The 112,826-nt window shown below is 70.7% G+C and carries 110 protein-coding genes, 2 tRNA genes, 2 pseudogenes and 1 riboswitch (1 of these 115 running past the window's edge); of the genes and pseudogenes, 66 read left to right on the forward strand and 48 right to left on the reverse strand.

Annotated elements, in window-relative coordinates; translation table 11 throughout:
• The 7 genes from ACIG5F_RS33965 to rpmB all read right to left on the reverse strand — a co-directional run.
• Positions 1-1,091 (reverse strand): DUF222 domain-containing protein (locus ACIG5F_RS33965; RefSeq protein ID WP_396524027.1); only part of this gene is annotated, 1,091 nt, incomplete at its 3' end.
• Between the two features lie 606 nt (positions 1,092-1,697).
• Entirely contained in the window at positions 1,698-3,149 is a 1,452-nt protein-coding gene (locus tag ACIG5F_RS33970; RefSeq protein ID WP_396524028.1) for a diguanylate cyclase, read from the reverse strand.
• A gap of 98 nt (positions 3,150-3,247) precedes the next feature.
• Positions 3,248-3,883 carry a 5,6-dimethylbenzimidazole synthase gene (bluB, locus tag ACIG5F_RS33975; protein WP_396524029.1) on the reverse strand — a complete coding sequence of 212 codons (636 nt, stop codon included), beginning with the start codon at positions 3,881-3,883 and terminating at the stop codon, positions 3,248-3,250.
• Between the two features lie 50 nt (positions 3,884-3,933).
• A complete protein-coding gene (gene rpsR / locus ACIG5F_RS33980) occupies positions 3,934-4,176 on the reverse strand; it encodes a 30S ribosomal protein S18 (protein ID WP_396524030.1) in 243 nt (80 codons plus the stop codon).
• Between the two features lie 8 nt (positions 4,177-4,184).
• Positions 4,185-4,490, reverse strand: a complete 306-nt coding sequence (gene rpsN / locus ACIG5F_RS33985; RefSeq protein WP_396524031.1) for a 30S ribosomal protein S14 — start codon at positions 4,488-4,490, stop codon at positions 4,185-4,187.
• Entirely contained in the window at positions 4,491-4,655 is a 165-nt protein-coding gene (gene rpmG / locus ACIG5F_RS33990; protein WP_116177775.1) for a 50S ribosomal protein L33, read from the reverse strand. It lies immediately after the preceding gene.
• A 16-nt stretch (positions 4,656-4,671) separates the two neighbouring features.
• Positions 4,672-4,893 carry a 50S ribosomal protein L28 gene (rpmB, locus tag ACIG5F_RS33995; RefSeq protein ID WP_396524032.1) on the reverse strand — a complete coding sequence of 74 codons (222 nt, stop codon included), beginning with the start codon at positions 4,891-4,893 and terminating at the stop codon, positions 4,672-4,674.
• Between the two features lie 98 nt (positions 4,894-4,991).
• On the opposite strand from rpmB, the gene mrf reads away from it, so the two are divergent.
• The 3 genes and pseudogenes from mrf to rpmF all read left to right on the forward strand — a co-directional run bounded on the left by mrf (position 4,992) and on the right by rpmF (position 6,510).
• Positions 4,992-6,101 carry a ribosome hibernation factor-recruiting GTPase MRF gene (mrf, locus tag ACIG5F_RS34000; RefSeq protein WP_396524033.1) on the forward strand — a complete coding sequence of 370 codons (1,110 nt, stop codon included), beginning with the start codon at positions 4,992-4,994 and terminating at the stop codon, positions 6,099-6,101.
• A pseudogene (locus ACIG5F_RS34005) lies at positions 6,098-6,340 on the forward strand (type B 50S ribosomal protein L31); the annotation flags it as partial. The gene mrf and the pseudogene ACIG5F_RS34005, both read left to right, overlap by 4 nt.
• A gap of 8 nt (positions 6,341-6,348) precedes the next feature.
• Complete coding sequence (gene rpmF, locus ACIG5F_RS34010) at positions 6,349-6,510, forward strand: 50S ribosomal protein L32 (RefSeq protein ID WP_396524034.1); 162 nt, start codon at positions 6,349-6,351, stop codon at positions 6,508-6,510.
• A 392-nt stretch (positions 6,511-6,902) separates the two neighbouring features.
• Here rpmF and ACIG5F_RS34015 read toward each other — a convergent pair whose 3' ends face one another.
• Positions 6,903-7,565, reverse strand: a complete 663-nt coding sequence (locus ACIG5F_RS34015) for a histidine phosphatase family protein (RefSeq protein ID WP_396524035.1) — start codon at positions 7,563-7,565, stop codon at positions 6,903-6,905.
• A gap of 83 nt (positions 7,566-7,648) precedes the next feature.
• Here ACIG5F_RS34015 and ACIG5F_RS34020 point away from each other — a divergent pair, with 83 nt between their 5' ends.
• Positions 7,649-8,260, forward strand: a complete 612-nt coding sequence (locus ACIG5F_RS34020) for a trimeric intracellular cation channel family protein (RefSeq protein ID WP_396524036.1) — start codon at positions 7,649-7,651, stop codon at positions 8,258-8,260.
• Here ACIG5F_RS34020 and ACIG5F_RS34025 read toward each other — a convergent pair.
• The gene (locus ACIG5F_RS34025) at positions 8,190-8,696 is read right to left on the reverse strand and encodes a hypothetical protein (protein ID WP_396524037.1); all 507 of its coding nucleotides are present in this window, start codon (positions 8,694-8,696) and stop codon (positions 8,190-8,192) included. The genes ACIG5F_RS34020 and ACIG5F_RS34025 overlap by 71 nt on opposite strands.
• Before the next feature lie 166 nt (positions 8,697-8,862).
• Between ACIG5F_RS34025 and ACIG5F_RS34030 the strand changes: the two genes are divergently transcribed.
• The gene (locus tag ACIG5F_RS34030) at positions 8,863-9,558 is read left to right on the forward strand and encodes a response regulator transcription factor (protein ID WP_396524038.1); all 696 of its coding nucleotides are present in this window, start codon (positions 8,863-8,865) and stop codon (positions 9,556-9,558) included.
• Positions 9,555-10,934 (forward strand): ATP-binding protein, encoded by a 1,380-nt coding sequence (locus ACIG5F_RS34035; RefSeq protein WP_396524039.1) that lies wholly within the window; start codon positions 9,555-9,557, stop codon positions 10,932-10,934. The genes ACIG5F_RS34030 and ACIG5F_RS34035 overlap by 4 nt, the downstream gene beginning before the upstream one ends.
• A 117-nt stretch (positions 10,935-11,051) precedes the next feature.
• On the opposite strand, the gene ACIG5F_RS34040 is transcribed toward ACIG5F_RS34035, so the two are convergent.
• Genes ACIG5F_RS34040 through ACIG5F_RS34050 form a run of 3 tightly spaced genes read right to left on the reverse strand, consistent with a single transcriptional unit; the run spans position 11,052 to position 14,288 of the window.
• Complete coding sequence (locus ACIG5F_RS34040; RefSeq protein WP_396524040.1) at positions 11,052-11,975, reverse strand: carbohydrate ABC transporter permease; 924 nt, start codon at positions 11,973-11,975, stop codon at positions 11,052-11,054.
• 25 nt (positions 11,976-12,000) lie between these two features.
• Positions 12,001-12,966 (reverse strand): carbohydrate ABC transporter permease, encoded by a 966-nt coding sequence (locus ACIG5F_RS34045; RefSeq protein ID WP_396524041.1) that lies wholly within the window; start codon positions 12,964-12,966, stop codon positions 12,001-12,003.
• 8 nt (positions 12,967-12,974) lie between these two features.
• Positions 12,975-14,288, reverse strand: a complete 1,314-nt coding sequence (locus ACIG5F_RS34050) for an ABC transporter substrate-binding protein (protein ID WP_396524042.1) — start codon at positions 14,286-14,288, stop codon at positions 12,975-12,977.
• Between the two features lie 228 nt (positions 14,289-14,516).
• Here ACIG5F_RS34050 and ACIG5F_RS34055 point away from each other — a divergent pair, with 228 nt between their 5' ends.
• The 4 genes from ACIG5F_RS34055 to ACIG5F_RS34070 all read left to right on the forward strand — a co-directional run bounded on the left by ACIG5F_RS34055 (position 14,517) and on the right by ACIG5F_RS34070 (position 20,043).
• Positions 14,517-16,508 (forward strand): beta-galactosidase, encoded by a 1,992-nt coding sequence (locus ACIG5F_RS34055; protein WP_396524043.1) that lies wholly within the window; start codon positions 14,517-14,519, stop codon positions 16,506-16,508.
• Position 16,509: 1 nt separating this feature from the next.
• Complete coding sequence (locus ACIG5F_RS34060) at positions 16,510-17,319, forward strand: DeoR/GlpR family DNA-binding transcription regulator (protein WP_396524044.1); 810 nt, start codon at positions 16,510-16,512, stop codon at positions 17,317-17,319.
• A gap of 20 nt (positions 17,320-17,339) precedes the next feature.
• Positions 17,340-18,422: a galactose-1-phosphate uridylyltransferase gene (galT, locus tag ACIG5F_RS34065; RefSeq protein ID WP_396524186.1), complete on the forward strand. Its 1,083-nt coding sequence runs from the start codon at positions 17,340-17,342 to the stop codon at positions 18,420-18,422.
• Between the two features lie 70 nt (positions 18,423-18,492).
• Entirely contained in the window at positions 18,493-20,043 is a 1,551-nt protein-coding gene (locus ACIG5F_RS34070) for a trypsin-like peptidase domain-containing protein (protein WP_396524045.1), read from the forward strand.
• Positions 20,044-20,312: 269 nt separating this feature from the next.
• Here the strand turns inward: ACIG5F_RS34070 and ACIG5F_RS34075 are convergent, their stop codons facing one another.
• From ACIG5F_RS34075 to ACIG5F_RS34095, 5 genes are all read right to left on the reverse strand, one after another.
• A complete protein-coding gene (locus tag ACIG5F_RS34075; RefSeq protein WP_396524046.1) occupies positions 20,313-20,798 on the reverse strand; it encodes a hypothetical protein in 486 nt (161 codons plus the stop codon).
• Positions 20,795-22,039, reverse strand: a complete 1,245-nt coding sequence (locus tag ACIG5F_RS34080) for a molybdopterin-dependent oxidoreductase (protein ID WP_396524047.1) — start codon at positions 22,037-22,039, stop codon at positions 20,795-20,797. Before ACIG5F_RS34080 ends, ACIG5F_RS34075 begins: the two co-directional genes overlap by 4 nt.
• A 64-nt stretch (positions 22,040-22,103) precedes the next feature.
• Complete coding sequence (locus tag ACIG5F_RS34085) at positions 22,104-22,724, reverse strand: methyltransferase domain-containing protein (RefSeq protein WP_396524048.1); 621 nt, start codon at positions 22,722-22,724, stop codon at positions 22,104-22,106.
• The gene (locus ACIG5F_RS34090) at positions 22,721-23,392 is read right to left on the reverse strand and encodes a DUF2064 domain-containing protein (RefSeq protein ID WP_396524049.1); all 672 of its coding nucleotides are present in this window, start codon (positions 23,390-23,392) and stop codon (positions 22,721-22,723) included. Before ACIG5F_RS34090 ends, ACIG5F_RS34085 begins: the two co-directional genes overlap by 4 nt.
• Positions 23,389-24,042 carry a glycosyltransferase family 2 protein gene (locus tag ACIG5F_RS34095; protein ID WP_396524050.1) on the reverse strand — a complete coding sequence of 218 codons (654 nt, stop codon included), beginning with the start codon at positions 24,040-24,042 and terminating at the stop codon, positions 23,389-23,391. Before ACIG5F_RS34095 ends, ACIG5F_RS34090 begins: the two co-directional genes overlap by 4 nt.
• A gap of 132 nt (positions 24,043-24,174) precedes the next feature.
• Between ACIG5F_RS34095 and ACIG5F_RS34100 the strand changes: the two genes are divergently transcribed.
• The 4 genes from ACIG5F_RS34100 to ACIG5F_RS34115 are packed head-to-tail and all read left to right on the forward strand — an operon-like array spanning position 24,175 to position 27,882.
• Positions 24,175-25,428 (forward strand): hypothetical protein, encoded by a 1,254-nt coding sequence (locus ACIG5F_RS34100; RefSeq protein WP_396524051.1) that lies wholly within the window; start codon positions 24,175-24,177, stop codon positions 25,426-25,428.
• A 4-nt stretch (positions 25,429-25,432) separates the two neighbouring features.
• Positions 25,433-26,125, forward strand: a complete 693-nt coding sequence (locus ACIG5F_RS34105; RefSeq protein ID WP_396524052.1) for a response regulator transcription factor — start codon at positions 25,433-25,435, stop codon at positions 26,123-26,125.
• Between the two features lie 7 nt (positions 26,126-26,132).
• Positions 26,133-27,140, forward strand: coding sequence for a sensor histidine kinase (locus ACIG5F_RS34110; protein WP_396524053.1), 1,008 nt, complete (start codon positions 26,133-26,135; stop codon positions 27,138-27,140).
• Positions 27,141-27,150: 10 nt separating this feature from the next.
• The gene (locus ACIG5F_RS34115) at positions 27,151-27,882 is read left to right on the forward strand and encodes a class I SAM-dependent methyltransferase (RefSeq protein ID WP_396524054.1); all 732 of its coding nucleotides are present in this window, start codon (positions 27,151-27,153) and stop codon (positions 27,880-27,882) included.
• Between the two features lie 27 nt (positions 27,883-27,909).
• On the opposite strand, the gene ACIG5F_RS34120 is transcribed toward ACIG5F_RS34115, so the two are convergent.
• The gene (locus tag ACIG5F_RS34120; RefSeq protein WP_396524055.1) at positions 27,910-28,971 is read right to left on the reverse strand and encodes an NAD-dependent epimerase/dehydratase family protein; all 1,062 of its coding nucleotides are present in this window, start codon (positions 28,969-28,971) and stop codon (positions 27,910-27,912) included.
• A 94-nt stretch (positions 28,972-29,065) separates the two neighbouring features.
• Here ACIG5F_RS34120 and ACIG5F_RS34125 point away from each other — a divergent pair, with 94 nt between their 5' ends.
• Entirely contained in the window at positions 29,066-29,566 is a 501-nt protein-coding gene (locus ACIG5F_RS34125) for a molybdenum cofactor biosynthesis protein B (RefSeq protein ID WP_396524056.1), read from the forward strand.
• Positions 29,567-29,629: 63 nt separating this feature from the next.
• Here ACIG5F_RS34125 and ACIG5F_RS34130 read toward each other — a convergent pair whose 3' ends face one another.
• Positions 29,630-29,914 carry an Rv0909 family putative TA system antitoxin gene (locus ACIG5F_RS34130; protein WP_396524057.1) on the reverse strand — a complete coding sequence of 95 codons (285 nt, stop codon included), beginning with the start codon at positions 29,912-29,914 and terminating at the stop codon, positions 29,630-29,632.
• Positions 29,915-29,956: 42 nt separating this feature from the next.
• Between ACIG5F_RS34130 and ACIG5F_RS34135 the strand changes: the two genes are divergently transcribed.
• Positions 29,957-30,145 (forward strand): hypothetical protein, encoded by a 189-nt coding sequence (locus tag ACIG5F_RS34135; RefSeq protein WP_396524058.1) that lies wholly within the window; start codon positions 29,957-29,959, stop codon positions 30,143-30,145.
• Between the two features lie 177 nt (positions 30,146-30,322).
• Here the strand turns inward: ACIG5F_RS34135 and mscL are convergent, their stop codons facing one another.
• The 4 genes from mscL to ACIG5F_RS34155 form a co-directional block, all read right to left on the reverse strand.
• Positions 30,323-30,706, reverse strand: coding sequence for a large conductance mechanosensitive channel protein MscL (gene mscL, locus ACIG5F_RS34140; protein WP_396524059.1), 384 nt, complete (start codon positions 30,704-30,706; stop codon positions 30,323-30,325).
• A 42-nt stretch (positions 30,707-30,748) separates the two neighbouring features.
• Positions 30,749-31,372, reverse strand: coding sequence for a Flp pilus assembly protein CpaB (cpaB, locus tag ACIG5F_RS34145; protein WP_396524060.1), 624 nt, complete (start codon positions 31,370-31,372; stop codon positions 30,749-30,751).
• 82 nt (positions 31,373-31,454) lie between these two features.
• Positions 31,455-31,775, reverse strand: a complete 321-nt coding sequence (locus ACIG5F_RS34150; RefSeq protein WP_396524061.1) for an FmdB family zinc ribbon protein — start codon at positions 31,773-31,775, stop codon at positions 31,455-31,457.
• A 101-nt stretch (positions 31,776-31,876) separates the two neighbouring features.
• Positions 31,877-32,452 (reverse strand): 5-formyltetrahydrofolate cyclo-ligase, encoded by a 576-nt coding sequence (locus ACIG5F_RS34155; protein WP_396524062.1) that lies wholly within the window; start codon positions 32,450-32,452, stop codon positions 31,877-31,879.
• Positions 32,453-32,490: 38 nt separating this feature from the next.
• Between ACIG5F_RS34155 and ACIG5F_RS34160 the strand changes: the two genes are divergently transcribed.
• The 10 genes from ACIG5F_RS34160 to ACIG5F_RS34205 all read left to right on the forward strand — a co-directional run bounded on the left by ACIG5F_RS34160 (position 32,491) and on the right by ACIG5F_RS34205 (position 41,180).
• Positions 32,491-33,381: a UTP--glucose-1-phosphate uridylyltransferase gene (locus ACIG5F_RS34160; protein WP_396524063.1), complete on the forward strand. Its 891-nt coding sequence runs from the start codon at positions 32,491-32,493 to the stop codon at positions 33,379-33,381.
• An 11-nt stretch (positions 33,382-33,392) separates the two neighbouring features.
• A complete protein-coding gene (gene glp, locus ACIG5F_RS34165; RefSeq protein ID WP_396524064.1) occupies positions 33,393-34,616 on the forward strand; it encodes a gephyrin-like molybdotransferase Glp in 1,224 nt (407 codons plus the stop codon).
• Between the two features lie 4 nt (positions 34,617-34,620).
• Positions 34,621-35,277 (forward strand): GNAT family N-acetyltransferase, encoded by a 657-nt coding sequence (locus ACIG5F_RS34170; protein WP_396524065.1) that lies wholly within the window; start codon positions 34,621-34,623, stop codon positions 35,275-35,277.
• A 145-nt stretch (positions 35,278-35,422) separates the two neighbouring features.
• On the forward strand, positions 35,423-36,202 hold the full coding sequence (glpR, locus tag ACIG5F_RS34175; RefSeq protein ID WP_396524066.1) for a gephyrin-like molybdotransferase receptor GlpR: 780 nt from the start codon (positions 35,423-35,425) through the stop codon (positions 36,200-36,202).
• A 76-nt stretch (positions 36,203-36,278) separates the two neighbouring features.
• A tRNA-Ala gene (locus ACIG5F_RS34180) sits at positions 36,279-36,351 on the forward strand.
• Between the two features lie 782 nt (positions 36,352-37,133).
• Positions 37,134-38,102 carry a D-lactate dehydrogenase VanH gene (gene vanH / locus ACIG5F_RS34185; protein WP_396524187.1) on the forward strand — a complete coding sequence of 323 codons (969 nt, stop codon included), beginning with the start codon at positions 37,134-37,136 and terminating at the stop codon, positions 38,100-38,102.
• Positions 38,095-39,129, forward strand: a complete 1,035-nt coding sequence (gene vanA, locus ACIG5F_RS34190) for a D-alanine--(R)-lactate ligase (protein ID WP_396524068.1) — start codon at positions 38,095-38,097, stop codon at positions 39,127-39,129. Before vanH ends, vanA begins: the two co-directional genes overlap by 8 nt.
• A gap of 2 nt (positions 39,130-39,131) precedes the next feature.
• Positions 39,132-39,740, forward strand: a complete 609-nt coding sequence (vanX, locus tag ACIG5F_RS34195) for a D-Ala-D-Ala dipeptidase VanX (protein ID WP_396524069.1) — start codon at positions 39,132-39,134, stop codon at positions 39,738-39,740.
• Positions 39,741-39,856: 116 nt separating this feature from the next.
• Positions 39,857-40,393: a M15 family metallopeptidase gene (locus ACIG5F_RS34200; protein WP_396524070.1), complete on the forward strand. Its 537-nt coding sequence runs from the start codon at positions 39,857-39,859 to the stop codon at positions 40,391-40,393.
• A 454-nt stretch (positions 40,394-40,847) separates the two neighbouring features.
• Positions 40,848-41,180, forward strand: a complete 333-nt coding sequence (locus ACIG5F_RS34205) for a hypothetical protein (RefSeq protein ID WP_396524072.1) — start codon at positions 40,848-40,850, stop codon at positions 41,178-41,180.
• A gap of 35 nt (positions 41,181-41,215) precedes the next feature.
• Here ACIG5F_RS34205 and ACIG5F_RS34210 read toward each other — a convergent pair whose 3' ends face one another.
• Both ACIG5F_RS34210 and ACIG5F_RS34215 read right to left on the reverse strand, forming a co-directional pair.
• Positions 41,216-41,971, reverse strand: coding sequence for an alpha/beta hydrolase (locus ACIG5F_RS34210; protein WP_396524073.1), 756 nt, complete (start codon positions 41,969-41,971; stop codon positions 41,216-41,218).
• A gap of 128 nt (positions 41,972-42,099) precedes the next feature.
• The gene (locus tag ACIG5F_RS34215; protein WP_396524074.1) at positions 42,100-42,303 is read right to left on the reverse strand and encodes a hypothetical protein; all 204 of its coding nucleotides are present in this window, start codon (positions 42,301-42,303) and stop codon (positions 42,100-42,102) included.
• 162 nt (positions 42,304-42,465) lie between these two features.
• Between ACIG5F_RS34215 and ACIG5F_RS34220 the strand changes: the two genes are divergently transcribed.
• From ACIG5F_RS34220 to ACIG5F_RS34235, 4 genes are all read left to right on the forward strand, one after another.
• Positions 42,466-43,494 carry a LacI family DNA-binding transcriptional regulator gene (locus tag ACIG5F_RS34220; protein WP_396524075.1) on the forward strand — a complete coding sequence of 343 codons (1,029 nt, stop codon included), beginning with the start codon at positions 42,466-42,468 and terminating at the stop codon, positions 43,492-43,494.
• A gap of 229 nt (positions 43,495-43,723) precedes the next feature.
• Positions 43,724-46,630, forward strand: a complete 2,907-nt coding sequence (locus ACIG5F_RS34225) for a discoidin domain-containing protein (protein WP_396524076.1) — start codon at positions 43,724-43,726, stop codon at positions 46,628-46,630.
• A gap of 10 nt (positions 46,631-46,640) precedes the next feature.
• Complete coding sequence (locus tag ACIG5F_RS34230) at positions 46,641-47,537, forward strand: DUF1996 domain-containing protein (RefSeq protein ID WP_396524077.1); 897 nt, start codon at positions 46,641-46,643, stop codon at positions 47,535-47,537.
• A gap of 275 nt (positions 47,538-47,812) precedes the next feature.
• On the forward strand, positions 47,813-49,579 hold the full coding sequence (locus tag ACIG5F_RS34235) for a glycoside hydrolase family 76 protein (protein WP_396524078.1): 1,767 nt from the start codon (positions 47,813-47,815) through the stop codon (positions 49,577-49,579).
• Here ACIG5F_RS34235 and ACIG5F_RS34240 read toward each other — a convergent pair.
• Positions 49,533-50,093, reverse strand: a complete 561-nt coding sequence (locus ACIG5F_RS34240) for a QsdR family transcriptional regulator (protein ID WP_396524079.1) — start codon at positions 50,091-50,093, stop codon at positions 49,533-49,535. The genes ACIG5F_RS34235 and ACIG5F_RS34240 overlap by 47 nt on opposite strands.
• Positions 50,094-50,147: 54 nt before the next feature.
• On the opposite strand from ACIG5F_RS34240, the gene ACIG5F_RS34245 reads away from it, so the two are divergent.
• Positions 50,148-50,900 (forward strand): alpha/beta fold hydrolase, encoded by a 753-nt coding sequence (locus ACIG5F_RS34245; protein ID WP_396524080.1) that lies wholly within the window; start codon positions 50,148-50,150, stop codon positions 50,898-50,900.
• A 79-nt stretch (positions 50,901-50,979) separates the two neighbouring features.
• Complete coding sequence (locus ACIG5F_RS34250; RefSeq protein ID WP_396524081.1) at positions 50,980-51,921, forward strand: DUF1996 domain-containing protein; 942 nt, start codon at positions 50,980-50,982, stop codon at positions 51,919-51,921.
• Here the strand turns inward: ACIG5F_RS34250 and ACIG5F_RS34255 are convergent, their stop codons facing one another.
• Entirely contained in the window at positions 51,922-52,548 is a 627-nt protein-coding gene (locus ACIG5F_RS34255) for a hypothetical protein (protein WP_396524082.1), read from the reverse strand.
• Positions 52,549-52,847: 299 nt separating this feature from the next.
• On the opposite strand from ACIG5F_RS34255, the gene ACIG5F_RS34260 reads away from it, so the two are divergent.
• Both ACIG5F_RS34260 and ACIG5F_RS34265 read left to right on the forward strand, forming a co-directional pair.
• Positions 52,848-53,399, forward strand: coding sequence for a sigma-70 family RNA polymerase sigma factor (locus ACIG5F_RS34260; RefSeq protein WP_396524083.1), 552 nt, complete (start codon positions 52,848-52,850; stop codon positions 53,397-53,399).
• A complete protein-coding gene (locus ACIG5F_RS34265; RefSeq protein ID WP_396524084.1) occupies positions 53,396-54,013 on the forward strand; it encodes an anti-sigma factor family protein in 618 nt (205 codons plus the stop codon). The genes ACIG5F_RS34260 and ACIG5F_RS34265 overlap by 4 nt, the downstream gene beginning before the upstream one ends.
• Positions 54,014-54,213: 200 nt before the next feature.
• On the opposite strand, the gene ACIG5F_RS34270 is transcribed toward ACIG5F_RS34265, so the two are convergent.
• From ACIG5F_RS34270 to ACIG5F_RS34285, 4 genes are all read right to left on the reverse strand, one after another.
• Positions 54,214-55,425: a hypothetical protein gene (locus ACIG5F_RS34270; protein ID WP_396524085.1), complete on the reverse strand. Its 1,212-nt coding sequence runs from the start codon at positions 55,423-55,425 to the stop codon at positions 54,214-54,216.
• A gap of 123 nt (positions 55,426-55,548) precedes the next feature.
• The gene (locus ACIG5F_RS34275) at positions 55,549-56,469 is read right to left on the reverse strand and encodes an NADP-dependent oxidoreductase (RefSeq protein ID WP_396524087.1); all 921 of its coding nucleotides are present in this window, start codon (positions 56,467-56,469) and stop codon (positions 55,549-55,551) included.
• Between the two features lie 56 nt (positions 56,470-56,525).
• Positions 56,526-59,345: an AAA family ATPase gene (locus ACIG5F_RS34280; RefSeq protein WP_396524089.1), complete on the reverse strand. Its 2,820-nt coding sequence runs from the start codon at positions 59,343-59,345 to the stop codon at positions 56,526-56,528.
• 19 nt (positions 59,346-59,364) lie between these two features.
• Positions 59,365-59,508 (reverse strand): hypothetical protein, encoded by a 144-nt coding sequence (locus ACIG5F_RS34285; protein ID WP_396524090.1) that lies wholly within the window; start codon positions 59,506-59,508, stop codon positions 59,365-59,367.
• Between the two features lie 182 nt (positions 59,509-59,690).
• Between ACIG5F_RS34285 and ACIG5F_RS34290 the strand changes: the two genes are divergently transcribed.
• The 7 genes from ACIG5F_RS34290 (at position 59,691) to ACIG5F_RS34320 (ending at position 67,212) form a co-directional block, all read left to right on the forward strand.
• Positions 59,691-60,266 carry a PadR family transcriptional regulator gene (locus tag ACIG5F_RS34290; protein WP_396524091.1) on the forward strand — a complete coding sequence of 192 codons (576 nt, stop codon included), beginning with the start codon at positions 59,691-59,693 and terminating at the stop codon, positions 60,264-60,266.
• An 89-nt stretch (positions 60,267-60,355) separates the two neighbouring features.
• On the forward strand, positions 60,356-61,285 hold the full coding sequence (locus tag ACIG5F_RS34295; protein ID WP_396524092.1) for an ATP-binding cassette domain-containing protein: 930 nt from the start codon (positions 60,356-60,358) through the stop codon (positions 61,283-61,285).
• Positions 61,282-62,094, forward strand: a complete 813-nt coding sequence (locus ACIG5F_RS34300) for an ABC transporter permease (RefSeq protein ID WP_396524093.1) — start codon at positions 61,282-61,284, stop codon at positions 62,092-62,094. The genes ACIG5F_RS34295 and ACIG5F_RS34300 overlap by 4 nt, the downstream gene beginning before the upstream one ends.
• A gap of 62 nt (positions 62,095-62,156) precedes the next feature.
• Positions 62,157-64,769 (forward strand): DEAD/DEAH box helicase, encoded by a 2,613-nt coding sequence (locus ACIG5F_RS34305; protein WP_396524094.1) that lies wholly within the window; start codon positions 62,157-62,159, stop codon positions 64,767-64,769.
• Complete coding sequence (locus tag ACIG5F_RS34310) at positions 64,766-65,509, forward strand: SWIM zinc finger family protein (RefSeq protein ID WP_396524095.1); 744 nt, start codon at positions 64,766-64,768, stop codon at positions 65,507-65,509. Before ACIG5F_RS34305 ends, ACIG5F_RS34310 begins: the two co-directional genes overlap by 4 nt.
• A gap of 69 nt (positions 65,510-65,578) precedes the next feature.
• Positions 65,579-66,493: an ABC transporter ATP-binding protein gene (locus ACIG5F_RS34315; protein ID WP_396524096.1), complete on the forward strand. Its 915-nt coding sequence runs from the start codon at positions 65,579-65,581 to the stop codon at positions 66,491-66,493.
• Positions 66,493-67,212: an ABC transporter permease gene (locus tag ACIG5F_RS34320; RefSeq protein ID WP_396524098.1), complete on the forward strand. Its 720-nt coding sequence runs from the start codon at positions 66,493-66,495 to the stop codon at positions 67,210-67,212. The genes ACIG5F_RS34315 and ACIG5F_RS34320 overlap by 1 nt, the downstream gene beginning before the upstream one ends.
• Positions 67,213-67,258: 46 nt before the next feature.
• Here the strand turns inward: ACIG5F_RS34320 and ACIG5F_RS34325 are convergent, their stop codons facing one another.
• Entirely contained in the window at positions 67,259-68,203 is a 945-nt protein-coding gene (locus tag ACIG5F_RS34325) for a lysyl oxidase family protein (RefSeq protein WP_396524099.1), read from the reverse strand.
• Between the two features lie 83 nt (positions 68,204-68,286).
• Between ACIG5F_RS34325 and ACIG5F_RS34330 the strand changes: the two genes are divergently transcribed.
• A complete protein-coding gene (locus ACIG5F_RS34330; protein ID WP_396524100.1) occupies positions 68,287-68,541 on the forward strand; it encodes a hypothetical protein in 255 nt (84 codons plus the stop codon).
• Between the two features lie 89 nt (positions 68,542-68,630).
• Here the strand turns inward: ACIG5F_RS34330 and ACIG5F_RS34335 are convergent, their stop codons facing one another.
• The gene (locus ACIG5F_RS34335) at positions 68,631-70,220 is read right to left on the reverse strand and encodes a dolichyl-phosphate-mannose--protein mannosyltransferase (RefSeq protein ID WP_396524101.1); all 1,590 of its coding nucleotides are present in this window, start codon (positions 70,218-70,220) and stop codon (positions 68,631-68,633) included.
• Positions 70,221-70,262: 42 nt separating this feature from the next.
• Between ACIG5F_RS34335 and rsmI the strand changes: the two genes are divergently transcribed.
• The 9 genes from rsmI (at position 70,263) to ACIG5F_RS34380 (ending at position 80,760) form a co-directional block, all read left to right on the forward strand.
• Entirely contained in the window at positions 70,263-71,099 is an 837-nt protein-coding gene (gene rsmI / locus ACIG5F_RS34340; protein ID WP_396524188.1) for a 16S rRNA (cytidine(1402)-2'-O)-methyltransferase, read from the forward strand.
• A gap of 31 nt (positions 71,100-71,130) precedes the next feature.
• Positions 71,131-72,924, forward strand: coding sequence for a methionine--tRNA ligase (gene metG / locus ACIG5F_RS34345; RefSeq protein WP_396524102.1), 1,794 nt, complete (start codon positions 71,131-71,133; stop codon positions 72,922-72,924).
• A 32-nt stretch (positions 72,925-72,956) separates the two neighbouring features.
• Positions 72,957-73,751: a TatD family hydrolase gene (locus ACIG5F_RS34350; RefSeq protein ID WP_396524189.1), complete on the forward strand. Its 795-nt coding sequence runs from the start codon at positions 72,957-72,959 to the stop codon at positions 73,749-73,751.
• Between the two features lie 369 nt (positions 73,752-74,120).
• On the forward strand, positions 74,121-75,650 hold the full coding sequence (locus tag ACIG5F_RS34355; RefSeq protein WP_396524103.1) for a ubiquitin-like domain-containing protein: 1,530 nt from the start codon (positions 74,121-74,123) through the stop codon (positions 75,648-75,650).
• 17 nt (positions 75,651-75,667) lie between these two features.
• Positions 75,668-76,519: a 16S rRNA (adenine(1518)-N(6)/adenine(1519)-N(6))-dimethyltransferase RsmA gene (gene rsmA / locus ACIG5F_RS34360; RefSeq protein WP_396524104.1), complete on the forward strand. Its 852-nt coding sequence runs from the start codon at positions 75,668-75,670 to the stop codon at positions 76,517-76,519.
• Positions 76,520-76,924: 405 nt separating this feature from the next.
• A riboswitch (SAM riboswitch) is annotated at positions 76,925-77,015 on the forward strand.
• Positions 77,016-77,237: 222 nt separating this feature from the next.
• Positions 77,238-78,248 (forward strand): methionine ABC transporter ATP-binding protein, encoded by a 1,011-nt coding sequence (locus ACIG5F_RS34365; RefSeq protein ID WP_396524105.1) that lies wholly within the window; start codon positions 77,238-77,240, stop codon positions 78,246-78,248.
• Positions 78,245-78,931 carry a methionine ABC transporter permease gene (locus ACIG5F_RS34370; protein ID WP_396524106.1) on the forward strand — a complete coding sequence of 229 codons (687 nt, stop codon included), beginning with the start codon at positions 78,245-78,247 and terminating at the stop codon, positions 78,929-78,931. Before ACIG5F_RS34365 ends, ACIG5F_RS34370 begins: the two co-directional genes overlap by 4 nt.
• A gap of 22 nt (positions 78,932-78,953) precedes the next feature.
• Positions 78,954-79,763 carry a MetQ/NlpA family ABC transporter substrate-binding protein gene (locus ACIG5F_RS34375; protein WP_396524107.1) on the forward strand — a complete coding sequence of 270 codons (810 nt, stop codon included), beginning with the start codon at positions 78,954-78,956 and terminating at the stop codon, positions 79,761-79,763.
• A gap of 31 nt (positions 79,764-79,794) precedes the next feature.
• Positions 79,795-80,760, forward strand: coding sequence for a 4-(cytidine 5'-diphospho)-2-C-methyl-D-erythritol kinase (locus ACIG5F_RS34380; protein WP_396524108.1), 966 nt, complete (start codon positions 79,795-79,797; stop codon positions 80,758-80,760).
• Here ACIG5F_RS34380 and ACIG5F_RS34385 read toward each other — a convergent pair.
• Positions 80,757-81,371: an MmpS family transport accessory protein gene (locus tag ACIG5F_RS34385; RefSeq protein WP_396524109.1), complete on the reverse strand. Its 615-nt coding sequence runs from the start codon at positions 81,369-81,371 to the stop codon at positions 80,757-80,759. The two genes, ACIG5F_RS34380 and ACIG5F_RS34385, sit on opposite strands and share 4 nt — an antisense overlap.
• A gap of 78 nt (positions 81,372-81,449) precedes the next feature.
• On the opposite strand from ACIG5F_RS34385, the gene ACIG5F_RS34390 reads away from it, so the two are divergent.
• Both ACIG5F_RS34390 and ACIG5F_RS34395 read left to right on the forward strand, forming a co-directional pair.
• On the forward strand, positions 81,450-83,213 hold the full coding sequence (locus tag ACIG5F_RS34390) for an ABC-F family ATP-binding cassette domain-containing protein (RefSeq protein ID WP_396524110.1): 1,764 nt from the start codon (positions 81,450-81,452) through the stop codon (positions 83,211-83,213).
• A gap of 195 nt (positions 83,214-83,408) precedes the next feature.
• Entirely contained in the window at positions 83,409-85,064 is a 1,656-nt protein-coding gene (locus tag ACIG5F_RS34395) for a fatty acyl-AMP ligase (protein ID WP_396524111.1), read from the forward strand.
• Positions 85,065-85,109: 45 nt separating this feature from the next.
• Here the strand turns inward: ACIG5F_RS34395 and ACIG5F_RS34400 are convergent, their stop codons facing one another.
• The 10 genes from ACIG5F_RS34400 to ACIG5F_RS34445 all read right to left on the reverse strand — a co-directional run bounded on the left by ACIG5F_RS34400 (position 85,110) and on the right by ACIG5F_RS34445 (position 94,709).
• Positions 85,110-86,876, reverse strand: a complete 1,767-nt coding sequence (locus ACIG5F_RS34400) for a hypothetical protein (RefSeq protein WP_396524112.1) — start codon at positions 86,874-86,876, stop codon at positions 85,110-85,112.
• 63 nt (positions 86,877-86,939) lie between these two features.
• Positions 86,940-87,188 (reverse strand): DivIVA domain-containing protein, encoded by a 249-nt coding sequence (locus tag ACIG5F_RS34405; RefSeq protein WP_396524113.1) that lies wholly within the window; start codon positions 87,186-87,188, stop codon positions 86,940-86,942.
• 41 nt (positions 87,189-87,229) lie between these two features.
• Positions 87,230-87,802 carry an aminoacyl-tRNA hydrolase gene (gene pth, locus ACIG5F_RS34410; protein WP_396524114.1) on the reverse strand — a complete coding sequence of 191 codons (573 nt, stop codon included), beginning with the start codon at positions 87,800-87,802 and terminating at the stop codon, positions 87,230-87,232.
• Entirely contained in the window at positions 87,792-88,298 is a 507-nt protein-coding gene (locus ACIG5F_RS34415; protein ID WP_396524115.1) for a DivIVA domain-containing protein, read from the reverse strand. The genes pth and ACIG5F_RS34415 overlap by 11 nt, the downstream gene beginning before the upstream one ends.
• A 78-nt stretch (positions 88,299-88,376) precedes the next feature.
• Positions 88,377-88,976, reverse strand: coding sequence for a 50S ribosomal protein L25/general stress protein Ctc (locus ACIG5F_RS34420; RefSeq protein ID WP_396524116.1), 600 nt, complete (start codon positions 88,974-88,976; stop codon positions 88,377-88,379).
• 205 nt (positions 88,977-89,181) lie between these two features.
• Positions 89,182-90,162 (reverse strand): ribose-phosphate diphosphokinase, encoded by a 981-nt coding sequence (locus ACIG5F_RS34425; RefSeq protein ID WP_396524190.1) that lies wholly within the window; start codon positions 90,160-90,162, stop codon positions 89,182-89,184.
• 2 nt (positions 90,163-90,164) lie between these two features.
• Positions 90,165-91,652: a bifunctional UDP-N-acetylglucosamine diphosphorylase/glucosamine-1-phosphate N-acetyltransferase GlmU gene (gene glmU, locus ACIG5F_RS34430; protein WP_396524117.1), complete on the reverse strand. Its 1,488-nt coding sequence runs from the start codon at positions 91,650-91,652 to the stop codon at positions 90,165-90,167.
• A gap of 42 nt (positions 91,653-91,694) precedes the next feature.
• On the reverse strand, positions 91,695-93,362 hold the full coding sequence (locus ACIG5F_RS34435) for a diguanylate cyclase (protein ID WP_396524118.1): 1,668 nt from the start codon (positions 93,360-93,362) through the stop codon (positions 91,695-91,697).
• Between the two features lie 73 nt (positions 93,363-93,435).
• Positions 93,436-93,506, reverse strand: a tRNA-Gln gene (locus ACIG5F_RS34440).
• Between the two features lie 33 nt (positions 93,507-93,539).
• On the reverse strand, positions 93,540-94,709 hold the full coding sequence (locus ACIG5F_RS34445; protein WP_396524119.1) for an alpha/beta hydrolase family protein: 1,170 nt from the start codon (positions 94,707-94,709) through the stop codon (positions 93,540-93,542).
• 158 nt (positions 94,710-94,867) lie between these two features.
• On the opposite strand from ACIG5F_RS34445, the gene ACIG5F_RS34450 reads away from it, so the two are divergent.
• Both ACIG5F_RS34450 and ACIG5F_RS34455 read left to right on the forward strand, forming a co-directional pair.
• Positions 94,868-95,818 (forward strand): acyl-CoA desaturase, encoded by a 951-nt coding sequence (locus tag ACIG5F_RS34450; RefSeq protein ID WP_396524120.1) that lies wholly within the window; start codon positions 94,868-94,870, stop codon positions 95,816-95,818.
• A 92-nt stretch (positions 95,819-95,910) separates the two neighbouring features.
• A complete protein-coding gene (locus ACIG5F_RS34455; RefSeq protein WP_396524191.1) occupies positions 95,911-96,510 on the forward strand; it encodes a TetR family transcriptional regulator in 600 nt (199 codons plus the stop codon).
• 152 nt (positions 96,511-96,662) lie between these two features.
• Here the strand turns inward: ACIG5F_RS34455 and ACIG5F_RS34460 are convergent, their stop codons facing one another.
• The gene (locus tag ACIG5F_RS34460) at positions 96,663-97,016 is read right to left on the reverse strand and encodes a hypothetical protein (RefSeq protein WP_396524121.1); all 354 of its coding nucleotides are present in this window, start codon (positions 97,014-97,016) and stop codon (positions 96,663-96,665) included.
• A gap of 5 nt (positions 97,017-97,021) precedes the next feature.
• Positions 97,022-97,447, reverse strand: coding sequence for a hypothetical protein (locus ACIG5F_RS34465; RefSeq protein ID WP_396524192.1), 426 nt, complete (start codon positions 97,445-97,447; stop codon positions 97,022-97,024).
• A 104-nt stretch (positions 97,448-97,551) separates the two neighbouring features.
• Between ACIG5F_RS34465 and ACIG5F_RS34470 the strand changes: the two are divergent.
• Positions 97,552-97,716: pseudogene (locus ACIG5F_RS34470) on the forward strand (LamG-like jellyroll fold domain-containing protein); the annotation flags it as partial.
• A gap of 35 nt (positions 97,717-97,751) precedes the next feature.
• Here the strand turns inward: ACIG5F_RS34470 and ACIG5F_RS34475 are convergent.
• The gene (locus tag ACIG5F_RS34475) at positions 97,752-98,504 is read right to left on the reverse strand and encodes a putative hydro-lyase (RefSeq protein WP_396524122.1); all 753 of its coding nucleotides are present in this window, start codon (positions 98,502-98,504) and stop codon (positions 97,752-97,754) included.
• A 196-nt stretch (positions 98,505-98,700) separates the two neighbouring features.
• Here ACIG5F_RS34475 and mfd point away from each other — a divergent pair, with 196 nt between their 5' ends.
• From mfd to ACIG5F_RS34495, 4 genes are read left to right on the forward strand one after another with little or no spacing between them, the layout of a single operon-like run.
• The gene (gene mfd, locus ACIG5F_RS34480; RefSeq protein ID WP_396524123.1) at positions 98,701-102,276 is read left to right on the forward strand and encodes a transcription-repair coupling factor; all 3,576 of its coding nucleotides are present in this window, start codon (positions 98,701-98,703) and stop codon (positions 102,274-102,276) included.
• A 21-nt stretch (positions 102,277-102,297) separates the two neighbouring features.
• Positions 102,298-103,272 carry a hypothetical protein gene (locus ACIG5F_RS34485; RefSeq protein WP_396524124.1) on the forward strand — a complete coding sequence of 325 codons (975 nt, stop codon included), beginning with the start codon at positions 102,298-102,300 and terminating at the stop codon, positions 103,270-103,272.
• Positions 103,269-104,243, forward strand: coding sequence for a MazG family protein (locus tag ACIG5F_RS34490; RefSeq protein ID WP_396524125.1), 975 nt, complete (start codon positions 103,269-103,271; stop codon positions 104,241-104,243). The genes ACIG5F_RS34485 and ACIG5F_RS34490 overlap by 4 nt, the downstream gene beginning before the upstream one ends.
• Positions 104,244-104,253: 10 nt before the next feature.
• Positions 104,254-105,126 (forward strand): lytic transglycosylase domain-containing protein, encoded by an 873-nt coding sequence (locus ACIG5F_RS34495; RefSeq protein WP_396524126.1) that lies wholly within the window; start codon positions 104,254-104,256, stop codon positions 105,124-105,126.
• 89 nt (positions 105,127-105,215) lie between these two features.
• Here ACIG5F_RS34495 and ACIG5F_RS34500 read toward each other — a convergent pair whose 3' ends face one another.
• Positions 105,216-105,605: a tetratricopeptide repeat protein gene (locus tag ACIG5F_RS34500; protein ID WP_396524127.1), complete on the reverse strand. Its 390-nt coding sequence runs from the start codon at positions 105,603-105,605 to the stop codon at positions 105,216-105,218.
• Positions 105,606-105,779: 174 nt separating this feature from the next.
• On the opposite strand from ACIG5F_RS34500, the gene ACIG5F_RS34505 reads away from it, so the two are divergent.
• From ACIG5F_RS34505 to ACIG5F_RS34530, 6 genes are all read left to right on the forward strand, one after another.
• Positions 105,780-108,032 carry a HelD family protein gene (locus ACIG5F_RS34505; RefSeq protein ID WP_396524128.1) on the forward strand — a complete coding sequence of 751 codons (2,253 nt, stop codon included), beginning with the start codon at positions 105,780-105,782 and terminating at the stop codon, positions 108,030-108,032.
• A gap of 103 nt (positions 108,033-108,135) precedes the next feature.
• Positions 108,136-109,422, forward strand: a complete 1,287-nt coding sequence (gene eno / locus ACIG5F_RS34510) for a phosphopyruvate hydratase (protein ID WP_396524129.1) — start codon at positions 108,136-108,138, stop codon at positions 109,420-109,422.
• 4 nt (positions 109,423-109,426) lie between these two features.
• Entirely contained in the window at positions 109,427-109,969 is a 543-nt protein-coding gene (locus tag ACIG5F_RS34515; protein WP_396524130.1) for a septum formation initiator family protein, read from the forward strand.
• Between the two features lie 20 nt (positions 109,970-109,989).
• Entirely contained in the window at positions 109,990-110,460 is a 471-nt protein-coding gene (locus ACIG5F_RS34520) for a DUF501 domain-containing protein (protein WP_396524193.1), read from the forward strand.
• Positions 110,461-110,740: 280 nt separating this feature from the next.
• Positions 110,741-111,868: a lytic transglycosylase domain-containing protein gene (locus ACIG5F_RS34525; RefSeq protein ID WP_396524131.1), complete on the forward strand. Its 1,128-nt coding sequence runs from the start codon at positions 110,741-110,743 to the stop codon at positions 111,866-111,868.
• Between the two features lie 18 nt (positions 111,869-111,886).
• Positions 111,887-112,826, forward strand: the 5' portion of a protein-coding gene (locus ACIG5F_RS34530) for an exopolyphosphatase (RefSeq protein WP_396524132.1). 11 nt of this gene lie beyond the right edge of the window; 940 of the gene's 951 nt are visible here — the first part of the coding sequence; it begins with the start codon at positions 111,887-111,889; the stop codon falls past the right edge of the window.

The raw sequence follows: 112,826 nt of genomic DNA on the forward strand, positions 1-112,826 counted from the left end.
AGGGTGCCGTCGTCGTCGAGGGTGACGGTGTGGTTGCCGTGCTTGAGGTGGTGGTGGTGTTGGCAGTAGCCCTTGAGCTGGTCCGGGTTCGTCTTTCCCTGGGGCCAGGGGATGGTGTGGTCGATTTCCTGGATGGGGTTGACGCAGCCGGGGGCGCAGCAGGTGCCGCCGTCACGGAGTTTGGTGAACTCGCGACACCGGGCTGGGGGCTTGTAGAGGTGGGTGGCCATCGCGGCGGCCCGCTGATACTCGTCCAACAGGACCCCGCGCCAGGGGCCGAGCATGGCGAGCTCGCGGGCGGAGTCGGCGCTGATCGGGCCGTAGCCGTCGAGCAGGCCCGGGTCCTCGGTCAAGCCCATGAGGGTCTCCATCGAGAGGGTGACGTGGACCTGGACTTTGCGGTCGATGCCGTAGCCCAGGAACCGGTCCAGGAACGCGTCCACCCGCTTCTGGTCGGTGGTGCGGCAGTCCTTGCACAACGCGCGGGCGTCGGCGGTGGCGATGTCGTAACACTGCCGGGCGTCGATCGCCGACATCCGGATCCGCAGCTCGGCCATGCCGTTGGGCAGCGGGTAGAACTCGATCCGCCGTTCCTTGTCACGGGCCTTCTGCCGGCGCTGCTCGTAGCCGAGCGGGTCGGCCTCGGCGACCAGCTTGGTGGTCCGGCGCGCGAGTTGGGTGCGGGTGAGCTCAGCGGCGACCTCGACCAGTTGGTCTTCGATCTGGGGGATCGTGGCGGGGTCGAGGTGGATCACCCGCTCGTCCACGGTCTCCACCCGGCGTAGGTCGATCTCGCCGCGTCGCAGCTGCTCACACAGGCGCGGCAGCCGGTCTAGGACTTCGGCGCGTTCTTGCTGGCGGAACAGGGACTGTTCGGACTCGTGGGTGGCCATGGACATCTCGGCCAGATCGTCGAAGCTGCGGAGAATGCACAGCCGAGCATGGTCGGCAACCGCCGTGATCTTGCGGGCTATGACGAACGCCGTGACTTGTTGCTCAGCGGTCAGAGTGGAGAGATCCGCGCCAAGGAGCAGGTCCAGCATCGCTCCCGAAGGCTCAGCAGACTCCAGCTCTCGGGTGATTTCATCCATACCCCAAGAATACCCCTATTGAAGATCCAGATCGAACCACTAACGAGTGAACCTGTGTTTCATGCATAATCGCGACGACCCCACCCAAAGCACCACGGCGACCATCATCTACACCTCCACGCTCCGGAGGGTGGATTTTGCGCGGAGGGGGGCGATGGCATAAGCTTCTTGCGTATCGAGGCAGGCGGAGCCTGCCCGATAGCGCCTTGATACGCCATCGCCCAGAGGTCTCCGCGCAAAATCCACCCGGAGTCGCTAACCAAAAAGGCCCATCCCCTAGTCAGACAGCGGCCCCCGGCCTCTCAATGCAAATCCCACGCCCCGGCAACCGCGCGGCGCGGGCACCCGAAGCACAACCACACCCACCAACCAGCACGGCACACCCGGACTCCGCCGGCCCCCTGACCCAGCCCAGTTGCCCGCCCAACCCAGTTGCCCGCCCAACCCAGTTGCCCGCCCAACCCAGGGGGCTTCCCCCGCTGCCAGTCTATTCGGCGTCCAGGGAAGTTGATCTCTACGGCCGGTCGCCTGTGGACAGAGCGCAAAACGGCCGCCAGCTGTGGATAATCGTCCGCTACGTGCCCGATGCAAGTTGCAAGTGGAGGGTCAGCTTTCTGAGAGCTCGCCCAGGCGGGCCATGGTCTCGTGGACCTCGACACGGTTGCGCCCCTGGCGTTTGGCGCGGTAGAGGGCGATGTCGGCGGCGGCGAAGAGCTGGTCGAGCTTGGCGGGGCCGCCGGCGACGCCGATGGAGACGGTGGGGCGGCGGGCGGTGCCGAGGACGATGCGCCAGTCGTGCTGGTCGACGGCGGCGCGGATGCGTTCGGCGACAGCGGGGCCGACGTCGGCGCTGGGGCCGGCGTCGCCGAGCAGGACGACGAACTCGTCACCGGCCCAGCGGGCGACCAGGTCGTCGCTGCGGCACTCCCGGCGCAGCAGCCGGGCGATCTCGCGCAGCGCGGCGTCGCCGGCGGCGTGCCCGGCGTCGTCGTTGACGTCCTTGAACCAGTCGACGTCCACTAACACCAGCCACGGCACTTTGCCCTTGGAAGCGGTGCCCTCCAACAGTTGCTGGGCGCTGCGCTCCAGGCCGAGACGATTGGCCAGGCCGGTCAGCGGATCACGGGCGGCGGCCTCCTGGGCGGCCATGGCCAACTTCTGCGCCTGCACGGCCAGCCGCCGCTGCTCGAGCGCCTGGCCGAGCCCCTCTTGCAGGGTCTCGGTGGCGATGCGGCTCGCGGTCAGGCTGCACCGCAGCGCGGCGGCCTCGCCGACCTCGTCGTCCATGGCGGCGCAGATGTCGGCCAGGTCCAGGGAGAACCGCAGCAGCAAGGAGTTGTCGTTGATCTTGTCGGCGGCGGCGACGGCCCGGCTGGCCATCGTCCGGGCCTGAACGAACTCGCCCAGACCACTGTGCACGCAGCCGAGCACCCAGTTCCCGACGGCCACGGACCACAGATCGGTGGCCTCCTGCCCGTACGCCAACACCTCGGTGGCGTGCCGGGCGGCCAGCTCCAGGTCGCCGGTGCCGGCCAGCGAGCGCGAATAGGCCCCGCGCAGCGCCCAGTAGCTGGGGTCCTCCGGCCCGACCACGGTCAACCCCTCGCTGAGGTGCTGCCGGGCCTCGCCGAAGATCTCGTGCGCGTTGACGGGACTGCCGTCGATGGCACGGAAGTTCAGGGTGCCGCCGAGCCGTTGCAGGCACTGGGCGAGCGCCGACTTGTCGCCGGATTCCCGGGCGACGTGCAGCGCCAGCCGCGTGATGTCCAATGCGGCCCGCCGGTGGCCGATGCCCTCGAGCAGCCAGCCGAGCTGGCCGAGGGCACGGGAAGCGAGCTCGCCCGACGGCCGCTCGGAGTCCATTTCGGTCCAACCCTCGGCCGCCAGCTCCAGCGCCAGCGGGATGCGGCGCAGCCGCCACGCGAGCGTCGCCCGGTACACCAGCAGATAGGAGCGGCCCCAGCGGTCGGCCCCGGTCGGTCCATGGGAGACGGCCTGCTCGAACAGGGTGTTCGCCTCGGCCAGGCGGCCAGCATTGATCAGCAGGCGCACACGCATGTCCTGCTGTGGGAGCTGTCCCCCTGCGAGCGAATCGTCCTGCTCCACTGGGTCCTCTACGTCCCCTGCTTCTTCGATGCGGTTCGACTCGGGCCAGGCTACCGGCCTGGCCGTTGACCGTACCGCTCATGGTGGACAACGTCATCGAGTGGCAACCGTTCCCGCCACCCGTGTCGCTCCAGATCGGGAACATCGGGCAGGTCGCGCACGCCGCCCAGACACAGCCACGCCACCGGGCGCACACCGGCCGGGATGCCCAGCAGGCGGCGCAGGAAGTCCTCACGGTAGAAGCTCACCCAGCCCACGCCCAGGCCCTCGGCGGTGGCCGCGAGCCAGAGGTTCTGGATGGCCAGGCACACCGAGTACAGGCCGGCGTCGGCGATGGCGTGCCGGCCGAGCACGGCCGGCGAGCCGCGGTCCGGGTCATAGCAGACGACGACGCCGAGACTGGACTCCAGCACGCCCTCGATCTTGATCCGCTCGAACACGGCGGCGCGCTCGGGATCCAGCGACGCGTCGAAGATCTTGCGCTCGGTGAGCACGTGATCACGGAACTCCCGGCGCACGTGTTCGTCCGACACGAGCACGAAGTCCCACGGCTGGGACAGCCCGACGCTCGGCGCCGCGTGCGCGGCCCGCAGCACCCGCTCCAGCACGGCGGGGTCGATCGGCTCGCCGGTGAACTCGCGCCGGGTGTCGCGGCGGCGGTACAGGACGTCGTAGAGAGGATGCACATGCGCTTCCTACTTGACAGCAACGGTCAAGCAGGAAGCGCATGTGACGTTTATCCGCGTTGCGAGGGTCCCGGATAGGGCAACAGGGCCATTTCGCGCGCGTTCTTGATGGCGGTGGCCACCTCGCGCTGCTGCTGCGGGGTGAGCCCGGTCACCCGGCGGGAGCGGATCTTGCCGCGGTCGGAGATGAACTTCCGCAGCAGGGTCACGTCCTTCCAGTCCACTCGGGTCACGCCTTCACGGCGCAGCAGGTTCACCTTGCGCCGGGGTGGGCGGCGGTCGGTCCTGGGCATGGGTGTCCTCACCAACTCGACTTGCTCACGCCGGGCAGCTCGCCGCGGTGCGCGGCCTCGCGCAGCCGTAGCCGGGACAGCCCGAACTTGCGGAAGAAGCCGCGGGGACGTCCGTCCACGGCGTCACGGTTGCGCAGCCGCGTGGGGCTGGCGTCGCGGGGCAGCTTCTGTAGGCCGAGCGCGGCGGCCTCGCGCTCGGCCGGGCTCGCCGCCGGGTTGGAGACGACGAGCTTGAGCTCGGCCCGGCGCTGCGCGTAGCGGGCCACGATCTCCCGGCGCCGCGCGTCCTTGGCGATCTTGGACTTCTTCGCCATTCAGCGCTCCTCGCGGAAGTCGACGTGCTTGCGGGCCACCGGGTCGAACTTGCGCAGCACCAGGCGGTCCGGGTCGTTGCGGCGGTTCTTGCGCGTGACGTAGGTGAAGCCGGTGCCCGCCGTGGAACGCAGCTTCACGATCGGTCGAACCTCGTTGCGAGCCATGTCGACTCCTTCCGGGTCAGGAACCCATTCCGGCCAGGACCGCGTCGATCCCCTTGCGGTCGATGGTCTTGATCGCCTTGGCGGACAGTCGCAGCGTCACCCAGCGCCGCTGGGACGGCACCCAGTAGCGGCGGCGCTGGAGATTCGGCTCCCATCGGCGGGAGGTCCGCCGGTGCGAGTGCGACACCTGCTTGCCGTAGCCGGGGCCGCTGCCGGTCACCTGGCAGCGCTTGGCCATGCCACACCTCCTTGTAACGACATTCGTTTTCAAAAATTCCCTCGGCAGGGTAGCGTGGCCAACGCCGTAGATGGAAATCGTTCTCGATAGGAGGGGTCGTGTCCGTACCGATCGTGCTGGTCGGCGGCCTGGCGGCGACGGCGGCCGAGCAGGTGGCCGACGAACTGGCCGGCGGCGACACCGCCGTCGTGCACCACGACCTGAGCCGGGTGACCGAGGGCGTGGTGCGGCGGCGGCTGCGACACCGCGGCGAGGACGCCTGGACCGTGCTCGAACTGGGGCACGGCTGCGTGTCGTGCACGCTGCGCGAGGACCTGCTGCCGCTGGTCGCCCGGCTCTCCGAGCGGGCCGACGTCGGCCGGATCGTGCTGCACCTCGATCCGCGCATGGAACCGGAACCGGTGTGCTGGGCGTTGGACCGCTCGCGAGTGCAGGCCGTGGTCACCGCCGTCGATCACGAGCACTGGCTCGCCCAGGCCACCAGCGACGACACCATGCACGAACGCGGACTCGGCGGGAGCGCCGACGACGAGCGCACCCTCGCCCAGGTCGCCATCGGCCAGGCCGAGTTCGCCGACGTGCTCGTGCTCACCGGCCCGCCCGGGCGGCTCGACGCCGCTTTCCGGCGCCTGGCCCCGGCCGCGCTGCTGGCGCCGCTCGGCGGGGTCGACTGGCTGACCCGACTCCCGGCCAACGCCCGGCGCGGACGTCCGGACAACGCCCACGGGCCGTTGTTGCGGGGCGAGCCGCCGCTGCACCGCGAGGACGGCTTCGAGCTGCTGCTGTTCAGCGAGCGGCGACCGTTCCATCCGGATCGGTTCCACGCCAACATCGACGTGCTGCTCGACGGCGTCGTGCGCACCCGGGGCCGGTTCTGGCTGGCCAGCCGGCCCGACATCGCGTTGTGGCTCGAGTCGGCCGGCGGCGGGCTCCAGATCGGGCACGCCGGGCCGTGGCTGGCCGCCGTCGACGACTGGGACGGCGTCGACGAGGACCGCCGGGCCATGGCCGCGCTCGGCTGGGATCCGTACTACGGCGACCGTGGCAACGAGATCGTCGTGCTCACCGACGGCGCCGACCACGCCGAGATCACCGCCGCACTGCGGGAAGCGCTCGTCACCGACGCCGAACTCGCCGCCGGGCTGTCCGCCTGGGACGGCTACCGCGACTCGTTCCTGTTCACCGACCGTGAGGACGAACTGCGATGAAAAAGGGCATCCACCCCGACTACCACCCCGTGGTGTTCCAGGACTCCAGCACGGGGACCTCGTTCCTGACCCGCTCCACCGCCACGTCCGACCGGACCGTCGAGTGGAGCGACGGCAACACCTATCCGCTGCTGGTCGTCGATATCACCGCCGACTCGCACCCCTTCTGGACCGGGGCCCAGCGCCTCGTCGACACCGCCGGCCGGGTCGAGAAGTTCAACCGCCGCTACGGAAAGAGGACCCGCTTATGGCTGTGCCCAAGCGCAAGACCTCGCGCAGCAACACCCGGCACCGCCGGGCCCAGTGGAAGGCGGTCGCGCCGGAGCTGGTGCCGATCGTGGTGAACGGCCGGCGGCTCCTGGTGCCGAGGCACCTGATTCCGGCGTACCAAAGGGGTTTGCTGGGCTGAGCAGGCCCGGCGCCATGCTCGAACCGAGACCGGGTTGAACGCCGGCGCCGGACTCGGCCACTCAGCGTCGGGGCCGAACAGTCCGCTGTGACTGGAACTGAGCAGCCCCCGAATCAATCCAACCAGATGAAGCTGGCAGGGCGGGGTTTTGGCTTGTCGCCAAGGTTTTCCGGGCCTGCCAGCTTCGAGGTCTAGGCTTGATTCGGGGGCTGCTCGGCACGGCCGACAGACGCGTCCAAGGCTGCTTCTCACGGGCTCGGCGTCGGCGACGGGCGTGCCCGGGGCTTGCTCGGGCACTGGCCAACAGGCGCGTACGGGAAACTGCCGCGACCGGTTGACCGACGATGCCGATCCCTTGCTGGCCAAGGGATGGGGCTGGCCAAGGGATGGACTCAGCGCACTGAGGTCTTCTGAGTGGTGCCGTCGGGGGACTGCCGCCACTGGCCGAACGGCCGGTCGATGGTCCACTCGCCGTCGGCGTCCCGCTCCAGCACCCGGTATTCGCAGTGCCCGGGATTGGACAGGGACTCGAACAGCTCGATGCTCCACGAGAACAGCCGCCGGCACAGCAGCCGCATGGCCAGCCCGTGGGAGACGACGAGCACGGTGTGCGGATGGCTGGCCTGCTGGAGCATGCGCACCTCCAGCTCGGCCAGGAAGCTGGCGACGCGGTCGTCGACGTCGGCCCCGGACTCGCCGTGGGGCAGCCGGTAGAAGAAGTGCCCGAACTCGTGCCGCAGCCGCTTCTGCACCTCCTGCTCGACGGGGTCCTGGAGGTTGCCCCAGTCCTGCTCCCGCAGCCGGGGCTCGGCGACGGTCCGTTCGGTCAGGTCCCGGACGCCGAGCAGCTCCAGCGTCTGTCTGGTGCGCAGGTACGGGCTGACATAGGCGGCGACGGGCCCGGGCGCGAGCAGCGCCCGGATGGCCGGCGCGGTGTCGGCGGCCTGCTGCTCGCCGTGCAGCGTCAACGGCAGCGCGTGGTCGGGGATCCGGCAGTACGCCAGCTCGTCGACGTTGCCGAGGCTCTCCCCGTGCCGTACCAGGATGATCCGCATGTTCCCCATTGTCGGGTGCGCTCCAACCGGACCATCCGGTCTCTACCGATAGTAGTTCGCCGGGCCCTCTACGCTGCGCAACCGTGGTCATTGAGCTGATCGGTCTAGTCGCCTTCGCCGCCTCCGGCGCGCTCGCCGCGGTGCGGGCCAAGCTGGACGTGTTCGGCGTGGTGGTGCTGGGTCTGACGACGGCGCTGGGCGGCGGCATCATCCGGGACGTGTTGCTCGGCATCCACCCGCCGACCACGCTGCGTAGCTGGCCCTACCTGCTCACGGCGGCGGCGACCGGCCTGGTGGTGTTCTTCTTCCATCCCCAGGTGGCCCGCCTGCGCCGGGCGGTGCTGCTGGCCGACGCCGTCGGCCTGGGGGTGTTCGTCACGGCCGGCACGACAACGGCGCTGCAACACCAGGTGCCGGCCTACACGGCCTGCCTGATCGGCATGACGGTGGGCATCGGCGGCGGCGCGATCCGGGACGTCCTGCTGCGGGAGATCCCGATGGTGCTGCGCAAGGAGATCTACGCGGTGGCGGCGCTGGCCGGCTCGGTGGTGGTGGCGGTGACCGCCTGGCTGGGCCTGCCGGACCTGTGGGGCACGGTGATCGGCTCGGCGCTGGTGGTGGCGATCAGGCTGACCGCGCTGTGGCGACACTGGAATGCGCCAGTGCCGCGTGCGGGCGGAACCGCTGAGAACTGAGCCGCTCGACCCACGGCAGCTCGTCGAGGTGCGACCACGTGTCCCGAGTGGTCCACGCGACCACGCTGCCGCCGTCGGTGCTGGCGTGCAGGAAGGTTCCGGGCGTGACGTGAGGCAGCATCACATCGACCAGTCGACGCTGCTGGGCCACCTTGCTCACGCCGAACGAGACGACCAGCACCTCGTCCGAGGGTCCGTCGGCCGGTTCCGAATGCACGAGCCGGTAGCCGAGCTGGGTGCTGCTCCACTGCTCGTAGTGCAGCACCAGGCGGCCGTCCAGGCCGAGCAGCACGGTGCGGCTCAGGCAGTCGGCCGGCCACGGCCGGGAGCGCCAGGTCTTCAGGGCCGCGTCGGCCGCGCGCAGCTGGTCGTCGGTGCGCCAGGTGTGGATCACGATGCCCGCCGCGTCGGGGCGGGCGATGTCGGGCAGGTCCATGGCCGCCATGGTGGAACCTGGACTTAAGTGGAGGTCAAGCCGCACGTGAGTGGCTCATGTTCGGTTACGCAGGGTGGCCGGACGACCCCTCACCCGGTCGGTGAAATTGTGTCTGTCCTTGGCCCCCTCTCAGGCACCTCTCAGGCCCGCAGGTAACACTTCGTTCATGCGCATCCTCGTAGTGGACGACGACCGGGCCGTGCGCGAGTCGCTCCGTCGCTCGCTGCAGTTCAACGGCTACCAGGTCGAGTTGGCCGGCGACGGCCAGCAGGCGCTGGAGGCCGTCACCGCGCAGCGTCCCGACGCGATGGTTCTGGACGTCATGATGCCCCGGCTGGACGGACTGGAGGTGTGCCGGCGGCTGCGCGGCACCGGCGACGACCTGCCGATCCTGGTGCTCACCGCGCGTGACGCGGTGTCGGACCGGGTGGCCGGCCTGGACGCGGGGGCCGACGACTACCTGCCCAAGCCGTTCGCGCTGGAGGAGCTGCTGGCCCGGCTGCGGGCGCTGCTGCGGCGCGCGGTCGCCGACGAGGCGGCGGCCGGCTCCCCGGCGGCGACGATGCGCTTCTCCGACCTGGAGCTGGACCCGGGCACCCGCGAGGTGCGCCGCGGCGAGCGGCCCATCAGCCTGACCCGCACCGAGTTCAGCCTGCTCGAACTGTTCCTCGCCCACCCCAAGCAGGTCCTCACCAGGGGCCGGATCCTGGAGGACGTATGGGGCTACGACTTCCCGACCTCCGGGAACGCACTGGAGGTCTACGTCGGTTACTTGCGGCGAAAGACCGAGGCCGACGGCGAGCCGCGGCTGCTGCACACGGTGCGCGGCGTTGGCTACGTGCTCAGGGAGACCCCTCCGTGACGGTGCTTCACGCCGAGGGCCGGCGCAACGTCTCGCTGCGCTCGCGGGTGATCTTGCTCACGGCGGCCTGCGTGGCCGGTGCGGTGGCGCTGGCCTCGGTCGGCGCCTTCGTCGTGGTCAGCACCAACCTGTACGCCCAGGTGTCGTCGTCGGTGGAGTACAACACCAAGGCCACCGCGTCGGCCCTGGGCAGCGGGCAGTACCGGACCCTGACGCTGGTCGGCCCGCCCGACCTGACCTTCGCCGAGATCGGCCCGGACGGCATGAAGCCCGAGGTCGGGCGGCAGCCGCCGAAGATCTCGGCCGTCGAGCGGAACCTGATCAACAGCGATCCTGGCACCTGCACCGACCCGCGCACCGACAACACCACGCACACCGTGGTGATGGCCTGCACCTACGCCACCGGCCAGGTTCTGGTGGCTTCGCAGTCGCTCAAGCCGACCGAGGACCTGTTGCAGAAGTTGGCTCTGGTGCTGGTGTTCGTCGGCATCGGCGGCGTGCTGGTGGCCGCGCTGGCCGGCACGGCGGTGGCCCAGGGCGGCCTGCGGCCGGTGACCCGGCTGCGGCAGGCGACCGACCACGTCACCGCGACCGGCGACCTGCGGCCGATCCCGGTGACCGGTGACGACGAACTCTCCCTGCTCACCACCAGTTTCAACACGATGCTGGGGGCCCTGGCCGAGTCGCAGGAACGGCAGCGACGGCTGGTCGGCGACGCCGGCCACGAGCTGCGTACCCCGCTGACCTCGTTGCGCACCAACCTGGAGCTGCTGCTGGCCTCGGAGAAACCGGGCGCGCCCACGCTGTCGGCCGAGGACCGGCAGGAGATCTACGACGACGTGCAGGCCCAGATCGCCGAGATGACCACGCTGATCGGGGACCTGGTCGAGCTGGCCCGTGAGGACGCGCCGCAGGCCGTGCACGAGCCGGTGGACATGGTCGAGCTGGTGGAGCGGGCGCTGGACCGGGCCCGCCGCCGGGCGGTCGGCCAGCAGTTCCTGGTCACCGTGCAGCCCTGGTATTTACTGGGCGAGGCCCACGCGCTGGAGCGGGCGGTGCTCAACCTGCTCGACAACGCGGTCAAGTTCACGCCGGCCGACGGCGTGGTCCGGCTGGAGATGAAGCCGGTCGGCGACGGCACGATGCTGATCGAGATCGCCGACAGCGGCCCGGGCATCGCCGAGGCCGACCTGCCGCACGTGTTCGAGCGGTTCTACCGGTCCTCGGAGGCCCGCACGCTGCCCGGCTCGGGCCTGGGGCTGGCGATCGTCGCCCAGGCCGCGGAACGCCACGGTGGCAAGGCCTACGCCGGCCGCGCCCCCGAGGGCGGCGCCCTGATGACGCTGCGCCTGCCCGGAAGGCCAAGCCCCGCATAGCAAACGACGAAGCCCCGGCCGGTGCGGCCGGGGCTTCGCCTTGTCAGCGGGAAGAACCGGTCGGGGCGGGTTGTCCCGCCGCCACAGTGAGAACCCGACCCGACCGGCGTCGGGGGCTCAGCCCTTGTTGGCGCCGAGGGTGAGGCCGCTGACGAACTGCTTCTGCAACGCCAGGTAGATCAGCAGGGTCGGGATCGCGGTGAGCAGCGCGCCGGCCGCGATCAGGTTCTGGTTGCTGAAGTACTGCCCCTGGAGGCTGGCGATGGCCGAGGTGATCGGCCGGTCGGCCCCGGTCTGGAACAGCACCAGGCCCCAGAAGAAGTCGTTGTAGATCCAGATGGTCAGCAGCGTGGCCAGCGCGGCGAAGGCGGGCCGGCACAGCGGCAGGATGATCTGCCAGAACTGCCGGAACACCGACGCCCCGTCGACCAGCGCCGCCTCGGTGAGCTCGTGCGGAATGGTCTTCATGTAGTTGCTGAGCACGAACGTGCAGAACCCGCTCTGGAACGCCACGTGGATCAGGATCACGCCGAGGAACGAGTTGTACATCAGCCCGGAGCCGCCCGACAGCCAGTCCGGCAGCGGGATGAGCAGGTACATCCGGAACAGCGGCGTGATGATCACCTGGGGCGGCAGCAGGTTGCCGGCGGTGAACAGCATCAGCAGGAACAGGTTGACCTTGAAGTTGAAGCGGGACACGAAAAACGCCACCGACGCGGAGAACAGCAGCGTCACCAGCACGGCCGGCAGGGTGATGATCACCGAGTTGAGGAAGTAGTGCGGCAGCCCCGCCTGCTCCCACGCGTTCTCGTAGTTCTCGAACGTCAGCGCGGAGGCCAGGGAGAAGTAGCCGTGCTGCGAGGTGTCGGCGAACGTGCGCAGCGAGGTGTAGACGGCCCACACGAACGGAACCAGCCACACCAGCGCGGTCACGGTCAGGAACACGTGCAGCACGACCCGCGCGGGCCGCACCGGCTTGCGCCGCGGCTTCGCGGCCGGCCGGGGCGCCGTCGTGGCCGGGACTTCTGCGACGGCGGTCACGACGCCGCCGCCACGGAAAAGGCGGTCATGCCTGCTGGTCCTTCCGGAACGTCTGGAACACGTACGACACGATCGGCACCAGCGAGATCACCAGCAGCACCACCGCCAGCGCCGAGCCGTAGCCGACCAGGCTGGACTCGCCGAGGATGTTGTTGGCGATCAGGATGGACAGCAGCTCCAGGCCGGGCTTGGTGCCGTTGCTGCCGGCGACCACGTACACCAGGTCGAACGCGCGCAGCGACTCGATGATCGTCACCACCAGGATGATGATGTTGATCGGCTTGAGCGCCGGGAACGTCACCCGGGTGAACGACTGCCACTCGCTGGCCCCGTCCAGCGCCGCCGCCTCGCGCAGCGACGGGTCGAAGCCCTTCAGCCCGGCCAGGTACAGGATCATGATGTACGCGGCCTGCTTCCAGCTGGCGGCGATCAGCACCGCCCACAGGTTCAGGTGCGAGTCGCCCAGCCACTCGATGTAGGACGTGCCGGGCTTGTTGGTGCCCAGGATGCTGTTGACCAGGCCGTTGTCCGGGTCGTAGATGGTCTGCCAGATGAACCCGGTCACCGCCGCCGAGATGACCACCGGCAGGAAGATCGCGGTCTGGTAGAAGCGGGTGAACCGGATGCTCTTGTCCAGCTGGTAGGCCAGGAACACGCCGAACGGGGTCGGCAGCAGCACGAAGAACACCAGCCAGATCACGTTGTGCTGCACGGCCGGCCAGAAGGTCGGCGACACCGTGAACATCGTGACGTAGTTCTGCACGCCGACGAACTTGATCGTGGCCAGCCCGCCGATGCCGTCCCAGCTGGAGAACGACAGCAGCACCGACACGAGGGTCGGCACCCACACCAGCGCCACGTGCAGCAGGGTGGGGATGCCGACCATCAGGCCGAGCACGATCTTGTCCTGTCCGGTCAGCCGGCGAACGCGGCGGGAGCCGGAGACCCCGGCTCCCGCGACGTTCTCGGCCGCGTCGGTGATGACGGTCATGGCCACCTTCAGGACTGGAAGTACTGCGACTTCTGCGACTGGATCTGGGTGAGCAGCGAGTCTGAGGTGTTCGGGCTCTGCACGAACTGCGCGAACGCCGGCTCGACGACGTTCTGGATGAAGCCCGGGTCGCTGTCCCGGTCGGCGAACTGGGACAGGTCCTTGGCGTCGGCGATGAACTGCACCGCCTTCTTCTGCAGCGCCCCGTACTTGCTGGTGTCGGCCTTGTCGTTGACCGCGAGGTTGGACGAGTCGATGGACAGGTAGGTGTCCTCGGCCGCCGCGCCGCCCAGGAACTCCAGCAGCTTCTTGGAGCCGTCCAGGTTCTTCGGGTTCTTCGACAGCAGGAAGCCGTCCATCGGCGCCTCGACGGCGGTGGTGCCGTACTGGGAGTTGATCTCCGGGAAGGCGAAGAAGTCCAGGTCGTCCTGGTCGGCCTGGCTGGTGAAGGACTGGCCCACGAACATGCCGATCACCATCATGCCGCCGGTCTTGTTGACCAGCGCCGCCGAGGCGTCCTCCCACTTCTTGCTGGAGGCGCCCGGGGTGTAGTACGGCAGAATCCGCTTCCAGGAGTCCATCACCGACTTGACCTTGGCGTCGGACCAGGACTCCTTGCCGTGCATGAGGTCCATGTGGAACTGGTAGCCGTTGGTGCGCATGTTCAGGTAGTCGAACGTGCCCAGCAGCATCCAGCTCTCGCCGCCGCCGAAGCCCTGCACGAACGGCGACAGGCCGTCGCCCTGCATCTTCTTGGCCAGGTTGATCAGGTCGTCGAAGGTCTTGGGGACCTCGTAGCCCTTCTCGGCGAACAGGCTCTTCCGGTAGAAGACGCCCCACGGGTAGTTGTAGATCGGCACGAAGTAGTAGTGCCCGTCGGTGGACTTCGACAGGTCCTTGACGGCCTGCGAGAAGTTGCCGCCGATCTTGTCCCAGACGTCGTCGATCGGGTGCAGCAGGCCCTTGTTGGCGAAGAACTGCATCCGGTAGCCGGCGAACCAGGTGAACACGTCGTCCGGCGTGCCCTGCAGGTAGCTGTTGATGTTCTGCTGGAACGCGTTGTGGTCCTGCACGTTCGGCTTGACCGTGAGGCCGCCGGACTGCTTGGCGAACGCGTCCAGCACGGCCTGGTAGGCCTGCTTGGGCTTGGCGTCGGAGCCGTTGGACCCGAACGTGATCGTGTTCGGGTCCGAGGCCGCCGAGCCGCCGGAGCCGCACGCGGCGAGGCCGGGCACGGCCGCGAGACCGGCGCCCGCGAGCAGCACCTTGAGCACCGACCGCCGGTCGAGTGTGGGCAGTTGGCCTGGTCTGGGGCGCGCCATCGGGCCCTCCCGTGTCGAGTGTGAACCAACGGAGTCAAACAAAGTTGCGCACAATGTTGTACCCGTCACAAGAGATGTCAAGACCCAGTTCGACCTGGTTGCTCCCTGTAGACCAGTGAGAACGGTCCGCTCAGGGGGTTCACCCGGGTGACGGGGATAACAGTTATCAAGTCGTAGCCTGTTTGACTGTGTTGACGTTTGGTGTGTGTGTAGTCCACGCTTGCGGCCGTGACCGGATGGCCGACCGGACTGCGGGGTCCCTGCTGGGGTGGTGACTACAACCCCGAGCAGTGGCCCGAGCACGTCTGGACCCAGGACGTGGAGCTGATGAAGCGCGCCGGGGTGAACCTGGTCAGCGTCGGCATCTTCGCCTGGGCCCGGCTGGAGGTGGCCGACAACCGGTTCGACTTCGGCTGGCTGGACCAGGTGCTCGACCAGCTGCACGAGGGCGGCATCCGGGTCTGCCTGGCCAACGCGACCGCCTCCCCGCCGCCGTGGCTGACCGCGGCCAACCCGGACATGCTGCCGGTGCGGGCCGACGGCGTGCGGCTGTCCCACGGTTCCCGGCAGGAGTACTGCCCGACCTCGCCGGTCTACCGCGACCGGGCCGTCGCGCTGACCGAGAAGATCGCGCTGCGCTACGGCGAACATCCGGCGCTGGCCGCCTGGCACGTCAACAACGAGTACGGCTGCCACGTGTCGCGCTGCTACTGCGACCGCTGCGCCGAGGTCTTCCGGGACTGGCTGCGCGCCCGCTACGACCTCGACGGCCTGAACCGGGCCTGGGGCACCGACTTCTGGAGCCAGCACTACTCCGCGTGGGAGCAGGTGCTGCCGCCGCGGGTCACGCCGACGTACCAGAATCCCGGGCAGGTGTTGGACTTTGCGCGATTTTGCTCCGACGCGTTGCTGGATCAGTTCTGCGCCGAGCGGGACGTGCTCAAGGACGTGACCCCGGACGTGCCGGTGACCACCAACTTCATGGTCGGCTGGACGTTCAAGGCGCTCAACTACTGGCACTGGGCGGCCGAGGTCGACTTCGTCGCCAACGACCACTACACGCGGGCCGCCGACCCGGAGCGGCACGTCGAGCTGGCCCTGTCGGCCGACCTGGTGCGCGGGCTGTCGCGCGGCGAGCCGTGGCTGCTGATGGAGCACTCCACCTCGGCGGTGAACTGGCAGCCGCGCAACTTCGCCAAGCTGGGCGGGGAATTGCGCCGCAACTCGTTCTCCCACCTGGCCCGCGGCGCCGACGGCACGCTGTTCTTCCAGTGGCGGCAGTCCGCGTCCGGGGCCGAGCGCTTCCACTCGGCGATGCTGCCGCACGCCGGCGAGGACACGAAGGTGTTCCGCGAGGTCACCCAGGTGGGCGAGGAGTACCAGCGGCTGGCCGAGCTGGTCGGGTCCACTGTGGACGCCCCGGTGGCCCTGGTCTACGACTTCGAGTCGGCCTGGGCGGCCGAGCAGCCGGCCCATCCGACCTCCGACTTCGACTACTACGGCACGGTCCTGGGCCTGTACCGGGCGCTGTGGCGGTCCGGGGTCACGGTGGACGTGGCGCCGCCGTCGGGCGACCTGTCCGGCTACCGGCTGGTGGTCGTGCCGTCGCTCTATCAGGTGACCGACCACGAGGCCCGCTGGCTGGAGGACTACGTGCGCGCCGGCGGTCACGCCGTGGTGACCTGGTTTTCCGGCATCGCCGACGAGAACTCCCGGGTGCGGCTGGGTGGCTACCCCGGGGCCTTCCGTGAGCTGCTCGGCCTAAGGGTGGAGGAGTTCTTTCCCCTGCCGGCCGGCGACAACGTGCGGCTGACCGGCGGGCTGTCCGGGTCGAACTGGTCGGAGCTGGTGCACGCCAACGGATGCGAGGTCGTGTCGTCCTATGTGGATGGACCGTTGCCGAGGGTGCCGGCGGTGACCCGCAACGAATTCGGCGACGGCGTGGCCTGGTATCTGGCCACCACGTTGAGCCCCGACAGCGCGGTTTCGGTGTTCGCCGAGGCCCTGGCGGGTGCGGGCGTGCAGCCGGTCGTGCCCGCGCCGCCCGGCGTGGAGGTCGTGCGGCGGCGCGGCGAACGGATATCCTGGCTGGTGGCGATCAACCACACCGACACGGACGTGGTGCTGCCGGTGGAAGGCGTGGAACTGATCTCCGGTGTCGACACGTCCGGCGGTCTGCCGGTCCCGGCGGGCGGAGTCGCCGTGGTCCGGGAGGTGTGAGGTGCTCGCACGGCAGCGGCAGGCGGTGATCCTCGAGGAGATCCGGCGGATCGGCGCGGTCAAGGTCAGCGATCTGGTGGTCCGGCTCGGGGTCTCGGACATGACCGTCCGGCGCGATCTCGACGTGCTCGCGGGCCGAGGATTGCTTGAAAAGGTTTACGGCGGCGCGACCACGGTCGGCGGGCGCAGCACCGACGAGCCCGGCTTCGAGGCCAAGTCGGTCCGCCAGCTGCCGGAGAAGGAAGCCATCGCCCGGCTGGCCGCCGACCTGGTCCGCCCCGGCACCGCGATCGGCCTGTCCGCCGGCACCACCACGTGGACGATGGCCCGCTTCCTCGACGACGTGCCGGACCTGACCGTGGTCACCAACTCCATCCGGGTGGCCGACGTGCTCCAGCTGCGCGGCCGCACCGATCGCACCGTGGTGCTCACCGGCGGCGTGCGCACGCCCTCGGACGCGCTGGTCGGGCCGGTGGCCGTGCAGGCGCTGCGCTCGCTGCACCTGGACGTGGTCTTCCTCGGAGTGCACGGCATGGCCCCGCGGGCCGGCTTCACCACGCCGAACCTCAACGAGAGCGAGACCAACCGCGCGCTGGTCGACGCCGCCGGCCGGGTGGTCGTCGTGGCCGACAGCACCAAGTGGGGCACGGTCGGCATCTCCACCATCGCCGACCTCGACGAGGCCGACGTGTTAGTCAGCGACACCGGCCTTTCCGAGCAGGCCCAGCAGGTGCTGACCGAGAGTGTGGGCGAGCTCCGCCTGGCCGAACAGGCGAAGCAGGGACAGGAACAACAGGGAGTCGGTGCGTGACCGAGGCATCCACCAGCAGCATCCGGCGCACCTCCAGGAGGTTGGCGGACGGCCGCGAGATCATCTACTTCGACGACACCCCGGGCACCCCCGAGCGCGTCGCCGTTGACACCCGCGACCTGCCCGAGCAGGCCCCGCACAGCGAGGTCCGCCGCGACCCGCTGACCAACGAGTGGGTCGGCATCGCCGCGCACCGGCAGACCCGCACCTACAAGCCGCCGGCCGACCTGTGCCCGCTGTGCCCCAGCTCGCCGGGACGGCCCACCGAGGTGCCCGAGTCCAGCTACGACGTGGTGGTGTTCGAGAACCGCTTCCCGTCGTTCGCCGAGTCGGTGCCGGACGTGCCGTCCACTGTGGACGGAATGCCGATGGTGGCAAGGGCGCCCGGCCGGGGCCGGTGCGAGGTGGTCTGCTTCACCTCCGACCACAACAGCTCCTTCGGCGCGCTGACCCCGCACCGGGTGCGGACCGTGGTCGACGTGTGGGCCGACCGCACCGAGGCCTTCGCCAAGCTGCCCGGCGTGGAGCAGGTCTTCCCGTTCGAGAACCGCGGCGAGGAGATCGGCGTCACCCTCAGCCACCCGCACGGGCAGATCTACGGCTACCCCTTCGTCACCCCGAAGACCTCGCGCATGCTCGAGGTCGCCGGGCAATACCTTGCCGCGCATGGCACTCACGTGCTCGGCGACGTGCTCGCGGCCGAGCGGGCCGCCGGCTCCCGGGTCGTCGCGTCATCCGACCACTGGACGGCCTTCGTGCCCTCGGCCGCCCGTTGGCCGGTCGAGGTGCACGTGGTGCCGCACCGCCAGGTGCCCGATCTGCCCGCGTTGTCCGAAGTGGAGCGTGACGACTTCGCGGTGATCTACCTGGAGGTCCTGCGCCGGCTGGACGGCCTCTACAACAAGCCGCTGCCCTACATCGCCGCCTGGCACCAGGCGCCGGTGCGCACCGGGCGCGACCTGGCCTGGCTGCACCTGGAGGTGTTCTCGGTGCTGCGCACCGCGGACAAGCTCAAGTACCTGGCCGGGTCGGAGTCGGGCATGGCCGTGTGGATCAACGACACCGCGCCGGAACAGGTGGCTGAGCGTCTGCGGGCGATCTGAGGGCGATTCCTCACAACACCCCAAGGATGGTCTCAGGTCGCTCTCAGCAAGACCCGGCACAGTTACTGCCATGACGGAGAACTTCCCGGGTGCCGCTGGGCCCACGCCCGAGCGGCCCGAGCAGCCCGCTGAGCAGGCGACCCAGCACGACCCGGCGGCCACCCACGAGGCGAGCCCGCAGGCCGCCCAGCCGGCCGCCGGCGCCCCGGGCACGCCCGAGTGGAGCCCGTGGGCCCCGCTGGGCCAGGAGCGACCCGCGCAGGAGCAGGGCCTGCCGGGTCAGGAACCGCCGACCGGGTTGCCGTGGCAGCAGGGTGCCGCGCCGCAGCCCGTCGGCGGGCCCCAGCCGGAGTACCAGCAGACCGCCGCCTTCGCGCAGCCGGGCTACGCCCAGGTGCCGCCCGGCGGCAACCCGCTCAACCTGACCGCCGAGCAGCCCCACGGCGTCTACACCACGCCCCGCAAGCCCACCCGCACCAAGCTGGTGGTCGGCGTCGCGGTGCTGGCGCTGCTGGTCGGGGGCGGCGCCGGGGCGCTCGGCGGCTACCTGGCCGCCGCCAACGGCGCCGGGGCGTACAACTCGGTGTTCGCCAACACCCCCGCGCAGACCGCGGCCAACGCCGCGCCGGGCTCGGTCACCGACGTGGCCAACAAGGTGCTGCCGACCGTGGTGGAGATCAAGACCCAGGAGGGCGAGGGCTCCGGCTTCATCGTCTCCTCCGACGGCCAGATCATCACCAACAACCACGTGATCGCCTCGGCCATCGGCGGCGGCGCCATCGAGGTCGACTTCCAGAACGGCAAGACCGCCCAGGCCAAGATCATCGGCCGGGACCCCACGACCGACGTGGCCGTGATCAAGGCCCAGGGCGTGTCCGGGCTGCCGACCGCCACCCTCGGCACGTCCAGCAACCTCCAGATCGGCCAGCAGGTGGTGGCCATCGGCTCGCCGTTCGACCTGGCCGGCACCGTGACCAGCGGCATCGTGTCCTCGCTGCACCGGCCGGTCAACGTCGGCGACGAGCTCGACGAGGGACAGGGCCAAGGACAGGGCGGCCTCGGCGGGCCGTTCGGCGGGCTCGGCCAGCAGCAACAGCAGCAGCCGCAGAGCGGGACCGCATCGCAGCAGACCGTGCTGGACGCCATCCAGACCGACGCCGCGATCAACCCCGGCAACTCCGGCGGGCCGCTGGTGAACATGCAGGGCCAGGTCATCGGCATGAACTCGGCCATCTCCAGCCCCAACTCCAGCGCCCAGAGCCAGGGCGGCTCGGTCGGCATCGGCTTCTCCATCCCGATCGACCAGGCCAAGCGGACCGCGCAGCAGATCATCCAGACCGGCAAGGCCACCCAGGCCCAGCTCGGCGTGTCGGTCACCGACACCCAGAACGGCACCGGCGCGACGATCAAGGACGTCACCGCGGGCGGCGCCGCCGACAAGGCCGGCATCAAGGCCGGTGACGTGGTCACCAAGCTCGGCGACCGGGTCATCACCGACGCCGACAGCCTCGTCGCCGCCGTGCACGCCCAGGCCTCCGGCGACACCGTGACGCTGACCCTGTCCAGCGGCAAGACCGTGCAGGCCACGCTCACCGGCAACACGATCGACGTCCAGAACTAGACCTGGGCGGGGCCGCTCTCGGGGAGCGGCTCCACCCAACGGATCGGCCACCCCCGGCAATCGGGGTCCGGGGCAGCCGAGCCACGGAAGGGGTCGCTCCCGGCATTCGGGTCCGGGAGGGATCGCGACGGATCGGCCCGTTCCCGGAAGTCGGGGTCCGGGAACGGCCAGTCCACTCAGGAATCAGCCGCAACCAGCGGCCAGCAGACTCCCGACCCGCCGCCCTCGGGTCGGGCCAACGGGACCAGAAGCTCGCCGGGACTCCCCCCTCACTCGGTCAGCAGCTGGTCCCGCTTTTTTGTGTCATGAAGGGCCCCATCCTGACGTTCAACGTCAGGATGGGGCCCTTCATGACGCTGACGCAGGCGGGCGGAGCGGGTGCGGAGGAGGCCGGCGAGCAGGACCACCGCCCACAGGACGGCCAGGGTGATCAGGGTGTCGGTGACGTAGTCGCGGTCGTGCAGGCCGGGCTTGGGCGGGAAGCCGTACTCGCGCCAGGCCTCGGTGATCGCCAGGTAGGTGATCACGGCGGTGGATGCGATGCCGAAGTGCAGGGGCCAGCGCCACGCGGTGCTGGCCCAGCGGGCGACGGCGAGGCTGGCCAGGCCGGCGACCGGAAGCACCACGGCGTCGTCGAGGATCGGCGGGGCCAGGAACCAGGTCCAGACGTCCTTGATCATCGGGTACGTCAGCCACGCGCCCCAGGCCAGCGCGGCCAGGCCAAGCAGGCCGAGAACGGCCCGGATGGTCCTCACGTGATCACCTCCAGCCGCTTGACCCACTTGGTCTGCAACACCCCGGGCCGGCTCGGCGCGATGATCCGGCACGGATAGCCGTGATCGAGGTCCAGCACCTGGCCCTCCAGTCGCAAAGCCAGCAGGGTCAACGGATCCGCGGTATGCGTGCCCGGCAGCGTGGTCGAGTTGTAGAGGCCGCCCTTCTCCAGCGAGCTGACCCTGACCGACGAGGCCGCCGGCGCGCCGACCGCCGCCAGCAGGTCCATCACCGGCACGCCGGTCCAGTTGGCGGTCTGGCTCCAGCCCTCGACACAGGCGATCGGCAGCGCCGCCGTGGTCTGTCGCATCGTCTGCAACTGCTCACGGGAGAACGTCGTTGTCCCTTGCGGGCCAACCACTTCCAGCCGCCAGCTCGAATCAACCGTGGCCACGCTGGCCTCCTTGGCCGTGCGGTTCACCGGCAGCCCCTGTGGGCCGTTGTTGGACCGCTCCGACAACGCCGAAACGTTGCGCAGGAACGGAATCGTGCTGCCGCCGAACACCAGCACCGCCACGCCGCTGGTCAGCCAGGTCGTGCGCAGGAACGCCCGCCGACCCACGTCGATCTCGCGCCGCTTCTCCTTGCTCAGCCCCTCCCGGATCAGCGGCAGCTTCACCGCGATGTGCAGCACCAGCGACCCGAAGGCCACCCACGCCACCGCGTAATGGGCCGTGGTGAAGAAGAAGTTCCACGGGTAGTTCTGCGCCGCGTTGAACGTGCCCGACGCCAGCTCGAAGAACGCCGCCCCCGCCAGCACCAGGATGGAGATCCGCTCCAGCGCGTGCAGCACCGACCTGACCGCCGGCCGCTCGAACAGCTTCGGGTAGACCGTCCACAACTTGGCGATGAGCAGCGGAATCGCCGCCACGCCCGAGATGACGTGCGCCCCCTGCGTGATCCGGTACAGGTTGACCGGCCGGCTCGGCCAGGAGAACCATCCCTCCGGATGCTGGATGAAGTGGCTGATCACCCCGGTCACGAAGCAGATCGTGAACGCGATCCCCAGCCATGTCCCCACCCGCGAGGTCACCTTGACGTCGTGCACCCGGCTCGTGAACCGCAGCAGCCCGAACGCCTTGTCCTGCAACAACAGCGCCCGCGCCAGCAACCGCCCGGCCCGGCTGTCCGGCGGGATCACCCGGTCCCGCAACCGGCCGAGCCGGCTGCCTTCCCGTTCGGCCAGCGCAACCTGCCCCGGCTCTTCAGACTGGTCGCTCATGTTCCTCTCCGCCCAGGTCGTGGCCGGCTGTTCCGCTTTTCCGAGCAACGCCCGGCCGGCGCGGTCAGGGGCGCCGGAGTTCGGCGAACCATCGGCCGCCCCTTTCGTTCAGCCAGCGAATGTCCAGGCCGGCGTCGGCGGCGGTGCGGTCGAGGCCGTCGGGGCCGACGCGGGCCCAGTCGAACCAGCCGCCGCGACCATCCACACTGGACAGTCGGACCTGCTGGCGGCGCAGGCCGGTGCCGGGCGGATCAAGCTCGGTCAGCACGCTGCCGCCGGGCCGGAGCAGCTCGCGGACCCGGCGGAGCAGGGCGACGGGGTCGCCGCCGATGCCGATGTTGCCGTCGGCCAGCAGGACGTGCCGCCACCGCCCCTCGCCGGGGATGTGGTCGAACACGTTGCGGCACAACGCGGGCGCGCCGCGGGCGGTGGTCAGCTCCACGGCGACGGGGGAGACGTCGACGCCGAGGGCGATCACACCCCGGCGGACCAGCGCGTCCACCAGCCGCCCGGGCCCGCAGCCGACGTCGAGCGTCGGCCCGAGGCACGCGGCCAGCAGCAGCTCGTCGGCGCTGTCGGGATCGTCTCGCCACCTGGTCACCGGCAACATCACTCGCTCCCCGTTCGCGCACTCCAGCCAGCAGTGCTCGCCGAGCAGCCCGGGATCGAACTCCGTCGTGGTCACGGGATGGGCTGCCCGGCCGTGCTGATCGCCGCGACCGCGGCCGCGAACCTGCTGCCCGGCACTGACTTCGCCACTCGGCGCGCGTCGTCGACCGTGTCCACATCGGACAGAATCGGCAGTGGGGTGACGGTCAGGTCCCGGTCGTGCAGCGCGTCCAGGGTGCGGCTGCCGGTGTCCGGCCGGGACATCGGCACGTGCTGCAACGCCCTGGCGTGCAACGGATCCTTCAGGCCCAGAAGCCACCAGCCACCGTCCTCGGCGAGGCCGAGCGCGGCGTCGCCGGCCACCGTCGCGGTGATCGCCGCGCCGAGCAGCCACGGCGTCACCTGGGGCGTGTCCATGCCGATCTGCACCACCGGCAGGTCGGCGACCTCGCAGTGCGCGTTCACCAGCCGTTCGGCGAAGTCGTTGCCGTGCTGGGGAATCACCTCGAACCAGCACAGGGTTCGGCGCAGCTCGGCCGACCGCGCGGCGGCCGCGAGATCGCCGGTCATGGCGACCACCCGGCGGACTCGGGGCACCGCCAGCACGGCGTCGAGCGTGTCCAGCAGCGACGCGGCGGCCACCTCGGCCGCCTGTTCGGGCGTCGCCGCCGGCGTCAGCCGGGTCTTGGCCAGCCCCGGCACCGGGGCCTTGGCCACCACCAGCACACAGGCGCGATCGGTCATCGCAGCACCCCCGCCATGTCGTGCACGGCCCGCAGAGTGCCGCGCACAGAACCGGAAACCTTGGATTTCGTGCCGGCTGTCCGCGGCCGATAGGTGACGTCCGACTCGACGACCCGCCATTTCGCTTCGGCGGCACGAATAAGCAGTTCGAGTGGATAACCGAAGGCGCGATCCTCGACGCCCAGTCGCAGCAGCTGTTCCCGGCGGGCGGCCCGCATCGGCGCGATGTCGCGCACCTTCAGGCCCCGCTTGCGCATCAGTGCGGCGAGAATCCGATTGCCCAGCCGGGCATGCCACGGCCAGCTGCCGCGACCCTGCGGAATTCGCCGCCCCACGGCCATGTCCGCTTCGCCGTCCCGGACCCGTCGCACGAGTTCGGGCAGCTGCCGGGGATCCAGCGAGCCGTCGGCGTCGAGAAAGCAGACGATGTCGGCGGTCGCGTGTTCGAGCCCGGTGTGCACGGCCGCGCCGTATCCGCGCCGCGACTCGCGCACGACCGTCGCACCGTGGGCCGCGGCCACCTCCGGCGACCCGTCCGACGAGCCGTTGTCCACGACGATCGCGCGATAACCCGGCGGCAGCGCGGTCAGCACGGCCGGCAGCGCCAGTGCCTCGTCCAGGCACGGCAACACCACATCGACGATATCCACCCGGCCGAAGTTAAGGGCCGGCCGGAACCGGCAGAATCCTTTCCGTGCTTACCGAAACCTGACGGATCGCCAAGTCTTACGGAGTTCTTTCGAATCGCGTTTTCGGCTGGCGATGCCGCTACCGTGACAGCCATGGCCCAACGCATCGGCTGGCGCCTCGATCTTGTCGTGGGCGGCGCGGCCCTGGTGTTCGTGGGCATCGCGACGGCGGTAGGCCTGTTCGTGCCCAACATTTTCGCGGCGGCGCCCCCGCTGTTCGCGCAATGGCTGCCGCATGTCGGCATCGGCACGCCGCTGGCGATCCTCGTCGCCGTCGCGGTGATCGCCTGGCGGCCGCCGCTGCGGTTCGCCTATCCGCTCGCGGTCGCCTGGACGTTCTCGCTCGCGCTGGTCGACGGCTGGCAGCGCGGCATCGCCGACCGGCTCACCTCCCAGGACGAGTACCTGCACGAAGTGCCGGGCGTGCACGACATCGCGGCGATGCTGCGCTCGTTCAGCGCGCGGATCCTCGACTTCCAGCCCGACTCGTGGACCACTCACGTCGCCGGCCACCCGCCCGGCGCGCTGCTGACCTTCGTCTGGCTGGACCGGCTCGGTCTCGGCGGTGGCGCGTGGGCCGGGGTTGTCGTCATCCTGATCGGCAGCCTCACCGCGGTCGCCGTGCCGTGGACCCTGCGCTCCCTCGGTCACGCCGAACTGGCGTCGACCGTCGTGCCGTTCTCGATCCTGTTTCCGGGGGCGGTGTGGGTCGGTGTGTCCGCCGACGGCCTCTTCGCCGGCGTCACCGCGCTGGCCGTCGCCCTGCTGGTGCAGCGGCACTGGATCGCTTGGGTGGGTGGCGGGCTGCTGCTCGGCTACTCCGTGTTCCTGTCGTACGGGCTGCTGCTGTTCGGCCTGGTCGCCCTGGCGGCGGTGATCGCCACGCGCCGTTGGGTGGCACTGGGGGTGGCCGTGGTTGCGGCCCTCGCAGTCATGGCCGCCTTCGCGGCGGCCGGGTTCTGGTGGTTCGACGGCTACCACCTGGTGGTCGAGCGCTACTACCAGGGCATCGGCGCCCTGCGGCCGTACTCCTACTGGGTGTGGGCCGACCTGGCCACGGTCGTGCTCGCCGCCGGCCCGGCCGCCGTCGCCGGCCTGCGCCGCCTGCCACAGTCGCCACTGCCACGATCGCCGCTGCTGCTGATCACCGGCGCGGCCGTGCTGGCCATCCTGTTGGCCGACATCACCGGCCTGAGCAAGGCCGAAGTGGAACGCATCTGGCTACCGTTCACCGTGTGGCTCGTGCCGGCAGCGGCGCTGCTGCCGGCTCCCACCCGGCGGTGGTGGCTGGCGGCGCAGGCACTGACCGCGCTCGCGGTCAACCATCTGGTGCTGACGAACTGGTGAGGCAATGACGGGACGGGTCCTGGTCGTCGACGACGACGAGACGGTGCGCGACGTGGTTCGGCGCTACCTGGAGCGCGACGGGCACGAGGTGGTGATGGCGGGAGACGGGGAGAGCGCTCTCCAACTGGTGGCCAAGCAGGTGCCCGACCTGATCGTGCTGGACCTGATGCTGCCCGGCATCGACGGTCTGGAGGTGTGCCGGCGGCTGCGGCAGCGGCACTCGGTGCCGATCGTGATGCTCACGGCGCTGGGCGAGGAGGAGGACCGCGTGGTCGGACTCCAGTTGGGGGCCGACGACTACGTGACCAAGCCGTTCAGTCCGCGAGAGCTGGCCCTGCGGGTCGGCTCGGTGTTGCGGCGGGCCAAGGGGACGCCGGCCGGGCCGTCGATGGGCGAGCTCGCGGACGGCGGCCTGCGGCTGGACACGGTGGCCCGCAGCGCGACGCTCAACGGCGCGCCGCTGAGCCTGACCACGCGGGAGTTCGACCTGCTGGTGTCCTTCATGGTCAACCCCGGCCAGGCGTTCAGCCGGCCGCAGCTGCTGGAACGGGTGTGGGGCTGGGACTTCGGCGACCAGTCCACTGTGACCGTCCACGTGCGACGGTTGCGGGAGAAGATCGAGGAAGATCCGGCCACCCCCAAGCGGATCGTCACCGTGTGGGGCGTCGGCTACCGCTTCGACGCGATCGCGGGGTGACGCGCACATGCTGGTCGAGTTGATGCACATCGCCCCGTACGCGATCGCCTTCACGCTGCCGATCGCGCTGCTGGGCCTGGTGCTGCTGCAATGGCTCAGAGAGCGCTCTCTGGCCACCTCCATGACGGTGCTCGTGCTGGTGCCGCTTGCGGCCACGGCCATCGGCGTGATCGGCGTCAGCGGCTTCATGTTCACCGCCATGCTCAACACGACCATGCTCGTGTTCCTGTGGGTCGCGATCGTCACCGTGCCGGCCGCGCTGCTGCTCGGGCGGGGCATCGCCAAGCGGACCGTGTGGGAACGGGAGGCCCGGTCCCGCGAACGCGCCGCCGAGGCCTCGCGGCGTGAACTCGTCGCGTGGATCAGCCACGACCTGCGCACGCCGCTGGCCGGCATCCGGGCCATGGCCGACGCCCTGTCCGACGGCGTGGTCTCCGCGCCCGAGGACATCGCCGGCTACGCGTCGCGGATCAGCACCGAGACCCAGCGGCTGTCCGGCATGGTCGACGACCTGTTCGAGCTCTCCAAGATCACCGCCGGCGCACTGCGGCTGACCATGTCGGCCGTGCCGCTGCGGGACGTGATCAGCGAGGCCGTCGCCGCCGAGGGACCGGTCGCCGCGCGCAAGGGCGTGCGCCTCGAAGCCAACGCCGAGGCCTGGCCCGTGGTGCTCGGCAGCGACCCGGAGCTGGCTCGCGTGATCCGCAACCTGCTCTCCAACGCCATCCGGCACACCCCCGCCGACGGCACCGTCGCCGTCCACGTCGACGCCGAAGCGGACCGAGCGGTCGTCCGCGTCGACGACGCCTGCGGCGGCATCCCCGACAACGAGCTGGACCGCGTCTTCGACGTCGCCTTCCGCGGCAGCGCCGCCCGCACCCCCTCCGGCGACGGCGGCGCTGGCCTCGGGCTCGCCATCGCCCGCGGGCTCGTCGAGGCCCACCGCGGCGAGATCGCCGCCCACAACCACGGCCCCGGCTGCCGGTTCGAGGTCAAGCTGCCCATCGCGGTCTAACGTGCACGGCATGGGGGAGCTGCCCTTCGGGCCCATCGCCGAGCAGTACGACCGGTTCCGGCCGCCGCCGCCCGAGGGCCTGGTCGACGACCTCGAACGCCTCGGCGGCGCGGTGCTGGACGTCGGCTGCGGCACCGGCAAGGCGACGGTGGCCATGGCCGAGCGGGGGATGACCGTCCTCGGCCTGGAGCCGGACGAGCGGATGGCCGCGATCGCCCGGAGCCACGGCGTGCCGGTGGAGATCGGGACCTTCGAGACCTGGGACGCCGGCGACCGGCGGTTCGACCTGCTGACCTTCGCCGACTCCTGGCACTTCGTCGACCCCGTCGCCGGCGCCCGGCGGGCGGCCGAGCTGCTGCGCCCCGGCGGCCGGGTCGCCCGGTTCTGGAACAGCTGTCTCCTGGAGCCGGCGGCGATCAAGGCCATCGAGCCCGTCTACCGCCGGCTCGCGCCCGAGGTTCCGCAGTCCTGGCGACCGGCCGCCGCGTGGACGCCGGTCCGCGCCGATGACGATCCGCTCGTGCGCGGCGGCTTCACACCATTGCGCACGCGTTCCTACAAGTCGTCCGCACTGCGGTCCGCCGACGAATGGGTTGGCGTCATGGCCACCCACAGCACCCACCTCCGCCTCGGCGACCGCCTCGGGCCGTTGATGTCCGAGGTGCACGCGGCCATCGAAGGCATCGGCGGCATGGTGCATGTGCACCGCACCACCCACCTCATGCTCACCCGTTTTCCCTGATCTGCCGCTTTGTCACATGCCGTCGTGTCAGGAGCGGACCGGATCCCGTAGGGGAGCGGTGGCGAAGTCGGCGACGCCGGTGGCGAACTCGACCTGAGCCTTGAAGCCGAGCAGATCGGCGGCCTTGGTCGGGTCGGCGACCACGTGCCGGACGTCGGCCGGGCGCGCGCCGCCGACGATCCGCGGCGCTGGACCATTGCACGCGACAGCCAGCTCGGCGGCGAGTTCGCCGACGGTGTGCGGATCGCCGGAGCACACGTTGACGGCCTCCAGCGTGCCATCCGGGGCGGCCTGCTCCACCGCGAGCGCGTTGATCAGCGCGACGTCCGTCACGTGCACGAAGTCCCGCATCTGCAAGCCGTCCTCCAGCACGGTCGGCGCCTGGCCGTTGCGCAGCGCGGACCGGAACAGGGAGGCGACGCCGGCGTACGGGGTGTCGCGCGGCATCCGGGGGCCGTAGACGTTGTGGTAGCGCAGCGCCCACACATTGCCGCCGGTCTGCCGCGCCCATGCGGCGGCGAGGTGCTCCTGTGCCAGTTTCGTCGCCGCGTACGTGCTGCGCGGCTCCAGCGGCGCGTCCTCCGGCACCTTCCGCCAGTCCAACTCCGCGTCGCAGCACGGGCAGCGCGGGTCGTAGTGGCCGGCATCCACATCGGACTGCTGCCGCGGCAGTGGCCGTACGACGCCGTGGTGCCCGCAGAAGTAGCGGCCCTCGCCGTACACGACCATGGACGACGCCAGCACCAGCCGCCGCAGCCCCGCGCGGTGCATCGCGGCGAGCAGCACCGCGGTGCCGTAGTCGTTGTGGGAGGCGTACTCCGGGGCGTCGGACGGATCCACGCCGTGGCCGACCACCGCCGCCTGGTGGCACACCACGTCCACCCCGGTCAGCAGGCGGTCCAGCAGCTCGCCGTCGCGCACGTCGCCGAGCACGATCTGGTGCCGCGCCGTCCACTGCGGAGGCTCCGCGGTGCCGTGCGCCTTGGGCAGCAGCGCGTCGAGCAGGACCACGTCATGTCCGCGGTCGGCCAGTTCGTCGGCGACGTGGGAGCCGATGAAGCCGGCCCCGCCGGTGATGAGGACTCGCACGTCCACGACGTTATGGGCAGACCGGCCGCCGTGGTCGTCCGCGCGCGGGCACGTCACAGAACCGTCAGATCCGCTCGACCGCTAGGTTGGTGGCATGGAACGCAGTGCGCAGCGTCTCGGCCGTGCCCTCGTCGTGATCATCAACGACGCGGTGGTGCACGGCGAGCACGAGGACACCACCGGGCCGCTGGTGACCGAACTGTTGGAGGAGGCCGGCTTCATCGTCGACGGTGTCGTGGCGGTGTCCGGCGACGTCGTGGGCATCCGCAACGCGCTCAACACCGCCGTCATCGGCGGCGTCGACCTGGTCGTCACCGTCGGCGGCACCGGCGTGTCGCCCCGGGACCAGACGCCCGAGGCCACCCAGGGTGTGCTCGACCGCCCCATCCACGGCATCGCCGAGGCGCTCCGCTCCTCCGGCCTCGCCGCCGGCGCCGTGGACGCCGGCATCTCCCGTGGCCTGGTCGGCATCTCCGGCAGCACCCTGGTCGTCAACCTGGCCGGCTCCCGCGGCGCCGTCCGGGACGGCATGGCCACCCTGTCCGCGCTGGTGCCGCACGTCATCGAGCAGCTCTCCGGCCTCGACGACGCCTGATCCCCCGGTCACGACGAGAGGCCCGGGCCTGCCCTCACGGCGAGCCCGGGCCTCCCGGTCTCGTCACTTCTTGTCGTTGGTGAACAGGTCGGTGACCTTGTCGCCGACGGCGCGCACGCCCTCGCTGAACTTGCCGCCGGTCAGCTCGTCCATCTTGGCCGCGGCGGCGTCCGCGCCCTTGTTGATCGCCTCGCCGGCCTGCTCCAGGTAGGGCGCGGCCTTCTCCCGCAGCGGCTCCGCCTTCTCGGCGAGGTCGCCGGCCACCTCCGCGGCCTTGTCCCGCAGCGGCGCGGCCTTTTCCGCCAGGTCGTTGGCCATCTCCTTGGCCTTGTCGAAGAAGCTGGTCACTTCCGGTCCCCGCCTTCCGCTTGAAAACAGCCTGCTCGCCCCATGATGGACGATGGCACCGTGACCGAGCCACGCGAACAGCCCCGCCGCATCGACCCCAAGCGCCTCGGGGAGGTGTTCGGCGAGGTGCTGCCCGAGACCACCTCCGACGAGCGCGACCCCGAACGCGGCCGGGACAGCGGCGACAGCTGGTACGAGGAGAACCGTCCGCCCCACCACGAGGACCGCTAGCGGGATCCGGCCGGCGGACCGGTCAGCCGCGGCTCACCGACCCGGATCCTCGCGGCCGGCTGGATCACCAGCCGGTCCTCACCTGCCGGTCCTCGCCGGCCGGACCCGCCGGTTGAACCGTGGGCCCGGGGCGGACGCCGACCCTCCCCCCGCGGGACCGGCGGCCGCCGGGATGGGTCAGCGCTGGCCCTGCTGGGAGCGGAGCAGGTCGCGGATCTCGGTGAGCAGCTCGATGTCGGTGGGGGCGGAGGGCTTCTCCTCCTCCTGCTTCTTGAAGCGGTTGGTGACGCGCTGCACCGGCACGACGATCAAGAAGTAGACCACCGCCGCGACGATGACGAAGTTGATCAGGGCGGTGATGAACAGGCCGTAGTCGAAGGTGACGCCGACGACGGTGAACGTGCCGCCGATCTGGCCACCGGTGATGGCCTTCACGAGCGGGTTGATGAACGCCGTGCCCAGCGCGGTCACCAGGGCGGTGAACGCGGTGCCGATGACGACGGCGACGGCCAGGTCGACGATGTTGCCGCGGAACAGGAAGTCCCGGAAACCCTTCAGCATGGCGACTCCTCGGGGGGACGAGTGATCAAGGCCGAGATTTGATCAGCGCAGAGTAACGGTCACCGACTGAGCCAATGACGCGGCCGCCACCTTGGCGGCGACCCGGCGGGGCAGCGCCATGACCACGAGCCGCCCCTTCGTCGACACACCCTCGCCCGGACGCACCGCCACCACAACGGCGTCGCTGGCCAGCACCGCCGGATCGCCGACCACATCCACGTGGCTGCCGGGGCGCAGCAGGTCGGCGACGGCCGGATCGCTGAGCCGCACCGGCACGGCGACCGAGTCCGGATCGCCGGTGGCGAGCAGGGTGTTCTCCCGCCCGACCAGCCGCACGTCGGTGATCGGCTCGCCGGCCCGGGCGGAGCCGGTGAGTATTCGCCCGACGGCGGCCGCGGGCTCGGCCAGCGCCCCGGCCGGGACGTAGGCCGCCGGCAGGTCGCGTGTTCGCACGTCGTCGCCGGTGAGCGTGGCACCGGCCGGCACGTCCCGGGCGGCGACCAGCACCGGGATGGCGTGCTCGCGCCCGTGCAGCAGGGTCGCGGCGGCCAGTGCCACGGCGAGCACGGCCAGCACCGCGGCCGCGGTGCGACGGAACAGCATGGTGCGCGCCCAGCTGGAGGTGGTCAGCAGGCGTCGAAGTCGGGTGCTGCGGGGGACGGCCATGCGATCGACGCTAGAGGGCCGTCAACAGCGAAAACACCGGTTGTCCACGACCTGTGGACAACCGGTGTTCCCTGTGGACAACTCAGCTGGCGGCGGCCTTCGCCGGCGCGGATGAGGTAGTCTCCGCCGGCTTCGCGGCCGGCTTTGACTCCGACTTGGTCTCGCTCTTGCTCTCGGACTTGGTGTCCGAGCTGCTGGCGGCGGCCGGCGAGGACGCGGTGGAGCCGTTGCGGCTGTCAGTGCGGTAGAAGCCGCTGCCCTTGAAGACCACGCCCACGGAGCCGAACAGCTTGCGCAGCTTGCCGCTGCACTCGGGGCACTCGGTCAGCGCGTTGTCGCTGAAGGACTGGACCGCTTCGAAGCGGTGTCCACATGCGGTGCACGCGTACTGGTAGGTCGGCACGGTTCCTCCGCGAGCGGTCAGGTTTGGCACTCGGGAGCGGAGAGTGCCAACACTCATTTTGCGACACGACGGCGTGCGCACGCAAACAGCAGGGGGAATCGTCACAGTCGAACAAGTCCACCCGTTGGGGTGAGTACCGCGGTCATCAGGACGTCGTGCGGCTCCGCCGGCAGTCGGTCCACGAACTCCTCCGCCCGGACCACCGCGATGCGCGGGCCGGTGACCTTGCCCATCGACCGGTCGTAGTGGCCGGCGCCCCGCCCGAGCCGCACGCCTTGCCGGTCCACGGCCAGCGCCGGCACCAGCACGGCGTCGGCGTTGGCCACCGCGCCCGGCCCCAGTCGCAGCCCGCTCGGCTCCCGCAGCCCGTACGGCCCGGCCACCAGGTGCTCCGTCCCGAAGAAGACCCCCCAATCCAGGGGTTCATGGCCGGTGACGATCGGCAGCAGCACCCGCCGCCCGGCCGCCCGCAGCGCGTCGAGCAGCGCCGGCGAGCCGGGCTCGGTCCCGACCGGCACGTACGCGCACACCGTGGCCCCCGGCCAGCCCACCGCGAGCGCCGCGTCGGCAAGCGCTTGCGCCTCCGCCGCCCGAACCTCGCTTGACAACTCGGAACGGGCCCTGACCAGGCGTTTGCGCCACACAGCCTTCTCTGGGGCAGCTCCCAGCGGTGTCACGATCCCACCTCGCAGAGTGACGGATAGTCTTCTCGTCCATGAGCTCGCCAAGCGCCTTCCACACGGCCATCGTGCCCGCTGCCGGCCTGGGCACCCGCTTCCTCCCGACGACCAAGGCCGTCCCCAAGGAACTGCTGCCCGTGGTCGACACCCCCGGCATCGAGCTGGTCGCCACCGAGGCCGCCCAGGCGGGCGCGACCAAGCTGGTCATCGTGACCTCGCCGGGCAAGGACGCCGTCGCCAACTACTTCCGGCCCCAGCCCGAGCTGGAGCAGACGCTCCAGGACCGCGGCAAGACCGAGCTGCTGGCCAAGGTGCAGCGGGCCACCAAGCTGCTGTCGGTGGAGACCGCCATCCAGGACAAGCCGCTCGGCCTCGGCCACGCCATCGGCTGCGCCGAGGGCAACCTGGACGGCTCCGACGACGCCGTCGCCGTGCTGCTGCCCGACGACCTGGTGCTGCCCAACGGCGTGCTGACCAAGATGGCCGAGGTCCGCTCCCGGCTCGGCGGCACCGTGCTCTGCGCGTTCGACATCCCGCGCGAGGAGATCTCCGCCTACGGCGTGTTCGACGTCCGCGACACCGGCGACGACGACGTCAAGCAGGTCGTGGGCATGGTGGAGAAGCCCAAGGCCGAGGACGCCCCGTCGACCTTCGCCGCAGCCGGCCGCTACCTGCTGGACCGGGCCATTTTCGACGCCATCAAGCGCATCACGCCGGGCGCCGGCGGCGAGTTGCAGATCACCGACGCGATCGCGATGCTGATCAACGAAGGTCACCCCGTGCACGTCGTGGTCCACCGCGGCGGCCGGCACGACCTGGGAAACCCGGGTGGTTTCCTGCGTGCCGCGGTGGACTTCGCCCTCGACCACCCGGAGTATGGCGCTGACCTGCGCAGCTGGCTGGAGGGTCGAATCGGGAAGGCTTGAGCGGAACCACGATGAGGTCAGTAGACGAGCAGCTCACCCGGGTACTCGGGGCCGCGGTCCGGCCCTCGCCCGTTCGGGTGGCGATCTCCGAGGCGCAGGGCCTGCTGTGCGCCGAGGAGGTCGTGGCCGAACGCGCCCTGCCCGGCTTCGACCAGGCCGCCGTCGACGGCTACGCGGTGCGCAGCGTCGACGTGCAGCCGGCCACCGACAGCCCGGTCGCGCTGCCGGTGGTCGGGGAGATCGCCGCCGGCTCCCGGCAGCCCCGCCGGCTGCAGCCCGGCCAGGCGGTCCGGGTGGTCACCGGGGCCCCGCTGCCGACACTGGCCGACGCCGTGGTTCCCCTCGGCTACACCGACGGTCACCCGGCCAAGGTGACCGTGACCATGTCGGTGCCGTCGGCGGCGTTCGTCCGGCGCACCGGCGAGGACGTGCAGACCGGCGACGTCGCCGTGCGCAGCGGCACCACCATCGGCTCGGCCCAGGTCGGCCTGCTGGCCGCCGTGGGCCGGGACAAGGTGCTGGTGCACCCCAAGCCGCGGGTGTCGATCATCTGCGTCGGCGAGGAGCTGGTCGACATCGACCGCACCCCCGGCCCCGGCCAGGTCTACGACGTCAACTCGTACGCGCTGGCCGCGGCCGCGCGGGACGCCGGGGCCGAGGTGTCGCGCGTCGGCATCGTGCCCGGCGACCCGCGGCGGCTGCGCGAGATCGTCGAGGGCCGGCTGCTGCTGTCCGAGATCGTCGTGGTCGCCGGCGGGGTCGGCGGCAGCGGCGGCGACGAGGTGCGGGCCGCGCTGGCCGAGCTCGGCGACCTGGACACCACCCGGGTCGCCATGCACCCCGGGTCGGCCCAGGGCTTCGGCCGGCTCGGGCCGGACGCCGTGCCCACGTTCCTGTTGCCCAGCAACCCGATGAGCGCGCTGGTGGTGTTCGAGGTGTTCGTCCGGCCGCTGATCCGGACCGCCCTGGGCAAGGCCAACCCGTACCGGCGCATGGTCCGCGCGCGGCTGCTCTCGCCGCTGACGTCCACCAAGGGCCGGCGCGGTTTCCTGCGCGGGCAGCTGCTGCGCGACAGCGGCACCGACGACTTCCTGCTGCAGCCGCTGGGCACCTCCGGCTCGCACCTGTTGGCCTCGCTCGCGGAGGCCAACTGCCTGGCCGTGGTCGACGAGGACGTCACCGACGTCGGCGTCGGGGAGGAGATCCAGGTGTGCTTCCTCGCCCAGCGTGGGTGAGCCCATGGAGATCGCCGAGTTCGGCGGCGGTCGACACCCCGGCTGGCCGGCCCGGCTCGGGCCGCTGACCGTGCCGGCCGGCGTGGTCGAGCTGCGCCCGCCCCGGCTGTTCGACGCCGGCGCCTGGTCCCGCATCCGGATCCGCGAGCGCGCGCACCTGGAGAACTGGGAGCCCACCGCGCCCGGCAGCTGGGAGGAGCGCAACGGCGTGCTGGCCTGGCCCAGCCAGTGGTCGGCGCTGCGCAGCCTGGCCCGGCGCGGACAGACCCTGCCGTTCATGATCATGGTTGACGGCGTGCTGGCCGGGCAGGTCACCGTGGGCAACGTGCTGCGGGGCTCGCTGCGCTCGGCCTGGGTCGGCTACTGGGTGGACAGCGAGGTCAACGGCGGGGGCGTGGCCACCGCCGCCACCGCGATGGTCGTCGACCACTGCTTCCGGCACGCCGCGCTGCACCGCATCGAGGCCACCGTGCGGCCCGAGAACACCCCCAGCGTCCGGGTGCTGACCAAGCTCGGCTTCCGCGAGGAGGGGCTGTTCCGCCGCTATCTGGACGTGGCCGGCGGCTGGCGGGACCACATCTGCTTCGCCCTGACGGCGGAGGAGGTCACCGAGGGTCTGGTAGACCGTTTGGTTCAGTCCGGACGCGCCCGTCACGCGTAACCGAGTTCACCCGTTGGTGCGCTTTTCGCCACACTTGCGGAACCGTGTATCCCCGGCGCGCCTCGGAGACACGTGTGACTGTTGTGACTAACGTGGCGTCTGCGGTCAGCGCACGCCCATCGAACTGACGGGGGAGGTGACGAACGTGCCCAGCTCATTGATCATCGTCGCCCTGGTGGTGGCATGGCTCGTCGTCCTGGTCCCGATGATCGCGCGCAAGCGGCAGGAAGTGGCCAAGACCTCCGACACCGCGATGGCCGCACGAGTGGTCCACGGCGGTCCCGAGGACGTTGAGGAGGAGCTCGACATGCCCGTCGACGAGTCCGAGACAGCGATCACCGACGACGACTACCGCCACTACGACGACGAGCCCCGGCCCTACCGGCCCGGGCGCGGCGGCTACGACCCCGAAGCGGCCGCGGCCTCCGCCCGCGCCAAGTACGCCTTCCGGCAGCGCGCCGTCCTGGCGCTGCTCGTGCTGGCCGTGCTCAGCGCCCTGTTCGCCGGCCTCGTCATGCCCATCGCGTGGTGGGGCCACGGCGGCGTCGACCTGCTGCTCGTCGGCTACCTCGGCTACCTGCGCCGCCAGGTCCGCATCGAAACCGACGTGCGCGAACGCCGGCAGGCCCGCATCCGCGGCCGCGTCGCCGACGAGGCCGAGTTCGTCGAGACCGAGTACGACCACGACGACTACGACGAGCCCGCCCAGCCCCAGTTCACCGAGGCCCGGCACGTCGAGCCCGAACCGGTCGAGCCCGAACTCTCCGAATACGAGGACGCCCCCCGCTCCACCCCGGCCCGCGACCCCTACCGGCCGCAGCCCGTCCTCAACGGCACCACCGTCGTCGACATCGACGACGAGGACCCCGCCTTCGAGGACCTCGACCGGCCCCTGCGCCGCGGCTACCACCGCGCCGCCGGATGATCGAGGGGGGTGGCAAAGCCACCCGCCCGACCCTGCTATAGTTCTCCACGTACGGACGCGACAGCGGAAGTACGACGGGGCTGTAGCACAGTTGGTAGCGCGTCTCGTTCGCATCGAGAAGGTCAGGGGTTCGATTCCCCTCAGCTCCACGCGCGAATCGTGGGAGAGCCCCGCTTGCGGAAAACGCAAGCGGGGCTCTTCGCGTTGTGCCCTTTGGGGGCCCGGCCCCCAAGCCCCCACGCCGGGGGCTTCGCCCCCGGACCCCCGGCTGTGGTTGCGTGGGGTGGGATCTCGCCTGCGGCATTGATGGTGGCGGTTGGGTGGGGTGCCCGATCACCTTGTGGCTATGACTCACCCCGGCCCTGGCAATCAGCGGCTTGCGAGGGTTTTTGGCCAGCAGCCTTGATGCGGCGCAGAGTCGGCTTGGCCGGACTGACGTCATCAAAGCGGACCGGCGAAGAGGGGTGGCGGGGGGCCTTTTGAGGTGGCTGCCGCGGGGGAACTGGGGAATTGGCAAATCGTGGGGTGGGGAGGTTGTTCGGGGGCGGACATGTCGGGCTGGTCACGCGGGGTGGGAGGGGGTCGGTGGTGGTGTTCTGGCGGCCGTCAAAGGAGTAGACGCGCGGGGCGGGGGCAGGTTGCCTGGGTGGCGTCGATCGTCGGGTTGACGGGGCGGGAAGGCGGGCGGATCGGCGGCGGCCGGCCGGTTCAGGCGCAGGTGGGAGCGGGTGGGGCCGAGTGCCGGCGGGCGGGGGACCCCGCGCGGACGCACTATGCTACCGGTTGGTAACGTCTTGTCGGCATATCGGACCCCCGCATACTTGCCGTCGGCGCGTCGCTGCTTACACTGCCCGGCATGGCCTACAGCGAACGAGCACGAACAGCGGCCCGCCGCACCCGATCGCTGGCGTCCGGGTCCTCCACGGCCGTCCTGACGACTACGGGAATCACGATTTATGGGTGTGGGCGAGACGAGGCCGTCTTGTTCCAGGAAATGGCGCCTCGGTTCGGTGTAGTGCCAACCATGACCGACGCCCCGGTGTCCGAGGACAACGTCGAACTGGCGCTCGGAAACCGATGCATCAGCGTCGGACACAAGACTCGAATCATGAACTCCACGCTTCTCGCGCTCAGTGAAGTCGGTGTGAAGTACATTTCGACGCGTAGTGTCGGATTTAATCACATCGACGTCGCGTACGCGGCGAAGCTGGGTATTTCCGTGGGCAATGTCTACTATTCGCCCGACAGTGTCGCCGACTACACGTTGATGATGATGCTGATGTCGGTGCGGCATGTGAAGTCGCTGATCAGGCGCACCGACGCGCACGACTACCGATTGCACGAGACGCGCGGCCGAGAACTGCGCGACCTGACCGTCGGAGTGGTGGGAACGGGTCGTATCGGGGCCGCGGTCATCGATCGCCTGCGCGGTTTCGGCTGCCCTGTGCTGGCCTATGACAATCGTCCCAAGGCGACCGCCGAGTACGTTTCTCTCGACGAGATTCTGGAGCGCAGCGACATCGTCTCGCTGCACACGCCGCTCACGCCGGAAACCCGCCATCTGATCGATCGCCACCGCATCGAGCGGATGAAGGACGGCGCGTTCGTCATCAACACGGGACGCGGTCCGCTCATTGACACCGAGGCATTGGTCTGGGCGCTGGAGAAGGGCAAGCTGGGCGGCGCGGCGCTGGATGTCGTCGAGGGTGAGGAAGGCGTGTTCTACGTCGACCGTAGAGACAAGCCCATTGAGAACAAATCGTTGTTACGGCTCCAAGAAATGCCGAATGTGATCATCAGCCCGCATACCGCGTACTATACGGACCACGCGCTGAGCGACACGATCGAAAACTCCCTCATCAACTGTCTGGAATTCGAAAGCGGGAACCAGCATGGCTAGGTTGAAGCTCGGCATCATCTTCGGTGGCGTTTCCGAGGAGCACCCCGTTTCCCTCAAGTCCGTGCGTGAGGTCGCCAAGAGCCTCGACCTCGACAAGTACGAGCCGTTCTACATCGGGATCACCGAGGACGGCCTGTGGCGGCTGTGCGACAACGGCCCGGACGAGAACTGGGAGACCAACAGCCGCGCGGCCGTGCTGTCCCCCGACCGTGGCGTGCACGGCCTGGTCGTGCTGGAGGACGGCAAGTACGACACGATCCGGCTGGACGTGGTGCTGCCGGTGCTGCACGGCAAGCTCGGCGAGGACGGCGCCATCCAGGGCCTGTTCGAACTGTCCGGCATCCCCTACGTGGGCTGCGACATCCCGAGTTCGGCCCTGTGCATGGACAAGTCGCTCACCTACCGGGTGGTCAGCGCCGCCGGCATCCCGACGCCGAACTTCCAGATCGTGCTGCCCGACGACCAGGTCGACGGCGACCTGCTCAACTACCCGGTCTTCGTGAAGCCGGCCCGATCGGGCTCCTCGTACGGCGTCACCAAGGTGTCGGGCAAGCAGGAGTTGGCCGAGGCGCTGGAGACGGCCCGCAAGTACGACTGGAAGGTGCTGATCGAGGAGGGCGTGGTCGCCAGCGAGATCGGCTGCTCCATCCTGGGCAACGACGACGACCTGTTCGCCGGCGAGCCGGACCGGGTGGCGCTGTCCTCCGGTTTCTTCCGGATCCACCAGGAGGCCTCGCCCGAGACCGGCTCCGAGAACTCCGCGTTCATCTGCCCGGCCGACATCTCCGAGGAGTCGCGCGAGGCCGTGCAGAAGACGGCCAAGGCGATCTACCGCCTGGTCGGCTGCCGCGGACTGGCCCGGGTCGACCTGTTCCTCAAGGAGGACGGGACCGTGGTTCTCAACGAGGTCAATACCCTTCCCGGCCTGACCTCGTACAGCCGTTACCCGCGCATGATGAAGGCCGCCGGCCTGTCGCTGGGCGACCTGGTCGACCGCTGGGTGCCGCTCGCGCTGGCGGCGAAGTGACGATGCACGACGATTTCGTCTTCGTCGACGAACTCGTGCCCGGCATTCGCTGGGACGCCAAGTACGCCACCTGGGACAACTTTGTCGGCAAGCCGGTGGACGGCTATCTGGTGAATCGCATCGTCGGCACGAGGGCCCTGTGCGCCGGCCTGGAGAAGGCACGGGACAACGCCGCGGCCCTCGGTTTCGGCCTGCTCATCTGGGATGGTTATCGGCCGCAGCGCGCCGTCGACAACTTCATGCGCTGGTCGAAGGAGCCGGAGGACGGACGGAAGAAGCAGCGGCACTATCCGAACATCGAGCGGCCGGCGATGTTCGAGTTGGGGTATGTGGCCGCCAAGTCGGGGCACAGCCGCGGCAGCACCGTCGACCTGACGATTTTCCACCTGGACTCCGGTGAACTCGCGGCCATGGGCGGCGACCACGACGTGATGGACCCGGTCTCGCACCACGGGGCCGAGGGCGTCACCCCGGAGGAGGCGAAGAACCGCCAGCACCTCCGCTCCGTCATGGAGGAGGCCGGTTTCACCTTCTACCAGTACGAGTGGTGGCACTACACGCTGGCGAACGAGCCATACCCGGACACCTATTTCGATTTCCCCATCGAATAGTCGGTGATGACGTGCGGCGGGCCCGGCCGTTCCCGACCGGCCCGCGCACGTCCGCCCGAGTCCTTGAGCGTGGTATGCCGGCGCTCCGTGACGTGAGCGCTGCCTAGACTGCGCGAATGACCCACAGCGGACCGTCGCAGTCCACGACCCGCCCGATCGACGACCAGCTCGGCGAGGCCGATGGGGTGCCCGACGGCGCCGTCCCGGCCGGCACGACCGTCTTCGACGACGAGGTCCCTGGCGTGGTCAACCTGAACCCGCCCCTGCTCGACGCCCTGCGCCGGGCCGCGGCCGACGCCGCCGCCGACGGCGTGGAGTTCCACGTCAACAGCGGCTGGCGCTCCCCGGAGTACCAGAACCGGCTCCGTCGCGAGGCGGTCGCCGACTTCGGCTCGGAAGAGGAAGCCGCGCGTTGGGTGGCCACCCCCGAGACCTCCGCGCACGTGGCCGGCCAGGCCGTCGACATCGGCCGGCCCACCAACGCCCGGGCCTGGTTGTCCGAGCACGGGGCCCGGTACGGGCTGTGCCAGATCTACCGCAACGAGCCCTGGCACTACGAGCTGCGCCCCGAGGCGGTCGAGCATGGCTGCCCGCCCATGTACCCCGATCCCAGCCACGACCCCAGGATCATCGGCGAGCAGCCCGCCGGCTGACACCCTGGCGGTCCAGGGAATTCGGTGCCGAACTCGACCCGGCGATTATCGTTCGAACCGCCGGCGCTCGAGGGTGAGACTCCCGTTCGCGAAAAATGCGAGTTGTCCGCGGGACCACCTCAAGATCAAGGGACCGAACCTCCCGGGCGCGGCGTCATCACTATTGACTACGCCAAGTGGGTGACGTTGGCGGGCGGCGCGGGGGCCGGCCGGGCGGCGGTGAGCTGGGGCGATGCTGGCTGAATGATCAAAGGTCCGGCGTGGACGGTGGGGGAGATCCGGAACGAACCCGTTGCGGCCCGCGTTCCTAGGTCGATAGTGGATGCATGGTCGAACACGGAACGCCGCCAGGTGATCCATGGGTGGTTTTCAGGTAAAGTAGCAGCAATTTGCTCCACGTATGATCCGAACTGAATTCGCCCCACTGATCGAATTCGCCCCACCGGGAGCAATCATGAAGCTGGGCGCCGACCAGCACGCCGACTCCGCCCGCTACCGTCGCGACCGCTCGCTCAACCCGATCCTGCTGCCATTCATGATCGTCTTTTTCCTGGTCACCGTGGTGCTGATCGCGGTGCTCATCACCGCCGCGTCGCTGGTCTACCTGCTGGCCGCGGCCGGGGCCGCGCTGTGGGGCCTGGTCCGACCCCGCCCCGACGGCCTCACCCGCCGCCAGACCGTGGGCGCGACCGTTCGAGCCGTCAACACTGTCGTCATCCGCACCCGCCGTGGCCGGCACGCCCGGCCCGGACTGCTGCCCCGCGCCCTGGTCTCCTTCACGCGTTGACTGGCACGTTGGCGCCCTTGGCTTAAGAGCCCCGGTCACTCGCCGAACGTGATCCAGTCGACGACCTGCTCGGTGACGAAGTCCTTGTTCTCCTCGCCGATGCCGTCGACCTCGACCAGGACGTCGTCGGCCTTGAGACGGCGGACGGCGGCGCGGGAGCTCTCGATGGGCACGCGATCGTCCTTGGTCCCGTGCACGATCAGCGTGGGCGGCAGGATCTCGCCGAACACGAAGCTGGGGCGGACCCAGAAAGCCTCGTTCAGGAACGCCCGACCGTGGCGGATGCCGGGAGCGTGTTCGAGGTGGCCGACCTCGGCCAGCAGCGGGGTGGCGAGGCGGCCGGCGACCCAGTTGCGGTTCTGGTCGATGTAGTCGCCCTTGAAGTTGAGCTGGGGCGTGAGCAGCACGAGACGGTCCAGCTCGGTGGGCCGGCGGGCGGCGTAGAAGGCGGCCAGGCCGCCGCTGAAACGGTTGCCGACCAAGGACACCCGGCGTGCGCCGGTCTCGGAGCGGACGTGCTCGACGGCGGCCCGAAGATCGTTCAGGTGCTCGGTGAGCGTCCGCTCCTCCTGGGTCCCCGCACTGTCGCCGTGGCCCCGGTGGTCGAACCGCAGCGACGCCACCCCCTCGGCGGCCAGGGCGTCGGCGATCAGCGGGAACAGCCCGTTCTCGTCCCGGTCCACGCCCTCGCTGTGGGCGAGCACCACGGCCTTGCGTGGCGGCCGGCCGGACGGCGGAAGCGTCAGCGTGCCGGCCAGCCGAAGGCCGTCGAGCGACCAGAAGCTCCCCATCCACCGATGCTCCCACGGCTGACCGGCCCGTCGAGCCGCTATTCGGGCCGATCAACCGGGAGACGGGACGATCGGGACGCGATCCGGCGCACGACCGCCCGCGACGAGCGCGGCCTAGACGACGGTGCCTAGACGACGGTGCCGTCGACGACCACGGTGGGTTGCCGGTGGCCTCGGGCCACCAAGGCGTTGCCGAGGGCCACCAGCCGAGCGCCGAACTCGGCGTGTTGCTGACGGCTGAAGGTGCCGTCGAGCATGGCCAGGGTCACGTGGGGCACGGCGTCGTTGACGCTCATGAGTTCGGCGAGCAGTTCACGGTCCGCACGAATCAACTGGCGACCTCCCGTCCGACCATCCACGCGCCCCGGTCGCAGCTAGAGACGACGACCGGGGCCGCGGGGTTGCGTTGGCGGCAGTATCGAGACGGCGACGCCCGGCGGCACGGCCCCCGAACGAGGCCCGGAGAGCGCTCTCTGGCGTGCTACAAATGCTGCATGAGCACCGACCAGGCGCCGCCGACGCTGGAGCACGTGGCGAAGGTGGCTGGCGTCTCGCGGGCGACGGTTTCTCGAGTGGTCAACGGAATCCGCAACGTGGACCCGGAGCTGCGGGAGGCGGTGGAGCGCGCGATCGAGCAGACCGGCTACGTGCCCAACCGTGCGGCGCGCTCCCTGGTGACCCGCCGGACCGGCACCCTGGCCCTGGTGGTCTCGGAACCGACCACGCACACCGACGCGTTCGCGGGCGGGGTGTTCGCGGACCCGTTCTTCGGTCGGGTGGTCAGCGGCGTGCTGCGGGTGCTCGGCCCGATGGACGTGAACCCGGTGCTGGTGCTGGTGGACTCGGACAAGGCCCGCGACCAGCTGATGGGCCGGCTGCGGCAGGACCGGTTCGACGGGGTGCTGCTGATCTCGATCGATCCCAGGGACCCGTTGCCGGCGATGCTCACCCTGGCCGGCGTGCCGACGGTGATGTTCGCCCGGCCGGTGCAGCCGATTGCGATCAGCTACGTGGACGTGGCGCACCAGGACGGCGCCCGGCTGGCGGCCGATCACCTGGTGGAGCGGGGCTGCCGGCAGGTGGCGACGATCAGCGGCCCGCTGGACACGCCGGCGGGCCAGGACCGGCTGGCCGGCTTCCGGTCGGCGATGGCCCGGCACGGCCAGGCCTACGTGCCCGGCGTGGAGGGCGACTTCACCCAGTCCGGCGGCGAGCGGGCCACCGAGCTGCTGCTCGGCACGCCGTTCGACGGCCTGTTCGTGGCCAACGACCTGATGGCGATGGGCGCACTCGATGTGTTGCGCCGGCACGGGAAACGCGTTCCCGAGGACGTCAAGGTGATCGGGTTCGACGACAGCGGCGCGGCGCTGAGCTGCCGGCCGCAGCTGACCACCATCCGCCAGCCGGTGGAGGACATGGCGGCCGAGATGGCCCGGCTGGTGATCGAGCGCGTGCACGGCGTCGAGTCGCAGGTCACCTCGGTGATCTTCGAGCCGTCGCTGGTGGTCCGCGCGTCCTCCTGAACTCGGAGAGCGCTCTCCCATGATCAAAGAGTGAGTCGTCGCTCTGCGCCGGCTGGAGAGCGCTCTCCCGTGGCTTGGCGATCAAACATGACGGGCCGCTGCTGGGGAGAGCGCTCTCCTTGACGTGGATGTTAGGTCGCGGTAAAACTGGGAAACCGTTTCGGAGAGCGCTCTCCCGCCAGAGGGGCTACTCGGTTCCGCTGCCACGACGTACCCCTGGAGACTGGCGATGAAGGCACTCTCCTGTGCGCTGCTGCTCGTGTTGGGCTTGTGCGCACCGGCTCTGGCCCCACCCACCGCGCACGCCGACCCGACCCTGCTCTCGCAGGGGAAACCGGCGCTGGCCTCGTCCACGGAGGGGGACGGCACGCCGGCCTCGGCGGCGGTGGACGGCGATCCCAACACGCGATGGTCCAGCGCCTGGAGCGATCCGCAGTGGTTGCGGGTCGACCTCGGATCGACGCAGGCGATCAGCCAAGTCGTCCTGCAGTGGGAGGCGGCCTACGCCACCAGCTTCGAGATCCAGGTCTCCGAGGACGGAACCTCCAACTGGCACGACATCTACTCGACCACCACCGGCGCCGGCGGTCGGCAAACGCTCTCCGTCAGCGGCTCGGGCCGGTACGTCCGCATGTACGGGACGCAGCGGGCCAACGGCTACGGCTACTCGCTGTGGGAGTTCCAGGTCTACGGCGGCGGGGCCACGCAACCCACTGGCTGGACGCCGGTCTGGACGGACAACTTCCCGGGGGCGGCCGGCAGCGCGCCCAGCGGGGCGAACTGGATCGTCGACACCGGGCCGAATCCGTCCAGCGGCGAGGTCGAGACCAACACCGCGGCCAATGTCGCGCTGGACGGCAACGGGCACGTCAACCTGACGGCTCTCAACACCAACGGCAACTGGACGTCGGGGCGGATCGAGTCGCAGCGCACCGACTTCGCCGCCCCGGCCGGCGGGCAGCTGATGATCACGGCCTCGATCAGGCAGCCCAACGTGCCCACCGCGCTCGGCTACTGGCCGGCCTTCCGCACCTATGGATCGGCCTACCGCGGCAACACCGGGGCGTGGCCGGCGGTCGGCGAGACCGACATCATGGAGGGCGTCAACGGCCGCGCGCAGTCCTCGGAGACCCTGCACTGCGGCACGGCGCCGGGCGGAAACTGCGGCGAGTACAACGGAATGACCAGTGGCCTGGGCACCTGTGGCGACTGCCAGACCGCGTACCACACCTACGCCGAGGTGATCGACCGGACGCTCGGCGACGAGCAGATCCGGTTCACCGTCGACGGTCAACAGGTGTGGCAGGTAAGGGAAAGCCAGGTCGGGGTCAGCACCTGGCAGGCCGCCGTCGACCACGGGTTCTTCCTCGTGTTCGATCTCGCGATCGGCGGCGGCTACCCGAACACGGTGTGCGGCTGCACGTCGCCGAGCCCCCAGACGTCGTCCGGCGGCGTGCTCAGCATCGGCTCGGTCGGCGTCTACACGAGCACCGGCGCCACTCCGCCGCCGCTGACCACGCCGCCGGTGCCGAGGGGCGGGAGCGTGGTGAAGGTGACCGGCGGCCAGGGCAACTGGGGCCTGTCGGTGAACGGATCCCCATACTACGTCAAGGGAGTCACGTTCGGGCCGCAGAGCGCCACCGCCGACGCGCACATGCAGGACCTCAGGGAGCTTGGCGTCAACACGGTCCGGACCTGGGGCACCGATGCCTCGAGTCAGCCGCTGCTGGACCGCGCCGCCGCCAACGGAATCAAGGTGATCAACGGATTCTGGCTCAACCAGGGCACCGACTTCGTCAACGACACCGCCTACGAGGACAGCACCCTCACCTCGATCGTCCGACAGGTCAACGCCTACAAGAACCATCCGGGCGTGCTGATGTGGGACGTCGGCAACGAGGTGCTGCTGACGTTGCAGAACACGTACTCCGGCACGCAGCTGGAGGCCGAGCGCACCGCCTACGCGCGCTACGTCGAGCGGGTCGTCCAGGCGATCCACGCCGCCGACCCGAACCATCCGGTGACCTCGACCGACGCGTGGACCGGGGCCTGGCCGTACTACAAGGCGAACACGCCGTCGCTGGACCTGTACGCGGTCAACTCCTACGGCGCGGCCTGCAATGTCAGGCAGGACTGGGTCAACGGCGGCTACACCAAGCCGTACATCGTCACCGAGTCCGGTGAGGCCGGTGAGTGGGAGGTGCCCAACGACGCCAACGGGGTGCCGACCGAACCGACCGTCCAGCAGAAGGTCGCCGGCTATGCCAGCGCGTGGAACTGCGTCCACGGCCACACCGGGGTCGCCCTCGGGGCCACGTTGTTCAACTACGGCAACGAGAACGACTTCGGCGGCATCTGGTTCAACCTCGAACCCGGTGGCTGGAGGTTCCCGACCTACTACCAGGTCGCGCAGCTCTACGGCGGCTCGCCGGCGACGCCGGCCGGCCCGGTGATCACGGACATGTCCGTGCCGCAGACGGTTCCGGCCGGCAAGCAGTTCCCGGTCAGCGTCAGCGTGACCGGATCCGTGCGGTACAACGTGATGTACACCAGCAAGTACGTCGACAACAACACCGGCCTGCGGTATGCCGAGTTCACCCAGACCGGCGCGAACTCGTTCAGCGTGACGGCCCCGAACCAGCTCGGCGTCTGGAAGGTCTACGTCTACGCCTACGACGGCCATGGCAACGTCGCCGTCGAGACGCGGTCGGTCAAGGTGACCGTGCCGCCGGTCAACGGAACCAACGTGGCGCTGGCCAAGCCGACCACCGCTTCCAGCTACCAGGCAACGGGAAACGGCGCTCCGTTCCCGCCCGGCAACGCCGTCGACGGCAACACCGGCACCCGATGGGCCACCGACTGGTCCGATCCACAGTGGATTCAGGTCGACCTCGGGCAGAACACCGCCATCCACCACATCCAGCTGGTCTGGGAATCCGCCTACGCCAAGGCCTACACCATCCAGGTCTCGCCCGACGGCGTCTCCAACTGGACCACGATCCACGGCACGACCACGGGCGCTGGGGGCGTCGAGGACTTCGATGTGAGCGTCGCCGGCCGGTTCGTCCGGCTGACCGGGACCCAGCGCGGCACCCCGTACGGCTATTCGCTGTTCGAGTTCGGCATCTACCAGTAGGGAGAAGCCCGTGTACCGCAAGGCGTTCCTGCTCGCCGCGGCGGCACTGGTGGTCACTTTCGCGCCGGCGGCCAGCGCCGACGACGTCGTGACGCACCACGAGTTCCAGGCCGACTGCACGATCACCCATCACCAGCCCGACGACCCCATCGTCTACCCGAACCAGCCCGGGGCCTCGCACGACCACACCTTCCTCGGCAACGTCACCACCAACGCGGCCAGCACCACCCAGTCCCTGCTGGCCGGCGCGACGACCTGCCTGGCCCCCGACGACCACTCCGCCTACTGGTTTCCCACGCTGTACAACGGAAACCAGCCCGTGCTGTCCACGTGGTCGCAGGTCGTCTACTACAAGTCCGGCATCCTCGACTACACCAAGGTGCGGCCGTTCCCGCAGGGCTTGCGCTTCGTGGCCGGCGACATGATGGCCACCGAGGGCGAGTTCCAGCACGCGCCCGGCGCGATCGAGGGCTGGGAGTGCGGGGACAGCTTCCACAACTGGGACTTCCCCTCCTACTGCGTCGAGGGCACGCAGGCCAACATCCGTTACCAGTCCCCGAGTTGCTGGGACGGCGTGCACCTGGACTCGGCCGACCACCGCAGCCACATGGCCTATCCGGACCGGGTCACCCTGACCTGCCCGGCCGACCACCCGGTGCCGGTGCCGATGATCGAGTTCAAGATCGCCTTCCCGGTCAGCGGCGACATGTCGCAGGTCCACCTGGCCAGCGGCCGGGGCTACTCCTGGCACTACGACTTCTTCAACGCCTGGGACCCGGCGACCCTGGCCGCCCTGGTCACCCACTGCATCAACGGCGGCCTCCAGTGCGACGCCCGCGGCTTCGACCTCTACAAACCCGACCGCGGCGCCGCCCTCGGCCCCGACTACCGCCTCCCCGCCCCCTAGTCACCCCTCCGCCGCCCAACGCGCCACCAACGCTTGGAAGGGGGCTTTCCTCCACTCCGAGTGGAGGAAAGCCCCCTTCCAAGCGCCGGCCGATGTCATGAAGGGCCCCTTGCTGGCGTTGGACGCGAGGAAAGGAGCCTTGATCTTGGTGGGGGGCTTCGCCCGGTGGTGGACGGGAGGAACGGCGCCACGGGCGAGGGCCGGCTGTCCGGTTCTGGCCAGAATCGACACTGAGGGGTGGTCGAAGTCGTGCGAGCGCTGTCATCCTCCGAAGGGTGATCAGGTTCCTGCCGCTTCTCCTGATCGTCCTGGCCCTGCCGCCGGTCCCTGCCGTGGCGGCCACGACGAGCGTGTGCGCCACGTCCTGTGACACCCTCGATCCGTCGAGGGCCCAGCAGGAGACGTTTCCCCTGCCGGACAAGAACATCAACGGCCGCAAGGTTCAGCTGCACGTCTCGGTCCCGGACGGCATGGCCTGGGCCAGCATCGATCTGGGCCAGACCGGCGACTCGGTGTGGCTGGACCGCAGCTGGGACGGCGGGGCCACCTGGGAGGGCCTGCTGGGCAAGGCCAGCATCCCGAGCACGTGGACCGGCACCAGAACGCTGATGTACAACATCTACGACCCGGTCGGCCATCGCCGCGGAGTGATCCGGGCCTGCGGCGACGCGAATGCGGTGGGGTGCACGGATTGGCTGTACCCCCAGGTGTGCGACAAGATCTGCGACGGCTCGACGACGCCGAGCGGGGACACGCAACCCGTTGCGCCGACGACGATCTACGGCCGGACCATCCGCCTGCACACCGATGCCAACGGCATGGCGTGGGCGACGATGGAGGGCAACGGCCCGGGCGATGAGGTGTGGCTGGACCGGAGTTGGAACGAGGGTGCGAGCTGGCCCGACGGATCCTCTTTGGGGAGAACGACTTCCGGCCGCACGGCGCTGTTCGCGACGCGGGATCCGAGAGCCAGGCTCTACGGCGGCGCGATCAGGGCCTGTGGCAAGGAAGCCACGCATGCCAACGGAAGTTGCACGGCCTGGGCCCGGCCCGCGCCGACGAGGGCCACGGCGGCGGCCGATGCCCTGATGTACTCCTACGACCCGTACCAGGCCTGGTGGCCCAGCAGCTGGTGGAACTCGGCGGCCACGCTCACGGCTTTGATCGACTACGCCCAGAAGTCCGGAAACCATGACTATGACTGGGTTATCGGTCGCACGTTCGACGTCAACCGGGTGCCCTTCCCGGCCGGCGTCAAGTCCGGCGACCAGATCGACGGCGACTTCATCAGCCGGGCCATCGACGACTCGGCCTGGTGGGGCCTGGCCTGGATCGCTGCCCACGAGTACACGCACGACCAGCGCTATCTGGCCGAGGCCACGACAATCGCCAACTATGTCAATGGTTTCTGGGACACGAGCACCTGCGGCGGCGGGGTGTACTGGGATCGGGAGCGCACGTACAAGAACGCTGTGACCAACGGTCTCTACCTCCGCCTGGCAGCTGCCCTGCACATCGACACACCCGGCGACACGATCTGGGGCCAGCGCGCGACCACGGCCGGCAACTGGTTCCTGAACAGCGGCCTGATCAACGGGCAGAACCAGGTCAACGACGGGCTCACCGGCGACTGCCGCAACAACGGCCAGACCGTCTGGACCTACAACCAAGGGCTGGCCATCGGCGGCTTCACCGAGCTCTACCGGGCCACCGGCAACCAGACCTGGCTGACCACGGCCACCCGCCTGGCCAACGCCGTGAGCCAGGGCGTGCTCGTCGAGTCCTGCGAGCCCAACTGCGACGACAACCAGAAGCAGTTCAAGGGAATCCTGGTGCGGTACATGGCCGAGCTCGGTTACCAGTCCTCTCTTCAGATGCAGGCCAACGCGATTTGGGCGAACGACCGTGATCCGCTCAACCACCTCGGCCTGCGCTGGGCCGGCGGCTCGCCCAACCCGACCGACTGGCGCACCCAGGCCAGCGCGCTGGAAGCCCTTACCGGGGCGGGGAACTCGACTGGGCCGAGTCCAGCAGGAGGTTGACCAGCGCGATCACGTTGTCGGTCTCCGGCTCGTGGTTGCCGAGCAGATGGGTGTACATGAACGAGTCGCCGATGCGCACGACCGCCTGGGCCAGCACGGTTGTCGGCACGGCGAAGTCCACACCGGACTCGGCAAGCAGCTTGGCGAACAGGGCGGTGGCGCGCTGCTCGACCTGGCCCGGGGCGAGCACGATCCGGATGAACAGCAGCGGGTCGCGGGCGATGAACGCCCGCACCGGCTCGGCGTTGATCACGGCGTACATGAAGCGCTCGAACACCGCCCGCACGCGGTCCATGCCCTCGCAGGTCACGCCGTCGAGGCAGAACCGGAAGGTGCGCTCGGTCTGCTCGGCCAGCACCATCGCGACCAGCTCGTCGTGGTTGCCGATGCGCCGGTAGAGGGTGGCCCGGCTGAGCCCGACCTCGGTGGCCAGCTCGGACATGTCCAAGGACCGGCCCGCCAGGTAGGCGGCGCTCGCCGCCCGTACCACCGCATCGGTGTCGTTGCTTGTCAAGCAGGCCTCCCCTGTGAGACAAATGACACGATTGTCTCACAGGGGAGGCGCGACGTGACGCATTACGTGGACCACGGCGGCGACGGACCGGCGGTCGTACTGCTGCACAGCTTCCTCAAGGACGGCGAGATGTTCGCCCCGCAGGTCGCGGCGCTGGGCGACGCCTTCCGACTGATCACGGTCGACGAGCGCGGCCACGGCCAGACCCCGGCCGACGGCCCCTTCACCTACTGGGACGTGGCCCGGGACGTGCTGGCCGTGCTCGACGAGCTGGGCATCGACCAGTTCGCGGTGGTCGGCACCAGCCAGGGCGGCTTCATCGGCCTGCGGCTGGCGCTGCTGGCCCCGGACCGGATCACCGCGCTGGCCGTGCTCGGCACCTCGGCAGTGGAGGAGGATCCGCAGATCGCCGAGGCGTACCGCGGGCTGGGCGCGCTGTGGGCCACGCAGGGGCCGACCGACCAGCTGGTGGACATGGTCGCCACCATCTGCACCGGCACGATGGACTCGTCGGCGTGGAAGATCAAGCTGCGGGCGATGCCGGCCGACCGGGTGACCCTGCTGATGGAGGCGCTCGTGGGTCGGGACGGTGTCCTCGACCGACTGGGTGAGATCTCGTGCCCGACGCTGGTGCTGCACGGCAGCGCCGACGCCGCCTACCCGGTCGAGCGGGCCACGGAGATCGTCGAGGCGGTGCCCAAGGCCGAGCCGCTCGTGCTGGTCGACGGCGGCGCCCACTTCCTGAGCCTGACCGACCCCGACGCGGTGAACCCGCCGCTGCGTGAGTTCCTCGCCGCCAACGCGTAGTGCGGCCGAACAGCCCTGTGCGCCTGCCCGTTCGCGGACCGGATTTGTCCTCGCCGAGAACGTTTGTGATGCTGCCGGGGTGAAGTGGCTCTGGCGGGTGGTGCTGCCCGTGCTGTGCCTGGCCCTGGTCGCCGGCGGCGTGTTCACCTACCGGTGGCTGACCGCGCCCGTCGGCGCGACCTACATCGACATCGCCGACGCGGGCCCGGCGCCCACGCCGGCCGCGCTCACCTCGACCGGGTCGAGCGGCAGCTGGCACGTCGACTGCGGGCGCAACCAGGAGCGGATGTACAACTCCGACAACCTGGTCGCGCAGCCCGGCATCGTCGGCGGCGCGCACCACGTGCACGACTACGTCGGCAACATGTCGACCAACGCGCTGTCCACCGACGCGAGCCTGGCCGCCGCGCGGACCACGTGCCAGTTCGGCGACAAGTCCACGTACTACTGGCCGGTGCTGCTGATGCCGTCCGCGATGACGCCGATGGACGGCATGACCATGGATCACAGCACCATCGCCGTGCCGACCTCCGTGCGTGTCGAGTACCGGGGCAGCCCGGTCAGCAACGTCATCGCGATGCCGGAGTTTCTCCGCGCCACCACCGGAAACCCGCACGCCGTGACCGAGCACGGCGCCAACACGCAACACGTGCAGTGGACCTGTTCGGGGGCGCGGGACAAGGTCACCACCGACTACCCGGAGTGCGGGGCCGGGCAGCAGACCATCCGCGTGTTCGACTTCCCCAACTGCTGGAACGGCACCACCACCGACAGCCCCGACCACCGCGGCCACCTGGTGTTCCCGGTGGCCGGCGGCGGCTGCCCGCTCGGCACGCTTCCGGTGCCACAGCTGCACATCGAGGTGTCGTACACGCTGCCGCCCGGCACCCACTACGCGATCGACGCCTTCCCGGAGGAGCACTACAGCTCCCTCACCGACCACGCGATGTTCGTCGACGTGATGCCCGATTCGCTGATGGCCACCGTCGTGGACTGCGTGAACTCCGGCCGGCACTGCTGATCACTTGCCGGGCAGCGGCGGAGTCTTGCCACCCGTGGGGCTGACGGCGAACCAGGTGCCCTTCACGCCCTGGCCGTTGATGTCGCCCGGGGCCTTGTCGCCGGAGAAGTAGTAGACCGGCCAGCCGTTGACCGTCACCTGGCAGGTGCCGTCCGCGCGCTCCACGTAGCCGAGCAGCTGCGGGTCGACGCCGGTCGGGTAGATCTTGCCGGGGGAGGCGATCAGCAGCGGCGGCCAGGTCTTCGCGCAGTCGCCGTTGCAGCTCGACTTCGGCGGCTTGTTGCTGTCGTTGTCGAAGCGGTACAGCGTCATGCCGTTGCCGTCGGTGAGGAACGTGCCGATCAGCTCGGAGGTGGTGGCCTTCAGCTCCAGGTCGTGGCTGCCGGGCGCGGTGTCGGCCGCCTGCACCACCGGCTGGTCGGACGGGCCGCTGTAGATGTCGACCCGCTTCTGGACCTTGGCCACCGTCGGCGGCGGCACCGGCGTCGGGCTCGGCAACTCCACCACCTGCTGCGCGGCCGGGACCGGCTGCTGGGCCTGGGGCGTGCCCTGCACACCACAGGCCGACACCGTGATCATGGCGGTGACCAGGAAGGACGCGGACAGGATCAGCTTGGGCAGGCGCATGGCTCTCAACTCCTCTGGGTTCGCCGCAGACACGGCCGGACGGATGCCCGGGTTCAGTGCGAATTTGTTTTGAACCGGTCCGCCGATCCGCTCGTGTGTCACTCAAGGTCGGGCCCGCGCGGTGTGCAGGGCGTCGCGCGGTCCCGGCCGCCTCCACAGTGGACGGTGTCCGAACGGGCAGCGCTCGGTGGACAGAACTGCCCCGCGGTCGGCCGGCCGCGCGGTGTGGCCGTGTTGCTCGATGAGCCCGATCGGGATTTCCGGTCGGTGCACGGGGGTGAACACGGAAGGGGTAGCTGATGGCAGGGCTGAGCAGGCGCGCCCGCCAGGAAGTCGCCGACGAGGCGCTGCTGCGCTCGCTGTACCGCGAGCACGGCGGCGCCATGCTGGCGTACGCGTATCGGCTGACCGGGGACCGCGCCGCGGCGGAGGACGTCGTGCAGGAGGCGCTGGTGCGGGCCTGGCAGCATCCCGACAGCCTGGTCAACGGCCGGGGCTCGGTCCGTGGCTGGCTGCTGACGGTCGTGCGCAACCTCGTCACCGACAAGGTTCGCGCCCGGGCCTCGCGGCCGCAGGAGGTCGCCGAGCCGCCCGTCGACGTCGCCGTGGCCCGTGACCACGCCGAAGGCGTCGTCAACTCCATGGTCGTCGGCGCCGCGCTGGGCAAGCTCTCCGCCGAGCACCGGGACGTCCTCGAGCAGATCTACCTGCTCGGCGCCACGGCCAGCGAGGCCGCCCAGGCCCTGGGCATTCCGCTGGGGACCGTGAAGTCCCGGTCCTACCACGCACTTCGCGCCTTGCGCGCGTTTCTCCCTGGGGTCGAAGCGGGATTGGAACGGTCGGTGTCATGAACAACCCTGATGTGGAGCGCTACCTCGCCGGCACGCTGGACGAGGAGCGGTCGCGGCTGCTGGAACGGCACCTGCGGACCTGCGCCCGGTGCAGTGCCGAGGTCGCCGAGTTCGCGGAGTTCCAGCGCATCGTCGACACGGTGCTCAACGAGCCCCCGCCCGACGGAGACCTTGTCCTGCAACGGGCCCTGCGCCAGATCCGCGCCGAGGCCGCCGCCCGACGCCGTCGCCGGGCCGCCGTACTGGGCTCCGCCGCCGCGGTCGTGCTGGCCGTCGCCGTGACCACCGGCGTGGTCGTCGGACGATCCGGTGATTCCCTCGGGCCCGTCCGGGCCAGCGCCACCGACCCCGGCACCGGGGCCGCCCTCGCCGTGTCCTTCGCCGACACCTCCGGCTGGTCGCACCTCTCCGCCGCTGTCAGCGGGGTTCCCGTCGGGGCCCAGTGCGAACTCGTCCTCGTCGGTCGCGACGGCCGTGAGACCGTCGCCGCCGGCTGGCGGGTGAGCGCGGATCGGTCCACCGTGGACGTCAGCACGCTGATGCAGCCGGGCGATATCGCCAGCGTTCGCTTGGAGAATCCGTCCGGGGCTCGGTTGGTCACCGTCAACCTGTAACTGTGTTTGTCGCGGGGCCGCCACCTTGTGGGTGGCGGCCCTTTGTTTGGGGTGTTCTGGATGGCGGGTGCGGTTGTGATTCTTGCGCCCACCGCCCCACCCCACCTCTCACCGCAAACCCCACGCCCCGGCATCCGCGCGGCGCACACACGAAAGAAGGGGACCGGCCGGAGCCGATCCCCTTCCCGTGTGCCGGCGGGTCAGTCCGCGAAGCGGATGGAGGCGACCATCTTGTCGAAGCCGATGGCGCTCAGGTCGTTCTGGTTGCCGGTGACGATCATCGACTTGCCGGTGCAGTCCTTGCCGGTCCACAGCTTGTAGGTGCCGTCGGCCTGGATCGAGGAGACCTGGTCGGGGTGGGCGACGTTGACGCAGCCGTGGCCGGAGACGCCCTGGGAGCCGTCGGGCTCGGAGAGGTTCTTGCCGCTGTCGAGAATGGCGCTGGTGGCGGTGAGGGTCGTGGCGCCCGGGTTGGTGGTCGTCGTCGTCGTCGAGCCGCCGTCGCCGAAGCGCAGGGACTGGATGTTGTTGTCGAAGCCGATGGCCGCCAGGTCGGCGACGTCACCGTTGATCACAACGGACTTGCCGGTGCAGTTGGGGCCGGTCCACAGCTTGAGGGTGCCGTCGGTGGTGATGGAGGAGGTCACGCCCGGTCGCGGCACGGCCTGGCAGCCGGTGCCGGCGACGCCCTGGGAGGCGCCGTTGTCGGAGAAGTTGGCGTCGTCGAAGAGAATCGCGCTCTTGGCGGTCAGCGCGGCGGTGGGGCTGCCGGTGGCCGGGGTGGCGCTGGTCGCGGGCGGTGTGGAGCCGGGCGGGGTCTTGCCGCCGAAGTTGCGGGAGCCGTCGGGCTGGGAAGCCCACCAGATGTTCTGCACGCCCTCGCCGTTGGTGTCGAAGGGCTTCACGTCCTTGCTGAACGTGTAGAGCGGGTGCCCGTTGAGGGTGATCTGGAGGTTCCCGTCGTCGGGGCGCTTGATGAAGCCGACGGCCTTCTTGTCGATGCCGGCGATGAACACCTTGCCGCCCTTGGCGATTTCCACCGGCGGCCAGGTGACCTTGCACTGGTCGGTGCAGTTGGAGGTGTTGGGCCCGTCCTTGTCGAAGACGTACAGCACCTTGTGCGCGCCGTTGGTGATCACGGGATTGAGGCTGCCGGCCTTGCCGGCGGCCAGCTGCACCCATTGCTGTGCCACGGGAGCGGGCGCGCCGGCGGGTGCCAGGTCGCCGGCGTTGCTCGGGGCGTTGTTGGACTTCGCGGTGCCCTGCAACAGGTTCAGCGGCGTCGAGTCGGCGGCGTTGGCAGCGGCCGGCGGGGTCTGGGGCTGCGCGGCCTCCTGGGTCCCGCAGGCGGCCAGCATGGCGGCGCCGGCGGCGACGAGGGCAGCAAGGGACACAACATGCTTGCGCGACATGGGGATTCTCTCCAGTGTGATTACGGGGTTCCGGTTCCTCCGGAAGCCGTTCGCGATCTACACGGAGAGGCGCGGCGAACGGTTCAACGAATTGTGGCGCGACCCGTTCGCCGCCGCTCGACCTCAGGGAATCAGCACGATCTTGCCGCGGGTGTGCCGCTGCTCCAGGTCCCGATAGGCCTCGCGCACCTGGGACAGCGGGTACTTTCGGGCAACGACGAGTTCCAGTTCACCCGCCGCGATCTTGGCCGCGAGCTCGGCCAGCACGGCCGCGCTGGCGCCCTGGGCATTGCCCTCGGCCTTGATGCCGTACTTCTCCACGGCGGCGAAGTTGATGATCGTGTTGACACGTTCGGGGGCAACGCCCAGTTCCAGCGCCAGTTCCACATAGTCGGCGCCGAAGGTGTCGATGAACGCGTCGACCTTGCCGCCGGCGGCTTCCCGCACCCGGGCGGCCAGGCCCTCCCCGTATTCGACCGGGGTCACGCCGTGAGCGCTCAACCAGTCGCTGTTGGACGGTCCAGCGATGCCGATCACCTTGGCCCCGGCCGCCACCGCGAGCTGCACCACCAGGGAGCCGACGCCGCCGGCCGCGCCGGACACCACAACGGTGTCCCCAGTGGACAGTGCGACCGCTCGCACCGCCGCGTAGGCGGTGGCTCCGGCCACGAACAGCGCGCCAGCCTGCTCCCACGTCACCTCGGCCGGCTTCGGCGTGAGGTGCGTCACCGGCACCACTACGTACTCGGCTTGGCTGGCCCGGTCGTCCGTCCAGCCGATGACCTCGTCGCCGACCGACACCTCGGTCACGCCATCACCCAGTTCGGTGACAACGCCGGCGAGGTCGCTGCCCTGCCCGGACGGGAACGTCGACGGCCACACCTGCGCGAACGCACCCGTGCGGATCGCCGCCTCGCCGGGGTTCACCCCGGCCGCCTTCACCTGCACCAACGCCTCGCCGGGGCCGGGGACCGGCCGGTCCACCTCAACCACCTCAAGCACGTCGATGCCGCCGAACTCGTTGTACCTGACCGCCTTGGACATGGCTGCGAGCCTCCTCGTCGGGTATATGTGAGCTCTCAACCACCCATCGGCGCGGTTTATGCCAGCAGTCCCCGGTCGTAGGCCAGCGACACGGCCTCGGTGCGGCTGCCCGCCCCCAGTTTGGCCATCACCCGTGACAGGTGCACGCTGGCCGTCTTCTCACTGATGAACAGCCGCTCGCCGATCTGGCGGTTCGTCAGCCCGGTCGCCACCAGCTCCAGCACCGACTGCTCCCGCGGCGTCAAAAGGTCCTCACTGTCCGGTTCCGCATCGGTGATGGCGATGCGCCCCCGCCGGGCCGACGCCTCGACGGCTTCCCGCAGTGGCGCCGCTCCAATGTGGACGGCGACATCATGTGCGGCGCGAAACTCCGCAGTGGCCTCATCCCGCCAACCGCCGGCCAGCAAGGCGTCGGCCAGCCGCCACTGGGCAATTGCCTGCAAGTAGGACATCCCGTCACCGGCGGCGACGGCCGCCCGCCAGATATCCACGTCGGCCTCGCCGCGCAACCGGCTGAGCTCCGCATCCATTCGCGCCTGAAAGTACTGCGCTTCCGGGTTGCGGCTCTCCATACGCCACTGGCCGTCCAGAGAATATCGGTCGTGTGCCATCACCACTTCGTAGAGGCGTTCGCCCTCCGCGACGGCGTCCCGCGCCGTGGTCTCGTCGCGTCGGCGCCACGCCTGCTCGGCGATGTCGGCCAGCGCTGTGAGGGCGGTTGCCCCGGCCCGCCGGACACCGGCCACCACATACCGAGGTAGTTCCGTGAGCGTGTCGACAACCTGGCGGGTCTCGTTGATGGCGTCGCGAGGCCGGCCCCGCCACAGGGCGGCCTCGGCCACCGCATATCGGACGCGTTCGAGGGTGCGTGCGTCCTTGGGATGGGCCATGACCCGTGCGACAGTCTCGTCGAGTTCATCGAACTGACCAGCGATGGCCAACAACTCCAGGTTAGCCGCCTCGATGCGCATGGCGGCCCATCGCGGTGCCGACGAATAGTCGCGGATAGGCTCGCCGGCGGCCCGCTCGCCGAGGTAGAACTCCAGCATCATGCCGCTGCTCCGAGCCTCCACTGGGAGTTCGGACCAGGTCAGCCCCACAGTGGTGGCCCGGTCGACCACCTCGTTGGCTACCGCCAGCGCCTCCCGGTACTGCCGACGGGAGAACAGGTTGACCGACAGGTTGCTCAGCGCGCGCAGCTCGACGTCGTAGGCGCCGATGGCGGCCGCCTGGTTCGCGGCGGCCTGGCCCAGGTCCGCGGCCTCCTCGAGCCGGTCACGCCACTCGGCATACACGGCCAGCGTGACCAACACATCGACCGCTACGTCCTCGGCGCCGACCTGAATGGCGATCTCGCGGGCCTGCCGGGCCAGCGGCTCCAACTCGTCGAGATCGAGGCCGGCACCGCCGTACCAGATCCATTCCCTGGCTCGCAGCGCGAGAATCCGAGCTTGCACCACGCTCGGCGGTTGTTTCCGGACCAGCTCCCAAGCCTCGCCGACCGCGGCCGCGACCTCTGCTGACGCCGATTCCGTCGGAATCAAAGTTACCACGAGCTGGTGTCGGGCCTCTGCGCCCGTCTCCGGGTCGTCGGCCAGCGGGATTGCTGAGCGCGCGTAGGCGACCGCTCGGTCGCCGTCGCCGGCAGCGAAAGCCATTCGGGAGGCCAGGCGGTGCAGGAAGTACTCGGTGACGGCGGGGTTCGGGACCGCGCCGAACAGTTGCAGTGCCTGCTCGACGTGGTGCAGGGCCTCGGCCGGGGCGAGCAGCACGGCCGCCTGTTCGGCCGCCTTCACCGAGGCGGCGAACGCTGCCGGCAGATCATGGCTCTGCATGGCGTGGTACGCCAGCGACGCCGGCGTGGTGACCAGGCGTGCGTAGCTGGCGTGCAGGCGAACCCGTTGGCCGGGAAGGAGATCCCCGTACACGGCCTCGCGCAGCAGGGCGTGCCGGAAGGAGTAGCCGTCGTCCGTGGTCACCAACACGTTGTGCTGCACGGATTCCCGCAGCGCCTCGTCGAGATCGTCGAGGCCGAGTTCGGTCACCGCCAGCAAGGCCTCGTAGTCGGCGATGGCTCCGGCGCCCGAGGCGGCCCGCACGACCACGCGGGCGTTGCGGCTCAACCGTTCCACCCGTGCCAACAGCAGATCGGTCAGCCCGGCCGGGACTCCGTCGCCGTAGGCGGCGATGAGCTCCTCGCAGAAGAAGGCGTTGCCCTCGGACCGTTCGGCGATCCCGCGCAGCGTCGCCTCCGGCAGCGTGCCGTCGGACAGGGCCGACACGAAGGCCATCGCGTCGGCCCGGCCGAACGGCGGCAGGTCAAGCTTGTCCACAGTGGACAAGCGGCCGAGCTCGGTCAGCAGCGGCCGCAGCGGATGCCGCCGGTGCAGGTCGTCCAGCCGGTAGGTGACGACCACGAGCAGCCGCTGCCGGTTCAGCCGGGACACCAGGAACAGCAACAGATCGCGGGTCGCCGCGTCGGCCCAGTGCAGATCCTCGAGCGTCAGCAGCACGGGGCTGGCGGCGGCCAGCTCCGCCAGCTCCGTGTGCACGGCCTCGAACAGCCGCAGCTGGTCCAGGGCGTCGTCGAGCCGGGAGGCGCCGGACTCGGGCAACCGGCCCAGCGCCTCCACGAACGGCAGATACGGCAGGCCGGCGCCCTCGACGTCCAGGCACCGCCCGGTCAGCACCTTGACCCCGGCCTCTCGGGCGCGGGCGGTCAGCTCGGCCAGCAGCCGGGACTTGCCCACGCCCGCGTCTCCGGCCAGCAGCATCGCCGAGGCCCGGCCTTCCGCCGCGGCGGCTAAGGACGATTCCAGCGCCGCCAGCTCAGCCCGGCGCGCGACCAGCGGTATCCCGGAACCCAAACGCGGCACACCGCATGGTCGCACACCGTCACCGGCTCTGAGGCATGGTGGACCGCTTCCACCAGCGCCGCCGCTGCGCCCGGCGAGCCATCCGCGCCTGCTCGGCCGCCTCCCGCATCGCCTTCTGCCGTTCCAGGACGAATCGGTAGTCGGAGTCGTTGTTGGACCACATGGCGAACCTCCCCATCTCGACAGGTATGAGGTTCGGCCTGAGGCGGCCTCGGGGGCATTGGGCAGCAACGTCGTCCGGGCCCGTGCGCGACCCGATTTCCGGCCGGGCTGGGGGTAAGGCCCCTTAGTCGGACGGGTACCCGGCGCATGATGGTGATCTCCGGTCCACTTTAGGCTTCACCCATGTCGGCGACGCGGTTGTTGGTGTTGGGGGTGGTGCGGGGCTATGGCCGCGCGCACGGCTACCTGATCGGCAGCGACCTCATGTCGTGGGGCGCGGACACGTGGGCCAACGTCAAGTGGGGCTCGATCTATCACGCGTTGAAGCAGGGCGTGAAGGCCGGCTTCCTGCGTGAGGACTGGACCGTGCCGGGGCGCACCGACTACGAGCTCACCGAACGGGGCGAGGCCGAGTTCCAGCGGCTGCTGGCCGACTCCATGCGCAAGCCCGAGCCTCGGCCGGACATGCTGGCCGCGGGCCTGGCCATGCTGCCGGCCATGACCCGCAGCCAGGCCGTGTCCCTGCTGGAGATCCGGCTGTCGGCCGTGGAGACCATCCGCAAGGCGGCCGACGCCCAGCTGGCCGGCTGGCGGGAGCCGCCGCACGTGCGCGAGCTCTACCGGCTGCGGGTGGCCAACGCGGTCGAGGACATCGCCTGGACCAGGGGATTGATCGAGCGGTTGAACGCGGGCCAGTACGTCATGGCCGGCGAGCCGGGCACCGTCGGCAAGCCCGGCAGCTGGCCGCATCCCGGCTGACCCTACTCAAATTTGCATACCGGCCCCATGTGGGTGCACACTGGCAGTCGCGGGTATTCAAGTTTGAGCACTCGGCAGTGGGGGAACACATGTCGGTTCACGTCGACGGGCTGCGCAAGCGGTACCGGGACAAGATCGCGTTGGACGGCTTCGACCTGGGGGTTCGGCCCGGCACGGTGTGCGGGCTGCTCGGACCCAACGGGGCCGGCAAGACCACCTGTGTGCGCATCCTGAGCACGTTGCTGCGAGCCGACGGCGGTCGCGCCGAGGTCGCCGGCTTCGACGTCGGCCGCCGGCCGGTCGAGGTGCGCCGGCGTATCGGGCTCGTCGGCCAGCAAGCCGCCGTGGACGAGGTGCTCAGCGGCCGGCAGAACCTGGAGATGTTCGGCCGGCTCCACCACCTCAGCGCCGCCGCGGCCCGGGCCCGAGCCGTGGAGCTGCTGGACCGGTTCGGCCTGGCCGACAGCGGCTCGAAGGCGGTGCGGCTCTACTCCGGTGGCATGCGCCGCCGCCTCGACCTGGCCGCCGGGATGATCCTCGCGCCCCGGGTGCTGTTCCTGGACGAGCCGACCACCGGGCTCGATCCCCGGGGCCGCAACGAGGTCTGGGACGCCGTGCGGTCGCTGGTCGCCGACGGCGCGACCGTGCTGCTCACCACCCAGCACCTGGACGAGGCCGATCAGCTGGCCGACCAGATCGCGGTCATCGACGCCGGCCGGGTCGTCGCCGGCGGCAGCCCGGCCGAGCTCAAGACCCGCATCGGCGCCGACCGGCTGGAGCTCGTCGTCCACACGCTCGCCGACCTGCCCGTCGCCGCCGAGCTCCTGCACAAGGTCTCCGGCTCCCCGCCCGACCAGGATCCCGACCGCCGCCGCCTCAGCGCCCCGGTCCGCGACCGCGTCGCCGCCCTGACCGACACCGTCCGCGTCCTCGACGCCGCCGGGGTGGGAGTGGAGGACATCGCCTTACGCCGCCCCACTCTGGACGAAGTCTTTCTGACTCTGACCGGTGCTTCATGAGCGGTCCGGTCGTCGCCGATGGAAAGGTGTCCCGCGTGAGCAGCCTCCGATGGGCCGTCGTGGACGGCTGGACGATGACCCGGCGCGACCTCGCGCACTGGGTTCGCCAGCCGGCGCCGGTGGCGGTGAGCGTGCTGTTCCCCATCCTGCTGGTGCTGATGTTCGGCTTCCTGCTCGGCGGGGCCATCGCGGCGCCGGGCGGCGGGGACTACCGGGAGTACCTGCTGCCGGGCATGTTCGTGATGACCATGGGCTTCGGCCTGGAGGGCACGCTGCTCGCGGTCACCACCGACGCCTCCCGGGGCGTGACCGACCGGTTCCGGTCGATGCCGATGGCCCCGTCGGCGGTGGTGGTCGGGCGGTGCGGGGCGGACATGCTGAACTCGGTGCTGGTGCTGGCCGTGATGGCGGCCTGCGGGCTGGCGGTGGGGTGGCGGCCGCACGGCGGCCCGGTGGCCACGCTGGCGGCGTTCGGCCTGCTGCTCCTGCTCCGGTTCGCGTTCCTGTGGATCGGCATCTGGCTGGGCCTGGTGCTGGCCGACCCGGGCACGGTCACGCTGGTGCAGGTGGTGATCTGGCCGGTGAGCTTCCTGTCCAACATCTTCGTCGCGCCGGACACCATGCCGGACTGGCTGGGCGCGATCGCCACCTGGAACCCGCTGTCGGCCACGGCCTCGGCTGTCCGGGAGCTGTTCGGCAACCCGGGGCCGGCCGGCGGGTGGGTCGGCGTCGCGGTGGCCTGGCCGTTGCTCCTGGTGGCGGTGTTCTTCCCGCTCTCGGTTCGCGCATTCCGGAGGTTGAGCCGATAGTGGACGAACTCGCGCGCTGTCCGGTCGTGTTCGAGCCCGCGGATCCCCCGCGATTGGGCAGAATGGCGTTCTGGGGCGCCGAGCTCCCCACGGGGATGGGGGAGCTCGGCGCCCTGGACATCGTCGAAGCCCAGGGCCGCGAGGTGCGGGTGCGCACGGTGCCGGCCGTGCGGCTGCCGGTCGCCGATGCGGTGCCGCTGCTCAGCCGGGCCCGCCGGGACCGCCGAGCCCACCCGGCCACGGCGTTCTGGGGCGCGGCCACGGTCGTCGCCCTCCAACTCATCGCCCGCGGCCGCCTGCTGCCCACGGTCTCGCCCGGTGACTACGACGCGTGGCGCGTCGGCCCGCTCGACCCCGCCGACCACGGCCGCGTCGGTGAGCTGGCGGCGGCGATACCGGCCGAGGCCCGGGCGGTGCCGGTGCCCGGTCGGCTGCCGTTGGAGCTGCCGGACGCCCGGCAGCTGGTCGAGGGCTTCCTCGACGCGGTCGCCGACGGCCTGCCCCGCGGCGGCAGCGAGGCCGCGTTCCTGGCCGCCGCCCCGAAGCCCGTGCCGGAGCTGCGGGCCTGGGCCGACGGCGTCAGCGTGTCGCTGCGCATCGAGTTCGACGGCCGGTTTCGGGCCGTCGTGCAGCTGCACAGCGTCGCCGACCCCGGCGTGGTCAGCGACGCCGCCGAGGTGTGGTCCGGCGCCGGCCGGGCCCGCGCCCAGGCCCAGGCGGTGGTCGTCCTGCGCCGGGCGGCCCGGGTCTGGCCGACGCTGGACTCCTTGCTGCACAAGGAAGTTCCCGACGAGATCGCGCTGACCGACGACGAGGTCCGGCAACTGCTCGGCGGCGCGGCCGACCGGCTCACCGCCAAGGGCGTGCCCGTGCACTGGCCCAAGGAACTGGCCCGGCAGCTGGTCAGCCGGGTGGTCGTCGGCGGCGGCACGCCGCCCCGGGACCTGCCCGGCTTCCTCGGCGGCGAGCAGGCGCTGCGCTTCGACTGGCAGATCGCCGTCGGCGACGACCCGCTCACCCGGGACGAGCTGGAGCAGCTCACCCAGGCCCACCGGCCCATCGTGCGGCTGCGGGAGCAGTGGCAGCTGGTCGACGCCGACCTGGCCCGGCGGGTCCGGCAGCGCGAGCTGGAGCCGCTGAACCCGTTGGCGGCGCTCGGACTCGCGCTCACCGGCACGGCCGAGGTCGACGGCGAGCAGTTCGAGGTCGTGCCCAACGGTTGGCTGGCCGCGCTGCGGGACCGGATCGCCGACGCCGAGGGCGGCGGCGAGCGGCTCGAACAGCCGGCGGCGCTGGCCGCGACGCTGCGCGACTACCAGCTGCGGGGCCTGCGCTGGCTGGCCCGCATGACCGAGCTCGGCCTGGGCTGCTGCCTGGCCGACGACATGGGCCTGGGCAAGACGATCACCGTGATCGCCTTGCACCTGCACCGCGCGGCCGGGCCCACCCTCGTGGTCTGCCCGGCCTCCCTGCTGGGCAACTGGGAACGGGAGATCCACCGCTTCGCGCCCGGCGTCCCGGTCCGGCGCTTCCACGGCTCGGCCCGCGACCTCTCCGGCGTCGAGGGCTTCGTGCTCACCACCTACGGCACCATGCGCGTGGACGCCGCCGGGCTCGCGGCCGTGCCGTGGGACCTGGTCGTCGCCGACGAGGCCCAGCACGTCAAGAACGCCCGCTCGGCCACCGCGAAAGCGTTGCGCACCATAGGATCCGGCGTCCGGATCGCGCTGACCGGCACGCCGGTGGAGAACACCCTGTCCGAGCTGTGGGCGATCCTGGACTGGGCCGCCCCGGGCCTGCTCGGCTCGCTGGGCTCGTTCCGGCGGCGGTGGGCCAAGCCCATCGAGGCCGACAAGGACGAGGAGACCGCCCGCCGGTTCGCCCGCCTGCTGCGGCCGTTCCTGTTGCGGCGGGCCAAATCCGACCCCGGCATCGCCCCCGAGCTGCCGGCCAAGACCGAGACCGACCAGCTCGTGCCGCTCACCCGCGAGCAGGCCGGGCTCTACGAGGCGGTCGTGCGGGAGGTCATGGCCAAGATCGCCGAGAGCGACGGCATCGCCCGCCGGGGCCTGATCCTCAAGCTGCTCACCTCGCTCAAGCAGATCTGCAACCATCCCGCCCAGTACCTCAAGCAGGCCGACGCCCGCCTCACCGCCCGCTCCGGCAAGCTCGCCCTGCTCGACGAGCTGCTCGACACCATCGTCGCCGAGGACCACGCCGTGCTGGTGTTCACCCAGTACGTGGCCATGGCCCAGCTGCTGTCCCGGCACCTGGCCGACCGCGGCCTGCCCAGCCAGTTCCTGCACGGCGGCACCCCGGTGGCCCGGCGCGAGGACATGGTCCGCCGCTTCCAGGACGGCGAGGTGCCGATCTTCCTCATCTCGCTCAAGGCCGGCGGCACCGGCCTCAACCTCACCCGCGCCGACCATGTCGTGCATTACGACCGCTGGTGGAATCCCGCGGTCGAGGACCAGGCCACCGACCGCGCCTACCGCATCGGCCAGACCCGCCCCGTGCAGGTGCACCGCATCATGACCGAGGGCACCATCGAGGACCGCGTCGCCGCCATGCTCTCGGCCAAACGCGCCCTGGCCGACGCCGTGCTCACCGGCGGCGAGGCCGCCCTGACCGAGCTGACCGACGCCGAACTGACCGAGCTGGTGGCCCTGCGATGACCGAGGCCCGAGGCTTTCCCGCCTTCCCCGCCGGCAGCCGCCGTCGCCACCACAGCTGGTGGGGCACGGACTGGTTGCGGGCCATGGAGGACACGGCCGTCGACGCGGGCCTGACCCGGCGTGGGCGGCGCATCGCGACCGAGGGCCGGATCGGGCCGATCACCGTCAGCCCGGGACGGGTGGCAGGCACGGTGGACGGCAACCGGCAGACCGCGGTGACCGTGGAACCCCTGTCGGACAACGGATGGGCCACCCTGGTGGCGGAGGCGTCCGTCCAGTCGGGACACCTGGCCGCCCTGCTCGACGGCGCCCTGCCGCATGCCCTGTCCGAGCTGCTGCCCACCGTCGGCGACCTGGACGCCCACTGTTCCTGCGAGGACTGGGGAAATCCCTGCCAGCACGCCGCCGCCCTGTGTTACCAGGCCGCCTGGCTGATCGACGTGGATCCGTCGCTGCTGCTCCTGCTGCGCGGGCGATCGCTGGACGCCCTCACCGCCGAGGTCGCCGGCCACCACGCCGCACCGGCCGACGCCGTGGCCTCGGAGTCGATCACCCTTGCCGCGGAAGCATTTTCCTACCCGACGCCACCACTGCCGGAGCTGCCGCCACCAGCCACCGACGCGCCGCGATTACACGTCATCGAGACCCCGCCGGGCATCGATCCGGGTGTCCTGCACGGTGCGGCGGCCACGGCCGTCAGCCGGGCCCGGCGGTTGCTGGAGGACGGCCGGCCGCCGTGACAGTTGTCATGGCCGGGCCCTGACAGAACTGCCAGGGCCCGGACCGGCCGACGCCGCAGGCTTGAGGACATGGACAGCACAGACACCGTCAGCCGGGGCGCCGCGGTGAGCCTTCGCGGACTGGTCAAGCACTTCGGCGACGTGCACGCGGTGGACGGGGTCGACATCACCATCGCGCCGGGCGAGGTGGTGGCCCTGCTCGGGCCCAACGGCGCGGGCAAGTCCACGACCATCGACATGCTGCTGGGCCTGGCCGAGCCGACCCGGGGCGCCGCCTCGGTGTTCGGCCGGCCGCCTCGGCAGGCGGTGGCGTCGGGGCTGGTGGGCGCGATGCTCCAGTCCGGCGGCCTGCTGGACGACGCGACGGTGGCCGAGACGGTGGCGCTGTTCCGGGCGATGTACCCGAAACCGTTGCCGCTCAAGGAAACCCTGCGACGGGCCGGGGTGGCGGAGCTGGCCGGCCGCAAGGTCGGCGCGCTCTCGGGCGGCGAGAAGCAGCGCGTGCGGTTCGCGGCGGCGCTGGTCAGCGACCCGGACCTGCTGGTGCTGGACGAGCCGACGGTCGCCATGGATGTGGCCGCCCGCCGCGAGTTCTGGGCGGCGATGCGCTCGTACACCGACACCGGCCGCACGGTGGTGTTCGCGACCCACTACCTGGCCGAGGCCGAGGACTACGCCGACCACGTCGTGCTGCTGCGGTCCGGTCGGGTCGTCGCCGACGGCTCGGTGAGCCAGGTGCGTTCGCTCGCCGCCGGCCGCGTGATCACGGCGAAGATTCCGGGTGTCGACGAGGCCGTGCTCAAGGCGCTGCCGGGCGTCACCGAGGTCCTGGTCCGTGGCGATGCCGTTGAACTGGCCTGCGCGGACTCCGACACGGCGCTGCGCGAGCTGCTCGGCCGGCACCACCAAGTCCGCGACATCGAGGTCCGCGGCGCCGGCCTCGAAGCCGCTTTTGTCACTCTGACCAGGCAGGAGGCCGCCTGATGGGCGCGCTGTTGACGTTCGAGACGCGCCGGATCGTCCGGTCGCCGCGGTTCTTCATCTTCACGGTCGTGTTCCCGCTGGCCATGTTCCTGGCCCTCAGCGCCGTCAACGGCGAGCAGGACACCGACGCGGTCACCTTCCTCATGGTGAGCATGGCCGCCTTCGGCGCGGTGGCGGCCTCGGTCAGCACCGGCTCCCGCGTCGCCATCGAACGGCAGGTCGGCTGGAACCGCCAGCTCCGGCTCACGCCGCTGAGCGGGCCCGGCTACCTGGTCTCCAAGGTCGTCACGGCGATGCTGGTGGCGCTGCCCGGCATGCTGCTGGTGTTCGCCGCCGGCGCCCTGCTCGAGCACGTGAACCTGAGCGCCGGCACGTGGACGCAGCTGATCGTCTTCTGCTGGCTGGGCGTGCTGCCGACCGCGGTGCTCGGCCTGCTGATCGGCTTGCTGGCCACCGGTGACTCCGCGCAGGCCATGAGCACCGTGCTGATGCTGGCGCTGAGCATGCTCGGCGGGCTGTGGCTGCCGCTGAGCAGCCTGCCGCCGGCCATGACAATCGTCGCGAAGGCCCTGCCGAGTTACTGGTTGGCGGAATTCGGACATGACGTGTTGGCGGGCAACGCGCCGAGCGCCCAGGGCGTGACCACCATGGCGGCCTGGATCGTGGCGGCGGGTGGCCTGGTCGCCCTCCGCTACCGGCGTGACAGCGCTCGCGCCTGACCGGTGGTTCGCGGACCAGAGGGGAGTCCGCGAACCACCACCAGGTTCACTGTGGACAGGTCCCGCTGCCGGGGCAGCTGCGCAGCAGCCGCACCTCCGGGGGCGCCGTGATCTGTGCCGGCGCTGCCTTCGCGCCGCCCGGCCACTGGATGGACACCGCGATCGAGGACGAGTCGTTGTCGTAGTTCTTCTCGATCAGCGTCCGGTCCGGGTTCACCGTGTTGACCACGTCGTACACGCCGGAGGCCACCGACGTGATGTCCAGCCACTGGAAGTCCACGTCGTACCGGTAGTCGTCGCCGCTGCCCACCGAGATGCCCTCGGTGACGTCGGTGGCGTCGGGCTGCTGGTGCCCGCACATGTTGTAGATGAGGAACTCGTGCAGCTTGGCCTCGGGCTCCTCGCCCTCGTGCACCCGGTGCTCCAGCGACGCCTTGTCCGGCACGTCGTAGCGGTCGCCCAGACAGAAACCGTTCTTGCGGTCGGACACCACCGCGCTGCCGTTGAGGGTCCGGAGCTGGAAATGCTCGAAGTTCAGCAGGTGCCAGTGCACGTGGGCCGGCGCCGGCTCGTAGTAGGCGGTGGTGCCGGAGGCCTTCTGGGCCGTCTGGTACGAGTCGGGGATCGGACCGTGCACGCCGTTCTGGAAGGCCTGCCGCACCGACATCGTCGGGAACAGCGTGCTGGTGCGGTGCGCGTAGAACAGCAGGGGGCCGTCGCCGATGTTCTCCTCCGACGTGGTGAACCGCAGGCGCACTGCCTTGATGTCGCCGGAGGTCACGCACGGCGCGCTGGGCGCGTTGGCGTCGCCGACCATGCAGACGTCCCAGGCCTTGCAGTCCTTCGGGTCGCCGCGCCAGCCGCCCGGGCAGGCGACCGGCGCCTGGCGCAGGTCCGGCAGCAGCATGGGGGCCGCCGCCTCGGCCGGTGGCGTCGTCGCCAGCAGCGCCAGAACCCCAGCTGCGGCAAGGAACCGCGCAGTCGCCTTCATGCGCCTCAACCTAGCCAGCGGGTCCCCGACCCGATCGGGTGATCTCCGCTGTGACGGTGCGTGGATGCCCTTAACCTCGGCGGGTGTCGACTGCTGCCACCGAACCCGTCACCGCCCCGCTTCCGTCCCTTCAGGACGCCCGCGTCGTGCCGGCGCCCGCGCTGCGTGAGGCCGCACTCGTGCTGGACGCCATCGCCGCCGTCCTGCACAAGGCCGACGCGGCCACCGCCACCCGCATCCGCCAGGTCATCGTCGACCTGGAGGCCGGGAACCGCATCGACCGCCCCTGCTGCGACAACCCCTGGAAGCCCACCCTCACCACCGCCCTGACCACCTGACCGCTAAACGCTTGGAAGGGGGCTTTCCTCCACTCCGAGTGAAGGAAAGCCCCCTTCCAAGCGTCAAGGGCCGCGTTCGTCGCACCAGGTCAGCGCCAGCTGGGGAGCCAGAGTTCGGCCTGCCACTGGGCGGCGCTGATCGGGTCGCCGTTGAGGATCGGCCACAGCCAGACGAAGTTGGCCACCACCAGTCCGGTGTAGATGGCCACCACCAGCAGCCCGGTGCCGCGGCGCTCCGCCCCGGCGCGGGCCCGGCCGAGGATGTCGCCGCAGGCCAACACCAGGCCCAGCACCAGGAACGGCGCCATCGGCGTGACGTAGAAGAAGAACATCTGCCGGTCGATGTTGATGAACCACGGCAGCAGGCCGGCCATGTAGCCGACCATCACGGCCGCGTGCCGCCAGTCGAACTTGACCAGGGCCCGCCACAGCGACCAGCCGATCATGGGGAAGGCCAGCCACCACATCGCCGGCGTGCCGACCAGCATCTGCGCGCTCACGCACTCCGACGCGCCGCAGCCGGCGGCCAGCGGGCTGGGCGACTGCTCGATGTAGTAGAGCATCGGCCGCAGGCCCATCGGCCACGTCCACGGCTTCGACTCCCACGGGTGCGTGCCGACCCCCGGCGCGCCGGTGATCAGTGTCTCGTGGAAGTGCAGGACGTTGCCCTCGTAGAAGAAGAAAGACTGCACGGCGTCGGGCAGCCAGGTCGAGACCGGGGTCGTGTTGCCGGCCGCGTGCCGATCGACGCCGGTCTCGCTGCCGAACCACGCCCACCACGAGGCGAAGTACACCACCACGGCGATCAGCGCGATGCCCCACAGCGCCGGCAGCAGGTCGCGCACGATCGCGCCGGCCCACGGCCGCTCCACGCCGGCGGCCCGCCGGGCCAGCGCGTCCCAGATCACCGACAGCACACCGAAGGCGACGATGTAGTAGATGCCGTTCCACTTCACGCCGCAGGCCAGGCCCAGCGAGATGCCGCAGGCGAAGCGCCACCACCGGAAGCCCAGGCGCGGCCCCCACTGCGACTGGCCGACCCAGCCCTCGGTGACCGCGACGGCCAGCCGGCCCCGCACCTGGTCGCGGTCGACCAGCAGGCAGCCGAAAGCGATCACGACAAAAAGGGCGCCGAAGATGTCGAGCATGCCCAGCCGGGACTGCACGTGGCTGACGCCGTCGCAGATCAGGAAGACGCCGGCCAGCGCGCCCAGCATGGTGGAGCGGGTCAGCCGCCGGCCGATCCGGACGACCAGGAAGATGCAGACGGTGCCGGCCACGGCCGAGGAGAACCGCCAGCCCCAGCCGTCGTAGCCGAACAGCCACTCGCCGATGGCGATCAGGTACTTGCCGACCGGCGGGTGGACCACCAGCTCGTAGCCCGGGTTGTCCTCGTAGCCGCCGTTGCGCAGCATCTGCCAGGCCTGCGGCACGTAGTGCTTCTCGTCGAAGACGGGGGTGCCGCGGTCGGTGGGCCAGCCCAGGTCCCAGAACCGGATGATCCCGCCGAGCAGGGTGACGCTGAGCGTGACGAGCCAGCCGCGCACCTTGTCGGTGGGCCGCCAGACGGCCAGCCGGTCCAGCGGCCCGGCGGTGGACGGCTGCGTCGCCGGCGGCAGTTCGCCGACATCCACCACGCCGTCGGGCTCGGGCTCGGTCCGCTCCACGATCGTCGTCACGGGGGCGATCGTAGGGTGAACGACGTGAATAACGTATCGGGCATGGGCCGGCTGCTGGTGGCCGCGACGCCGCTGGGCAACATCGGCGACGCGTCCCAGCGACTGGTGGATGCCCTGGCCACGGCCGATCTGGTGGCGGCGGAGGACACCCGCAAGCTGCGTTCGCTGGCGGCCGGACTCGGTGTCGCGCCGGCCGGCAAGGTCGTCAGTTTTTACGACGCGGTCGAGACGGTCCGGCTGCCCGGACTGGTCAAAGCCGTCGCTTCCGGACAGACCGTGCTGCTGGTGACCGACGCCGGCATGCCCAGCGTCTCCGATCCCGGCTACCGCCTGGTCGCCGCCTGCGTGGCCGAGGATCTGCCGGTCACCTGCCTGCCCGGGCCGTCGGCGGTGGTCACCGCGCTGGCCCTGTCCGGCGTGCCGGTCGACCGGTTCTGCTTCGACGGCTTCCCGCCGCGCAAGCCGGGCGAGCGCCGCAAGTGGCTGTCCGCACTGGCCACCGAGACCCGGGCCTGCGTGTTCTTCGAGTCACCGCATCGGGTGGCGGCCACCCTGGCCGACGCCGTCGAGGTGCTGGGGGCCGACCGCCGCGGCGCGGTGTGCCGGCAGCTGACCAAGTCCGACGAGCAGGTGCGCCGCGGCACCCTGGCCGAGCTGGCGGCGTGGGCCGCGGACGGGGTCGGCGGCGAGGTCACGGTGGTGTTCGCCGGGGCCGAGCCGATCGCCGTGGACGTCACCGACGTGGCCGATCTGGTGCCGGCGGTGCAGTCGCGGGTGGCCGCTGGACAACGCCTCAAAGATGTGGTTGCCGAGGTCGCGGCGGCCGCCGGGGTCAGCAAGAAGGCCCTCTACGACAGCGTCGTAGCGGCCAAGAGGTAGTGGGCGGCGCCGCCCCCGTACCCTTTGTCGCATGAGTGCCTCCGTGCTGACGGCGGTGGCCTGGCCTTACGCCAACGGCCCCCGTCACATCGGCCATGTCTCCGGTATCGGTGTCCCCTCCGACCTGTTCGCCCGCTACATGCGAATGTCGGGCCACGACGTGCTGATGGTCTCCGGCAGCGACGAGCACGGCACGCCGATCCTGGTGCAGGCCGACAAGGAGGGCCTCACCCCGCAGCAGACCGCGGACAAGTACCACCGCGTCGTCGCCGAGGACATGCGCGCCCTCGGCGTCACCTACGACCTCTACACGCGCACCACCACGCGCAACCACTACCACGTGGTGCAGCAGATCTTCCTCGCGCTCAACGACAACGGCTACATCCTGCCCAAGACCACGACCGGCGCGGTCAGCCCGTCCACCGGCCGCACCCTGCCCGACCGCTACATCGAGGGCACCTGCCCGATCTGCGGCTACGACGGCGCCCGCGGCGACCAGTGCGACAACTGCGGCAACCAGCTCGACGCCGCCGACCTGATCAACCCCAAGTCGCGGATCAACGGCGAGACGCCCAAGTTCGTCGAGACCGAGCACCTGTTCCTGGACCTGCCGGCGTTCACCCGGACCCTGGGCGAGTGGCTGGCGTCCAAGACCGACTGGCGGCCCAACGTCGTCAACTTCACCAAGAACCTGGTCGACGACATGCGGCCGCGGGCCATCACCCGCGACCTGGACTGGGGCGTGCCGATCCCGCTGGACGGCTGGCGGGACCAGGGCCTCAAGCGGTTCTACGTGTGGTTCGACGCGGTCATCGGCTACTTCTCGGCCAGCGTGGAATGGGCCCGGCGCAGCGGCGACCCGGACGCGTGGAAGCGTTTCTGGAACGACCCCGAGACGCCGATCGTGCACTTCATGGGCAAGGACAACATCACCTTCCACGCCCAGATCTGGCCGGCGCTGCTGATGGGCCACAACGGGGCCGGCGACAAGGGCGGCAAGCCCGGGCCGTACGGCACGCTGAACCTGCCCACCGAGATCGCCTCCAGCGAGTTCCTCACCATGAGCGGCTCCAAGTTCTCCACCTCCCGGGGCCGGGTCATCTACGTGCGGGACTTCCTGGCCGAGTTCGGCCCGGACGCGCTGCGCTACTTCATCTCCGCGGCCGGCCCCGAGACCCAGGACGTGGACTTCACCTGGGACGAGTTCGTCCGGCGCATCAACTTCGAACTGGCCAACGAGTGGGGCAACCTGGTCAACCGCTCGGTCTCGATGGCGCACAAGAACGTCGGCGCGGTGCCGGCGCCGACCGCGCCCACCCAGGCCGACGAGGACCTGAAGGCCCTGTCCAGGGCCGCTTTCGACACCGTGGGCGGCCACCTGCGGCACTCGCGGTTCCGGGCCGGCATCGGCGAGGCGATGCGGGTGGTCTCGGCGGCCAACAAGTACCTGTCCGACCAGGAGCCGTGGAAGCTCAAGGACGACCCGGCCCGCCGGGACACGGTGCTGCACACCGCGTTGCAGGTGGTCAAGGACGCCAACACGCTGCTCACGCCGTTCCTGCCGCACTCCGCGCAGAAGATCCACGAACTGCTGGGCGGCACCGGCGTCTGGGCGTCGCAGCCGGAGATGCGCGAGGTCACCGACCTGGACGACCCGGCCCGCGAGTACCCGGTGCTGACCGGTGACTACGCGGCCGAGAAGGCCAAGTGGGAGTCCACGCCGATCGAGGTCGGCGTGCCGCTGAGCAAGCCGACGCCGCTGTTCGCCAAGCTCGACCCGGAGCTGGCCGAGACCGGTCCGGAGTGGGCTCCGATCGAGAAGTAGCAGTGACCCCTCGCAAGGGCGAGCGGCCGCCGATGCCGGACCGCCTTCCGGTGTCGGCGGTCGACGCCCACACCCATCTGGAAGCCTGTGGCGCCAAGGATTCCGCCGATGTCCGGTCCATCATGGACCGTGCCGAGTCGGCCGGCATCGCCTACGCGATCACCGTGGCCGACGACATGGCCGCCGCCCGCTGGGCCGTCGAAGCGTGCACCTGGGACGACCGCGTGTTCGCCGCCGTGGCGCTACATCCCACTCGCACCAAGGAATTCGGCGCGGCCGAGCAGTCCGAACTGGAGTCGCTGGCCGCGCATCCGCGAGTGGTCGCGATCGGCGAGACCGGTCTGGACTACTACTGGGACTACGCCCCGCACGACGCCCAACAGGTCGCGTTTCGTTGGCACATAGAACTTTCCAAGCGCCTCGGCAAGCCGTTGATGATTCACGACCGGGACGCGCACGAGGACGTGCTGCGCATTCTGGACGAAGAAGGCGCGCCGGACACCGTGGTGTTCCATAGCTTCTCCGGCGACGCCGACATGGCGCGACGCTGCGTGGACAGCGGTTACGTGCTGTCGTTCTCGGGCACGGTCACGTTCCGCAACGCGAAACCGTTGCGGGAGGCGGCGATGGTTGTCCCGCTGCAACAGTTGCTTGTGGAGACCGACGCGCCTTTCCTGACGCCCCACCCGTTCCGGGGTCGTCCGAACGAGCCCTACTGCGCCGCGTACACGCTGCGTGAGCTCGCTGATCTACGCGGAGTGCACGTCGGTGAGTTGGCAACAATTGTCACCGCAACGGTGAACCGGGTCTTCGGCCTGGGCGTATGACTATGTGTGCGACCAAGATTTCACCCTGTGGTGTGACTGGAGCCACAACAACCCGGGGAATGTTTGCGACTCCGCCCGACCTCCGTTACGGTCCCGTGATCGGTGCGTCTGGACGTTGTGGTTCAACCACCGGCCCGCAGTCAGGTCGGCGTTCGTCGGGGACAGCCGGCACCCGCGAGGGAGCCAGCTGGACGGCGTTGACTACGGGACCAAGCAAGGCAGTCGGAGCACGAGACCCGAGCGAAGCGAGGACGTACCAGCGGCTGACGTCGGCTAGTGGCGAGAACAGCCGCGGAACTCTTCGCGGACCATCGGCTTTTCGGAGGTAACGACCCCGTGACTGGGACCGGTAGGCACCGTAGACCGCGCGTGTCCGAGGAAACGCCCACGCAGGCGCAGAACGCTCAGAGCTTCTGGGCCCCCCACACCGGGGTGGCCGTGGCCGAGCGTCAGACCTCGGCCTGGACCGCGGTGCGGCCCGATCTCGACTGGGACTGGGACTGGGAGGCCGAGCTCGAGTCCACCCGCCAGTTCGTTCCCGGCGGGGCCTACGTCTCCACCCAGGACGTGATGGACGTTCTCGGGCCGGACGCCCAGGACATCCTCAACTCCGTCAACATGGAGCTCGACCAGCTCCTGGAGCTGATGAACGCCAAGACCACGGTCTTGCCGATCATCCGCGACGACGCCGGCCCGCTCACCGAGGGCCTGGCCCAGTGTTGGGAAGAGCTCGAAGAGGGACTCGAGGACGCCAACCTCGTCCCGGAGCCGCAGCGCAAGACGGTCGTCAAGACCGAGCTGGACGCCAAGTCCCCCTGGAAGCGCCGGTTCATCAAGGCCGCCGTGATGGCCACCCTGGTCAGCCTGGCCGGTGGCGGCGCCACCGCGCTGGCCATGGACAAGGCCGTGACGGTCGACGTCGACGGTCACGAGATGACCGTGCACACCTACTCCGGCACCGTCAGCGACGTGCTGGCCAGCCAGGGCCTGACTGCCGGGTCGCACGACTCGCTCATGCCCTCGGCCAACTCCTCCATCGCCGACGGCGGCAAGATCGTCCTGCAGCGCGGCCGCACCATGACCGTCTCGGTCGATGGCGTGCAGCAGACCCAGTGGGTCAAGGCCCAGACCGTGGGCGACGCGCTGCGCGAGATGGGCGTCAAGACCGACAACGCCAAGCTCTCGGTCGACCCGTCCAAGCAGATCCCGCTGTCCGGCATGGCCATCGACATCAAGACGGCCAAGACGGTCACCATCAGCGACGGCGGCAACGCCCCCAAGCAGCTCACCACCTACGCGGTGACCATCCAGGAGCTGCTCAAGTCCCTGAACATCTCCCTCGGCGCCGACGACAACGTCGCGCCGGCCGCCGACACCAAGCTGTCCAGCGGCGCGCAGATCTCCGTCAGCCGCAACGGCGTCACGGTGGTCCAGGAGAACCAGGACATCCAGCCGACCACCCAGATCATCAACGACCCGACCATGAACTCGGGCGACACCCAGGTCATGGACCCGGGCGTGGTGGGCAAGCAGACCGTGACCTACCGGGTCACCATGCACAACGGCAAGCAGACCGACAAGCAGCAGATCGGCGTGCAGATCCTGACGCCGATGAAGCCCAAGGTCGTCAAGAACGGCACCAAGCCGCTGCCCGGCGACGCCGTCTGGGACAAGATCGCCCAGTGCGAGTCCAGCGGCAACTGGCACATCAACACCGGCAACGGCTACTACGGCGGTCTCCAGTTCGACATCCCGACCTGGACCTCCAACGGCGGCGGCGTGTACGCCCCCCGCGCCGACCTGGCCACCCGTGAGCAGCAGATCGCCATCGCCAACAAGGTGCGGGCCGCGCGTGGCCTCACCCCGTGGGAGTGCGCGTACAAGCTCGGTCTCGTCTGAGCCTAGAATCCCGCTTCGTGCCCGATCTTCTGGGACCCGTCGAGGTCCGCGCCCTGGCCAAAGAGTTGGACGTCCGTCCGACCAAGAAGCTGGGCCAGAACTTCGTGCACGACACCAACACCGTGCGGCGCATCGTCGCCGCCTCCGGGGTCACCCAGGACGACGTGGTCCTCGAGGTCGGCCCCGGGCTCGGGTCCCTGACCCTGGCGCTGCTGCCGGCGTGCAAGGCCGTCGTCGCCGTCGAGATCGATCCCGTGCTGGCCGCTCGGCTGCCGCTGACCGCCGCCGAGTTCGCCGGTGACGCCGCCTCCCGGCTCACCGTCGTCGGCGCCGACGCCATGCGGGTCACCGCCGCCGAGATCGGCCTCGCGCCGACCGCCCTGGTCGCCAACCTGCCGTACAACGTGTCGGTGCCCATCGTGCTGCACCTGCTCGCCGAGCTGCCGTCCCTTCGGTCCGGGCTCGTCATGGTGCAGTCCGAGGTCGCCGACCGCATGGCCGCCGGCCCCGGCAGCCGGGTCTACGGCGTGCCCAGCGTCAAGCTCGCCTGGTACGCCGACGCCCGCCGCGCCGGCCCCGTGCCCCGCTCCGTGTTCTGGCCCGTGCCCAACGTCGACTCCGCCCTCGTCGCCTTCACCCGCCGCGAGCCGCCGTCCTCAACCGTCTCCCGCGAAGCCCTGTTTGCCCTGGTCGACGCCGCCTTCGCGCAACGCCGCAAGACCCTTCGGGCCGCGCTGGCCACCTGGGCCGGCTCGCCCGCCCGCGCCGGCGAGCTCCTGCTCTCCGCCGGCATCGATCCCACCCTGCGTGGCGAGCAGCTCGGCATTGCCGACTTCACCCGCCTCGCCGAAGCCGCCGCGGCGGCGTAGTTCCCCCACGCCTTGGACCAACGCCCACCCCGCCGCTCTTCTTCCCGCGGCCCCGTGACCTCTGGCTTCCCCGGCTCGCCGCCGCCTCGCTCGGCGAGCCCCACTCCAAGGTTTGCGCAGCTCAGGCCGTCACTCGACGTTGACCCACCTACCCCAAACCCCCGCCCAACCCTGGGGGCCGGCCCCGTGCCCAGCGTATCGAGGCAAGGGGTCGGAGAGCGGGAAAGTGTCCAGCCTGTGGACAACTCAGGGGGCTGTGGATAACTGGGTGTGCCGAGGAACCTACTGTGCGATAGGTCTGGGAGCGACGGATCATCGGGCATCGGTGTGACTTACCGAACGATCCTTGGGTCTTGCTAGTGATGGCTTGCTTTTCCACATACCGGTCAGGTGTACTGCTACTTGCATCCATCCCGAGCGGCCGAGAGACCTGGATCGACGAAGCCGCAGCAACCACCCGACCCCGGGCAGGTGCTACCGCCAGGACCGATGGAGGACGTCATGGACCTCGCCCGAGTGTGCGCAGCTCTGCTGCTCACCCGCCGTCGAGTTGTCGATCAGTGCCGCCGCACCGCGACGGGCTGTCGGGTCGGCCGGTAACACCTACCGCCGCCTGCTGTCGGTTCACCCTCATCGTCTCGTCCGCATAGGACGGTCCAAAAAGGACGGCTCTCGCGCGCCATCAGCGCGCGGGGTCGCGCGTGCCGTGGAGCAAACAGTGATCACTGTCGACAATCTGGTCAAGTCCTTCCCCGCCCGTGGCGGCGCCGTGCGCGCCCTGGACGGCGTCACTCTCGAGGTTCAGGCGGGCGCGGTCTGCGGCGTCGTGGGCCCGAGCGGCTCCGGCAAGTCGACCCTGGCCCGCTGCATCGCCCTGCTGGAGCGCCCGGACAGCGGGGCGATCAGGGTCGACGGAACGGACCTCGTCACGCTGGACGGCAGCCGCCTGCGCGCGGCTCGCCGGCAGATAGGTGTTGTCCCGCAAGGGGATTCGCTGCTCCGGCAGCGCACGGCGGCTGGCAATGTGGCGCTGCCGCTGGAAACCGCGGGCGTCGACGGCCCGACCCGGCGCCGCCGCGTGGGCGAGCTGCTGGACCTGGTCGGCCTGACCGACAAGGCGGCCTCGTACCCGGACCAGCTCTCCGGCGGCCAGCGTCAGCGCATCGCGGTGGCCCGCGCCCTGGCGGCGAACCCGGCGGTCCTGCTGGCTGATGAGCCCACCTCGGCATTGGACCCGGAGACCACCGGTTCCGTGCTCACGGTTCTCGACCGGGCCCGAGCCGAGCTCGGAGTCACGGTTGTTGTTGTCACACATGACATGGCGGTGGTCCGCCGGATCTGCGACGACGTGGCGCTGCTGGACGGCGGCCGGATCGTGGAGAACGGCAGGCTGCTCGACCTGGTGTCCGATGTGGACAGTCGCACCGCCAACGCGCTGCTGCCCGCGCTCGACCAGACCGACGGCATCGCCGGCAACCACGACCGGATCGCGGACGTGGTGCTGGTCGGCTTCGCCGCGGTGGGCGCGCTGCTGCCGGAGGCGTCCAACCGGTTCGGCGTCGACCTCGCCGTGCTCGGCGGCGGACTGACCCGGCTTGGCGAGACCCCGGTGGCCCGGTTCCGCCTGGGTCTGACCGGCGAGCGGGCCGACTCCGCGCTGGAGTGGATCTCCGAGGCCGGCGCCCTCGTTCGACGGGCCCAGAAGGGCCCGCAGGGAGTCGCTGCGTGAGACCGACCACTCCGTGGTCCGATGTGTTCGACCTGCTTCACCCCGCGCTCGGCCAGACGCTCTACATGGTCGGCGTGGCGACGTTGTTCGCCACGGTGTTCGGGATCCCGCTGGGCGTGCTGCTGCACGTGACGGCGCCGGGCGGGCTGCGGCCCGTTCCGGCGCTGCACCGGGTCCTGGGCACCGTGGTGGACTTCGGCAGATCGCTGCCGTTCATCGTGCTCATCGTGCTGCTGCAACAAGTTGTCACCCGCCCGCTGATCGGCACCTCGATCGGCCCGACCGCGGCGATCGTGCCGCTGGCCATCGGGGCGGTGCCGTTCCTCGGCCGGCTCGTCCAGTCCGCGCTGCGTGAGGTGGACGCGAGCGTCGTCGAGGCGGCCATCACCACCGGCGCCACCCGGACCCGGATCGTGCGATCGGTGCTGCTGGGCGAATCCGCCCCGGCGCTGGTGTCCGCGGTCGGCGTCACTGCCGTCACCCTCGTCGGCTTCTCGGCCATGGCCGGGGTGGTCGGCGGGGAAGGCCTGGGCGACCTCGCCATCCGCTACGGCTACCAGCGCTACGACGACCGGGTGCTCTGGTCCACGGTCATCGTGCTGGGCGCCCTGGCCATGCTCATCCAACTGCTGTTCGACGTGTCCTCGCGGCTGATCGACCGCCGCCGGCGCGTCACCGCCTGAAATCCGAAGGAACCACAGTCCCATGAAGCTCCGTGTTGCGCTCCTCGCTGCCCTCGTGACGGTCACCGCGGCCGCCTGCGGCAACGGCGGCGGCGCGGCCGCCGACCCGAACGCCCCGCTGGTCGTCGGTGTCAGCCCCACCCCGCACGGCCAGATCCTCTCCTACGTCGCCGACCAGCTGGCGCCGGCCAAGGGCCTGAAGATCCAGGTCAAGGAGTTCACCGACTACGTCACGCCGAACACCTCGCTGGTGGACAAGTCGCTGGACGCCAACTACTTCCAGCACCAGCCCTACCTGGCCGACTTCGAGCAGAGCCACGGCGCCCAGCTGACCTGGGTCACCGCGGTGCACCTGGAGCCGCTCGGGCTGTACTCGAAGAAGACGCAGAAGGCGGCCGACCTGCCCGACGGCGCCAAGATCGGCGTGCCCAACGACACCAGCAACGAGGCGCGGGCGTTCAAGCTGCTCGCCGACAACGGACTGCTCAAGCTGAAGGCCGGCGCCGAGACCACGGCCACGCCGCGGGACATCGCCGACAACCCGAAGCACCTTCAGTTCGTGGAGCTGGAGGCGGCGCAGCTGCCGCGCAGCCTGGACGACACCGACGCCTCGATCGTGAACGGCAACTACGCGCTGTCGGCCGGCCTGGACACCAAGACGGCGCTGCTGATCGAGAAGGCCCAGGGCAACCCGAACGCGAACGGCCTGGTCACGCGTCCCGAACTCGCCGGTGACAAGCGGATCAAGGAGCTGGCCGAGCTGCTCAACTCCCCGCAGGTCAAGGACTACATCGAGCAGACGTTCCATGGTTCGGTCCTGCCGGCGTTCTAGCCAGCACAGCAACAGCCCGTAGGCTGGACGGGTGCTAGCCGTCGTACCGACACCAGTGACCGTCCGGGCCCCAGCCAAGGTCAACCTGCATCTCGCGGTGGGGGATCTGCGCGCAGACGGCTACCACGACCTGACCACGTTGTTCCAGTCGTTGTCGCTGACCGACGAGGTGACGGTCGCCGTCGCCGACGAGCCGGGCCTGGACGTGCGGGGCGAGGGCGCCGACGCGGTGCCGACCGATTCGTCGAACCTGGTCTGGAAGGCGGTGCGGGCGCTGGCCGCGCACGTCGGCCGCGACCCGGACGAGCCCAAGCTGCGGATCACCATCAACAAGGGCATCCCGGTGGCCGGCGGCATGGCCGGCGGCAGCGCCGACGCCGCGGCCACGCTGGTCGCGCTGGCCAACCTGTGGCGGCTGGAGATCGGCCGCGACGAGCTGGCCGGCGTGGCCGCCGAGGTCGGCAGCGACGTGCCGTTCGTGCTCCAGGGTGGGCTGGCGCTGGGCACGGGCCGCGGCGAGCAGCTGGTGCCGGTGCTGTCCCGGCACACCTATCACTGGGTGATGGCCCTGGACTCCACCGGCCTGTCCACCCCGGAGGTGTTCCGGGAGCTGGACCGGCTGCGCGCCGAGGGCAACCCGCCGCGGGTGGGGGCCGTCGAGCCCGTGCTGGAGGCGCTGGCCTCCGGCGACCCGAACCAGCTGGCCCTGCTGCTCGGCAACGACCTCCAGGCCGCCGCGGTGTCGCTGCGCCCCGGCCTGCGCCGCACGCTGCGCGCCGGCGTCAACGCCGGGGCGCTGGCCGGCATCGTCTCCGGCTCCGGCCCCACCTGTGCCTTCCTCTGCTCCGACAACGACGCCGCCGTCCGGGTCGCCGCCGAGCTGTCGGGCGCCGGCGTGTGCCGTACGGTCCGCGTGGCGCAGGGCCCGGTCGCCGGCGCCCGTGTGATCACCGGCGACGACCCCGCCCGACAGACCCCGCCCGAGGTCCACGCCTAGAAGTTCGAGCAGCTAGCGGTCGCGAACGGTCCGCTGGCCGAGGCGGTCTTGGACTCCTTGCCGTTCACGGTGACCTTGCAGGTGACGGAGCCTCCGTCGGGACCTGCCGTGACAGTGAGCGAGCCGCCGCTGAACAGGCCCTTGGCCTGAAGGTCCTTGTGCCACGGCAGCGTGGCGGCGGTCTCCTGGTTGGTGGAAGCGCCGTTGCCGTCGAACGTGCTGTAGGTGACGGTCGCGCCCTTGGCGTCGCCGGTGACGTCGTATCCGACGGATGACACGGCGTTCTGCTGCTGGTTCACGTCGGTGACGGCCTTGGTGAAGGCGGACGCGTAGACGATGCAGATCACCAGGCCGATCACGGACAGGATGGCGCCGGTGATGGCCAGGCCGCGGTTGGTGGCCTTGCCGCTGCTGGCCCGGACGATGCCGACGATCGACAGGATCAGGCCGACGATCACCAGCGGCCAGGCCACGACGCCGATGAACGGGATGAAGCTCAGCAGCAGGCCGACGAGGCCGAGGACGAAGCCGGCGGTGCCCAGGCCGTTGCGGGGCGGCTGGCCCTGGGGCTGGGGTTCGGCGGCGGGCGGCGGAACGTACGGGGCGGACATGGTGCTCACTTTCGGTCATCTCGCACTGGTGCCAGACGCATCACCGGGGCCCGCATCGCCGTTACGTACCCTTTTCGCGTGGCGAACCTGGTCAACCTGGAGTCCGTGAGCAAGTCCTACGGCGTGAAAGCGCTGCTCGACGCCGTTTCCCTGGGCGTGAACGAGGGCGATCGGATCGGCGTCGTTGGTCTGAACGGCGGTGGGAAGACCACCCTTTTGGAGGTACTGACCGGGTTGGAGCCGCCGGACGAGGGCAGGGTCAGCCAGACCCGGGACCTCCGGATGGCGGTGGTGACGCAGCGCACCGAGCTGATCGGCGACACGGTGCGGGCGGCGGTGCTGGATCCGCACGGTTACGCCTCGGAGCACGAGTGGGCCTCGGACGCCCGGGTGCGGTCGATCCTGGACGGGCTGGGCATCACGGCGCTCGGCCTGGACTCGCCGGTGGCGACGATGTCCGGCGGCGAGCGCCGCCGGGTGGCGCTGGCGGCGGCGCTGATCCGCGAGCTGGACCTGCTGGTGCTGGACGAGCCGACGAACCACCTGGACGTCGAGGGCGTGCGCTGGCTGGCCGAGCACCTGCTGGCCCGGCGGGGCGCGCTGGTGGTCGTGACCCACGACCGGTGGTTCCTGGACACCGTGTGCACCCGGACCTGGGAGGTCGTCGGCGGCGCGGTCGAGCAGTACGAGGGCGGCTACGCGGACTGGATCTACGCCCGGGCCGAGCGGGCCCGGCTGGCCGACACGCTGGAGGAGAAGCGCCGCAACCTGGCCCGCAAGGAGCTGGCCTGGCTGCGCCGCGGCGCGCCGGCCCGCACCTCCAAGCCCCGGTACCGGATCGAGAACGCCGAGGCGATCATCTCCGACGTCCCGGAGCCGCGGGACAAGGTCGAGCTGATGGCGTTCGCCAAGCGCCGGCTGGGCAAGACCGTGATCGAGCTGGAGGAGGTGTCGTTCGCGCTGGGCGAGCGCACCCTGCTCGACGACGTGACCTGGCGGATCGGTCCCGGCGACCGGATCGGCCTGGTCGGCGTGAACGGCTCGGGCAAGACGTCGCTGCTGCGGCTGCTGGCCGGCGACCGCGAGCCGGACCGCGGCAAGCGGGTGCAGGGGCAGACGGTGCGGCTGGCCCACCTGACCCAGGAGCTGATCGACCTGCCCGGCGAGCTGCGGGTGCTGGAGGCGGTCGAGGAGGTCGCCCGCCGGGTGGTGCTGGGCAAGGTGGAGCTGTCGGCCTCGCAGCTGGCCGAGAAGTTCGGGTTCACCAAGGTCAAACAGTGGACGCCGGTGGCCGACCTGTCCGGCGGCGAGCGGCGGCGGCTGCAACTGGCCCGGCTGCTGATGGCCGAGCCCAACGTGCTGCTGCTCGACGAGCCCACCAACGACCTGGACATCGACACCCTCCAGCAGTTGGAGGACCTGCTCGACTCGTGGCCGGGCACCATGGTCGTGGTCTCGCACGACCGGTACCTGATCGAGCGGGTCTGCGACCAGGTGGTGGCGCTGTTCGGCGACGGCGGGATCTCGAACCTGACCGGCGGCATCGAGGAGTACCTGCGTCGGCGCGACAAGCAGCTGGCCGAGGCGGCCGCGGCCGCGCCGGCGGCCGCCCCGAAGGTCAGCGACGCCGCCGAGCAGCGGGCCGCCCGCAAGGAGCTGGCCCGGCTGGAGCGGCGGCTGGACGTGCTGGCCAAGAAGGAGGGCGAGCTGCACACCAAACTGGCCGAGGCGGCCACCGACCCGGACCGGCTGCTGGCCCTGGACGCCGAGCTGCGCACCGTGCTGGCCGAGAAGGACGACGTCGAGGAGCAGTGGATGCTCGCCGCCGACGCCGCCGACTAACCCTGCGAGTCCCGCTCTCCAACACACCGAATGTAGGTTTCCCGCACATTCGAAAGTCCACATGTGGCGCGCATTCGACTCCCAGCGCCACATGTGGCGAAAAACGGGATGGAGTGGGGGTGGGGAGGGGGAGCCGGGGGCTGTTTGGGGCGTTGGGCGGTCAGGGGTGGTGGGTGAACCTTTAGGCTCCGGGCTATGAGCAAGTTCGTCGACACGTTGCGTGCCACCGGGACCGGCGGCCGCGACAAGGGGTTCATCACCGGCGAGCCGCACGCGCCGCTGCGCCGGACGTGGGCCGAGGTGCACGTGACCGCGACCGAGCTGGCCGGCGGCCTGGTGGCCGGCGGGCTGCGTCCGGGCACGGCGGTGGCCGTGCTGGCCGCCGACCCGGCGGTGATCGCGCCGGCCGTGCAGGCGGTGTGGCTGGCCGGCGGCAGCGTGACCATGCTGCACCAGCCGACCCCGCGCACCGACCTCGGCGAATGGGCCCAGGACACGCTGAAGGTGCTGGGCATGATCGAGGCGGGCCTGGTCCTGCTGGGCAGCCCCTTCGACGCGCTGTCCGGCGTGCTCGACGAGCACAAGATCACCTACCGCAAGCTGACCGACCTGGCCGGGGCGCAGCCGCTGACCGAGCCGGTGCCGGTCGAGGAGGACGCCACCGCGCTGCTCCAGCTGACCAGCGGCTCCACCGCCGACCCCAAGGCGGTGCGGATCACCCACCGCAACCTGATGGCCAACATGACGGCCATGATCGAGGCGTCCAAGTTCGACTTCGAGGCCGACACCATGGTCTCGTGGCTGCCGCTGTTCCACGACATGGGCATGGTCGGCTTCCTGACGCTGCCGATGACCTTCGGCATCGAGCTGGTCAAGGTCAGCCCGGTCGAGTTCCTCGGCGGGCCGCTGCTGTGGTTCGACCTGATCAGCCGCTACCACGGCACCGTCACCGCCGCGCCGAACTTCGCCTACGCCATCGCCGGCCGTCGACTGTCCGGTGTGGACGATGACAGGGCCTACGACCTGTCCCGGCTGCGGATCGCGCTCAACGGCGCGGAACCCATCGACGCCGCCGCGGTGAAGTCCTTCACTGACGCCGGCGCCCGCTTCGGCATGAGCCCCGGCTGTGTGCTCTGCGCCTACGGCATGGCCGAGACCACGCTCGGCGTCGCGTTCGCCGCCCCCGGCGACGGGCTGGAGGTCGACGTCATCGACGCCGACGAGCTGGAGGCCGGCCAGCGGGCCGTACCGGCCACCGATGGCAAGACCCGGGCCTTCCCGCTGCTCGGATATCCCTTGCCAGGCTTGGAAATCAAGATTGTCGACGAGCATGGCCAGTCGCGCGGCGACCGGGAGGTCGGCCTGATCATGCTGCGCGGCGAGTCCGTCACGCCCGGCTATCTCACCGTCAACGGTCCGGTGTCCACACAGGACGCTGACGGCTGGCTCGACACCGGTGACGAGGGCTACCTGGTCAACGGCCAGGTCGTGGTCTGCGGCCGCCGCAAGGACGTCATCATCATGGGCGGCCGCAACATCTATCCCACCGACATCGAGCGGGCAGCCACCTCCGTCGACGGCGTCCGCGCCGGCAACGCCGTCGCCGTCCGCCTCGACGCCGGCACTCGCCGCGAACGCTTCGCCGTGGCCCTGGAATCCAACCGCGCCAACGATCCCGACGCCGCCAAGGCGATCAAGGACGAGGTCGCCGCCCGCGTCATGGACGCCGCCGGCGTCCGCCCCTACGCCGTCATCGTGCTGCCGCCCGGCAACCTGCCCAAGACCCCCTCGGGCAAGCTCCGCCGCGCCGCCGCCGGCGACCAGGTCGCCAAGCTGCTGGCCAAGGACTGACCCGAACCCGGGTGCGGGGCCGAAAACCCCGCACCCGGGCCGGCGTCACTGCTGGTCGACGGACACGTAGGCCGTCGCAGGCGCGGAGTGCACGCCGGCGGGGGTGGTGCTGTAGACGTCCAGTTCCTCGAAGCCGTCCAGGTCGACGACCAGCGGCAGTGTTGCCACGCCGTCACTTCCGACCGGCACGGTGACCGGGTCACCGAATCCCCAGGTATAGGTGAACGTCGTGGAGCCCGGCAGTCCGGAGTGGACGGTGAACTGCACCGTCGAGCCGACCGTGGCGGACTGGGCCGACTGGTCGACCGTGGGCATGCCGTTGCGGACCGACAGCGAGGCCGTGGTCGCGTCGGTCAGGTTGCCGTTGGCCAACCGGGACCGGACCTGGACCCGGGTCGAGCGCAGCGGATCGGTCGGCGTCACGGTGAAGGTCGCGGTGCCGTCCGGGCCGGGCGCGAGGTCGACGGCGGCCCCGGAGTTGACCTGATACGTGTAGCCCACGGAGGTCTTGTCCTGCGGCGTGACAACACAGGTGCGCGGCTGGCCGACGTAGTCGACCTTCGAGCACGTCACGGTCGGGGCGTTGTCGGTGACGGAGAAGGCGTAGTCGCCGGTGGTGGCCGACGGGTTGCGGGCGGGGTCGACGCTGGACACCGACAGGGCGTTGGCCCCGACGCGTCCCGGCGTGAGCTGGACCGTCGCGGTGCCGCCGGGGTGATCCGGCGCGACCTCCACGGTGACGCCGTTGAACGTGTACCGGAAGCCGACCACATCGGGATCGCCGTTGCCGGACAGGGTGAACGTGCCCGGAATGCCGCTGCCGCCCGCGGTCACGCCGGTCGGGTAGTCCACGGAGGACACCGTCGGGGCCGGCGGCTTGGTGAAGTCGGTGGTGAACCGGCAGTCATCGCTCCACGGCCCCGTGGTCTGGCCGTCGCTGGCGCGGGCGTGCCAGGCATAGGTGGTGCCGTCGGCCAGCTTCGCGTGCGCGAGCTGGAGGTTCTGGGTCATGCCGCTCGGCAGGGTGACGCCGGTGGTCGTGGTGGTCACCTGCTCCGGGTGGTCCACCGGCCACCAGGCGAAGTCCAGGGTGAGGGCGTCGTTGTCCGGATCGGTGGGCGTGATGATCAGCGGGCTGGCGTCGCCGATGCCGACCATCACCGGATTCGCGCCGCAGGCCTGCAGGTCCACCTGTGCCCCGGTCGGCTTGGCCGGCGGGTGGTTGAACAGCGCGTACATGCCCGGGGCGCGGTCGAACTGCCGGAACAGCGCCGGGTCGGTCTGGTCGCCGTCGGGCAGCCGCAGCTCGAACGTGACGGTGGTGCGGCCGGCGGCCAGGGCGTCCTGCACCACCTTGCTGGCGTCCCAGGCCAGCCGCGGCGACGGGCACGTCTCGGGGACCCCCAGCGGCCCCGGCAGCTGCACGCTCTCGAGGGGCGGGTTGGCCCAGGTCGGCGCGGTGTCGGTGGCGGTGAGCCAGACCTGCTCGGTCCGGGCCTTGGCGCAGTCGGTCACCGACGTCTCGTCGGTGAAGATCTCCGCGGTGCTGACCGTGCCGCCGACGAACCGCGACAGGTCGTAGGTGAAGTACGACCGGGTGCTGTGCACCGTGCCGTCGGCGTCCACCCGAGCGCCAACCGGTGCGTCGCCGGTCGGGTTGACGAACGGCGAATCCGGGGCTGCCGAATCGGTGTAAGCCCAGGTCGCCGCCCCGAAGTAGTTGTTCGCCGCTGATGCCGGCGGCACCGCGACCGCCGCGGCGCCGATCATGGTGGCCGCTACCGCGAGCAGCCGGAACACACGTGAGGCCAAGGCCCCTCCCCTTGCCAGGTCGACACGAACCGTTGTGTCTATAGCCGGGAAGGTGAGTGTTTGTTACCGAATGTCCAAAGTTGCCGCGACCTTGTCGAGGAACTCGTCCACTTCGTCCTTTGTGTACCCGCGGCGGCCGAGGCCGGGGTGGGTGAAGGCGGCGGCGCGGATGTCGGCGGGGGTGAGGGTGTCCTGGCCGCGCAGGGTGGCCTCGACGCGGTCGAGGAAGGCGTCGACCTCGGCCTCGTCGTAGGAGTTCTTGCTCAGCAGGGCCCGGCTGAACGTGACGTCGCGGACGTCCTCGGGGGTCATGGGACGGACGGTACCCAGGGGTCGGAAAATCCGCCTGTTGATCAGTGATAGGTGTTCTGGGCGGCTTCCAGGCCCTTGCCGATGAGGGCCTCGACGGCGTCGGCGGCGCGGTCGATGGCGAAGGGCAGTTCCTTGCGCTCGACGGCGCCGAAGTCCTTGAGCACGTAGTCGGCGGGGTCCTGGCGGCCGGGCGGGCGGTCGATGCCGAAGCGGACCCGCAGGTAGTCCTTGGTGCCCAGGGACTTGGTGATGGAGCGCAGCCCGTTGTGGCCGTTGTCGCCGCCGCCGAGCTTGAGACGCAGGGTGGCGAACGGCAGGTCGAGCTCGTCGTGCACGACGATGACGTCGGCGGGGGCGACCTTGTAGAAGCGGGAGGCGGCGACGGTGGGCCCGCCGGAGAGGTTCATGAACGAGCGGGGCTTGGCCAGCACGACCCGACGGCCGGACAGCCGGCCCTCGACGACCTCGGCGCCGCTGCGGTGGCCCTTGAACTTGCCGCCGACCCGGGCGGCCAGCTCGTCGGCGACCAGGAAGCCGATGTTGTGCCGGTTGCCGGCGTACTGCGGGCCGGGATTGCCCAGCCCGACGACCAGAACGACCTCGCTAGCGTCCACGAGAGCGCAACTCCTGCTCCAACTCGTCCAACAGGGCGTCCACGGCGGCCACCCGATAGCCCCGACGCAGCCCGGTGGTGCCGGTGAACCTGGTGTGGAACACCTCGGACGCGGTCATGCCGCCCCGGCCGTCCAGGGTGGCGGCGGCCCGCCCGATGAACGCGTCGACCTCGCCGGGATCGTAGCCGTGCGAGGCCTTGGGCAGCCGCAGGGCCATCAGCACGGCCCCGGACCGCAGCCGGGTGGGCGCGACCCGGCCGGTGCTCAGCTGCTGCCGCACCCGCTCCAGCAGGGTGTCCACGTCGCGCGGCAGGTAGCCGTGCTTGCGCGAGGTGAAGACCACGTCCCGCACCTGGTCGGCGGTCAGCCGGCCCCGCCCGGTCAGCGCCTGCGCGACCTGGGCCAGGAAGGCGTCCACCTCGTCGGTGTCGTAGCCGGCCCCCCGCTCGAACCGCGCGGACCGCACCTCGGCCGGCGTGAGCGTGGGCGGCGGCATCGGGCCGGAACGCGGGAACGGCGCCCCGCCCCCGTGGTCAGGGGGCTGGGCGCCGTCGCGATGCTCTGCCGTGATGGCTCAGCTCTCGTCGTCCGCCGGGGCGGCCTCGGCCTCGGCGCCGTCCAGCTGGGCGGCGGTCGGGGCGGCGTTGATCGCGGCGATCAGCTGCTCGCCGTCGGTCACCAGCGAGGTGCCCTCGGGCAGGGCGATGTCGGCGGCGTGGATCTGGGTGCCGGCCTCCTTGCCCGCGATCGAGACCTCGATGTGCTCGGGCAGGTTGAGGGCGTCGGCCTCGACCTGGATGGTGGACAGCTCCTGGGTGACCAGGGTGGCCGGGGCGGCGTCGCCGACCAGGGTCACCGGCACGTCCACGGTGACCTTCTCGCCCCGCTGCACCAGCAGCAGGTCCACGTGCTCGATGTAGTTCTTGATCGGGTGCGTGGTGACGGTCTTGGTCAGCGCCAGCTCGGCGCCGCCGTTGAGCTCCAGCGACAGCACGGCGTTGGTGCCGTGCTCGCGGACCACGCGGGCGAACTCCAGCGCCGGCAGGGCCAGGTGCTTCGGGTCCGAACCGTGGCCGTAGAGGACGGCGGGGATCTTGCCGGAGCGACGGGTGCGGCGGGCCGCGCCCTTGCCGAACTCGGTGCGAGATTCGGCGGCGAGACGTACCTCGGACACGGTGGGGTACTCCTTGTAGCTCTTGCGGATCGGGGTGAGGAAGCGGCCTGCGGCGGCGGGGAACGGCGCGGACCCATGAACAGCGCGCGGCAACCAAGCCGCCGCGTCGATCACGGAGCCACGAGGACAACCCTCGCCGAGGCAACCAAGACAGTGTAGGGGGCCGATTCGTGAATGACGAATCGGCCCCCCAATTTACACCTGGCTACGCGTTGCCGTCGAAGAGGCTCGTCACGGAGCCGTCCTCGAACACCTGCTGGATGGCCTGGGCCAGCAGCGGGGCGATGGACAGCACGGTCAGCTTGTCGAACTGCTTGTCCTTGGTGATCGGCAGCGTGTTGGTCAGCACGACCTCCTGGGCGCTGCTGTTCTGCAGGCGCTCCACCGCCGGCCCGGACAGCACGCCGTGGGTGGCGGCCACGATGACGCCCTTGGCCCCGGCCTCGACCAGCTGCTCGACCGCCTTCACGATGGTGCCGCCGGTGTCGACCATGTCGTCGATGACCACGCACAGCCGGTCGCGGACCTCGCCGACGACCCGGTTGGCCACCACCTCGTTGGGCTTGAGCGGGTCGCGGGTCTTGTGGATGAACGCGATCGGGCAGCCGTCCAGCATGTCGGCCCACTTCTCGGCCAGCTTGGTGCGGCCCGAGTCCGGCGAGACCACGGTCAGCGGCTCGCTGCCGTACTTGTCCCGCACGTGGTCGGCCAGCAGCGCCATCGCCCACAGGTGGTCGACCGGCCCGTCGAAGAAGCCCTGGATCTGGGCGGTGTGCAGGTCGACCGTCATGATCCGGTCCGCGCCGGCGGTCTTGAACAGGTCGGCGATCAGCCGGGCCGAGATCGGCTCGCGGCCGCGGTGCTTCTTGTCCTGCCGCGCGTACGGGTAGAACGGCATGATCACGGTGATGCGCTTGGCGCTGGCCCGCTTGAGGGCGTCCACCATGATCAGCTGTTCCATCACCCACTGGTTGATGGGCGCGGTGTGGCACTGCACGACGAAGGCGTCGCAGCCGCGCACGGACTCCTCGAACCGCACGAAGATCTCGCCGTTCGCGAACTCGTACGCCGCCTGCGGCACCACCGAGATGTCGAGGTACTTCGCGACCTCCTCGGCGAGCTCCGGATGGGCGCGGCCGCTGAAGAGCATCAGGCTCTTCTTCGGAGTTCCGGAGATGGAGGCCACGGTCACTGCTCCTTCGGGTCGGGTGTGCCTGTCGTCTCACCGTCCTGCTCGGCGGCGAGTGCCTTGCTGGCGGCCTCGGCCGCCGGGGTGCCCTCGCGACGTCGGGTGACCCAGCCCTCGACGTTGCGCTGCTGCGCCCGTGCCACCGCGAGCGCGCCGGGCGGCACGTCGCGGGTGATCACCGATCCGGCCGCGGTGTACGCGCCGTCCCCGACGGTCACGGGGGCGATGAACATCGTGTCCGATCCGGTCCGCGCATGCGAACCGATCACGGTCCGGTGCTTGCGCACGCCGTCGTAGTTGACGAACACCGAGGCCGCGCCGATGTTGGTCTGCTCGCCGATGGTGGCGTCGCCCACGTAGGTCAGGTGCGGCACCTTGCTGCCGTCGCCGATCTCGGAGTTCTTCACCTCGACGAAGGTGCCGATCTTGCCGGCCGTGCCCAGCTTCGCGCCCGGCCGCAGGTAGGCGAAGGGGCCGACGCTGGCGCGGTCGCCGATCTCGGAGTCCGAGCCGTGCGTGCGGATGACCTTCGCGCCCGCCCCGACCACACAGTTGCTCAGCGTGGTGTCCGGGCCGATGACCGCGCCCTCGTAGACCGCGGTGCCGGCGCGCAGCTGCACGTTCGGCTCGATGAGCACGTCCCGGGCCAGCGCGACGTCGGCGTCCAGCCAGACGCTGGACGGGTCGACCATGGTGACGCCGGCCCGCATCCAGGACTCGACCAGCCGCCGGTTGAACTCGGCGCCCAGCCGGGCCAGCTGCACCCGGTCGTTGACCCCCTCCACCAGCCACTCGTCGGCGCAGACCAGTGCGCGCACCGGCCGCCCGTCACGGCGGGCGATGGCCAGCACGTCGGTCAGGTACAGCTCGCCCTGGGCGTTGTCGGTGGTCAGCCGGGACAGGCCGTCGCGCAGCACGGCGGTGTCGAAGACGTAGATGCCGGAGTTGATCTCGGTGATGGCCGCCTGCTCGGGCGTGGCGTCCTTCTGCTCGACGATCTCCAGCACGTTGCCGTCGCCGTCGCGCAGGATCCGGCCGTAGCCGTGCGGCTCGGGCACCACGGCGGTGAGCACCGTCACGGCGTTGCCCGTCGACTGGTGCTCGGCGACCAGCTGGGCGAGGGTGTCGCCGTCCAGCAGCGGCACGTCGCCGTAGGTGACCACGGTGGTGCCGGTCTCCACCTCGGGCAGCGCGGCCAGCGCGCAGCCCACGGCGTGCCCGGTGCCGCGCTGTTCCTCCTGCACGGCAACGGTGATCTTGCGGTCGATGTCCCCGGACAGCGCGTCCAGGTGCTCGGCCACCGCCTGCCGGCCGTGCCCGACGACGACCACCAGGTGGTCGGGGTCCACGCCGACGGCGGCGCGCACCGCGTGCTCGACGAGCGCTCGGCCGGCGATCCGGTGCAGCACCTTCGGTGTCGCCGACCGCATCCGGGTGCCTTCACCCGCTGCGAGCACGATGGTGCTGACCTGTCCGCCCTGAGGCATGGACCTGCTCCCTAGGAGTCGACGCCTTGGATGACGACGATCCTACGGTGCGCCATCCACCGCCACGGCCGACCGGCTGTTGGCCTCGCTCACAGCGTCCCCGGCCACCGCCGCGACGCTGTTGCCGCCGCCCCGCTTGGCCAGGTACATGGCGGCGTCGGCACGGGCCAGCGCCTGGGCGGCGCTCTCCTGCGGACGCAGCGCGATGACGCCGATGGACAACGTCACACCGCGGGAAAGGTCCATGGGTAGCCGGGCGACCGCGTCCACGGCCCGGCTCAGCGCCGCCTCGGCCGCGCTCAGCGGCGCGCCCGGCAGCAGCGCGACGAACTCGTCGCCGCCGTAGCGGGCCACCATGTCGTCGCCGCGGACGGCGCTGCGCAGCGTGCTGGCGATCACCCGCAGCACGTCGTCGCCCTCGGCGTGCGAGGCCCGGTCGTTGACGCCCTTGAAGCCGTCCAGGTCGACCAGCGCGACGGCCAGCGGCTGGTCGCCGGGCGCGGCCACCAGGGCCTCCAGCCGCTCGTCCAGCGCGCGGCGGTTGGGCAGCCCGGTCAGCGGATCCTGGAGCGCCTGCTGGGAGATCGCGCCGTGCTCGCGGGACAGCCGCTCGTGCTCGCGGCGGGTCTGCAGGCTCGTCACCTTGGACTCGCCCATCTGCCACATCTCGTGTTCGAGCTCGGTGGCGTACTGCTCGAGGGCATTGGCCCCGATCTCGGTCTGCTCCGAGCCGGACAGCCGGGCGAACTCCCGCATCAGGCACAGCCGCAGGGTGTTCTCCGTGGTGTCGTTGAGCAGCCGGTCGGCCGCCCCGGCCAGCACGTGGATCGCCTCGGAGAAGCGCTCCTCGCGTTCAAGGCAGCGGGCCAGCGCGATCGACACCATGATCAGTTCACGGGGCGAGGCCGCCCGGTCGACCAGCCCGCGCAGCCGGTCCACGTGCTCGGCGCCCGGCCGGGCCAGCGCGTGCGCGGCCCCCACCACCGGCAGCTGCTCGGCCGCCGGGGCCTCGGACAGCCGGGTCGGCTGCGAGTTGCGCCAGGGCACCTCGGCCGCGGCGGCGATGGCCGACGCGGTGAGGAACTTCTCGGCCGCCTTGTCGTACTGGCCGACCCGCTCCAGCCGCAGGCCCCAGCCCAGCAGCAGCCGGGTCTGGTTGATCATGTGCTCGGCGATCTCGTACGGGCCGCCGTCGCCGCGGATGGCCGCGCCGGCCCGGTTGAACACGCCGGCCGCGATCTCGTACACGCCGAGCTGGCTGAGCAGCTGGCCGATGTCGACCAGCACCGCCGACAGCAGCCGGGTCCAGGAGCGGACGCCGATCAGCGTGTCCGGGGTGAGGTCCTCGTCGAGGATGGCCAGCGCCCGGGCGGCCGAGGTGAGCGCCTCGTCCTCGTAGCCGCCGAGGAACAGCCGGCGGCCGCGCAGCGCGTGCGCCCCGGCCTCCATCACCGTCAGGCCGTGCCGGCGGGTGTGCGCGACCATCTCGTCGAGCAGGGGATCCGTCTCGTTGGTCGAGTGGGCCCCGGCCAGCCGCACCAGGCAGCTGGTCCGCAGCACCTGGGCGACCATGCGGGGCTCGCCGCGCCGCTGGGCCTCGGCCAGCAGCCGGTCGCTCTCGGCGACCGCGGCGTCGGACTGGCCCTCGACGTCGCCGCCCGAGGACATCGCCAGCTCGCGGGCGCGTCCGACCAGCCACGCGTCCGACATCTCGGCCAGCGCCGGGGCGCTGTCCTCGTGCTGGGCGACCGTGTCCTCGTGCAGCTTCGACTCCTTACCGATGCTCCGCTGCCAGGATTCGAACCTGAACCATTGGAACCAAAATCCAAGGTGCTGCCGTTACACCACAGCGGACCGGGTTGTTGCCTGCCCCCATGTTGTCACGACTCACCTCGTCAGGTCAGGGCGGCTGCCCAAGAAGTCCCTGAGGTGGCTCTCGTAGCCCTTCGGGTCCACGTTCCAGGAGGCCGTGTGCTCGGCGTCGGGCACCTCCACGTAGGTCAACGGCCAGTCCAGGCGGCCGGCCGCCGCGGCCAGATCACGCGAGGCCTGCACCGGGACCGTGTGGTCGGCCGAGCCGTGGAACAGCAGTGTCGGCGGTCGGTGGGCCGGCGGGGACTCGATCAGCTCCATGCGGCCGAAGTCGATGCCGGCCCGCCAGCCGGAGACCAGCTCCGCGTCCCAGGTGAGCAGGCCGGTCAGCGGCAGGCCGCGGTTCTGGGCCTGCAACACCAACGTCTTGCCCCAGCTCACCGCCGGCGCGTCCAGCACGACGGCGTCGACCTCGCCGGCCAGCGGCGACCGGGCCAGCAGCTGCTCGGCGATCGCGCCGCCCATCGACCAGCCGTAGAGCACGATGTGCCGGGCCCCGTGGGCACTCGCGTACCTCATCGCCGACTCCGCGTCCTGCCACTCGGAGTCGCCCAGGTGGAAGAAACCGTCGGGGGAGGGCGGCGCGCCCGCGTCGTTCCGATAGGTGATCGACAGCACCGACAGGCCGAGCTGGTGCAGGGGCGGGATCGCCCGCAGCGTCTCGGTCGGGTCGCCGCCGCGGCCGTGGATGGCGATGGCCCAGGTGCCGGTGGTCCCCGGGGTGAGCCAGGCCGGCATGGGGCCGAGGTCGGTGGGCACGTTCACGTGCTGGAAATCCAGGCCCAGGGCCGATTTCGGGTCCCCCGGCCACATCTGCGGGCTGAACCGGACGGGAGTGCCGGCCGGCGGGGCCTGGCCCTGGAGCAACCTCCGCACCGTCCGGCCGTCCTGGTCCGAGAGCACCTCCCCGACCTGGACGTGGCCACCCGACCAGAGGATGGCCCACTGACCGGCGTTTGTGGTGTCCGCCGCTTTTTGCAGTGCGACGGAACTCACACCGTTCACGGACGTTGGACCGAGCGACACGTCCGGATAGCCGGGTCGCGCCTGGGCCGGATCGAGCAGCTGGTCGCTGTAGTACCAGCCGATCCCGACCAGCGCGAGCGCCACCACGACCAGCAGGGCGGGGATGGTGATCAGGGCGAACCGGAGGAGCCGATTGCCGCGTACGCCTGGGGAAGACACGGAGAAGCTGACCGCCTGTCGATCCTGTGAAGATGAAGACAACGTGCGCGGGCGGGCTGGTATTCCCGGCCCGTACAACCTACGCTGGCGTAAGTTACGGTTCCGTAGGCAAGGTTCGCCTTAGTCAACCAAATTTCAACTACCGCGAGGTGCACGGTATGACCACAGCCCTGGAGAAGCCAAGGGAAGCGGCCGGCGGGGGGCCGAAGCCGATGCTCGAAGAGCCGCACGGCAACGGCGAGCAGGCCCTCATCTACATCTTCACCATCGTCCCTTTCGTGGCGTTGGTCGCCGCCGTCCCGTTGGCTTGGGGCTGGGGGTTGAGCTGGATCGACATCGCGATCGGCGCGGTGTTCTTCTGCATCAGCGGCATGGGCGTGACCGTTGGCTACCACCGCTACTTCACCCACGGCTCGTTCAAGGCCAAGCGGGCCCTGCGGGTCGCGCTGGCCATCGCCGGCAGCATGTCGCTGCAGGGCTCGGTGATCACCTGGGTCGCCGACCACCGCCGGCACCACGCCTTCTCCGACCGTGAGGGCGACCCGCACTCGCCGTGGCTGTTCGGCACCGGGCCGGTGGCCCTGGCCCGCGGCTTCTGGCACGCGCACATGGGCTGGCTCTACGAGCGCGAGGTCACCAACCGCGACCGCTTCGCGCCCGACCTCGTCGCCGACGACGACCTCGGCCGCGTCGACCGGCTGTTCCCGGTGTGGACCGCGGTCAGCCTGCTCGCCCCGGCCGTGCTCGGCGGCCTGCTCAGCTGGTCCTGGTGGGGCGCGCTGACCGCCTTCTTCTGGGCCGGACTGGTCCGGGTGGCCGTGCTGCACCACGTGACGTGGTCGGTCAACTCCATCTGCCACATGATCGGCGAGCGGCCCTTCGCCGCCCGGGACAAGTCGGCCAACTTCTGGCCGCTGGCGATCCTGTCCTTCGGCGAGTCGTGGCACAACCTGCACCACGCCGACCCCACCTCGGCCCGCCACGGCGTGCAGCGGGGTCAGATCGACATCTCCGCCCGCACGATCTGGATCTTCGAGAAGCTGGGCTGGGCCTGGAACGTGCGGTGGCCGAGCCCGCAGCGGCTGGCCAGGATCAGCGCCGCCAAGTAGGTGACATATCGTGGCTGCCGATGGCGGCCCGGCGCAGGACACGTGACGGCAGGGGCGACGCGGACGGCGTCGCCCCTGTGACGCGCGTGCGCATGACCGGCAAGGAGCGCCGGCAGCAGCTGCTCGACGTGGCTCGGGAGCTGTTCGCCGAGAAGGGCTTCGACGGCACCTCCATCGAGGAGATCGCCCACCGTGCCGGCGTCTCCAAGCCCGTCGTCTACGAGCACTTCGGCGGCAAGGAAGGCGTCTACGCCGTCGTCGTCGACCGGGAGATGCAGTACCTGCTCGACTCTGTCGTCGCCGTCCTCGGCGACGGCTCCGGGCATCCCCGTGAGCTCCTGGAGCGGGCCGCCCGAGCCCTGCTCAACTACATCGAGGGCTCCAGCGACGGCTTCCGCATCATGGTCCGCGACTCCCCCGTCGCCAGCGCCAGCGGCACCTTCTCCAGCCTGCTCAACGACATCGCCAGCCAGGTCGAGCACATCCTCGGCCTGCACTTCGACTCCCGCGGCTACGACCCCAAACTCGCCGGCCTCTACGCCCAGGCCCTCGTCGGCATGGTCGCGCTCACCGGCCAGTGGTGGCTCGAGGTCCGCAAGCCCAAGAAGGACGAGGTCGCCGCCCACCTGGTCAACTTGGCCTGGAACGGCCTCTCCCACCTGGAGGGCAAGCCCCGACTGCGCAGTCGCTAGGGGCAGATGAGCTGAGATTGTCGCCCGTCGATGGCGGCGGGCGAAGTCGCTGCGTTTCGCTCTGCTCGGTTTGCGGAGTGCTGGAGTCCTGCTGAGATGCGGGACTCCAGCACCCACGTCGGCGGGTTGGAACATGCGATGTGGAAATCGGTTCAGGAGCTCGCGGGATGGGGTTGTCCTGAAACGAGATCCCAGAATCCAAGGCGTGTGACCCCGGGGCTGTCGTCGAGCGTTTTGGTGATCTCGATCATGAACCCCTTCCACAGCGCCGCGGAGGCCAGACAGTCGAGCACAACCTGCACGGTGCCGGCGTCGACGCTGTCCAGGTGAGGGCGAGTTGCGAACTCCGAGAGCAGGGTCCTGTCATGCCCACCCGTCTTCTGTTGTAGCCAGCCATCGAGCGCCTCCCGCATGGCGGGCAGTGATGCGACATCAGGGACGGCGTACCTGACGGCGACAGTGAAGGTTCCATCATTGCGCCGTTGGGGGAACAGGGTCTCGGTCACGTTGATCACCCTCCCGTGGACGAGACAAGCTCGTAGGTAGCGATCTTGTTCAATCCTGCCCAGTCTGCCACGGTGAACGCGCCGGGCAACTGTGGCACCTCTTGAAGGACGCCGCTGCGCACTCCTGCCTCGATGCCACCTTGAATGCGAATGCCTACGACCCCAGTGTTCTCGGACAAGGCGGGGTTGACCTGCGCGAAGAGCTCGGCGTCGGCTTGGTTCGTCGTCGTCCAGAACACGTCGCCGCCGCCCAAAGCACGTGCCGCATTGGCGTTGAGGCCATTGCGCACGATGTTCTGCGCGCTAGCCAGATCGGTGCCGTGGAACAGATCGCAAACCCCCGCGCCAGCGTTGTGCACAAGGATCGGAGTGCTACCGGCAAGCACATAGAAGGTGTGGAGATCGTTCACGGTGAGGTTGTAGGTGCGGATGCTGGAGGTGAACCGCCAGTTGGAGACGACGGTGGCGGTGCCGTTGCCGCCGGTGTCGAGTTGATCGCCGGGTTTGAGGTCGACGGCGGTTCGTCAACCAGGTCGCCAACGTCACCTCGTTCGCCAGCACCGGGCCCTTCGCCATCGGCCGGGAACGCTGGAACGACGCCGACGACCGCTTCTTCCCCGGCCGGATCAGCGATGCCCAGGCCTGGGACTACGCCCTGGCCCCGACCCAGGTCACCGCGCTGTACCAACGGATCAAGTGACCGCGAATGAGGCCCCGGGACTCCCGGGGCCTCATTCATATCCGGTAGTCCGAGTCCAGGGCGTCGGTGATGAGCATGTGGCCGGGGACGTGGGTGATCGCGAACGGCGGCCGGGACGCCATCACCGCGGCTTGGGGCGTCACGCCGCAGGCCCAGAACACCGGCACCTCACCGGGCCGCACCTCGACCGGCACGCCGAAATCCGGTGACTGGAGGTCGGCGATCCCCAGCTCCGCCGGATCCCCCGCGTGCACCGGCGCGCCGTGCACCGCCGGCATCAGACGCGTCACCTCGATCGCCGTCGCCACGAGATCGGCCGGGACGGGCCGCATGCTGACCACCAGTGGCCCCCGCAGCCTCGGCGTCGGTCGGCACTGCCGGTTGGTGACGTACATCGGGACGTTCGAGCCCCGCAGCGGGATACCGGCTTCGGCCAGCGCCGACTCGAAGGTGAAGCTGCACCCGATCAGCATCGCCACCAGGTCGTCCCGCCAGAACTCCGTGGCGTCCGGGCATTCCCGCACCAGCTCGCCGTCCACCCAGATCCGGTAGGCCGGCAGGTCCGTCCGCAGATCCGCGTCCGGGGCCAGCACCGTGCGGGGGCTGCCCGGGTCGCTCACGTCCAACACCGGGCACGGCTTCGGATTCCGCTGCGCGAACAGCAGCACTTCGTACGCCCAGTCGGCGGGCACTGCGATCAGGTTCGCTTGCGTGTGCCCCGCCGCCCTCCCCGCCGTCGGCGTCACCAGCCCGTCCCGAAACCTCGCCCGCTCCTGCGCCGCAGTCATGGCCGTCAGCTTCCCGCCGGTACGGGAAATCCACACCCGGGGTGGCTGCCGGCGCTGCTAACGTGCGGGACAGCGGCGGGTGACCACATCCCCGCATATCGCGCTGACCAGGCCTTTCAGACCACGGACGGTTCTTGTCGGGGTGGCGTCCTAGGCTTGGTGGCGTGTCGAAGCGCACCCGAGGGGGACTGTCGAAGTGACCCAGCCCGGCCGACTGTCCGGTCTGTTGACCGCCGTGCTCGCGGACAAGTCGCTGCGTGAGGCGCTGGAGGCGGTGGGAGCGCCGCGCCTGGAGCTGGAGGGGCCGCCGGCGGGGCGGTCGCTGCTGGTGGCGGCGCTGGCCACGGAGCGGCCGGTGCTGGCGATCACGGCGACGGGCCGCGAGGCCGAGGAGCTGGGGGCGATCGCCAAGGACCTGCTGGGCGACGGGGCGGTGGAGCTGTTCCCGTCCTGGGAGACGCTGCCGCACGAGCGTCTGTCGCCCCGGGCGGACACGGTGGGCCGCCGGCTGGAGGTGCTCAGGCGGCTCGCGCATCCGGAGGAGCACCCGGCGGGCCAGGCCAAGGTGGTCGTGGCCACGGTCCGCAGCCTGATCCAGCCGATGGCCCCGAACCTGGGCGAGCTGGCCCCGGTGCACTTGGCCGTTGGCGCGGAGCACGACTTCGAGCAGCTGGTGGCACGCCTGGCCGAGCTGGCCTACGTGCGCGTGGACATGGTGGAGAAGCGCGGCGAGTTCGCGGTCCGGGGCGGCATCCTGGACGTCTTCCCGCCGACCTCGGAACACCCGGTCCGGGTGGAGTTCTGGGGCGACGAGGTGACCGAGATCCGGCCCTTCTCGGTGGCCGACCAGCGGTCGCTGCCCAGCCAGATCGAGGCCTTCACGGCCCCGCCCTGCCGTGAGCTGCTGCTGACCGACGAGGTCAAGGCGATCGCGGGAGAGCTGGCGGCCGAGCACCGGGCCGACGCCCAGCTGGCGGAGATGCTGGACAAGCTGTCCAACGGCATCGCGGTGGAGGGCATGGAGGCGCTGATCCCGGCGTTGTGCCCGGGCGAGCTCCAGCTGCTCACGGAGGTCGTCCCGGACGGCACGATCGTGCTGGTCAACGACCCGGAGAAGATCCGCACCCGGGCCCAGGACCTGGTCCGCACCGGCCAGGAGTTCCTGGAGGCCTCCTGGATGGCGGCCGCGGGCGGCGGCAAGGCCCCGATCGACCTGGGGGCCTCGGCCTACCGGGCGCTGGCCGACGTGGCGACGACCACGGTGGACGGCGGCCGGGCCTGGTGGACGCTGAGCCAGCTGACCACCGACGCGGACGGCGTGCTGCGACTGGACATCGCGCCGGTGGAGTCCTACCGGGGCGACGTGGACCGGGCCTTCACCGACCTGCGCGCGCACGCGGCGGCCGGCGGCACGGCGGTGCTGGTGGTGCCGGGAACCGGCACGGCGCAGCGGGCCGTGGAGCAGCTGGCCGAGGCCGAGGTGCCGGCCCGGCTGGCCGAGAACGGCCTGGCCGAGGCCCCGGAGCCGGGCCTGGTGACGGTGGCCAGAGGCTCGCTGGAGGACGGCTTCCTGGCCAGCGGCCTGAGCCTGGTGGTGCTCACCGAGACCGACCTGACCGGCGGCCGCGGCGGCACCTCCACCCGGGACATGCGCAAGATGCCGTCCCGCCGCCGCAACGCGGTGGACCCGCTGGCCCTGCGGGCCGGCGACTACGTGGTGCACGAGCAGCACGGCATCGGCCGCTACGTGGAGATGGTGCAGCGTACGGTGGCCGGCGCCACCCGCGAGTACCTGGTGCTGGAGTACGCCGCCAGCAAGCGCGGCCAGCCCGGCGATCGCCTGTTCGTGCCGACCGACCAGCTCGACGAGGTCTCCCGCTACGTCGGCGGCGAGCTGCCGACGCTGAACAAGCTGGGCGGCTCGGACTGGAAGAACACCAAGGCCAAGGCCAAGAAGGCGGTCAAGCAGATCGCCGCCGAGCTGGTGCAGCTGTACGCGGCCCGGCAGTCGGCCCCCGGCCACGCCTTCGGCCCGGACACCCCCTGGCAGCGCGAGCTGGAGGACGCCTTCCCGTTCACCGAGACGGCCGACCAGCTGGCGGCCATCGACGAGGTGAAGGGGGACATGGAGCGCGCGGTCCCGATGGACCGGGTGATCTGCGGCGACGTCGGCTACGGCAAGACCGAGATCGCCGTCCGCGCCGCGTTCAAGGCGGTGCAGGACGGCAAGCAGGTGGCGGTGCTGGTGCCGACCACGCTGCTGGCCCAGCAGCACCTCAACACCTTCAGCGAGCGGATGCGGCAGTTCCCGGTCAACGTCCGCGGCCTGTCCCGGTTCACCGACCCGATGGAGTCGGAGAAGGTGGTCACCGGCCTGGCCGACGGCGAGGTCGACATCGTCATCGGCACGCACCGGCTGCTCCAGACCGGCCTGCGCTACAAGGACCTCGGCCTGGTCATCGTGGACGAGGAGCAGCGCTTCGGCGTCGAGCACAAAGAACACATCAAGGCCCTGCGCACGCACGTGGACGTGCTGACCATGTCAGCGACCCCGATCCCGCGCACCCTGGAGATGAGCCTGGCCGGCATCCGTGAGATGTCCACCATCCTCACCCCGCCCGAGGAGCGGCACCCGATCCTGACCTACGTCGGCGCCTACGACGACAAGCAGGTCGGCGCGGCCATCCGCCGCGAGCTGCTGCGCGACGGCCAGGTGTTCTACGTGCACAACCGGGTGTCCTCGATCGAGCGGGCCGCCCGCCGGCTGCGCGAGCTGGTGCCGGAGGCCCGGGTGGCCACCGCGCACGGCCAGATGAACGAGGACCGCCTGGAGAAGCTGATCGAGGGCTTCTGGGAGCGGGAGTTCGACGTCCTGGTCTGCACCACGATCATCGAGACCGGCCTGGACATCTCCAACGCCAACACGCTGATCGTGGAGCGCGGCGACATGCTCGGCCTGGCCCAGCTGCACCAGCTGCGGGGCCGCGTCGGCCGGGCCCGCGAGCGCGGCTACGCCTACTTCCTGTACCCGCCGGACGGCACGCTCACCGAGACCGCGCACGACCGGCTGGCCACCATCGCCCAGAACACCGAACTGGGCGCGGGCATGGCCGTGGCGATGAAGGACCTGGAGATCCGCGGCGCCGGCAACATCCTCGGCGCCGAGCAGTCCGGGCACATCGCCGGCGTCGGCTTCGACCTCTACGTCCGCCTGGTCGGCGAGGCCGTGGAGGCCTTCCGCAAGAGTGCCGGCGCGCCGTCCGAGGAGGACGCCGACGAAATGGCCGAGGTCCGCGTCGACCTGCCGGTCGACGCCCACATCCCGCACGACTACGTGCCGGGGGAGCGGCTGCGGCTGGAGGCGTACCGCAAGATCGCGGCCGCCTTCGACGAGACCGCGTTGCAGGCCGTGCGGGAGGAGCTCCAGGACCGCTACGGCGAGCCGCCGGCCCCGGTCGAGCGGCTGCTGGCGGTGGCCCGCTTCCGCCAGACCTGCCGCGCCCACGGCGTCACCGAGGTGGCCACCCAGGCCAGCTCGATCCGCTTCGCGCCGATGGAACTGCTGGACTCGCAGCTGATCCGGATGAAGCGCCTGTACCCCAAGGCCGTGCACAAGGCCGCCACCCACACCGTCTCCGTGCCCCGCCCCACCGAGGGCCCGGCCGGCGGCCGCATCGGCGCGCCGCCGCTGCGGGACACCGAGTTGCTGGACTGGTGCGCCCACTTCATCGAGTCCCTTGTCGGAAAACCCAAGCCGGTAGCGGCTGGTTGAGATCATCTTCACTGTGAGAGAGTGCGCACTGTGACGATCGCCATTCGCCGTCCGATTGCCGTCCTCGCCGCGTGCGCCGCCGTCGGCGCCCTGGTCACCGGTTGTGGCACCGGACCGGGTGGTGGTGACATCGGAGCCGCGGCCGTGGTCGGCGGCAGCACGGTCGGCCTGGACGCGGTCCAGGCCGACATCGCCTCGGTGCTGGCCGGCAGCGCGGACGCCCGGCAGTTGCAGCAGCAGAAGCCGAGCACCTTCCCGCCGATCGCCCGGACGATCGTCCAACTCGCGGTGTGGGACGAGGCGACCAAGCAGCTGGCGGCCAAGCTCGGGGTGAAGGTCAGCGAGGACCAGGTGGACCGGGCCTACGCCCAGCAGGCCGCCTCCGGCCAGGCGCCCTCGTTCAGCCAGACCGCGAACATCCCGGTCAAGGGCGACATGTACAAGAACTACATCCGCGACCAGCTGCTGTGGAACGCCATCGGCGCCAAGCAGGTCCGCACCACCAGCGTCACCTACGACTACGCGGTCACCCAGGACCGCAACGGCGCGCAGGCGCTGGTGGACAAGGTGGTGGCCAACCCCGACCAGCACGCCCAGATCTTCAAGGCGGCGATGGCCGGCGCGCAGAGCCAGGACGGCACCGCCCAGTCCACGGTCAACCTGACCGGTTCCCCGGCGACCACGCCGCAGGAGCTGGGCCAGATGTTCGCCGCCAACGCCGGCTCGGTCATCGCGTTCCCGGTGCAGCAGGAGAACATCTGGGTCATCGCCTACGTGATCAAGCGCTCGGACAACGCCGGCGACACCACCGGCGGCCAGGACGTCAGCCAGGTCGCGGGGGCGTTCGGCCAGGAGCAGATGGTCCGCTACGCCCAGCAGGTCGGCATCACGCTCAACCCGCGCTTCGGCGTGTGGGAGCCGCTGACCGGCCTGGTCTCGCCCAGCGACGGCGAGTCCTCGTCCATCCTGAAGACGGTGAGGACCGCGAACCCGTGACCGCCGTAGTCGTCCTGCTCAGCCCGCGCCTGCCCGGTGTGCTGCCGGCGGCGGCGCTGCCCGCGCTGCGGGCCGCCGCCGAGGTGTGGGCCGGCAAGGACGTTCCGGAGCAGCTGCGGCAGTCCCTCGGCGCCCGGGAGGTGGCGGCCGAGGAGGTGACGGCCGACGCCGACGCGGTGCTGATCGCCGCCGACGCCTCCGAGCCGGCGGCGGCCGCGTTGCTGGCCGCCGGCGCGACCCGGATCGACACGCCCGAGCCGGCCGGCTCGGGCCTGCTGGACGCGGCCGCGGTGATGGACCGGCTGCGTTCGCCCGGCGGCTGCCCGTGGGACGCCGAGCAGACCCACGAGTCGCTGCGGCAGTACCTGGTCGAGGAGACCTACGAGCTGCTGGAGGCCATCGAGGACGGCGACCGGCCGGCGCTGCGCGAGGAGCTCGGCGACGTGCTGCTCCAGGTGCTGTTCCACGCCCGGGTGGCGGCCGAGCACGCCACCGAGCCGTTCGACATCGACCAGGTCGCCGGGGACCTGGTGGACAAGCTGGTCGGCCGGCATCCGCACGTGTTCGCCACCGAGGAGGAGGGCTTCGAGCCCGACGGCCACGACCGGCGGTGGGAAGAGCTCAAGCAGGCCGAGAAGAAGCGCGAGTCCAGCGTGGACGGCGTGGCGCTGGGCCAGCCCGCGGTGTCGCTGGCGGCCAAGCTGACCCAGCGGGTGGCCCGCGTCGGCCTGCCGGTGGACCTGCTGCCGGCCGGCGACGACACCGGGGCCACGCTGTTCGGCGTGACCGCCGTGGCCAAGCTGGCCGGCGAGGATCCGGAGACCGAGCTGCGGGCCGTGGCCCGGCAGTTCGAACGGGATGTGCGCGCCGCGGAGCTCTCGGCCAAGGCCGCCGGCCTCGACCCGACCAGGCTCACCGCCGACGACTGGCGCCGGCACTGGCCACAGCCTCAGTCGCGTTTGGCCACGTAGCCTGGGGCTCATGGCCTACTCGACCCCTCCGCGCTCGCCGGCCGAGTCGCCATTCGCCCAGTCGCCGCGCCCGCCCCGCCGGGGTCGGGGCGGCGAGCTGTTCGGCAAGATCTTCCTGGTCGCGCTGGTGCTGGCCCTGGGGGCCGGCGCGATCTACGCCGTGAACTGGCTGAGCCATCCCGCCCCGCCGACTCCGCCGGGGCCGACCGGGCCGCCGCCGTTCGAGGTGCCGCCGCTGGACGTGGCCCGCGGCTCGGCGATCCCCGGCCCGGCCACCCCCGTGCCGGCCGCCCAGACCGCGGCGCCGCGGGAGAACTTCCAGGGCTGGATCAAGCGGGTCGCCTACTACACCGACGTGCCCGAGCGGGTGCTGGTCGCCTACGCCAACGCCGACCTGGCCTACCAGGCCAGGAATCCGGCCTGCCACCTGACCTGGGCCACCCTGGCCGGCGTCGGCCGGGTCGAGTCCAAGCACGGCCGCTACGGCGGGGCCAGCGTGCTGGCCAGCGGCGAGGAGTCCAAGCCGATCATCGGCCCGGCCCTGGACGGCTCGCCCGGCTTCCTGGCCGTGCCCGACACCGACAAGGGCGCGCTGGACGGGGACGCCACGTGGGACCACGCCGTCGGCCCCATGCAGTTCGCGCCGGCCACCTGGCGCCGCTGGGGCGTGCGGGCCAGCGGCGACGGCAAGGCCCCGGACCCGCAGAACATCGACGACGCCGCCATGACCGCCGGCCGCTACCTGTGCGCGATGGGCGGCGACCTGGCCGTGCCGAAGGACTGGTGGGACGGCGTGCTGGCCTACAACAACTCGACCGCCTACGGCCAGGACGTCTTCAGCAACGCCGACGCCTACGGCAAGGTCAGCCTCGGCCGCCTCTGACCCCCGCCCCCCGGCCTCTTGGCGCTTGGAAGGGGGCTTTCCTCCACTCCGAGTGGAGGAAAGCCCCCTTCCAAGCGCCGGGGTGGGGGTTAGTCGCCGGCTTGGGGGTCGGCGCGGAAGGCCAGGCGGGCGCTGACCTCGCCGAGGGCCTCCTGGTATTCGGGCTGCGGGCTCATGGCCACGGCCAGCCGCAGCTTGGCGACGGCCTCGCTGAACCGGCCCTGCCGTTGCAGGGTCTTGCCCAGCGCGAACAGCGAGTAGTGATCGCTCGGGTCCATCTCGACGAGCCGGCTGAACGCCTCCTCGGCCCGTCTGAACTGGGCGGAGTTGAGGTAGGCGCGGCCCGCCAGCTGCACGACGCTTGGCAGGTTGGGCGCGGCTTCGAGCACCGGGCGCAGCTCGCGCAGCGCGTCCAGCGGACGGCCGTTCGACACCAGCGCCTCGGCCCGTCGGAACGCCTCGAAGGTGCTGTCGCTCATGGTCGTTCCCACAGTACGCAAGATCGGCTGCGAGTTCGATGGACCATCCGGGCACAACCCCGGCGACAGGTGGCGCGCGCGACCAGCGGTTTGATAGATTTACCGGTCTGAGCGCACAGATATGCAGCACAAATAAACGTGGCTAGGCCAGAGATTAACGGTGAGTGAGGACAGTTGTCAAGCCCTGCGAGTATTCCGGACACCGAGGAAATCGGCCGTGAGCAGGAATACGTGTCGATGCTCTACGGACGCCTCGACGACCTCCGGGAACAGACGTCGCGCCGGCTGGCCCGGGTGCTGCTGGAAAGCGGCGGCACACCACAGGCCCGTTCCGAGCGGGACACCGCGACGGCGATGCACTCCAGCGATCTGGCCCAGTACAGCGCGGTGGAGAACGGCCTGTGCTTCGGCCGGCTCGATTTCTCCGACGGCGAACATCAGCACATCGGGCGAATCGGCATCTTCCGCACCGAGGGCGACTACGAACCGTTGCTGATGGACTGGCGCGCGCCGGCCGCCCGCCCGTTCTACCTGGCCACCGCCGCCTCCCCGGACGGCGTGACCCGCCGCCGGCACATCCGCACCCGCCGCCGCGACGTGGTCGGCCTGGACGACGAGGTGCTGGACCTGGCCCAGGCCGTGCCCGGCCGCAACGAGGGCCTGGTCGGCGAGGCGACCCTGCTGGCCGCGGTCGGGGCCAGCCGCACCGGCCGGATGAGCGACATCGTCGCCACCATCCAGGCCGAGCAGGACAAGATCATCCGGTCCGAGCTGAACGGCGTGCTGGTCGTGCAGGGCGGCCCCGGCACCGGCAAGACCGCGGTGGCCCTGCACCGCGCCGCCTACCTGCTCTACACCCACCGCCGCCAGCTGGAGAAGCGCGGCGTGCTGGTGGTCGGCCCCAACTCGACCTTCCTCAACTACATCAGCCAGGTCCTGCCGTCGCTGGGCGAGACCGGCGTGCTGCTCAACACCGTCGGCGAGCTGTATCCGGGGCTCAAGGCCGTGGGCGCCGAGCCGGTGGAGGTCAGCGCGGTCAAGGGCCGCCTGGTCATGGCCGACGTGCTGGCCGCGGCGGTGCGGGACCGGCAGTGGGTGCCGCGTGACGGCATCGAGATCCCGCACGAGCGCGACACGCTGGTGCTGGACCGCAAGACCCTGGCCGACGCCCGCGGCCGGGCCCGTCGCTCGCGCCGTCCGCACAACGCGGCCCGGCCGGTGTTCGAGCGGGAGATCATCGGCGCGCTGGCCCGGCTGGTGGCCAACCGGCTCGGCTCGCAGTTCCTGGACGCCGACGACGTCGCCGACATCCGCGCCGAGCTGCGCGAGGACGACCGGGTGATGGCCGCGATCGACAAGCTGTGGCCGATCCTGACCCCGGAGCAGCTGCTCACCGACCTGTACGCGTCCGAGAAGCGGCTGAACGCCGCCGGCCGCGGCCTCTCCCCGGCCGACCGGACGCTGCTGCACCGTGATCCCGGCGCGGAGTGGACGCCGGCCGACGCGCCGCTGCTGGACGAGGCGGCCGAGCTGCTGGGCGAGGACGACCGGGCGATCAAGGCCGCCGCCGCGGCCAAGCGCCGGCAGGACCTGGCCTACGCCCAGGGTGTGCTGGACATCCTGGATCTCCAGGACGAGTCCGACCCCGACGTGCTGATGGCCGTGGACATGCTCAACGCCGACGCCCTGGTCGCCCGCGTGGCCCAGAGCGACTACCTGACCGCCGCCGAGCGCGCCGCCGACGACCGGACCTGGACCTTCGGCCATGTGATCGTGGACGAGGCGCAGGAGCTGTCGGAGATGGCGTGGCGGGTGCTGATGCGACGCTGCCCCAGCCGGTCCATGACCGTGGTCGGCGACATCGCGCAGACCGGCGACCTGGCCGGCACCACGTCGTGGGGCCAGGTGCTCAGCCCGTACGTGGCCGACCGGTGGCGGCTGGCCGAACTCACCGTGAACTATCGGACCCCGGCCGAGATCATGGCCGTGGCCACCGACGTGCTGGCCAGCCTGGACCCGGACGCGGTGCCGCCGAGCTCGGTCCGCGACTCGGGGCTGCCGCCGTGGCACGAGCAGGTCGCCGACCTCAAGGAGGCGGTGGCCCGGGCCGTGGAGCGCGAGGTGGCGCGGCTGGACGACGGCCGGCTCGCGGTGCTGGTGCCGCGGTCGCTGGCCGGCGAGTTCCCGGTCGGCGGGGACGACCTGGAGAGCCCCGTGGTGGTGCTGACCGTCGGCCAGGCCAAGGGCCTGGAGTTCGACTCGGTGCTGCTGGTCGAGCCGGGGCTGCTGCTGGACGAGTCGCCGCGCGGCGCGAACGACCTGTACGTGGCCATGACCAGGGCCACCCGGCGGCTCGGGGTGGTGCATACCGGACCGCTGCCGGCCGTGCTCGGCAAGCTGACCCCGTTCTCCCTCGATTCAGATTGATTACCCTCACGTTTCGGCTCACGTGCGTGCCTCCTCCGGGTGATCGCCCACCCCGGCTAGGCTGGTCGCGGGACGAGCCCCTGAACGCTGGATAGGAGCTGTTGTGGCGGTCATCGAGCAGGTCGGCGCGCGCGAGATTTTGGACTCGCGGGGCAACCCCGCCGTGGAGGTGGAGGTCGCGCTGGACGACGGCACGCTGGCCCGGGCGGCGGTGCCGTCGGGCGCGTCGACCGGCGAGCACGAGGCCGTCGAGCTGCGTGACGGCGACTCGACCCGGTACAACGGCAAGGGCGTGGAGAAGGCCGTCACCGCGGTGCTCGACGAGATCGGGCCCGAGCTGGTCGGCATCGAGGCCGTCGAGCAGCGGGTGGTGGACCAGAAGCTGGTCGACCTGGACGGCACCCCGGACAAGAGCCGCCTGGGCGCGAACGCCATCCTCGGCGTCTCGCTGGCGGTGGCCAAGGCCGCCGCCGAGTCCAGCGGCTTGGAGCTGTTCCGCTACCTGGGCGGCCCCAACGCGCACATCCTGCCGGTGCCGATGCTGAACATCCTCAACGGCGGCGCGCACGCCGACACCGACGTGGACATCCAGGAGTTCATGATCGCGCCGATCGGCGCCGAGTCCTTCCGCGAGGGCCTGCGCTGGGGCGTGGAGGTCTACCACGCGCTCAAGTCCGTGCTGAAGAGCAAGGGCCTGGCCACCGGCCTCGGCGACGAGGGCGGCTTCGCGCCCAGCCTGGCCAGCAACCGCGAGGCGCTCGACCTGATCGTCTCCGCCGTGGAGAAGGCCGGCTACAAGCTGGGCCGGGACGTGGCGCTGGCCCTGGACGTGGCCGCCACCGAGTTCTACTCGGACGGCGCTTACACGTTCGAGAAGACCAAGCGCAGCGCCGAGCAGATGGCGGCGTACTACGCCGAGCTGGTCAGCTCCTATCCGCTGGTGTCGATCGAGGACCCGATGTCCGAGGACGACTGGGACGGCTGGGTGCAGCTGACCTCCGAGCTCGGCGACAAGGTGCAGCTGGTCGGCGACGACCTGTTCGTCACCAACCCGGAGCGCCTGGAGGAGGGCATCTCCCGCCGGGCCGCCAACGCGCTGCTGGTGAAGGTCAACCAGATCGGCACGCTGTCGGAGACGCTGGACGCGGTCGCGCTGGCCACCTCCTACGGCTACCGGTCGATGATGAGCCACCGGTCCGGCGAGACCGAGGACACCACCATCGCCGACCTGGCCGTGGCCACCGGCGTCGGCCAGATCAAGTCCGGCGCGCCGGCCCGCGGCGAGCGCACCGCCAAGTACAACCAGCTGCTGCGCATCGAGGAGACCCTCGGCGACGCCGCCCGCTACGCCGGCGAGCTGGCCTTCCCGCGGTTCAGCGCGGAGGCCTGACGGCATGCCCGAGCGCGGTCGGCAGCCGCGGCGCAGGCAGGACACCTCCGGCCAGCGTCGCGGCGCCGACCGTGCCCGGCGAACGGGCCGCCCGGCCGTCTCCGAGCAGGAGCAGCCGCCACGGCCGCCCCGGGCGCGGCGCACCGCCGACCGGGCCCGCACCGGCGGCGCGTTCGGCCTGTCGGCCACCCGGCAGGCCGCGGTGCTGGCGATGGTGGTCTGCGCGCTGGCGCTGTCCATCGCCGTGCCGCTGCGCACGTACCTGACCCAGCACGCGCAGGTCGAGCAGGAGCTGGCCGAGCAGGCCCAGCTCCAGGCCCAGGCCCAGCAGCTGGAGCAGCGCAAGCAGCAGTTGTCCGATCCCGCGCAGATCCAGGCCGAGGCCCGCAGCCGGCTCGGCATGGTGATGCCGGGGGAGACGCCGTACACCGTCCAGCTGCCCGGCGACGGGCAGCAGGGCGACCAGCACGGCTCGCCGCAGCAGCAGGCGGCCGATCAGCCTTGGTTCGAGCAGTTGTGGAATTCGATCATCGGGAGTGGCTCGTGACGGCGGGGGTTCGGGAACCGATCACCGAGGCGGACCGGGAGGTGATCGCCCGGCAGCTCGGCCGTCCGCCGCGCGCGCTGCGGGCGATCGCGCACCGCTGTCCCAGCGGGCACCCCTCGGTCGTGCAGACCGCGCCGCGGCTGGAGGACGGCACGCCGTTCCCGACGCTGTACTACCTGACCTGCCCGCGGCTGACCTCGCTGGCCAGCAGGCTGGAGGCGGCCGGGATGATGCGGGAGCAGACCGCTCGGCTGGCCGAGGACGAGGAGCTGGCCGCCCGGTACCTGGCCGCGCACCGCTCCTACCTGGCCGAACGCGACGCCATCGACTCGTTGGGCACCGAGGTGAGCGCCGGCGGCATGCCCGGCCGGGTCAAGTGCCTGCACGTGCACATCGCCCACGCCCTGGCCTGCGGCCCCGGCGTCAACCCGTTCGGCGACGAGGCCCTGGCCGCGCTGGCCGAGGACTGGCCAGCAGGCGACTGCGCCTGACGTCAAGGGACCGGCATCTGTACGTCGGTGACATCTTTGGTGACTCTGTGTCTTCCATTTGGGCTACTGTGCCGACCCCGAGGTGCAAATATGCCACGACACAGTGACACCTGCTCGGGTGTGTAGCAGGCTGACCGTGAGCTAACGGCGTGTAGGCGACGATCGCATCTGGGTCATGTGGTCGAGACGAGGAGCGTGGATCCGCGTGGGTGTGCACAGCGTCAGAGCCCGGACTCCCAAGGCCGCGCGAGTCGCACCCGACCGCCGATGGCGTGCAGCGGTGACCGTCACCGCGATGCTGGCCCCCATGGTCCTGGCCGGCGACGCCGCGTTCGCGTGGGTCAACACCGCGCACACCACGCCGATCAACCAGCCCCAGCCGACCAACCCGCTGGGCGCCACCGGTCAGCTCCCGCAGAACCTCGACCCCAGCCCCCAGATCGGCGACCCGGCCAGCACCGACGGCGCCAGCGCCCTGGGCCTGCCCAACGGCCCCCTCGGCATCCCCGGCGCCGCGCTGGCCGCGTACCAGCGGGCCGAGCAGCTCGAGGCCGCGCACAACCCCAACTGCCACCTGGACTGGCCGCTGCTGGCCGGCATCGGCCGTATCGAGTCCAACCACGCCCGCGGCGGGGCCGTGGACGCCACCGGCAACACCCTCGCGCCCATTCTCGGCCCGGTGCTCGACGGCAGCGGCGGCTTCGCCCTGATCCACGACACCGACGGCGGCAAATGGGACGGCAACACGGTCTACGACCGGGCCGTCGGTCCCATGCAGTTCATCCCGCAGACGTGGGCGGCGTACGCGGCCGACTCCAACGCCAAGACCTACGGCACCGCGAGCCCGAACAACATCTACGACGCCGCCTTCGCCGCCGCCAACTACCTGTGCGCCGGCGGCGGCGACATGCGCGATCCCGCGCAGCGGTCCGCCGCCGTGTTCCGCTACAACCAGTCCGACGCCTACGTGGCCAACGTCCTGTCGTGGGCCGCCTCGTACGCGACCGGCGTGGAGACGCTGCCCAACAACACCAGCGTCCCGATGATCCAGCCGGCCCCCGCGCCGCCGTTCGTCGGTCCGACCGACCCGCCCAAGCACACGATCGACCCCACGACCCCGACGACGCCCACGGACCCGACCACGTCGACGTCGACCACCACGACCACCACGCCGACGTCCACCACCACGGTCACCACGACCACCACCGCGACGTCGACGACCACGACCACCACCACGACGACGACCGACGGCACGAGCACCACGACCACCACCACGACCCCCACGTGCCCGACCGCGCCGACGTCGACCACCACGACCAGCCCCACGCCGACCAGCACCTCCGTGCCGCCCGGCTGCCCGACGCCGACCACCACCTCCACGCCTTCGGAGACCAGCAAGCCGAGCTGAACCGGCTAGTTTGGTGGCATGAAGCACTCGCGGGTGGCCGCCATCGACTGTGGGACGAACTCGATCCGTCTGCTCATCGCGGACATCACCGTCGGCGACGATGGATCGAGTTCGCTGCGTGACGTCCATCGCGAGATGCGCATCGTGCGCCTCGGGCAGGGCGTCGACGCCACCGGCCGGCTCGCCCCCGAGGCGCTGGAGCGCACTCGGGCCGCCCTCGTCGACTACACCGCTTTGTTGCGGCGCAAGGGCGTCGAGGCCGTGCGCATGGTCGCCACCTCCGCCACCCGGGACGCCGCCAACCGGGACGACTTCTTCGCCATGACCCGAGAGGTCCTCGGCGTCGAGGCCGAGGTCATCAGCGGCGACGAGGAGGCCCGGCTCTCCTTCACCGGCGCCGTCGGCGACTGCGACCCCGCCGACGGGCCCTTCCTCGTCGTCGACATCGGCGGCGGCTCCACCGAACTCGTGCTCGGCTCCGACTCCGGCGTCGAGGCCGCCAAGTCCGTCGACATCGGCTGCGTCCGCATCACCGAACGCTGCCTGCAGTCCGATCCCCCCACGCCTTCTCAAATCGCCGAGGCCTCCGCCTTGGCCTCGTCGGTCCTGTCCGCCGCCTTCGACGCCGTCCCCGTGGCCAAGGCCCGCACCTGGATCGGCGTAGCCGGCACCGTCACCACCCTCTCCGCCGTCGCCCAGGACCTCCCGTCCTACGACGTCCTCGCCACCCACCTCTCCACCCTGTCCACGGAGCAGATCCACTCCGTCGGCGACCGCCTGCTGACCATGACCCACGACGAGCGCGCCGCCGTCCCCACCATCCACCCCGGCCGCGTCGACGTCATCGGCGGCGGCGCCATCATCCTCCGCGTCCTCGCCGACCACCTCGCCGAGCACGCCGGCATCACCCACCTCACCGTCAGCGAGAAGGACATCCTCGACGGCATCGCCCTCTCCC

This window comes from Kutzneria sp. NPDC052558, from assembly GCF_044547355.1.
Classification (GTDB): Bacteria; Actinomycetota; Actinomycetes; order Mycobacteriales; family Pseudonocardiaceae; genus Kutzneria.

Bases quoted from the DNA above. Each gene is read 5' to 3' on its own strand.
- ACIG5F_RS33970 (WP_396524028.1), bottom strand. From the start codon at position 3,149: ATGCGTGTGCGCCTGCTGATCAATGCTGGCCGCCTGGCCGAGGCGAAC.
- rpsR (WP_396524030.1), bottom strand. From the start codon at position 4,176: ATGCCCAGGACCGACCGCCGCCCACCCCGGCGCAAGGTGAACCTGCTG.
- rpsN (WP_396524031.1), bottom strand. From the start codon at position 4,490: ATGGCGAAGAAGTCCAAGATCGCCAAGGACGCGCGGCGCCGGGAGATC.
- rpmG (WP_116177775.1), bottom strand. From the start codon at position 4,655: ATGGCTCGCAACGAGGTTCGACCGATCGTGAAGCTGCGTTCCACGGCG.
- rpmB (WP_396524032.1), bottom strand. From the start codon at position 4,893: ATGGCCAAGCGCTGCCAGGTGACCGGCAGCGGCCCCGGCTACGGCAAG.
- rpmF (WP_396524034.1), top strand. From the start codon at position 6,349: ATGGCTGTGCCCAAGCGCAAGACCTCGCGCAGCAACACCCGGCACCGC.
- ACIG5F_RS34015 (WP_396524035.1), bottom strand. From the start codon at position 7,565: ATGCGGATCATCCTGGTACGGCACGGGGAGAGCCTCGGCAACGTCGAC.
- ACIG5F_RS34025 (WP_396524037.1), bottom strand. From the start codon at position 8,696: ATGGACCTGCCCGACATCGCCCGCCCCGACGCGGCGGGCATCGTGATC.
- ACIG5F_RS34030 (WP_396524038.1), top strand. From the start codon at position 8,863: ATGCGCATCCTCGTAGTGGACGACGACCGGGCCGTGCGCGAGTCGCTC.
- ACIG5F_RS34045 (WP_396524041.1), bottom strand. From the start codon at position 12,966: ATGACCGTCATCACCGACGCGGCCGAGAACGTCGCGGGAGCCGGGGTC.
- ACIG5F_RS34050 (WP_396524042.1), bottom strand. From the start codon at position 14,288: ATGGCGCGCCCCAGACCAGGCCAACTGCCCACACTCGACCGGCGGTCG.
- ACIG5F_RS34070 (WP_396524045.1), top strand. From the start codon at position 18,493: ATGACGGAGAACTTCCCGGGTGCCGCTGGGCCCACGCCCGAGCGGCCC.
- ACIG5F_RS34080 (WP_396524047.1), bottom strand. From the start codon at position 22,039: ATGAGCGACCAGTCTGAAGAGCCGGGGCAGGTTGCGCTGGCCGAACGG.
- ACIG5F_RS34090 (WP_396524049.1), bottom strand. From the start codon at position 23,392: ATGACCGATCGCGCCTGTGTGCTGGTGGTGGCCAAGGCCCCGGTGCCG.
- ACIG5F_RS34100 (WP_396524051.1), top strand. From the start codon at position 24,175: ATGGCCCAACGCATCGGCTGGCGCCTCGATCTTGTCGTGGGCGGCGCG.
- ACIG5F_RS34105 (WP_396524052.1), top strand. From the start codon at position 25,433: ATGACGGGACGGGTCCTGGTCGTCGACGACGACGAGACGGTGCGCGAC.
- ACIG5F_RS34110 (WP_396524053.1), top strand. From the start codon at position 26,133: ATGCTGGTCGAGTTGATGCACATCGCCCCGTACGCGATCGCCTTCACG.
- ACIG5F_RS34115 (WP_396524054.1), top strand. From the start codon at position 27,151: ATGGGGGAGCTGCCCTTCGGGCCCATCGCCGAGCAGTACGACCGGTTC.
- ACIG5F_RS34125 (WP_396524056.1), top strand. From the start codon at position 29,066: ATGGAACGCAGTGCGCAGCGTCTCGGCCGTGCCCTCGTCGTGATCATC.
- ACIG5F_RS34135 (WP_396524058.1), top strand. From the start codon at position 29,957: ATGATGGACGATGGCACCGTGACCGAGCCACGCGAACAGCCCCGCCGC.
- mscL (WP_396524059.1), bottom strand. From the start codon at position 30,706: ATGCTGAAGGGTTTCCGGGACTTCCTGTTCCGCGGCAACATCGTCGAC.
- cpaB (WP_396524060.1), bottom strand. From the start codon at position 31,372: ATGGCCGTCCCCCGCAGCACCCGACTTCGACGCCTGCTGACCACCTCC.
- ACIG5F_RS34160 (WP_396524063.1), top strand. From the start codon at position 32,491: ATGAGCTCGCCAAGCGCCTTCCACACGGCCATCGTGCCCGCTGCCGGC.
- glp (WP_396524064.1), top strand. From the start codon at position 33,393: ATGAGGTCAGTAGACGAGCAGCTCACCCGGGTACTCGGGGCCGCGGTC.
- ACIG5F_RS34170 (WP_396524065.1), top strand. From the start codon at position 34,621: ATGGAGATCGCCGAGTTCGGCGGCGGTCGACACCCCGGCTGGCCGGCC.
- vanA (WP_396524068.1), top strand. From the start codon at position 38,095: ATGGCTAGGTTGAAGCTCGGCATCATCTTCGGTGGCGTTTCCGAGGAG.
- vanX (WP_396524069.1), top strand. From the start codon at position 39,132: ATGCACGACGATTTCGTCTTCGTCGACGAACTCGTGCCCGGCATTCGC.
- ACIG5F_RS34200 (WP_396524070.1), top strand. From the start codon at position 39,857: ATGACCCACAGCGGACCGTCGCAGTCCACGACCCGCCCGATCGACGAC.
- ACIG5F_RS34205 (WP_396524072.1), top strand. From the start codon at position 40,848: ATGAAGCTGGGCGCCGACCAGCACGCCGACTCCGCCCGCTACCGTCGC.
- ACIG5F_RS34210 (WP_396524073.1), bottom strand. From the start codon at position 41,971: ATGGGGAGCTTCTGGTCGCTCGACGGCCTTCGGCTGGCCGGCACGCTG.
- ACIG5F_RS34220 (WP_396524075.1), top strand. From the start codon at position 42,466: ATGAGCACCGACCAGGCGCCGCCGACGCTGGAGCACGTGGCGAAGGTG.
- ACIG5F_RS34225 (WP_396524076.1), top strand. From the start codon at position 43,724: ATGAAGGCACTCTCCTGTGCGCTGCTGCTCGTGTTGGGCTTGTGCGCA.
- ACIG5F_RS34255 (WP_396524082.1), bottom strand. From the start codon at position 52,548: ATGCGCCTGCCCAAGCTGATCCTGTCCGCGTCCTTCCTGGTCACCGCC.
- ACIG5F_RS34260 (WP_396524083.1), top strand. From the start codon at position 52,848: ATGGCAGGGCTGAGCAGGCGCGCCCGCCAGGAAGTCGCCGACGAGGCG.
- ACIG5F_RS34265 (WP_396524084.1), top strand. From the start codon at position 53,396: ATGAACAACCCTGATGTGGAGCGCTACCTCGCCGGCACGCTGGACGAG.
- ACIG5F_RS34270 (WP_396524085.1), bottom strand. From the start codon at position 55,425: ATGTCGCGCAAGCATGTTGTGTCCCTTGCTGCCCTCGTCGCCGCCGGC.
- ACIG5F_RS34275 (WP_396524087.1), bottom strand. From the start codon at position 56,469: ATGTCCAAGGCGGTCAGGTACAACGAGTTCGGCGGCATCGACGTGCTT.
- ACIG5F_RS34285 (WP_396524090.1), bottom strand. From the start codon at position 59,508: ATGTGGTCCAACAACGACTCCGACTACCGATTCGTCCTGGAACGGCAG.
- ACIG5F_RS34290 (WP_396524091.1), top strand. From the start codon at position 59,691: ATGTCGGCGACGCGGTTGTTGGTGTTGGGGGTGGTGCGGGGCTATGGC.
- ACIG5F_RS34295 (WP_396524092.1), top strand. From the start codon at position 60,356: ATGTCGGTTCACGTCGACGGGCTGCGCAAGCGGTACCGGGACAAGATC.
- ACIG5F_RS34300 (WP_396524093.1), top strand. From the start codon at position 61,282: ATGAGCGGTCCGGTCGTCGCCGATGGAAAGGTGTCCCGCGTGAGCAGC.
- ACIG5F_RS34305 (WP_396524094.1), top strand. From the start codon at position 62,157: ATGGCGTTCTGGGGCGCCGAGCTCCCCACGGGGATGGGGGAGCTCGGC.
- ACIG5F_RS34310 (WP_396524095.1), top strand. From the start codon at position 64,766: ATGACCGAGGCCCGAGGCTTTCCCGCCTTCCCCGCCGGCAGCCGCCGT.
- ACIG5F_RS34315 (WP_396524096.1), top strand. From the start codon at position 65,579: ATGGACAGCACAGACACCGTCAGCCGGGGCGCCGCGGTGAGCCTTCGC.
- ACIG5F_RS34320 (WP_396524098.1), top strand. From the start codon at position 66,493: ATGGGCGCGCTGTTGACGTTCGAGACGCGCCGGATCGTCCGGTCGCCG.
- ACIG5F_RS34325 (WP_396524099.1), bottom strand. From the start codon at position 68,203: ATGAAGGCGACTGCGCGGTTCCTTGCCGCAGCTGGGGTTCTGGCGCTG.
- rsmI (WP_396524188.1), top strand. From the start codon at position 70,263: ATGGGCCGGCTGCTGGTGGCCGCGACGCCGCTGGGCAACATCGGCGAC.
- metG (WP_396524102.1), top strand. From the start codon at position 71,131: ATGAGTGCCTCCGTGCTGACGGCGGTGGCCTGGCCTTACGCCAACGGC.
- ACIG5F_RS34350 (WP_396524189.1), top strand. From the start codon at position 72,957: ATGCCGGACCGCCTTCCGGTGTCGGCGGTCGACGCCCACACCCATCTG.
- ACIG5F_RS34375 (WP_396524107.1), top strand. From the start codon at position 78,954: ATGAAGCTCCGTGTTGCGCTCCTCGCTGCCCTCGTGACGGTCACCGCG.
- ACIG5F_RS34385 (WP_396524109.1), bottom strand. From the start codon at position 81,371: ATGTCCGCCCCGTACGTTCCGCCGCCCGCCGCCGAACCCCAGCCCCAG.
- ACIG5F_RS34395 (WP_396524111.1), top strand. From the start codon at position 83,409: ATGAGCAAGTTCGTCGACACGTTGCGTGCCACCGGGACCGGCGGCCGC.
- ACIG5F_RS34405 (WP_396524113.1), bottom strand. From the start codon at position 87,188: ATGACCCCCGAGGACGTCCGCGACGTCACGTTCAGCCGGGCCCTGCTG.
- ACIG5F_RS34415 (WP_396524115.1), bottom strand. From the start codon at position 88,298: ATGCCGCCGCCCACGCTCACGCCGGCCGAGGTGCGGTCCGCGCGGTTC.
- glmU (WP_396524117.1), bottom strand. From the start codon at position 91,652: ATGCCTCAGGGCGGACAGGTCAGCACCATCGTGCTCGCAGCGGGTGAA.
- ACIG5F_RS34435 (WP_396524118.1), bottom strand. From the start codon at position 93,362: ATGTCGGACGCGTGGCTGGTCGGACGCGCCCGCGAGCTGGCGATGTCC.
- ACIG5F_RS34450 (WP_396524120.1), top strand. From the start codon at position 94,868: ATGACCACAGCCCTGGAGAAGCCAAGGGAAGCGGCCGGCGGGGGGCCG.
- ACIG5F_RS34455 (WP_396524191.1), top strand. From the start codon at position 95,911: ATGACCGGCAAGGAGCGCCGGCAGCAGCTGCTCGACGTGGCTCGGGAG.
- ACIG5F_RS34475 (WP_396524122.1), bottom strand. From the start codon at position 98,504: ATGACTGCGGCGCAGGAGCGGGCGAGGTTTCGGGACGGGCTGGTGACG.
- ACIG5F_RS34495 (WP_396524126.1), top strand. From the start codon at position 104,254: ATGGCCTACTCGACCCCTCCGCGCTCGCCGGCCGAGTCGCCATTCGCC.
- ACIG5F_RS34500 (WP_396524127.1), bottom strand. From the start codon at position 105,605: ATGAGCGACAGCACCTTCGAGGCGTTCCGACGGGCCGAGGCGCTGGTG.
- ACIG5F_RS34515 (WP_396524130.1), top strand. From the start codon at position 109,427: ATGCCCGAGCGCGGTCGGCAGCCGCGGCGCAGGCAGGACACCTCCGGC.